General features: G+C 49.7%; 73 protein-coding genes, 4 tRNA genes, 2 rRNA genes and 1 pseudogene. 50 read left to right on the forward strand and 30 right to left on the reverse strand.

Annotation, left to right across the window (positions count from 1 at the left end):
- Window positions 1-305: 305 nt before the first annotated feature.
- From rho to F1593_RS09195, 3 genes are all read right to left on the reverse strand, one after another.
- Window positions 306-1220: a transcription termination factor Rho gene (rho, locus tag F1593_RS09185; protein ID WP_149401263.1), complete on the reverse strand. Its 915-nt coding sequence runs from the start codon at window positions 1218-1220 to the stop codon at window positions 306-308.
- Between the two features lie 36 nt (window positions 1221-1256).
- The gene (locus F1593_RS09190) at window positions 1257-2039 is read right to left on the reverse strand and encodes an ATP-binding protein (RefSeq protein ID WP_149401264.1); all 783 of its coding nucleotides are present in this window, start codon (window positions 2037-2039) and stop codon (window positions 1257-1259) included.
- Window positions 2040-2297: 258 nt separating this feature from the next.
- On the reverse strand, window positions 2298-4427 hold the full coding sequence (locus F1593_RS09195; protein WP_149401265.1) for a MerR family transcriptional regulator: 2130 nt from the start codon (window positions 4425-4427) through the stop codon (window positions 2298-2300).
- Window positions 4428-4927: 500 nt separating this feature from the next.
- Between F1593_RS09195 and F1593_RS09200 the strand changes: the two genes are divergently transcribed.
- Window positions 4928-5596 (forward strand): RNA polymerase sigma factor, encoded by a 669-nt coding sequence (locus F1593_RS09200; RefSeq protein ID WP_149401266.1) that lies wholly within the window; start codon window positions 4928-4930, stop codon window positions 5594-5596.
- Between the two features lie 115 nt (window positions 5597-5711).
- Here the strand turns inward: F1593_RS09200 and F1593_RS09205 are convergent, their stop codons facing one another.
- Window positions 5712-6389 carry an AAA family ATPase gene (locus F1593_RS09205; RefSeq protein WP_149401267.1) on the reverse strand — a complete coding sequence of 226 codons (678 nt, stop codon included), beginning with the start codon at window positions 6387-6389 and terminating at the stop codon, window positions 5712-5714.
- Window positions 6390-6427: 38 nt separating this feature from the next.
- Window positions 6428-8599 carry a MerR family transcriptional regulator gene (locus F1593_RS09210; RefSeq protein ID WP_172631984.1) on the reverse strand — a complete coding sequence of 724 codons (2172 nt, stop codon included), beginning with the start codon at window positions 8597-8599 and terminating at the stop codon, window positions 6428-6430.
- Window positions 8600-9184: 585 nt separating this feature from the next.
- Here F1593_RS09210 and F1593_RS09215 point away from each other — a divergent pair.
- Both F1593_RS09215 and F1593_RS09220 read left to right on the forward strand, forming a co-directional pair.
- Window positions 9185-9865, forward strand: coding sequence for a hypothetical protein (locus F1593_RS09215; protein WP_149401269.1), 681 nt, complete (start codon window positions 9185-9187; stop codon window positions 9863-9865).
- 214 nt (window positions 9866-10079) lie between these two features.
- Window positions 10080-11258, forward strand: a complete 1179-nt coding sequence (locus F1593_RS09220) for a M20 family metallopeptidase (RefSeq protein WP_172631985.1) — start codon at window positions 10080-10082, stop codon at window positions 11256-11258.
- A gap of 182 nt (window positions 11259-11440) precedes the next feature.
- Here the strand turns inward: F1593_RS09220 and F1593_RS09225 are convergent, their stop codons facing one another.
- On the reverse strand, window positions 11441-13198 hold the full coding sequence (locus F1593_RS09225; RefSeq protein ID WP_149401332.1) for an NAD+ synthase: 1758 nt from the start codon (window positions 13196-13198) through the stop codon (window positions 11441-11443).
- A gap of 139 nt (window positions 13199-13337) precedes the next feature.
- Here F1593_RS09225 and F1593_RS09230 point away from each other — a divergent pair, with 139 nt between their 5' ends.
- On the forward strand, window positions 13338-13964 hold the full coding sequence (locus F1593_RS09230) for a hypothetical protein (protein ID WP_149401271.1): 627 nt from the start codon (window positions 13338-13340) through the stop codon (window positions 13962-13964).
- Window positions 13965-14091: 127 nt separating this feature from the next.
- Complete coding sequence (locus F1593_RS09235) at window positions 14092-14490, forward strand: hotdog fold thioesterase (protein WP_149401333.1); 399 nt, start codon at window positions 14092-14094, stop codon at window positions 14488-14490.
- A gap of 198 nt (window positions 14491-14688) precedes the next feature.
- Here F1593_RS09235 and F1593_RS09240 read toward each other — a convergent pair whose 3' ends face one another.
- The 4 genes from F1593_RS09240 to F1593_RS09255 all read right to left on the reverse strand — a co-directional run bounded on the left by F1593_RS09240 (window position 14689) and on the right by F1593_RS09255 (window position 18756).
- Complete coding sequence (locus tag F1593_RS09240; protein ID WP_149401272.1) at window positions 14689-15507, reverse strand: HAD-IIA family hydrolase; 819 nt, start codon at window positions 15505-15507, stop codon at window positions 14689-14691.
- A gap of 179 nt (window positions 15508-15686) precedes the next feature.
- Window positions 15687-17225: a chromosomal replication initiator protein DnaA gene (gene dnaA / locus F1593_RS09245; protein WP_216368826.1), complete on the reverse strand. Its 1539-nt coding sequence runs from the start codon at window positions 17223-17225 to the stop codon at window positions 15687-15689.
- A 17-nt stretch (window positions 17226-17242) separates the two neighbouring features.
- Window positions 17243-17641: a RidA family protein gene (locus F1593_RS09250; RefSeq protein ID WP_149401273.1), complete on the reverse strand. Its 399-nt coding sequence runs from the start codon at window positions 17639-17641 to the stop codon at window positions 17243-17245.
- Window positions 17642-17796: 155 nt separating this feature from the next.
- Window positions 17797-18756, reverse strand: a complete 960-nt coding sequence (locus F1593_RS09255; protein WP_149401274.1) for a protein kinase domain-containing protein — start codon at window positions 18754-18756, stop codon at window positions 17797-17799.
- A gap of 435 nt (window positions 18757-19191) precedes the next feature.
- Between F1593_RS09255 and F1593_RS09260 the strand changes: the two genes are divergently transcribed.
- A complete protein-coding gene (locus F1593_RS09260; protein ID WP_149401275.1) occupies window positions 19192-20439 on the forward strand; it encodes a glycoside hydrolase family 3 protein in 1248 nt (415 codons plus the stop codon).
- Window positions 20440-20536: 97 nt separating this feature from the next.
- Here the strand turns inward: F1593_RS09260 and F1593_RS09265 are convergent, their stop codons facing one another.
- Complete coding sequence (locus F1593_RS09265; RefSeq protein WP_149401276.1) at window positions 20537-21814, reverse strand: TolB family protein; 1278 nt, start codon at window positions 21812-21814, stop codon at window positions 20537-20539.
- A 93-nt stretch (window positions 21815-21907) separates the two neighbouring features.
- On the reverse strand, window positions 21908-23857 hold the full coding sequence (locus tag F1593_RS09270; protein ID WP_149401277.1) for an LCP family protein: 1950 nt from the start codon (window positions 23855-23857) through the stop codon (window positions 21908-21910).
- 417 nt (window positions 23858-24274) lie between these two features.
- Between F1593_RS09270 and F1593_RS09275 the strand changes: the two genes are divergently transcribed.
- Window positions 24275-25489, forward strand: a complete 1215-nt coding sequence (locus F1593_RS09275; RefSeq protein WP_149401278.1) for a glycosyltransferase family 4 protein — start codon at window positions 24275-24277, stop codon at window positions 25487-25489.
- A gap of 2 nt (window positions 25490-25491) precedes the next feature.
- Here the strand turns inward: F1593_RS09275 and map are convergent, their stop codons facing one another.
- The 4 genes from map to F1593_RS09295 all read right to left on the reverse strand — a co-directional run bounded on the left by map (window position 25492) and on the right by F1593_RS09295 (window position 28888).
- Window positions 25492-26310, reverse strand: coding sequence for a type I methionyl aminopeptidase (gene map, locus F1593_RS09280; RefSeq protein ID WP_149401279.1), 819 nt, complete (start codon window positions 26308-26310; stop codon window positions 25492-25494).
- Between the two features lie 113 nt (window positions 26311-26423).
- Window positions 26424-26963, reverse strand: coding sequence for an O-acetyl-ADP-ribose deacetylase (locus tag F1593_RS09285; protein WP_149401280.1), 540 nt, complete (start codon window positions 26961-26963; stop codon window positions 26424-26426).
- A 276-nt stretch (window positions 26964-27239) separates the two neighbouring features.
- Window positions 27240-27557, reverse strand: a complete 318-nt coding sequence (locus F1593_RS09290) for an HU family DNA-binding protein (protein ID WP_149401281.1) — start codon at window positions 27555-27557, stop codon at window positions 27240-27242.
- Window positions 27558-27868: 311 nt separating this feature from the next.
- Window positions 27869-28888 carry an MBL fold metallo-hydrolase gene (locus F1593_RS09295; RefSeq protein WP_149401282.1) on the reverse strand — a complete coding sequence of 340 codons (1020 nt, stop codon included), beginning with the start codon at window positions 28886-28888 and terminating at the stop codon, window positions 27869-27871.
- A 967-nt stretch (window positions 28889-29855) separates the two neighbouring features.
- On the opposite strand from F1593_RS09295, the gene mraZ reads away from it, so the two are divergent.
- The 12 genes and pseudogenes from mraZ to ftsZ form a co-directional block, all read left to right on the forward strand.
- Window positions 29856-30263: a division/cell wall cluster transcriptional repressor MraZ gene (mraZ, locus tag F1593_RS09300; RefSeq protein ID WP_172631986.1), complete on the forward strand. Its 408-nt coding sequence runs from the start codon at window positions 29856-29858 to the stop codon at window positions 30261-30263.
- Between the two features lie 43 nt (window positions 30264-30306).
- Window positions 30307-31320, forward strand: a complete 1014-nt coding sequence (rsmH, locus tag F1593_RS09305) for a 16S rRNA (cytosine(1402)-N(4))-methyltransferase RsmH (protein WP_149401284.1) — start codon at window positions 30307-30309, stop codon at window positions 31318-31320.
- Window positions 31321-31413: 93 nt separating this feature from the next.
- On the forward strand, window positions 31414-31821 hold the full coding sequence (locus F1593_RS09310; protein ID WP_149401285.1) for a hypothetical protein: 408 nt from the start codon (window positions 31414-31416) through the stop codon (window positions 31819-31821).
- Window positions 31822-31876: 55 nt separating this feature from the next.
- Window positions 31877-33646, forward strand: a complete 1770-nt coding sequence (locus tag F1593_RS09315) for a peptidoglycan D,D-transpeptidase FtsI family protein (protein ID WP_149401286.1) — start codon at window positions 31877-31879, stop codon at window positions 33644-33646.
- A 97-nt stretch (window positions 33647-33743) separates the two neighbouring features.
- A complete protein-coding gene (locus F1593_RS09320; protein ID WP_149401287.1) occupies window positions 33744-34058 on the forward strand; it encodes a hypothetical protein in 315 nt (104 codons plus the stop codon).
- A 104-nt stretch (window positions 34059-34162) separates the two neighbouring features.
- Window positions 34163-35890, forward strand: coding sequence for a putative lipid II flippase FtsW (ftsW, locus tag F1593_RS09325; RefSeq protein WP_216368828.1), 1728 nt, complete (start codon window positions 34163-34165; stop codon window positions 35888-35890).
- Window positions 35891-35936: 46 nt separating this feature from the next.
- Window positions 35937-37094, forward strand: coding sequence for an undecaprenyldiphospho-muramoylpentapeptide beta-N-acetylglucosaminyltransferase (gene murG, locus F1593_RS09330; RefSeq protein WP_149401288.1), 1158 nt, complete (start codon window positions 35937-35939; stop codon window positions 37092-37094).
- Window positions 37094-38587 carry a UDP-N-acetylmuramate--L-alanine ligase gene (gene murC, locus F1593_RS09335; protein WP_149401289.1) on the forward strand — a complete coding sequence of 498 codons (1494 nt, stop codon included), beginning with the start codon at window positions 37094-37096 and terminating at the stop codon, window positions 38585-38587. The genes murG and murC overlap by 1 nt, the downstream gene beginning before the upstream one ends.
- Window positions 38577-39596: a UDP-N-acetylmuramate dehydrogenase gene (murB, locus tag F1593_RS09340; RefSeq protein ID WP_172631987.1), complete on the forward strand. Its 1020-nt coding sequence runs from the start codon at window positions 38577-38579 to the stop codon at window positions 39594-39596. The genes murC and murB overlap by 11 nt, the downstream gene beginning before the upstream one ends.
- Before the next feature lies 1 nt (window position 39597).
- A complete protein-coding gene (locus F1593_RS09345; protein ID WP_149401291.1) occupies window positions 39598-40788 on the forward strand; it encodes a cell division protein FtsQ/DivIB in 1191 nt (396 codons plus the stop codon).
- Between the two features lie 88 nt (window positions 40789-40876).
- Complete coding sequence (ftsA, locus tag F1593_RS09350) at window positions 40877-42115, forward strand: cell division protein FtsA (protein WP_149401292.1); 1239 nt, start codon at window positions 40877-40879, stop codon at window positions 42113-42115.
- A 141-nt stretch (window positions 42116-42256) separates the two neighbouring features.
- Window positions 42257-43216: pseudogene (gene ftsZ / locus F1593_RS29805) on the forward strand (cell division protein FtsZ); the annotation flags it as partial.
- A 712-nt stretch (window positions 43217-43928) separates the two neighbouring features.
- Here the strand turns inward: ftsZ and F1593_RS09360 are convergent.
- The 4 genes from F1593_RS09360 to F1593_RS09375 all read right to left on the reverse strand — a co-directional run bounded on the left by F1593_RS09360 (window position 43929) and on the right by F1593_RS09375 (window position 48120).
- On the reverse strand, window positions 43929-44714 hold the full coding sequence (locus tag F1593_RS09360; RefSeq protein WP_149401294.1) for a BON domain-containing protein: 786 nt from the start codon (window positions 44712-44714) through the stop codon (window positions 43929-43931).
- 482 nt (window positions 44715-45196) lie between these two features.
- Entirely contained in the window at window positions 45197-46171 is a 975-nt protein-coding gene (locus F1593_RS09365) for a GAF domain-containing protein (RefSeq protein ID WP_172631988.1), read from the reverse strand.
- A 362-nt stretch (window positions 46172-46533) separates the two neighbouring features.
- Window positions 46534-47187, reverse strand: a complete 654-nt coding sequence (locus F1593_RS09370; RefSeq protein WP_149401296.1) for an SCO family protein — start codon at window positions 47185-47187, stop codon at window positions 46534-46536.
- Between the two features lie 18 nt (window positions 47188-47205).
- Window positions 47206-48120, reverse strand: coding sequence for a heme o synthase (locus F1593_RS09375; RefSeq protein WP_149401297.1), 915 nt, complete (start codon window positions 48118-48120; stop codon window positions 47206-47208).
- A 586-nt stretch (window positions 48121-48706) separates the two neighbouring features.
- Between F1593_RS09375 and coxB the strand changes: the two genes are divergently transcribed.
- From coxB to F1593_RS09490, 23 genes are all read left to right on the forward strand, one after another.
- Window positions 48707-49849, forward strand: coding sequence for a cytochrome c oxidase subunit II (coxB, locus tag F1593_RS09380; RefSeq protein WP_235932532.1), 1143 nt, complete (start codon window positions 48707-48709; stop codon window positions 49847-49849).
- Between the two features lie 53 nt (window positions 49850-49902).
- Window positions 49903-51591, forward strand: a complete 1689-nt coding sequence (gene ctaD / locus F1593_RS09385) for a cytochrome c oxidase subunit I (RefSeq protein ID WP_149401299.1) — start codon at window positions 49903-49905, stop codon at window positions 51589-51591.
- Between the two features lie 48 nt (window positions 51592-51639).
- Window positions 51640-52017 carry an aa3-type cytochrome oxidase subunit IV gene (ctaF, locus tag F1593_RS09390; protein ID WP_149401300.1) on the forward strand — a complete coding sequence of 126 codons (378 nt, stop codon included), beginning with the start codon at window positions 51640-51642 and terminating at the stop codon, window positions 52015-52017.
- A gap of 73 nt (window positions 52018-52090) precedes the next feature.
- The gene (locus F1593_RS09395) at window positions 52091-52711 is read left to right on the forward strand and encodes a cytochrome c oxidase subunit 3 (protein ID WP_149401301.1); all 621 of its coding nucleotides are present in this window, start codon (window positions 52091-52093) and stop codon (window positions 52709-52711) included.
- A gap of 307 nt (window positions 52712-53018) precedes the next feature.
- Window positions 53019-53432 (forward strand): hypothetical protein, encoded by a 414-nt coding sequence (locus tag F1593_RS09400; protein ID WP_149401302.1) that lies wholly within the window; start codon window positions 53019-53021, stop codon window positions 53430-53432.
- Between the two features lie 179 nt (window positions 53433-53611).
- Window positions 53612-55630 carry an ATP-binding response regulator gene (locus tag F1593_RS09405; protein ID WP_149401303.1) on the forward strand — a complete coding sequence of 673 codons (2019 nt, stop codon included), beginning with the start codon at window positions 53612-53614 and terminating at the stop codon, window positions 55628-55630.
- A gap of 233 nt (window positions 55631-55863) precedes the next feature.
- Window positions 55864-56484 carry a response regulator gene (locus tag F1593_RS09410; protein WP_149401304.1) on the forward strand — a complete coding sequence of 207 codons (621 nt, stop codon included), beginning with the start codon at window positions 55864-55866 and terminating at the stop codon, window positions 56482-56484.
- A 151-nt stretch (window positions 56485-56635) separates the two neighbouring features.
- Window positions 56636-57199, forward strand: coding sequence for a GNAT family N-acetyltransferase (locus F1593_RS09415; RefSeq protein WP_149401305.1), 564 nt, complete (start codon window positions 56636-56638; stop codon window positions 57197-57199).
- Between the two features lie 120 nt (window positions 57200-57319).
- A complete protein-coding gene (locus F1593_RS09420) occupies window positions 57320-57934 on the forward strand; it encodes a type 1 glutamine amidotransferase domain-containing protein (protein ID WP_149401306.1) in 615 nt (204 codons plus the stop codon).
- Between the two features lie 258 nt (window positions 57935-58192).
- Window positions 58193-58804, forward strand: coding sequence for a TlpA family protein disulfide reductase (locus F1593_RS09425; RefSeq protein WP_149401307.1), 612 nt, complete (start codon window positions 58193-58195; stop codon window positions 58802-58804).
- A 13-nt stretch (window positions 58805-58817) separates the two neighbouring features.
- Window positions 58818-59276 carry a hypothetical protein gene (locus tag F1593_RS09430; protein WP_149401308.1) on the forward strand — a complete coding sequence of 153 codons (459 nt, stop codon included), beginning with the start codon at window positions 58818-58820 and terminating at the stop codon, window positions 59274-59276.
- 13 nt (window positions 59277-59289) lie between these two features.
- Entirely contained in the window at window positions 59290-59754 is a 465-nt protein-coding gene (locus F1593_RS09435) for a cytochrome c maturation protein CcmE (RefSeq protein WP_172631989.1), read from the forward strand.
- A 9-nt stretch (window positions 59755-59763) separates the two neighbouring features.
- Entirely contained in the window at window positions 59764-61794 is a 2031-nt protein-coding gene (locus F1593_RS09440) for a heme lyase CcmF/NrfE family subunit (protein ID WP_149401310.1), read from the forward strand.
- Window positions 61791-62399 carry a cytochrome c-type biogenesis protein gene (locus F1593_RS09445; RefSeq protein WP_149401311.1) on the forward strand — a complete coding sequence of 203 codons (609 nt, stop codon included), beginning with the start codon at window positions 61791-61793 and terminating at the stop codon, window positions 62397-62399. The genes F1593_RS09440 and F1593_RS09445 overlap by 4 nt, the downstream gene beginning before the upstream one ends.
- On the forward strand, window positions 62399-62785 hold the full coding sequence (locus F1593_RS09450) for a hypothetical protein (protein WP_149401312.1): 387 nt from the start codon (window positions 62399-62401) through the stop codon (window positions 62783-62785). Before F1593_RS09445 ends, F1593_RS09450 begins: the two co-directional genes overlap by 1 nt.
- Window positions 62763-64022: a carboxypeptidase-like regulatory domain-containing protein gene (locus F1593_RS09455; RefSeq protein WP_149401313.1), complete on the forward strand. Its 1260-nt coding sequence runs from the start codon at window positions 62763-62765 to the stop codon at window positions 64020-64022. The genes F1593_RS09450 and F1593_RS09455 overlap by 23 nt, the downstream gene beginning before the upstream one ends.
- Window positions 64019-64789 (forward strand): heme ABC exporter ATP-binding protein CcmA, encoded by a 771-nt coding sequence (gene ccmA / locus F1593_RS09460; RefSeq protein WP_149401314.1) that lies wholly within the window; start codon window positions 64019-64021, stop codon window positions 64787-64789. The genes F1593_RS09455 and ccmA overlap by 4 nt, the downstream gene beginning before the upstream one ends.
- On the forward strand, window positions 64786-65475 hold the full coding sequence (locus F1593_RS09465) for a heme exporter protein CcmB (RefSeq protein ID WP_149401315.1): 690 nt from the start codon (window positions 64786-64788) through the stop codon (window positions 65473-65475). The genes ccmA and F1593_RS09465 overlap by 4 nt, the downstream gene beginning before the upstream one ends.
- Window positions 65476-65542: 67 nt before the next feature.
- Complete coding sequence (locus F1593_RS09470; RefSeq protein WP_149401316.1) at window positions 65543-66286, forward strand: cytochrome c biogenesis protein; 744 nt, start codon at window positions 65543-65545, stop codon at window positions 66284-66286.
- Window positions 66287-66306: 20 nt separating this feature from the next.
- The gene (locus F1593_RS28935; protein WP_216368829.1) at window positions 66307-66459 is read left to right on the forward strand and encodes a CcmD family protein; all 153 of its coding nucleotides are present in this window, start codon (window positions 66307-66309) and stop codon (window positions 66457-66459) included.
- Window position 66460: 1 nt separating this feature from the next.
- Window positions 66461-66967 carry a DUF3054 domain-containing protein gene (locus tag F1593_RS09480; RefSeq protein WP_149401317.1) on the forward strand — a complete coding sequence of 169 codons (507 nt, stop codon included), beginning with the start codon at window positions 66461-66463 and terminating at the stop codon, window positions 66965-66967.
- Window positions 66968-67205: 238 nt separating this feature from the next.
- Window positions 67206-68294 (forward strand): DUF4097 family beta strand repeat-containing protein, encoded by a 1089-nt coding sequence (locus F1593_RS09485; protein WP_149401318.1) that lies wholly within the window; start codon window positions 67206-67208, stop codon window positions 68292-68294.
- Between the two features lie 144 nt (window positions 68295-68438).
- Window positions 68439-69608, forward strand: coding sequence for a DUF4097 family beta strand repeat-containing protein (locus F1593_RS09490; protein WP_149401319.1), 1170 nt, complete (start codon window positions 68439-68441; stop codon window positions 69606-69608).
- Window positions 69609-69891: 283 nt separating this feature from the next.
- Here the strand turns inward: F1593_RS09490 and F1593_RS09495 are convergent, their stop codons facing one another.
- Window positions 69892-71946, reverse strand: a complete 2055-nt coding sequence (locus F1593_RS09495; protein ID WP_172631990.1) for a S1 family peptidase — start codon at window positions 71944-71946, stop codon at window positions 69892-69894.
- A gap of 541 nt (window positions 71947-72487) precedes the next feature.
- Here F1593_RS09495 and F1593_RS09500 point away from each other — a divergent pair.
- The 6 genes from F1593_RS09500 (at window position 72488) to F1593_RS09525 (ending at window position 77643) form a co-directional block, all read left to right on the forward strand.
- Entirely contained in the window at window positions 72488-73597 is a 1110-nt protein-coding gene (locus F1593_RS09500; RefSeq protein WP_149401321.1) for a coiled-coil domain-containing protein, read from the forward strand.
- On the forward strand, window positions 73569-74813 hold the full coding sequence (locus F1593_RS09505) for a DUF2851 family protein (RefSeq protein ID WP_172631991.1): 1245 nt from the start codon (window positions 73569-73571) through the stop codon (window positions 74811-74813). The genes F1593_RS09500 and F1593_RS09505 overlap by 29 nt, the downstream gene beginning before the upstream one ends.
- 83 nt (window positions 74814-74896) lie before the next feature.
- Window positions 74897-75121 carry a hypothetical protein gene (locus F1593_RS09510; RefSeq protein WP_149401323.1) on the forward strand — a complete coding sequence of 75 codons (225 nt, stop codon included), beginning with the start codon at window positions 74897-74899 and terminating at the stop codon, window positions 75119-75121.
- A 121-nt stretch (window positions 75122-75242) separates the two neighbouring features.
- On the forward strand, window positions 75243-76037 hold the full coding sequence (locus F1593_RS09515; protein ID WP_149401324.1) for a pseudouridine synthase: 795 nt from the start codon (window positions 75243-75245) through the stop codon (window positions 76035-76037).
- Window positions 76038-76171: 134 nt separating this feature from the next.
- Window positions 76172-76858 (forward strand): (d)CMP kinase, encoded by a 687-nt coding sequence (cmk, locus tag F1593_RS09520; protein ID WP_149401325.1) that lies wholly within the window; start codon window positions 76172-76174, stop codon window positions 76856-76858.
- A complete protein-coding gene (locus F1593_RS09525) occupies window positions 76855-77643 on the forward strand; it encodes a lysophospholipid acyltransferase family protein (RefSeq protein ID WP_149401326.1) in 789 nt (262 codons plus the stop codon). The genes cmk and F1593_RS09525 overlap by 4 nt, the downstream gene beginning before the upstream one ends.
- A 312-nt stretch (window positions 77644-77955) precedes the next feature.
- On the opposite strand, the gene F1593_RS09530 is transcribed toward F1593_RS09525, so the two are convergent.
- Both F1593_RS09530 and F1593_RS09535 read right to left on the reverse strand, forming a co-directional pair.
- Entirely contained in the window at window positions 77956-78198 is a 243-nt protein-coding gene (locus F1593_RS09530) for a DUF2630 family protein (protein ID WP_149401327.1), read from the reverse strand.
- Window positions 78199-78309: 111 nt separating this feature from the next.
- A complete protein-coding gene (locus tag F1593_RS09535; RefSeq protein ID WP_149401328.1) occupies window positions 78310-81996 on the reverse strand; it encodes a UvrD-helicase domain-containing protein in 3687 nt (1228 codons plus the stop codon).
- 177 nt (window positions 81997-82173) lie between these two features.
- Between F1593_RS09535 and F1593_RS09540 the strand changes: the two genes are divergently transcribed.
- Window positions 82174-82881: a hypothetical protein gene (locus F1593_RS09540; RefSeq protein WP_149401329.1), complete on the forward strand. Its 708-nt coding sequence runs from the start codon at window positions 82174-82176 to the stop codon at window positions 82879-82881.
- A 42-nt stretch (window positions 82882-82923) separates the two neighbouring features.
- Window positions 82924-83709, forward strand: a complete 786-nt coding sequence (locus tag F1593_RS09545) for a type III pantothenate kinase (protein ID WP_149401330.1) — start codon at window positions 82924-82926, stop codon at window positions 83707-83709.
- A 97-nt stretch (window positions 83710-83806) separates the two neighbouring features.
- Here F1593_RS09545 and F1593_RS09550 read toward each other — a convergent pair whose 3' ends face one another.
- The 7 genes from F1593_RS09550 to F1593_RS28940 all read right to left on the reverse strand — a co-directional run.
- On the reverse strand, window positions 83807-84376 hold the full coding sequence (locus F1593_RS09550) for a hypothetical protein (RefSeq protein WP_149401331.1): 570 nt from the start codon (window positions 84374-84376) through the stop codon (window positions 83807-83809).
- Window positions 84377-84574: 198 nt separating this feature from the next.
- A tRNA-Ile gene (locus F1593_RS09555) sits at window positions 84575-84648 on the reverse strand.
- Window positions 84649-84725: 77 nt separating this feature from the next.
- Window positions 84726-84799: transfer RNA gene (locus F1593_RS09560), tRNA-Ile, on the reverse strand.
- A gap of 38 nt (window positions 84800-84837) precedes the next feature.
- Window positions 84838-84954: ribosomal RNA gene (gene rrf, locus F1593_RS09565) — 5S ribosomal RNA — on the reverse strand.
- A 38-nt stretch (window positions 84955-84992) separates the two neighbouring features.
- Window positions 84993-85065 (reverse strand) — tRNA-Ala (locus tag F1593_RS09570).
- Between the two features lie 3 nt (window positions 85066-85068).
- Window positions 85069-85142, reverse strand: a tRNA-Ile gene (locus F1593_RS09575).
- Between the two features lie 194 nt (window positions 85143-85336).
- Window positions 85337-85451 (reverse strand): 16S ribosomal RNA (locus F1593_RS28940); the annotation flags it as partial.

Raw genomic sequence — 85451 nt, forward strand, 5'->3', positions numbered from 1 at the left:
TGCTGTTCCTCCTCGAGAGTCCAATCAGAAAACATCTTGTTCTCTCAAATATGGAGCAGCATCGATCATTTTGCAAGCGCATCTGTTGTTACAAGCCCTCTCTATTTTGGACCAAACTTAGGCGCACGCGCCTGCCAGCAGGTGAGCAGCAAGATCCCGCTGGGAGTTGGGGGTTGACACTCTCTTAGATCTATCCTGGCAGTCGTTTTCCTCACAGTAATAGTACGTGAAAATGGGAAAGATTGCATATCATGTATTTATATATAGGTACATGATATGCACTAGTAAGGGAAATAATAGAGCGATCAGCCCTGCTTAACGATGGCCTCCACCAGTTGGGCGTTGGATGGTGTTTTTTCAAAGAGTTGGATAACTTGTTCTGAGGCATCACGGCGGGGAATATCGGCCATACGACGGCGTACAATGGACATAGCTTGTAACTCGGTGGGCGTCAATAAGCGTTCTTCCTGGCGAGTGCTCGATACCGTCACATCAATCGCTGGAAAGATACGGCGATCAGCCATCTCGCGTGAGAGACGCACTTCAAGGTTGCCGGTTCCTTTAAATTCTTCATAGACAACCTCATCAAGACGGCTGCCTGTTTCGACCAGGCAACTGGCTACAATAGTCAGGCTGCCTCCTTCTTCAAGGGTACGGGCCGATCCAAAGACGCGGCGGCCAATTTCCAGCGCATGTGCGTCGATGCCGCCTGAGAGTGTACGGCTGCTATGACCACCACGCTGATTGCGTGACCACATATCGCTATTCAGATTGTGGGCACGGGCCAGACGTGTCAAAGAGTCGAGCAATATCACAACGTCGCGTCCTTGTTCAACCTCACGCTTTGCATCATGGAGGGCCTGTTCAACGATGATGCCGTGTTTTGAGGATTGCTGATCAAAGCTTGAAGCGTAAAGTCGTACTTGAGGACCACGTACCTCTGTTCGCCAGTCTGTAACCTCTTCTGGCCGTTCATCGACCAGGCAAAGGTACAGGCGTACCTCAGGAAAGTTTTGCTGTATGGCTCCTGCGATCTGGCGCAAAATCGTCGTTTTTCCAGCCTGGGGAGGAGCAACAATCAGCGCGCGCTGCCCGAAGCCGAGGGGAACCAGAAGATCAACGATGCGTGATGCGATTGGTTGCTTCCCGGTTTCTAATGTAATACGACGATTTGGGTGGATCGGAGTGAGCTTCTCAAATGGAGTATGTGTAGATGCCACTCGTCATGGATCTCCTATCAACTACTAGGGGATATATTACTCATACTGTACCACATCCGTCAAACTTGTGGGAGCTTCTACCTCGCTCAAAAGTATTTGTCCCTCATGGATCGGACAGGATGTGGCGTGTTGTTGATATGGAATCGCGGACACTGGATGGGCTGTGTAACTGCTTAGAGACTGGCCCGCACTGTGTTGATCTCTGGCAAGAATCTCTTGCAGAAAGTTTTCGAGTTGTTCCTGGAATTTGTAGTGTGTTTCTGTATTATTAATAATACGCACATGTTGCTCTTGAATGCCATAACTGCTTAGCAGGCGATAGAGCAGCAAGGGATCGTACTCTTGCTGGTAGTAGCTACGTAGCATGGCTTCAGAGATAAAATGATCGTTTCTGGTCGTGGGATGATAGGCGCGGTTGTGAACTCGCCTGACGCAGGTGTCCAGATCAGCGTTGAGGAAGAGAAAATAGGCATTGCGTAAAAATGAGCACTGGAATTGTTGCAGGGCTTGAATATAATCGTCGCGCGCAAACTCCAATAATACTAATTTGCGAGGATGTGCACTATAAATACGCGCTTCATATTCAATTGCATGTAGTGCTGTATCTAATACTGAAAAATCCAGCACGTCAAAACCACCATAGCCAGTAGGTTTGAATTTTATCTGTTGTGTATCAGCCTCAAATTGAGACCGTAAAAAAGGATAGTCATTAATATGGATCGTAGACCAGCCCTGCTGCTGGCTCAGGAGATGAAGATAATGGGCAGCCGTTGATTTCCCTGAACCGGGACGGCCTAATAAGAACAGAGTCATTGCCATGGACGATACTCTCCCATCTGCGATCACCTCTTACTCTAATCCTCTAACATAACTATAAATAATGTAATGAATAAGTTTATCTATGTTGGCGTGAGCCAGGGAAGGAGGAGGTGCTGCTATCGGTAATTGATATTAATATACACGTAACGTGCGCATGGCAAGTGTAGTAACAGAATAGAACTTTGTGCAGGTTTCTGACTTTCTATCAAAAAATACTTGAAGCAGTAGTAAGGATGTTGGATAGAATCGCCATAGAGGTTATTTGTGTTTTAATGGTGACCAGCGAATAAAATTGCGCTGGTCATAATCCCAGGTGACCACAACATTGCCACCCTCGATCTGGCCTTTAACCAGTGCGACATCCAGAGCTGAAGTAATAATCGAACGCACTTCGGGTAATGCATATTCGGGGATATGCTCACGGAGAATCTCAGCTAGCTTGGGATATTCATAGGCAGTGATGCCCAGACGAATGCTGACATCAGTCATTTCCACCACGCTCTCAGTACGGATCTGTTGTTCTGCATAGACGCGCAGGGCATCTAATTTATAGGGACCCATGGCACCCATACGCAGGCGTTCAGCATGTTCGCGTGCCTGCTCGAGTGAAGTATTTTTCAAGAGAATAAAGAAGCGATCAGCATAGATATGGTAGAGTTGACAATCGGGATATTCTCTGAAAAAGGTCCGAATCTGTTCCTGTACGCGCAAGCCTACCTCACGCGTCAGATTGCGGGCCAGGCGATCCCCGTATTTGTGAGCCAGGCTATTATATTTGTCAATGTCCAGCGCGATAAACGAGAGCACCTTATCTCCCTGTGGCTCGTCCGGGGATTGTCTTGTGGCAAGAGTTTGAATCTGCTGCAGGATGGCTTCTACATCCCTGTTAAAGTCATTTTCTGAGCCAAAGTTTTCAAATAGAGCATCCACTACTTCTGGGTTTTTAAGTATTTCTGTGAGGTGTCGAGTAGATTGTTTACGAATAGTGTAGGTTTTAAGCAGTTCTTCGATCATACGAGCTAGAATCCGTAACAGCCGTTGATCGTGTTGTGTAAAGGCATCCTGGAAGTGGGAGGCAACATAGAGCACGCCCAGCGGTACACCATCCTCGCCCGAGAGCGGCATTGCCAGGGCTGAACGCAACGGTATGTCGAGATCACGTACCATGGATTGAGCATCAGTTGTTGGGATATTTGGCTCATAAAGGATATGGCGGCTCTGTAAGGCCCGGATGTAGAGATAGTTAGCATGTTTGTCCAGGGCGGTGAAGGCTGATTTCGTGGGTGAACTGGCAGCTTGATTATGTGCTCTCAGCGTGAGATTGCTCATCGTAGCGGGTTGCGATGCCGTACGTGGGAGCAAGATCCAGCAAAAGCGCCAGCGAGCCTCTCCTGATGCGTTATGTCCCCCCAGATGGACTATCATATCGGCCAGCCCATTTAAAATCGCATCATCATGATTCATACTGGTATAGAAATCCGTTGCGGAATCGCTAGTATCGCGCATACCAGTTCCCAGGCAGGCGCGTGTCAGAGTTACCTCTTCATAGAGGGGATTGAGGAGATTGCATACGGTCTCTACCACCTCGCTGCTCAGGGTAAGAGGACTCATCTCGCGCTGTAAGATGATCATTGTCTTATTGGCTGCCTGATTGGCCCGGGTGGAAGCACTCCGCATAGCTTGCAGGGCTTCCACCCGGAAGTCCGAGCTATATTGGAACCAGGGCCGGGTCGTCAGGAGTGCATGTGAGGTTCCATGCTGGCTCAACCAGCCGACTAACGATTCGCCCAGCGTTTCCACATCCTCAACGCGTTGAATCCTATCGCTGGTGGTGGTCGGTGAGAGGGGTAAAATCAAGCCAGCCGTCGTATTCAAAAAATCCTCGCATATCAGCTTTAAAGCCATATGCAACACATGCGACACAAAATAGTTCCAGAAAACGGTGGTCCGTGCCTGGGCAATCCGTTGATTGATCGAAGGTTCGGTAGTCGGAGTATGGAGATAGTGATTTAATATTTGTTCTGCATGTTCGTTTGTCTGCACGGCATCTCTAGGGGTTCGGATCGCATGCCAGAGCTTATAGATGTCGGTGGGAATATCGTTGGCTGCATAGCCTGCATTGATCAGTTCGCGGATAATCGCCAGTTTATCGAGTTCGGTAGGAGTATAGAGTCGGCGCCCTTTGGGACCGCCGGGGCGCAAAGGATGAAGAATGCCATATTCTTCCCAATCGCGTAACTTATTTTCGGTAATACCAAATAGCTCGGCCGCGCGACTGATGGTAACCGTAGCTTCATCACGCCCTCTATGGATATTCTGCAAAATACGTTCCTGGACATCTTCTTTTTGCAAATGTTCCTGTATTAATTGCTTGCTTCGCACATCCATCTGCACCTCTCTAAAAGAGTGGAGAAAACTTGGGGCCGATGTAATACAAGTTCAATGGTATCATAATTGTATGAGTTTGTATAGGTGATTTTAAGACAAAGAGTCAGGTTTTTTATTAAAGAAACATAAAAATAATTTGTAATATCAGATTAATTTATGATAAATGCTTTGTGTGAGGAAAGTTCTGTGTGGTATGAGTGAATATACAGGTGGCGTGAGGAAACTTGTGGAAAGTTATCTCTTGCTCTTCTGTATAGATAACTTTCTTGCATGGTATTGACAAAAAATCTATCCTAAGGTACCATTTACATAAAATAGAGTAATTTTCTTATGGATTGTGAACATTCTTGTGGGCACGCCTTCTAGAGGGAGGAAATTTGTCCCGGTACTGGACGTTGCAAGAGGCTATTAATTTCGTACATCGGAAAAGAGAGTAGTTTAGCAAAAGGTCGCCTGATTTTTTTACGCAAGAGCTAATAGTATTCCCAGGAGGATCTCTCATGTTAGCAGATGCGACATCTACTCATTTTGATGAGTGCGATATGGTGCATGGGCAAAGCTGGTTCGATCTGTACATCTGGTTATTACCACTGACAGAAATCTGGGTACGTGACGCACATGTCTCATCCTGGTATGGACAGCAGAAAGAGATTGCTGAGGATATCGCTCATGAGGCGGTATTGCGTACCTTTCGTTATCATCAACGCGCCTGTTGCGGCGAGCTGCCTCCCATCGGTTCACTGAAGGCGTTGAGCCGTGTGATTGCACGGAATTATTTTCGCGATTGGCGTAAAAAAGATTGGTGTCTGGTGCGCTCGACGCAAGATGACAATGAGCAGCATTGCATTGATGGCAGCGTATTAAGTTTGGATGTGGTGGATGCGGCTCAAATTGCGCTGGACCATTTGATGCTCGATGCAATTATTGTCATGGTTGCCCGGGTCGTTGCCAGGTTTCCCCGGGGACAAAAGGCCGCTCTGCTGACGGATCTGGCTAATATGTCTGATCTGGATGGGGAGCCTACACTGCTCGAGCAAGCCTTGTCGGATGTGGGTGTACATTTGAGAGATTACAGGCGTCCTCGCTCAGAGGATCCGACGATTCGTGGTCGCGATGCTGCCCTGCGCAGTATTGCTTATAAGCGTTTGAGGCATGAGGTTATTTTGTAAGCCTGTTGTATCAGGCAAGCTTGCCAGTAGAATTTTCCGACGCCCTGCGAACAAGAGACTATACAGTCTTTTGTTACGCGGGCGTTTCGTTTCCTCGTTGAATTAATTTGCTTGCTTATGCATGAGTGAGCACTTTCTGGGGGATTATCGTTTGTTGAAATTCCCTTTGAAAGAGTTGCTTGGCAAAGTCCTCAATAATGTCTAAGAGAGCTTGTAAGTTCCCCGCGTTGCGGAAGGCTCGCACCTCTTTATAGATTTGTTGCTCGGATCGCAGGTGGGCGTTCATATGTGAGCACATATATAGCCAGTTGTCGTGATCATAGTAGGTTCGCATGATATAGTCCGACACGAAGTGGTTATTGGTTACCTCTGATGACTCTATGCGCTGATAGATACGATCAATGCATGTATCTAGATCGGCATCGACAAAGAAGACATAAGCATCCTGTAAAAAACCTGCGCTAAATTGTTGTAGCGCCTGCCAGTAGTCATTGCGAGCAAACTCAATTGTGACAATCCCATCTTGTTCCAGATTTGCCAGCGCCTGCACCTGTTGTTCCAGTATGTGAAGGGCCGTGTCAAAGACTGATAAATCTAACACATCAAAGCCTCCATAGGCCGTCGTGCGAAAGCGGATATGTCTGGTATCTTCCTGAGACATACGGTGTAGAATTCTATAGTCATCCATATGGAGAGCTGTAAAATTACTCTGGCGTGCTAACTTGAGAAGATGATGAATTGCAGTTGTCTTGCCACTTCCGGGCCGCCCTAAAACGAATACCTTCACTAACATCAGTCACATTCCTCCATCTACCATCTGTGTTTTAGGATCTATCTATTTTTTTGTTGTTCCTCCCCTGACTGATGCGGCGTATAGGTCTGGGTAATTGGGTCCCAGGCATAAATGATATTTCCTCCGGTGTCCGTACCTAATTTGAGCGCAAACTCTAATGAATGGTAGAGCGTCGAGCGCACATCGGTCACCGACCGCATGTGGTGAGGGGCTAAAAACTCGGCGAGTTTGTCATAGGGATACCAGGTCACGCCCAGATGCACCGATATATCGGGCAGGGTCAGTGCCGCACCTGGCAGATCTGATTGTTTTACCGCGATACTGCCTTCCAGGGCTTTGCGCAGGCGTTCAGCATTGTTTTTCGTCCGTTCAAGAGTAAAGCCGCGTAGCAAGAGGCAGTAAATACCGCCATAAATATGATATAACTGGCAGTTTAAATGATTTGAGAAGAGCGCAGGCAAAAGATCATGGATACGTAATCCAATGGCTTTATGTAAATGATGGAGCGTTTGATCTCCATAGCTATTCGCGATCAATTCCTGTACCATACTATCAATATCTATAGCGATAAAGGATATTTCCTTCACCGGCCCATCCATTTCCGTAGGGATGGTCCACACCTGTTTATGGGTCACCTGTCCTTTAATCGTGTGTAAGATTTCCGCCAGATCCTGCAGAAAATCATGCTCGGAAGCAAAATCTTTAAAAAGAGGATCAACCGTACCAGGATCTTCTAGTAGATCAGCAATGGTATCCGAGATATGTTGTCGGATACTGTAAGTATGTAAGAGCTCTTCGCAGATCTTGCCAATCATGCGCAGGATGCGTTGATCTTCTTCGCTGAAGGCGTCACGCTCATACGAGGTAACATACATGACCCCCAGAGGAAGTCCGGTCTCACCTCCAATAGGAACTGCTATGTTCGAATGAATCGGCCCCTCGATCTCACGATGGAGGGCCAGGATATCTTCACGGGCCAGCTCTGGCCGATAAATGATGTGGCTGCTCTGATAGGCACGCAGGCTCAGGCTGGTCACATGGCGCTCGGGTGATACAGAGGTAACCCCGATAGTATGGCGCGCATGCTGGCTTTTCGCCCGGACGACCAGGCTGCGTTGTTGTAAAGGCACATTTGTGTTAGTAGGTAAGAAGATGCAGCAATCTTGCCAGCGCGTCTGCCCATCGGCGTTCTTACCACCCAGGCGAATCGTCATGTTTGTCAGACCGGTCAGAACGGCATCGGTCAGTTTGGGTGTGAAATCCATGCCAGGAGCGATAATATCCTGCATACCTTCGCCTATATAGTGATGCCAGTGCATTTGCTCTTCATAGAGTGGTTCTAGCAGTCGCAACACAGTGCGCACTGCTTTTTCATTGTGGCGAACATGTTGAATCTCATCACGTTGTACTACAATCAACGTCCGCGTTGCCAGTGAAGCTGGTAGTTGCATACGTAGCTCAGGAGGGCATAAGGGTAGTACAATATAATCGCTGGGATATTCAAACAATGGTTCGGGGGTCAGAAACGTAAAAAACGCCCGTGTCTGACCGAGCCAGCCGATTAATGATTCTCCAAGCGTGCGTAAGTTGGCAGGGTCCAGCGACGGCTCATCGGGACGATAATCGTGCGCGGGCAGAATCAGGCCTGCATAAAAGCCTGGGATATCTTCATAGATCAGCAACAGCGCCAGCCAGAGCACACGCGAGGCATAGACGCGCCAGGGTAACGACTCGCGGTAGGCGATAGTAACACGCTTATTGATATGCTCGGTTTGTGTTGCTAGATCGCCAGGAATATCCGATGGAAGCGTATAATCCGTTTCCTCTTCGAAAATCTGTTGTGAGGTATTCAACGGTGATGCCAGTGCCGACCAGATTTCATCAATATTGGGAGGGATAGCCCCTGGTGTCAGATGAGCCTCATCAAGCAGCTCGCGAATAATCGCGAGTTTATCCAGTTCTGTAAATGAATACTGGCGCTGGCCCGTAACTTGCCTTGCGTCAGTGCCTTCCCTTGGGCGTATCGGCTTAATCAACCCCATCTTCTCCCAATCACGTAGCTGGCTTTCGCTAAAGCCAAACAAGCGCGATGCCCGTCCTATTGTAACAGTGACCTCGTTGCGGCCTCTCTGGATGTTATGGTAAACACGTCGTTGCGCGACCTCATCTTTGAGGTGCCTGGCAATCCGTTGTAGGTTGCGCTCATCCATCGCCATATTTCCTCAAAAAAAATACAGGGGTTCTAAAAACCCGCGTATTTCCGAATACCCGCCTATAATAACACACGCTTTAATAGCTTGTACACCTGTATATGACGTTTTGGCAATTGGTAGATTAAAAAAACTCTTGCTCTGCATGGAAAAGCTAATAGTGGGTGTGATCTTCTTTCCTATAGATAGGACGTTCTTGCTCAGATTTTTTAACTATGTGTCTGTTTTGTACCGGTACGATGGTGAGGAATGTTGATAGCACGGTAAGGATTCATGAGCGAATGTGATTTTTCGTATGCTTGTATACTTATAGTTATTAAGATTTTTGGTGAATTGCCTTAAAAACATCAGCCAACCCTAAGAAAACATTGAATTACTAACTCTAGTATGCTATAAAATCTATTAGGATAAGTGAAAGTCCAAGAACGGTGTGAAGTGTTCTATGAGAAAATTTGCTAGTGTGCTAAATATAGACGTGAGAGAGAATATCTTATCTGGTAGAGAAGAGCGAGCAAAGCATTTGAGCAGGTTATTTAGCAGATAAGTTGTTCTGCGGAAGCCTGACTTTCCTGGAGGTTACGACTCATGGCTGTCTATCGACCGGTGGTACAGACGAATGATCGCCAGACGGTGAGCGATCGTGTATGGGGCGAATTATATAAGACCTTGCGCCCCTATATTCTTGGATGGGTATATTCCTCTGGTGTTACTTCCTGGCATGGCCAGGAGCTTGATATCGCTGATGATATATTGCAAGAAGCTGTGATTCGCACAATGAAGTATACGCGACTGGCAGAAAGTGGGGGGGGATTACCTATTCATTCAATGACCTGTTTTGGGCGGACCGTGGCGCATAATCATTTTCGTGATCTGCGTCGGCGTGAATTACGCCTGATTCGCCCTTCTTCACAGGATGGAGAGTTCTCCTATTTGCTGGCCAATGGTGATGACGTTGATCCTTCGGAGGTGGCTCTGGATAGCCTGATGCGCATCTCTGTACTTATGACTCTGGCTCGAATTATTATCGATTTTCCAGCCAAACAACGGACTGCATTGTTAATTGATCTAGCTAATCATAGTGATCTTTCTGGTGAGAGCGGCCCTTTGCAAACGGCCTTTGCCGCTGTTGGTATTGATTTGCGGGAATATCTTCGCTCGCTTTCGAATGATCCTCTTGAAAGAAGCCGCCATGCAGCTTCCTTAAGTATGGCCTATAAGCGTTTGCGTCAAACATTTCAAGTCAAGGATGATGATCTGACCTGGTAGTATACATGTATACTGTTGTCTGTTGCAATAGAAGCATGCATGAATTCTGATCTTCAGGTAGCTGTATGCTTCTATTACGATTTCTATTTGTTTTGTTCTTTGAGAATAAACAAAGTGCTATTTACTAACATGAGATAAGCATGATACAATGGCGGAAGCCTTCCTCACCGTGCCTATGCCCGAATATAGATCCACTACAAAGGATAGTTACTCTATGTCACAAATGTCTACATACGCCCAGGATTATCTTCCCTATTTTCATCGCTATCAAGATGAGTATTTCCAACGCCTGGAGTCACTGGTCAATATTGATTCAGGGACCGGTCAGGTTGAGGGGATTAATCGCGTTATGGATTATCTTCTGCAGTGGTTGGTTGAAGCCGGTTTCGTGGTTGAATTGCATCCTAGTGCGGGTTTTGGCAATAATCTGGTGGCGCGCCGGCAGGGGAAAGGGACGGTCCGTATGCTCCTGGTGGGCCATGTGGATACTGTCTATCCTGCTGGTGCGGTCCAGGCTCAACCGTTCGCGATCAAGGATGGGGTGGTTTCCGGTCCCGGAGTGCTGGATATGAAATCGGGGGTGTTGCTGGCGGTGTATGTGGTGCGTGCATTGCTGGCGGCGGGATTTGAGCAGTATAAAGAGCTGGTGCTGGTCTTTAATAATGATGAAGAGGTGGGTTCGCGGGGCAGTATTCCATTGTTGCGTGAGATTGCGCGCGATATTGATTATGCATTGGTATTAGAACCAGCCGGGAAACCTGGTTCGTTAACCCATTCGCGCAAGGGCACGGATAAATATGTGTTGGAAGTGCATGGCATTGCGGCGCATTCAGGTGCTGAACCGTTTAAGGGGCGGTCAGCCGTGGTTGAGCTGGCGCATAAGATACTTGCGATCCAGAACCTGCATGCCATGTTCCCCGGCGTCACTTTCAATGTGACCAATTTAAGTAGTAATGAGCCCTTGAATGTGGTACCGGATATGGCTCGCTGTTCGATTTCTGTGCGCTCATTCTATGCGCATGGTCTGGACGTTGCTGCGGCTGCTCTGGAGAAGATTGCTGGCAGTAGTAGCGTACCTGATACACGTAGCACGCTACTACGTACCACAGGCCGTCCACCCTATCAGCCTACTCCCGAAGTATTGCGTCTGGTGGAACTGGCAGAGATGGAGGCGCTGACCCTGGGGGTACAACTCAAGGCGGAGCCAAAAGGTGGTGTGTCGGACGCCAACATCTTGATTGACGCTGGCGTGCCGACATTGGATACCCTGGGTCCTGTTGGAGGCGGGATGCACAATCTGGAGCGTGAGCATATGCTGGTCGATTCGATGCCCATCCGTGGTGCGCTCGTGGCAGGATTGCTTCAGCACATCTGCCTCTCCGATCATGCCTGATCCACCCGTGAAGGGCAATACCGCTTAAACAAGAGAAATTTTGACGAAAAACGTAGGTGCGGCCCGAACGCCAGTGAGGCCCGCTTTCCCGTGAATCGTACGATGAGGGGGAAAGCGCACCTCGGCTGCGGCCTTGGCACGCACCTACGTTCTCCATCATTTGTGGTTTTCTCCTATATTCCTTATTTGCCTTCGCGATAGCGGTTGGTGATTGGCAAGCGGCGGTCGCGACCGAAGGCACGTGGCGTGATCTTGATACCCGGAGGGGCCTGGCGACGTTTGTATTCGCTTTGATCTACCAGACGAAGTACGCGTTCAATCGTGGCTTTCTGATAGCCCATTGCCAGCATTTCTTCAAAGCTACGATCATCCTCTACATAGGCCTCCAGAATAGGATCGAGTTCCTCATAGGGTGGCAGGCTATCTACGTCTTTCTGGTCTGGTCTGAGCTCAGCAGATGGTGGCTTGTCGATAACCGTTTGGGGAATGACAGGCTTGTCACCCAGGGTATTGCGATAGCGGCAGAGGGCAAAGACCAGTGTTTTCAGCACATCCTTCAGCACAGCATAACCGCCAGCCATATCACCATAGAGCGTGCTATAGCCTACTGCCATCTCTGATTTGTTGCCGGTGGTCAGGACGAGGGGACCGAAGCGGTTGGAGACGGTCATCAGGATATTGCCGCGAATGCGGGCCTGAAGGTTTTCAGCGGCCAGTCCTGGATCTTCCGCGCCCAGTATCGGCTCCATCATATGCAGGGAGGTGCGGAAGGTCTCCTCAATCGCAATGGTCTGGTAACGTATGCCGAGATTGTCCGCCAGTAGTTGCGCGTCGCTCTTACTGTGGTCTGACGAATAGCCTGATGGCATTGAGATCCCAAACACATTCTCTGCGCCCAGGGCATCGGCGGCGATCACTGCCACCAGCGTCGAGTCGATACCTCCTGAGAGACCAATGATCACCTGTTTAAAGCCGGTTTTATGTACATAGTCGCGCGTGCCGAGTACCAGGGCGGAGTAAATCTCTTGCAAGGGTGGCATTTTGGCTTCAATTCGTTGTGGGGCTGCCAGCAGGGCAGGATGCTCATCTGGTATCTTTAAGGGTCGGGGATCGATAATGATCTCGGGTACATTCTGATTGGTCGTGCGCCAGCGTTCCTGGCGACGGCGTGGATCATGCAGGCGTGAACGGAACACCGAGGCCGTATCCACATCCACCATCAGAAGATCCTCGCTAAACTGTTTGCCGCGCGCAATCAAGAGTCCCTGCTCATTAAAGACCGTACTCCCACCGTCAAAGACCAATTCATCCTGACCACCGACCAGATTCAAGTAGGCGATAATTACGCCATTGTCGGCGGCACGGGTCGAGATCATCTCTTCGCGTACGACGCCTCTGCCCTGATAGAAGGGCGAGCCATTGATATTGATAATCACTTCCGCACCCGCCTGCGCCTGTTGAGTCAACGGACCGGTGGGATACCAGATATCTTCGCAAATATTGATGCCAATATGAATATCATGTAGCAAGAAGATTGGCGCGGTCGTGCCCGCGCTGAAGTAGCGATACTCATCGAAGACGCCATAATTGGGCAGGTAGTGTTTATGATAGACACCCACCAGTTTCCCCTCATAGATCACCGCCGCGGCATTATAGATATCATGATCGCGATCCACGAAGCCCACAATTGCTGTTGTGCCTGGCATATCCTGGCTGGCCTGTACAATTTCATCTAGTTTGCGCAGGTTCGCGGTAATAAAGCCCGGCTTCAATAAAAGATCCTCTGGCGGATAACCGGTCAGGGCAAGCTCTGGAAAACAAACCAGATGTGCTCCCGCTGCATGAGCTTGCTGCATATAGGATAATATCTTTTGGGTATTGCCATCTAAATCACCGACCGTCATATTGGTCTGGGCAAGTGCGATTCTTAGCGGTATGATATTCACTATAGATCCTTTCTGTTCTTGCTGAAATCTGCACACTGCATGATGCTATTGAGGGCAGAGACAAAACGTGGTATGGACCCTCTAACCAGGGCAGAGTACTATTGTTAAAACACGCCTAAGGAGTTTCTCTCACATGGAAGCCTTGATCTTTTTGCTGTACGTTGTTCCATTTCTACTCGCGTTTTATTTTGCCTTCCTGTTCTTTATCATACGCCCACCAAAGGCAATCTGGGTAGCTTCACTGCTTGGTGGATTGGTGATGGGTATCATGAATGTGCTTGTGGATATTGTAGCTTATTATAGCCAGTGGTGGCATTACTCTTTGCTGCAATCGGGATTGAACAATCCAAACGCAGCCCAATCCTATCTGGCGAAAGAGTTTGTGCATGTCATTAATGTACTGCATGCCCCCCTGCCATTTTATTTGACCCCCATCCTCATTTATGGGAGCCTGGCGTATCTCCTCATCTGGCGTTTCTGGTCCGGTAAAGGACGCTGGTTCTCCTATGTATTGCTGGCAGGTGTGCCACTATTCAGCATTTACCGCGACATTTCCGGTGGACTCGAAAATACCTCATATCAGGTCTGGACTAATGTCCCTCTGGCGGTGGTAGCGACGGTTGTGCTGTGGCTGGTCGCCTTTTTCCTGGGTTATCTATTGTTCTGGCGCACTGCCCGGCATATGCCCTTTGTTGCGCATCCAGTTGACGCAGAGGAAGTGGAGCAGGCACAGGACGCCCGGCCTCATGTATCCAGGTAGTATAATCTTGATCGAGTATGTCGTGAGACAGGATCATGTATCTTACTAGAAAGGTGAGTAGAGAGCCGTGGATGATGCACAAAAGGAGTTGCTGGCACGTTTAAATGCGAGGCGTCAGGGTACCGTCATGGAAGCGTTAGATATTACTGTGGTAGAGGCCACTCTGGAGAAGGTAGTGGCCTCGATGCCAATTGGTCCTCAACATCTACAAATAGTGGGATATTTGCATGGTGGCGTCTCAGTTGTCCTGGCGGAAACGGTCGCCTCCATTGCCAGTGTTTTGCATATCGATGCTGAACGTCAGATGGCCTTTGGTTTGGAGATCAATGCCAACCATCTGCGCCCCAAACGGGATGGCATTGTGCTGGGAACTGCCACACCGATCCATCTTGGCAAAACCACTCATGTCTGGGATGTACGCATCACGGATGAGCGCGACAAGCTAATCTGTATTTCGCGTTGCACCGTTGCCGTCGTTGATCAACCACCAGATGGTAGCAATCCTTTACTGCCTGATCCCCGCTAAGTGCGTGCCACTAATTATTGAGGGTGAGTCTGACTTCTCTGGTTTTTGCGATCTTCGCGCATGAGTTTTCGCCCCGAGGTGCTTAAAAAAGAGCACCTGTCTGCTGTGGAGTAGCAGGATCCCGATGAGACAGAGAGCCAGACACATTCTGATCCGCCGAGCGCGTGATCAGTAGATGTGTCTGGTTGGATAGGGAGGTCAGGATTTGAGGGCGTGGAGTACGGCGGCGAGGTCTTCATAGACATAATCTGGTTTGAGTGTGGAGGCAGCGAGGCTGGCGGGCGTGTCTTTGCCGGAAAAGACGAGCAAGGTCTGGGTGCCAGCGGCCGCGCCAGCCTTAATATCAATCCCGATATTGTCGCCAACCATCACGGTTTCGGATGGCTGGCTGTTCAGCTTACGCATGGCTTCCTGGAGGAGGGCTGGTTCTGGTTTGCCGATCACTTTGGGACTGGTCTCGCTTCCGGCCTCAATCGCCGCTACCATCGTGCCACAGCCAGCCGTTAATGCGCCACCGGCAATCGGTAACAATGGATCGCGGTTGATGGCGATAAAGTCCGCCCCTTTGCGAATAGCCAGTACGGCCTCGGTCAATTTTTTGTAGTTGAATGAGCGGTCCAATCCCACAAAGACTACATCAGTGCCCTGCCAATCCTCATTAGAGATTTTGAGACCATGGGAACGTACAATATCGAAGAGGGGAGCTTCGCCAATCACATAGACCGAGCCGCCGGGGAAGCGCTGGGCGATACTCTGTACTGCCGCCTGTGCCGCACCCATCACATGGGATAGATCCGTGCTGATGCCCACGCGGGCCAGTTTCTCAACAACCTGAAGCTCGCTTGCAAAAGAATTATTAGTAAGGTAAAGATATTTTTTATGCTGTGCATCGAGCCAATCAATAAACTCTCTGGCACCATTAATGACACTTTCTCCTCGATAGACCACACCATCGAGATCGATCAGATAGGTCGTGACATCCTGTAGAGATGGCTGTATAGGTGGTATTTGTGACATAGTTGTCGTGTAATCTCCCTTTATATCTAACCATACAAGCAAGCAGGGCAATCGTCTCTATGAAAATAGCTGAATATGCTGATGGTATTGGTATATCTAATCTGCGCATCCAGTATATCACAGGTCAATTGCCCTGCTTGATGGGTTGATAGGTAGCTGACAACCTCGGTGTGAAAGAACTATTCACGCATAAGTTGCTCGCGGATCGCCGTGATCTCACGGCGCAGGGATTGATTGACATTGATAGTCCGATCAATCTTCTCGCAAGAGTGGAGCACGGTACTATGATCCCGCCCGCCAAATAACTGTCCAATCTCCAGCAGCGAAGTTGAAGTCTCCTGCCGGATCAGGTACATCGCAATCTGGCGTGGGGTCACAATATATTTATCGCGCTGCTTGCCGCACATCGCTTCCAGAGAGATATGATAATAATCCGCCACGACCTGAGCGATCTGCCGACTATTCAGGGTAGGTTCACGCGTATCTGTACCCAGGGATGAGATAGCGGCGCGGGCCACATCCATCGTCAGTTCGGAGCGATGCAGTTTTTGGAACGCCATCAAACGATTCAAACAGCCTTCTAATTCACGGATATTGGTCTGTACGCGTCCAGCGATATAGGCAATAATTTCATCTGGCACCTGATAGTGCAGCAGATCTGCCTTGACACGCAGGATCGCCATTCTCGTCTCCAGATCAGGTGGCTGGATATCCGCGATCAAGCCCCACTCGAAACGCGAGCGTAAGCGTTCCTCCAGACTAAGAATCGCTTTGGGTGGACGATCGGAACAGATCACAATCTGCTTGCTCATCTCATACAGACTATTGAAGGTATGGAAAAACTCTTCTTCCGTTGACTCTTTGCCAGCAATAAACTGGATATCGTCCACCAGCAGGATATCCACCGAGCGATACTTGGCCCGGAATTCTTCCTGTGTGCGATAACGAATAGCATTGACAATCTCATTGGTAAACTGTTCGGACGAGACATAGAGGACCGCCAGGCCCGTCTGCACCCCTTGATGTCCAATTGCGTGCAAAAGGTGGGTCTTGCCCAGTCCTACACCTCCATACAGGAAGAGAGGATTATAGGACTCACCAGGAGCCTCGGCGACCGCCAGGGAAGCCGCATGTGCCAGCCGATTGCTATTGCCCACGATAAAAGCATCGAAGGTATAGCGCGGATTCAGTTTATTATGGGCCAGCATATTCGCGCGCTGCTCGCTCTCCCAATCCAGGGTATTCGGCGAAGCATACGCAAACTCAGTCTGAGATGGAGCTTCTGGCTCTGGCTCTGGCTCATAATACTGATGTGCGAGTGGAGCCTGAGACTGCGCTTGCTGGCGTGGATGCAGCGGTATGCCGTTGGGTGAAGCTTGAGGCTCACGCTCAGCATACGGTTGAGTATGCTGAAGTTCATCCTCCTCGGGATACTCAGCCGGTTGTACCATCAAGGCAACAGGAAGACCAATTACCTCTTTCAGCACATCTTCCAGCAAATACTGCCAGCGTGTGGTAATCACATCGCTGGCCAGATCATTTGGAACTTGAAGAATAAAAGCCAGCCCTTGCTTAGGATCATCGGGATCATCTGATTCAATCTCATCTTGAGGAATAGCTGTCAGATGGGCATCTTGCAGCCATGTTTTGGTTAAATCATCGATGGGAGTAATATCCAGTTGTGCAAGGGCCGAACGCCAGATAGTCGCGGTATTCACCGTTGTTCCCCCGTGATCTAATCTTGAACGAGCGCGACACACTCAATTTCGACCAGCGCGTTACGTGGTAATTCGAGCACTGCGACCGTCGAGCGTGCAGGAGCGTCGGTGTTGAAGTACGTCGCATAGACCTCGTTCATGGCTTGGAAATTGTCCATTGTCGTGAGGAAAACCGTTGTTTTGATAACCTGATCAAGTGAGGTGCCAGCAGCCTCAAGCAAGGCCTGGAGATTCTGGAACACCTGCTGTGTTTGCGTCTGAATATCATCGCCTACCATCTTGCCTGTAGCGGGATCAAGTGGAATCTGACCGGACGTATAAATGAACTGTCCGCTACGGATGGCCTGGCTATAAGGGCCAATCGCGGCCGGTGCGTTAGAGGTACTGATTTTGCTTTTTTTTGTCGTATTTGGCATGTGTTTATCCCATCGTTGGGCAAGGAGAAGCAGATGCTATCTTGCGCTTAATTTATACTGAATATGTTCGAAAAAAGTATTGATAGACAGGGAAGGACACGCTGATGAGTGCATGCGTGTCCCTGGCTGGTATCATAAATCCTACAGAGTAAAGATCAGAATTGCCCCTGCTCTGAAGGGGGAAATTGGCCTTGCCCATGCGCATACTGTGCGGTATAGGGTTGACCTGATGGTATGAGTGATTGCTGGCCGCGCTCTAATTCCTTCGCACAGGCACGCAATATTGCTTGCATCTCTGCGGCCGAATCGAAGCGTTCCTCTGGCTCTTTTTGGAGAGTCCGAGTTACGAGCTGCTCAAGGATCGGAGGAACGAGCGGGTTAAACTGGCGCAGTAGTGGTGGATTTGTGGACGCATGTTGCATCGCGATTGAAACCGCTGTGGGACCAACAAAAGGTGGTCGTCCGGCCAGCATTTCAAACATCACCACACCCAGAGAATACAGATCGGAGGACGCCGTAAGCGTCTCTCCACGCGCTTGTTCCGGCGATAAGTAGTCGGCGGTACCCAGAACGATACCACTATTTGTCAGACCCGCATCTTCGGCTACGCGTACAATACCAAAGTCGGTCAGCTTCACCCAGGCGCCCCCATCGCTGAGGCCCCCTGTACCACCGCTCCAGGCCAGCATGATATTTTGCGGCTTAATATCGCGGTGGACAAAACCACGTGCATGAGCAACCTGAAGCACTGCACAGACCTGGGCTGCAATCTCAATAGCCTCGCGAGGCTGTAACTGGCGGCGTTGTCCGATAAGCTGCTTCAATGTCGGGCCATGGATATACTCCATTACAAGAAAATACTGGCCCTGTTCTTCTAGAAAATCATAAATAGTGACGGCATTCGGATGTGCGAGCGCTGCGGCAGCACGCGCTTCTCGGCGGAAACGCTCAACTGCGCGAAGGTCATTTTTATCCAGGGATCGCAGGATTTTGATCGCCACGATGCGCTCTACGCGGTGATCCCAGGTTTTGAAGACGCTCGCCATACCGCCAGTGGCGATATGCTCACGAATCTCGTACCGTCCAGCGATCAGTGTACCTTCAAATTGGTTCAACGTCTCACCTCAAGCGACCTGGGCGAATACTTTATAAGAAATTTCCGTATCAGAGGGTAGTATACCATTAATGAGTTATGCCGTCGAGTACCACATGACCCGTGTCAGCGCTTCCCAATTTTTACGCACCTGGAAAGGTTGCAAGGGAACCACAGTCCCATTGTCGTGGTTCAGAGTGACTCGAGAACTTTTCTCTCCCCAAATCTTTTTGTTCCGAATGAGTCATAAATACTAAAGGTGATACTATCACAGGCTCTTATACGCTCTATAAGAATGTATCAATTATAAATAAATCCTGTAAATGCCATATGAACATTTTTAGCATCTCTATATTTATTAATTTCAATGTGAGGAATTGAATGTCTATGAAATTGGGAGCAATTTCATAGGAATATATCGTGTTTTTTTCTATCTATCGCGTTACGGAGTTGTACAATGCAAAAGGATAATGCTGTACACAGAAAGCAATCTGTCTTCTACTCGCTCTTGCTATTTAGTTGTCTCTGCCTGTTAAGTGGATGTTCTTTATTTTCGTTCGATGCGACATCCACCAGTGCTCCCGAAGGCAAAATTATAAGCGCCCAATTGTCAGTAGATCCAGTTCAAGTGAAGGCACAATCTATCCTCAATAAGATGACCCTGGATGAAAAATTAGCCCAGATGATCATGGTTGATTATTGGGGCACTGATTATGTAGCTTCTGGACTTCAGCAAATGGTTGCCCAACAACAGGTTGGTGGTGTTTTGTATCAGCCTTCTAATCATAACTTTGATTATCCCAATAATACAATTGCGAATATTTCAGCTTACTCTGTTCAAATCAACGCTGACGCGAAGGTCGCACCTTTGATAGCGAATGATGAGGAGGGAGGGTCGGTTGATAAAATAACCCCGTTGTTTCCGCCATCTCCTGCTGCTGAACAGTTAGCTCAGTCTGGACAACCAAATGTTGCCTATCGACAGGCTGCACTGGATGCTTCAGAGCTTAAACAATTAGGTATTAATGTTGATTTCGCTCCAGTTGTCGATGTTGGTCCTGACACTAATCTTATGACCACACGCATGTTTAGCTCTGATCCTGGCACGGTGGCAACGTATGCTGGAACATTTGTCAAAGGTTTACAGGATAATGGAGTACTGGGAACCCTCAAACATTTCCCTGGTCTTGGATTAGTCCCTAATAATAATTCACTTGACCCTCACAATGGATTGCCAGTAGTCTCAAGAAGTTTGAGTGATTTGCAGAAAATCGATTTTCTCCCCTATCAAAAGATCATTCAGCAAGATAATCCTGCTATGATCATGACTACTGATGTAAATACTCCGGCATTGGATAATACACCGGGTATACCTGCTGAACTTTCGTCAAAGGTGATTACGTATCTGCGTCAGACCCTCAAATTCAATGGTGTCATTATTACGGATGCCTTGAACATGGCTGGATTGTATCCTGGTCTGGCATATGGAGCAGGACCTACCGATGACCAAAAGGCCGCGGCATGCGTGCAGTCTGTTGAAGCAGGGAACGATATGCTTGAAGGCGCGACAACACCAGCACAGGTCACTGATGATATTACGACCCTGGAGGCGGCGATCAATCAGGGCGCAATCAAACAATCCCAAATTGACCAATCCGTAATGCGTATTTTAATGATGAAAATAAGATATGGTATTATAAAATAAGTTTTTAGTAGAGGGTGTATTGAAAAATACGTCGGACTTTTCAATACACCCTCTACTAAAAACTTATTTGAGCACCCTGGGTGCGGAAAATCATGGGTTACGGAGTCCAGGCGGGGCGGGAGTCTGAATCCAGGCTGCCGTTGGCCTGGGTCAGTTGAACCTCACTATCTTGCTTGATAGAGTAGGCACCAGTTTTGGGATTTTTTATGATCGTTGCCAGCCAGAGATCAAAGGTGGTGTTATTGTATTCGTAGTAGGCGAGCTGGGTGCCGTCGGGCGACCAGACGGGCTGGCTGATATACTGGCTGGTTTTTAGTTTGACGGATTTCCCATAGCCAGCTAATCCCCGCTGTTGATTGGCGGTGCTGGTAACATCCACATTGGGATTGTTCGTATCGTTGGTGACGCCGTTGACCACGGGCATGACATTCAAGCTCATATGCGTGGTATCCTCGCGTCGCACATAGACAATGCTATTCCCATCCGGCGAGAAACTCGGTTCCAGATTTGATAAACCACTTTTTTCTGGCGTCAATGTCACTCCTGGATTGCTCTCTGCTCCAAATTCTCCTGGATGGTATTTATACTGGTTTATCTGCATTTCGTTCCCAATCGCATTACTATTGATCAGGTTAAGCTGTGTTGATAATTGTGACCAGTTACTGGCCTGTGTGTATTTATAACTGGTATAGAGAATTTCATCTGCATGACCAGGGCGAATAGCAGGATCGCGTAATCCACCGGCTCCAATCGCGGTATAAGCTACAGGCTGAGCATTTGCTATTTTATCCTGTGTATTGAGCCGATCATTCATAGACATCCTGAAGAGTTGCATATCCAGCAAGAAGGAATCATAGCCACCAGTCTGATCTTTACTCCAATAGGCTTTCTGATTATCTCCTAAAAAGACAATATGCTGGTTATCTGCTTCCCAGGTTGGTTGTCCAAACCAATGGGCTGTACTGGTCTCACCCCCGGTTTGTGTCGTTGTAAAAGTGCCGTTGCCATCAGCCAGGATTGTGTATTTTCCACCATTGGCAGGCATATAGGCGAGATCCGAGTAATTGGTGTGGCGAATAATGAAGGCGATCCATTTGCCATTGGGCGAGATGGCTGGATCACTCACGGTCAGTCCAGATGTTAACTGTTTGGGATTTTCTTTGTCATTCCCATTGAGCACATAGAGATTATGGTCGAGAGTGAAGTAGATTTTACCCTTGAATAGCGCTTGATCAACATTGATCTTGACATCGTTGCCATTTTTACTTTTTACTACGCTTTTATAGCTACTATCAGTACTACCCAGACAGCTCTGCAAAGCAAGCGAGAGCAGTGCCAGAATAGCTATAAATTCCCATTGCTTGTATCGTTTCATGCTGTTCTTACTATTCTGAAAATAAAGGTGATGCTGCTTATTGCCATCACCCTGGCATGCGGTTAGATCTAATGGTTAGAATACGCAACAGTCTTATTGCATCGCATTGAAGGATCCTGATACTGCCAGGAGCATCAAGTTTACCAGATTATTGTAGGCAGTTGTGTTTCCAGCGCTTTGAGACATGCTGGCTGTTTGGATAGAGGGACTGGCTACACCAGTGCTGCCTATAGATGCCGAGCTTGTTGTGGAAGCCACTGCCGCTGTTTGTGTCGGGATTGTTGAGGGTGGTGCCATTGCAATTCCTGTGCCAGCCGGTTGAATGGAGCTTTGTGGATTACAATTTCCCTGCACACCAAACATCTTTTGGATTTTAGGAACAATCTTATTACAATAGGGAGCGACATTGGTGGTGTTTGCTCCCAGGGAATAGGAATAGTCGTTGGTAAAGGAGACACGATCAATTTTATTGATATCGACGTCTTTGGCCACCTGGGCAAAAGTTGCCAGTTGGGATACCTGGAGATCTGTCATCAGATATCCGTCCAGCGCATTCAAGATTTGCGGAGCCTGCGTAATCGCGTCAGTGTTCGTTAATTTGAGCTTAATCTGACCCAGGACTTGTTGTTGACGATCTGTACGCCCAAAGTCACCGCCGAGGTCGGCGTGGCGTGTACGCACATACGTAAGTGCCGCATGTCCATCCAAATGTTGAGGACCGGGTGCAATATTTAAACGCGTGTATCCATATTTATTCCCATTGCCGGTATCATCAGGATAGACATCATCAAATATGGGATGTTGCACGTCAATATCTATCCCACCAATTGAATCAATGACTTTGATGAAGCCTTGCAGACCCACCCAGGCATAATGATCAATGGTGATACCATAATTTTCTTTGATGACCTCTTCCATATGTCCAGCCGCTAACTGAGCGCTCTCTTTGGAATTCTTGCCTCGCCATGCATGCTCAAAGGCTTCATCAATTTTCGCTGTGCCATACTGCGCATCGGAGACCTGCATGTCACGTGGAATGGAGAGCATTCCTACATATTTGGTCTGGGGATCGATAGTAATAATAATCACTGTCTGTGCCAGCGGGGTGCCTGTGGTAGGATCATTGCCTTTCCCGTCGGTGTCGCTGCCCAGAAGCAGGATATTGGTACGCGTGGTTAAAGGATCTACATTGGTTTCCTGCACAGCCTGTGTGGTCCCATTTACCATATGTAGTGCGCCTTGTCCAGTAATATCGCTCACCGATTTTGAGAAGGTGAATTGATAGTAGGCATAGGCGCTGCCACCAACGACAAGGAAGAAGACAAGCACGCCAATAGCTATGCGTGCCCAGATAGGAATACGTCGTTTCTTTGCTGCAACAGCAGGTGCTGGCTGAAATTCTGGAGGAGGGCCGCTAAAGCCAGGATTGCCTGTAAGGTTGGGATTGCCAGGCTGCCCCGGACCGAGAGGAAAGCTATATCCGTTAACAGGACCTGCCTGTCCGTTGTAGTTGTCCCGTCCGCTATTTGGATACTGGTGTACATCTCCATGGGTGCTTGGTTGATTGAGAGGTGGTTGGCTGGAAGGGGGAATCAAGCCAGGAAAGCCCTGATTATTCTGTGGAGCGCGAGGTTGTCCCCCGGGATAGGTTTGTGCTTGCTGCTGAGATGGTGGTTGATATTTTCCCGGCTCGGATGGTGCCGGGGCATTGGGCATGCCTGATTGGGAGACAATGGGTGGATGTGTGTTGGAGGGGCGCATGGCAAAAGGATTAGCGGCAGGATTGACAGGTTGTCGAGGTGTGCCCGTCTGGTAAGGTGGACGTGGCATTTTGCGTCGCTCCAGTGGATCAGTTATAGGTTCACCAATGAGGTCCCCGACTTGTTGTTCCGGATGTTGTAACTGTCCCGTTTTCCAGTGTTTGAGGAGCCCATCCTGGGATGGGGGAGTCATCTTCCCGGGATTGTTTTGGGACTGGGCTTGATTGCCTGCTTGGCCTGTATCACCGTCTGGCGAGGGTTTATTCATAAATTGATTTTTCACCTATACTACCTGCCTCTTTCTTTGCTACATATATAAGTTTCTTTCCAGGAATGCCCCTCGCCTCCTTTTTATGTTTCCTCTACTCCTTTTCCAGATCGACTAAGCCGCTAGTATTCATTTATAATGCTACAAAATGATATAAAAAGATGCATTTACTATCAGTATAACGTATGGCAGAGTAAATCATCACGATCATAACTGTTTTCTCATCTACCAATGGAGATTGCTGTTTATGCATCAGTATGTGCCTATTTAATGACCCTTTATCCTGGCTTTTACACACCGCTAAACAAGGCTTAATTGTCCTCTAAATAGAACGTGTTACGTTTGAAGCAGGGTACATTGATCACCCTTTTGTCTAAGTGCTAACTGGTCGTCAGCCAACGCAATGCGACAGAGAGATTTGTATCGATTCCCGTGGTTCGTAACGTTGCTGGCGGCATATTCCTGGTAGGTGGTGAACCAATGCGCGTTGCCATTATTACAGAAAATTTTTTGCCGAAATTAGATGGTGTTACACGGACAGTCTCACGATTACTCGAACATTTACAGCTCCATGGACATCATGCGCTACTGATGGGTCCTGAAAGCGGCATGATTGAGTATGCCGGTGCTGAGATTATCGGAACAGCCGGTCTCCCATTACCGTTTTATCCAGAATTGAAATTTAATTTTTTTCGACCTTTATTTATGCGCCGCTTAATCGAGTTCCGACCGGATATTGTCCATGTCGTCGATCCTGTGATTCTGGGAGCGACCGGCCTGGCTGCCGCACGTGTCCTGAATATTCCCATCGTCTCATCATATCACACGAACCTGGCGGCCTATTGTGGCTATTTCGGTTTCCCGTTATTAACCCGTCCGATGTGGCTCTATAACCGCTTTATCCATAATCAGTGTGCCCTGACCTTTTGTCCTTCGAACTCCACGGCCACAATGTTAAACCGCCAGGGATTTGGGCAGGTGCGTATCTGGCCGCGTGGCGTGGATCGCACGCTTTTTCATCCCCAGCGCAGGAGTGAGGCTCTGCGTGCCTCCTGGTTACAGGATCGGCCTGCACCTCAAGATAAGACTATACTGTTATATGTCGGACGCGTCTCGTGGGAAAAGAATTTGCGTTTGTTGATCCAGGCCTATCGTCAGATAGATCACTCGCGTTGTCATCTTGTGATTGTAGGACAGGGACCAGCCTATGTGGAGGTTGAGCAAGAGCTCAGCCAGGTGCCGGTCACCTTTACCGGCTATCTCAGCGGCACCGAACTTGCCACTGCCTATGCGTCGGCGGATATCTTCGCTTTTCCTTCCTATACCGAAACCTTTGGACAAGTTGTGCTGGAGGCCATGTCTTCTGGATTACCGGTAGTCGGAGTGAGTTCTGAAGGCGTCAGTGATCTGGTGACGCATGGTCAGACAGGATTGTTACTGGCTGCTGAAGAACTATCTATAGAAGAGCAGGTAGCTGGTTATCGTATGTATTTAGAGCGACTGATGCAGCGACCAGACGAGTGTGCTGTGATGAGCCGGCAAGCCATAGCGGCTGCTATGACACGTACCTGGTTTGATGCGATGGAGTGCCTCGTGGATGGATACCGCGAAGTTATTGCAGGAAATAAGCTCCCTGTGGCGGTTTAAAGTTAAGCTGGTACGGCCCAGGCCTTACCATCCGGCCCGGCGGTAAGCACCTGGACCCCTGAGGCGGTAAGTGCCAGAGTATGCTCGAAATGAGCGGCTGGTAGACCATCTTGAGCCACAATGGTCCAATGATCTGGTAGTGTTTGAACGCGCTGTGAGATCATCGTGACCATTGGTTCAACGGCGATGACCACCCCGGCTTGCAACTCAAAATCCCCCAGCGCCTCATATTGCAAGCTATAATAATTAGGCACCTGTGGTGTTTCCCACATCTCGTGGCCGATACTATGGCCCACTAAACCTTCCACTACTGCGAAGCCAGCCTGTTTCACATAAGCCTCTAACGCACGCGCTACCTGACTCCAACGTTGTTTTTGAGGGAGTAACTCAATCGCCAGTTGTAGCGCTCCCTCGGTGATATCGAGGATGCGTTGTGTGCTCTCTGCGATGGGTCCAACTGGATGGGTCACAGCGGCATCTCCACACCAACCATGATAGCGCAGACCGATATCGATACTTACGATATCACCTGTTTGCAATTGTCGTGTGCCAGGTAAACCATGGACCAATTGTTCATTGATAGAAATACAGGTCACAGCGGGAAAGGGAACATTGCCCGTCGCGCTGGGTACATCTTTAAAGAGGGACTCGGCTTGCTGTTCCTGGATAAACTGAGCCACAGCATGGTCGATTTCCGCAGTGGTGATGCCTGGTTTGACCAGTGCCGCCGCCACCTGATGAGCCTGCCAGGTGAGCAGACCAGCCTCACGCATACTGGCGATCTCTGCCTCTGACTTTAAATTCTGATGATTGTATGACATACATTCTATCCCTGAAGTTGCAGCGTACATGTCCGCCATGGTTAATACTGCTAACACTTGTTGACCGCAAAGCTTTGTCCATGCTATAGACTGAAGTGTCTATGTGTGATGTTTTAGCGGGCCGGTAGAAGTTTTTCCAACGCCTGTTGATAAGTTGTATATGTACGCTGGTCAAAGAGTACCAATAAAATCCGCTGTAGGCTGGTTGGCGTTTGCAGATGATCCAGTATCGTCGTAAGAGCCAGGGGAGCTGCCAGATTAACAGGATAGCCATAGGCTCCGGTACTGAGTGATGGGAAGGCGATGCTCTGAATTTGATAGTGTTCCGCTAGTTCCAGACAGCTCTGATAGGCGCTTTTGAGTAAGCGTGCATCCTCTGGACGACTTTGATAGATAGGGCCGACTGCGTGGAAGATATAGCGAGCGGGTAATTTGCCAGCTGACGTCGCGACCGCCTTACCTGTAGGGCAACCACCAATTTTGCGGCATTCCTCGATCAGCGTAGGTCCAGCGGCGTGGTGAATCGCGCCGTCTACGCCTCCGCCACCTGCCAGTGCGGCATTCGCGGCATTGACAATTGCATCGGCGGCAACCGTGACAATATTTCCTTGCAGCAAGGTAAGTGTGACGCCATTGATTGTATGCGTTGCCATAAGTTACTTTCAGCTTTTGTTAGGAGTTATTGTCCTTCAGGGCATAAGAACAATATGGGCGGAACCTGGCTAGTGCCCGAGTACAAGAGAAAGAGGCATGCAAGAAAGTTTTGGCATAGCCTTATACGCATCGCGTCCCGACGTGCCTCTTGGCATCGGTATTGAATCGAAGAAAATAGTGCTCTGGAATCCATATCTGGGCGTCTAACTTTTTCGATCAAAACAATGCATGATAGGCTATGCGATTGTGGCAGTGAGCAAATTTGACACGACTTACTATTTTTTGAGCACAGCTTCCGAGAGTTCCTTGCCTGGGAAAAAGCGAACTCGTTCTTTGGCTGGCACTTCGATTGGTTGGCGGTCGCGTGGATTTACCCCCTTGCGTGCGGCACTCTGGCGGACTTTGAAAGAGCCAAAACCTACTAAACGGACCTCATCGCCATCTTGAAGGGCTTCACGGATTGCCGTGAGGGTAGCCTCAAGGACTTCAGATGCTTGTTTTTGTGAAAGCTTTGCCTGCTTGGCAATACGCTTGGAAAGCTCTTGCCGACCAACGGTTTGCGTAGCTGCCTGTGCGGTCTTATTATCGGCCATAGGTTCGATTTCCTCCTTGCAACTATCAACACACGTCGCTTGTCTGCCCAATAGCACTTTGCCGGGCTTGTAGAGCGGCGTCACAACCTCACTGCCGATTAGGAGTATAGCACGCGATTTTGAGAAATACAAGCGTCGCACTCGCAATCAAATGTGAGGATTTAGCGCGAACCAGCCTCCAGAGCGGCTTTGTACCCTACCTGATGGCGGAAAAATGGCCTGAGAAGCGGGCTCTATATAAGATTGTTCTTTTCTCGATTCTATTTGTTAGCCGGACCCTCTAAGTTATTCCATTGTAAAAAGTATTTGCATTATAGTGCCTGCTCCTTAGAAGCCGCAGCTGAAACGATGTAATATAGAATGCCTGCTTGATTTATAGTTTGTGTTACTCTTCCCTGACCACGTAGATACTCCAGGTGGGCAATGATCTCTGACAGTGCCATACGATGGGCTTGAGAGTTCTTGATGCGCTCACCAAAAAGTTGGATTGTAATGGAATTGGCATCCTGTGGTTGTTGTGTGAGTAAATCTATAATTTTTGTTAAACGTCGTTGATGATGTTCGACAATCTCTGCAGTTCTGGTCGCAAGATTGCTAAAAGGTTCGCCATGTCCAGGTAAGACTATCGATGCAGGTAGAGGCGAAACTTTCGCCAGTGATTGCAGGTAATCTTGCAAAGGATCAGGACGATTTTCAGGCGAATCGAGGCTGATATTTGGTGTAATGCGAGGAAGCACATGATCAGCAGCCAGAAAGACGTCATCGCGTTCGCGTAGGAGTCCAATCTGTCCATCCGCGTGCCCGGGGAGCCAGAGGACCAGATAGTGTTCGCCCGCCAGTTCAAGCCGTTCACCATCGTTGACAGGATGGAACGCTTCAGGTGGTGGCACACGAAGAATCATCCGCTGTTGCTCCGGCGTGAGAGGAGATTCTTCAATAGATTGTTTCGGTAAGCCATGCTGTACCAGAAATTGACTGTGCTGCTGAAAGCGCGCTCGACTGATTTGAGGATTGCCCCAGGTTTTTTGTAGATTATCTATATCAAGTGGATGCATATAGACTGGAATATGGTGTAATTCCTGGAGTTCTCCTGATAGTCCCACATGATCAGGATGATAGTGGGTGAGCACGATAGATTGCAGATTGTCCAGCGTTAATCCACGCTGGGAAAGTCCCTCATGCAACGCTGCACGGCCCTCTACCGTTCCCATTCCTGTATCAATCAGTACCCAACCATGAGTTCCTACCAGTGCATATACATTGACGGTTTTCAATGGAAAAGGGATGGGTAGACAGATTCTGACGATATTTCCAATACTATTTTCTATCATCTTATTATTGTACAGTATGCATCTGCTGAAAAGCTAGCTTCATGCATATCTAAATTAAGTGATGGTTAACCAATCCTTTATAGTCACTATTTGTGCTTGGTTTTTAAGAGTGTGTCGGACTTCCATGCTCTCCACGGTCTCTGTGCATGAGTTTTCGCACCTGCGGTGCTCAAACATCTTTTTAGTGTGTAGTGCAGGAAAGGTGCACAGCACCTTTCCTGCACTACACACTAAAAAGGGCGCAGGCGCGCACGCGCCTGCCAGCCAGAGCGGTCAAGAAATTCAATTGCTTGTGGTGAAAGTTCATAAAAATCGAACCAGCAAGAGGAATTTCGTAGGTAGATGTCGAGGTCTCGTGTCTCTTATCTATTATATATCACCTTTATGTGACTTTATACATATAACATTTCTAATTGTGCATGTTTCTGTGCTGAATGTCTAGTACACTAGAGGGTCAGATATCTGTATGTGCGGAGATTTGTTTTGATTAGAATGCAAGTTCATTGAGAGTGGATAAAATTTTCTCGCCTGGTACTACTTTGGTACTCAGTGGTTAGGGGATAGCACATTTGCTCTAGCATTTTTCCGGTTATTTTTTAGTTTCTAGAGAAGCTGTGTCAAATAACTTTTTTGTAGACATGGGGATTTACCTGAAACCATATGCGAAAATATGTACAGTAAATGCAGCTAAAATCTCTAAAACTCTCCAATCCGGAATGATTGGTGGCCAAAAAAAGTTATCCACAAGTTATCCACGTTGAAAGGAAAAATTGGTGGGAAAGCCTCTTTTCGCACATGCCTAAGAAGTGTTACAATGAAGTGGGGAAAAGTGGGGAATTTTGGTGAGATTGTATGATAGGGATGAAGATAAGGAAGTATACCTGAATAGCGCAGAAGTTTTGGTGTGTGTACAGGTATTGCGACGGTCTCTTACGCAACGCAGGTTGAGAAAGTATGGATGCGATCAATGTTTCTTGGGGAATATGAGCATACCATTGATGCCAAAGGACGCCTGGCGGTCCCGGCAAAGTTCCGCGCGCAGATGCTTAAAGGCGCAGTCGTCAGTAAAGGTATGGGTACCTGTCTCTCTGTCTACACGTTAGAACATTGGGAGCAGCGCTCCAATGAACTGGTGGCTGGTATGTCAAGTGATGACCTGCGTGATTTTGAACGCCGCATTTATCCCAGCGCCAGCGAAATTGAGTTAGATGCTCAAGGACGCATGATTATCCCCGCGAAATTACGTGCGTATGCGAATTTGACAAGTGAAGTCACTGTTGCTGGTGTCCGCGATCATGTCGAGATCTGGGATCGTGCGACATGGCAGTCTTATCAGGAAAAATTAGACACTGAAGGTAGCAATATCCCGTTTTAAAGCCTGTAGCTTGTTAAATCTCTAGAATAACTTTTTGGTGATAATGGAACATACACAACATGTGTCAGTAATGATGGATGAGGTGCTGGAGTATCTTCAGCCTGTACCTGGAGGACTCTACATCGATGGGACGTTAGGTGGCGGGGGTCATACTGCGGCGATTTTAGAACGTTCGGCCCCCGATGGGAAGGTTTTGGGCATTGATACTGATCAGCTAGCCCTGGACCGCGTCGGTGCACGGCTGGTTGAGTTTGTGGAGAGTGGTCGCCTGATTCTGGCACATGGCAATTTTTCTGATCTGGCGCAGATTGTCAAACAGACGGGATTTGGTGCAGGTCATCCGCTGCAGGGAGTTTTGCTGGATCTAGGATTTTCATCGGATCAGATGGATACACCTGAGCGTGGTTTCTCCTTTGGGGCCGATGGCCCACTGGATATGCGCCTTGATCAGTCGCTGCCGCTGACTGCCGCTGACATTGTCAATGGTGCCAGCGAGCAAGAGTTGGCAGACATCTTCTGGCGTTATGGGGATGAGTCGCGTTCGCGTCAGCTAGCACGACGTATCGTACACATGCGCACACAAAGCGAGTTTACCCATACAGCCCAACTGGCCGCACTGATGGCTGCCGGAGTGCCCCGTAAGCCGGGCGCAATCCATCCCGCGACCCGCGCCTTTCAAGCGCTACGCATCGCGGTTAACCATGAATTAGAGAGCCTGGAGAAGGTAATGCCGCAGATTGTTGATATACTCGAGGGAGACAAAAAGCCGCTACAAGGTGAGATTGAGAACCAGAGTGCCACAGAAACGTCAAGAGCTGGCAGAATGGTCATCATCTCATTTCATTCTCTCGAAGATCGTATTGTCAAAGAATTTACGCGGCGCGAGGCCAAAGATTGTATCTGCCCACCTCGACTTCCAGTCTGTATGTGTGGTCATAAAGCGCGTTTACATATTCTGACCAATAAGCCTGTCGTCCCGGGTGAATTGGAAATTGAGCAAAATCCTCGCGCTCGTAGCGCCAAATTGCGAGCCGCTGAAATAGCTATAAATTCGTAGCGTGTCACACGTAGGGGATGGAGTGCCGCAGGTTTGCCTGCCCGCCATACAGAGCCACCCGTGATGTTTCATTATCGTGAAGGAACGCAACCTATGGATGACCAGATGAAGCAAATTGGAGACAACCAGCCAGGCCAGAAGTCGCCGCTGAGGCCGATGCTCGCCGTTAGACGAGGTCGGCAACTGCGCCCATTTTTCTTTCATATGGGACCAGTGGCTTTATCGATCACCAGCGTTCTGTTGATTGGCCTGATGGCAGTGCTGTATCTGGGACAGGTTGGGCAGGCAGCGGTTGCCAATCAGCAACTTCAAGATATCCGCAGCCAGCAGGCGACCTTGCAACGTGAAAACCAGGATCTAAGTCAGACGATTGCGATTGAGCGCTCCCCTGCTTATATTACCAAACAAGCTATCAGGGCGGGTCTGGTACCAGTCAATCTCAGGAACGTCAGAACGATCCAGGTCCCTGGCTTGCAGCCAGTACAGAATCCCGAGAAGTAGCCAGCCCGATGCAGTCATGAAGATGCTGAGACGCCTTGAATGAGGAGCTTGTCAAATGAGTACAGAATTACGCCGTGCACGCAACCGACAGATGGTGATTTTTCTGTTGGTTTGTACAGGCATGGTCGTTCTGTCCAGCAGGCTCTATTACTGGCAGATTACTAACGGTCCCAGACTGGCCGCGGCCGCCAATGCGGAGCATATCCAGAATCAAACGGTCAGTGCGCCGCGCGGCTTGATCTATGATGCCAACGGAGCGTTACTGGCAACGAATGTGGTGCGTGATGACGTCTATATTGAACCATCACAACTTGTTACCGATTATCCTGATGCGTATCAAAGCGAGCGAGACACCCTGGTACAAAAACTGCATAGCGTGCTGACAGATACTTCCTTAGGCACCTTGAAAAACGCCCTGAACTCGGCTTCACCTACCGTGCGTATTGCCACTTCTATTACTCCTGAGCAGAGTCAGAAATTGCAGAATCTCCATTTGCCCTATACTTTTCTTGAACCGCGCACCTGGCGTACCTATCCTGGTGGCGATCTGGCTTCCCAGATTCTAGGCTATGTGCAGGAACAGGATGGAGCCAGCAACGTAGTGCCACAGGGTATTTATGGGATCGAGAAAAAATACAATACTTTGCTGGCTGGCAAAAGCGGCAGCTTCACCGCCGAGACGGATCTTAATGGGAATCCATTAACGGTTGGTTCCAGTTCTGAGCAGGGAGTAGTGAATAGTGCGAATATTACATTGACCATTGATAGCACCATTCAATATGAAATGCAGCAGGCGCTGACGCAACGTGTCAAAGAGATGAATGCCGAAAGCGGTTCAGCTATCGTCCTGAATGTGAAAACCGGAGCGATTGTCGCTATGGCTGGTGCTCCCTCGTTTGATCCCAACAATTACGGTGTTTATGCGGCGAACAATGGTTGTCGAAATCAACTGCAAGTTTATAGCAATCCGGTCTTATACTGCGCGTATGAGCCAGGTTCGACCATGAAAGTAGTCACCATGGCGGCAGCCCTCGATCTGCATCTCATCAAGCCAACCGATACGATTGACGATACCGGTACGCTATCCTTTGCCGATGGCACGCCAGCGGTAAGCAACTGGGAGGGCAAAGGATACGGTATCGAGACGATGACGCAGGTACTACAGCATTCGGCCAATGTGGGAGCGGCCTGGGTGGCAACACAAAAATTAGGGGCGCAACGTTTTTATCCCTATCTTGCGAACTTTGGCTTTGGTCAGGCGACGGGTGTTTTAGAGCCTGAAAGTGCGGGCCTTTATCGGTCCAATACTGATCCTGGCTGGTCACCCAGTGATCTGGCGCGGCAATCCTTTGGTCAGAGCATTCTGGTGACACCTTTACAGATGGCGGTCGCCTATCAGGCCATCGCTAATGGCGGAACGATGATGCAACCCTATCTTGTCTCGTCGATTAACAGCAATGGGCATGCCACGACGACGCAGCCGCGGGTCAAGCGTCAGATCATCCATGCTGCCACCTCCAAAACGCTGACGCAAATGTTAGTCAGTGTCGCGCAGTCTGAACATATCAGCGTACCCGGCTATCATGTCGCCATCAAAACAGGGACATCCACGATACAGGGATTGCCAGATACTAATACCGACGCCTCTGTTGCTGGTTACTTGCCCGCTTCAAATCCACAATTTGTCATACTGGTGGAATTGGATCATCCCACAGCCAGCATTTATGGAGGAAGCGCGGCGGGCCCATTATGGGCAAATATTGCGCAACAACTGATGTGGCACTATAGTATCCCTCCGGATGATCCGGCTTCATTGCGGCCGTAAGGATTGTCAGGCTGAAAAATATTTGATGAGTTGTATAACAGTAGTAAAAGTATACGTATCGCTGTGAACAGACGATGTTGTGTTGAGAAGGTGTGAAATGAACGAAAACGAGAAGAGTCCACAGCAAAACCCAAATGTACCATCCTTTCATACGGATGAATTGAGTGCCGCCTGGCAGGAATTATTAGGTTGGCGTGCCTCTAAGGTCATGCCAGAAGGTACCAATAGCGAAGATATGGGTATTCCAACGCTCGAAAGTGACCCCTGGAGTACGTTAATACAAGCGAAGGGCGTTGAGATTGTTGATCTAGACAAAACACACTTGCATCTTAGCGCGCAAGAAGTAGAGCAGATGCTCCGTTTAATGCAAGAGCAATCTACCCAGCAAGGTGACGAGGGTTTATCGTCATAGTAGTGCTAATCAATCTAGGAACCTTACTGAAGTGTAGTGTACTAGAAAATTCGTTCTATGTCAAGGCTGGCGCCATCATGGATGAGAAATAGAGAAAAAGCTTCATGCCACAAAACAAGCTCAATCGAAGAAAGAAAGCGAACGAGAAACAGCGAGAAGGTGGGCAGCGCAGAGATTATGCGCCACGCACCTTCCGTTCTCCTGTGCTTGATGCGAAGGTGGATGAGAAGCGTGGACGGCCCAAACAGGTGAGCCAACATACACTGGCTGTTCGACGCGACAATGCCGCAGGTCAGCGATTGAGGCAGATCAGCTATGCAGCAGAGGAGAAGCTGGATGAGCGTAAGCACCATAAGCGCTTGCCCCTGATGCCGCGTAAGCCATTGGTTGGCAGGCCGAGCAAGCCGCTGCTGGTGACGCCGCAGCAAGCTTCGCGGCTAGACCCTGAGCGTCAGACGGCCGCAGAGGCGCTTGAGACGCCACTGACAGTACCTATGGAGCCAATTGTCTTGAGAGAGCCAGTAGATGTCACTGCCAGCGTGCAGGGACCGTCTGGACGTACCGTGATCCCAAGGCGCACGGCAGATTTGCGGCAAGCACCTAAACGACCGAGCGTGCCTCTGGAAGTGATGAGTAAGGAGGAACAGGAAAAGCTGAGCGAGTTAGAGATGTTCTTGCCACGTATCGCTCATAAGCCTGATCCTATCCTGTTGATGGTTGTGCTTAGCCTGCTCTGTATTGGACTGGTGATGGTCTATAGTGCCAGCTCGTTTGTCGCGGCCCAGTACTATGGGGATGCTTCGTATTTCTTTCAGAAGCAACTGCTGGGAGCCGTCCTGGGTGTGGCTGTCATGCTGGTGACGATGCGGGTAGATTACCGCATCTGGCGGCGTTTCTCTTTGTTGGGATTGGCGATTGGATTACCTTTGCTGGCGGCTGTCCTCTTTATTGGCAGTAGTGCCTATGGAGCATCGCGCTGGCTGGTCCTTGGGTCCTTTTTCTCATTTCAGCCCAGCGAGTTGATTAAACTGGTGCTTGCCCTGTATATTGCGGACTGGTTAGCACGTAAGGGCAATCAAGTGGGAACCTTTCTCTATGGCCTGGCTCCCTTTGTTCTGCTGGTTGGTCTGGTGCTTGGCCTGGTGCTCCTGCAAAAAGATATGGGAACCGCCAGTGTGATTGCTATTTTGACGACGACAATGTTTTTTACGGCTGGAGCCAATATCTTGCAACTCTTACCTGCCCTGGGAGCTGGTTTTTTAATCTTTTTGTCCCAGGCATTTAGAGGATATCGCTATTACCGTTTGATTGGCTTCCTTGATCCGTTTAAGTATACGACCGATATTAATCTACAACTCTATCAGTCATTATTGGCCCTGGGCTCGGGTGGCTGGTTTGGGGTAGCGCTGGGAGCGAGTCGACAGAAGACGGGCTATCTGCCTCTTCCCTATATTGACTCGATTTTTGCTATTATCGGTGAGGAATTGGGCTATGTCGGGTGTATGGTGGTCGTGTTATTGTTTATGCTACTGGCGTTTCGTGGCTTTCGTCTGGCCCGACGCACGCAGGATGTCTACGGAGCCCTGCTGGCGACAGGTATTACAACCTGGATTGTGGTACAGGCCATGATCAATATCGGGGCGACAACTGGTACGATTCCATATACCGGTGTGCCATTACCATTTATTAGTTTTGGCGGCACCTCGTTGGTGATTACGTTGGCAGGGATTGGTGTATTGTTAAATATCTCTCGCTATATTCAAGAGCCCGAGGAACCTGTATTCTCGCGGCGTACTATCGCAAAAAGGTTAAAAAGGAAAGTTGCGGAGTAACGGGGTACACAGATGTGCAGTCGTTGCTCTTCACGGAACAATAGCTATGCGAATTCTTATTTCTGGTGGTGGTACGGGAGGCCATATCTATCCGGCTCTCGCGGTCGCTACACATTTACGAAATACATATAATGCTGATATTCTCTATCTTGGCAGTGATGATGGCCTGGAGCAGCAACTGGTGCCCGCAGCGGGCTTCCGGATGGCAACTATTAAAGCAGGTAAGCTCCAGCGCTATGTCTCTGTGAAGACCTTAAAGGGGATTGCCCGCGTGCCCGTGGGTATGGCGCAAGCCATTGGTATCGTACGCGATTTTCATCCTGCGGTCTCATTTACCAGTGGGGGATATGTCGCGGTACCAGCTGGTCTGGCAGCTCGCTTAAATGGCGTACCACTGCTACTGCACCAGCAGGATGTCCCGCCCAATCTGTCGAATAAATTGATTGCGCCGCTGGCAACCCGCATTTCGATTGCCTTTGCCGCTTCGCAGCACTACTTCCCGGCTCAGAAAACCCTGTTACTGGGAAATCCCATTCGGCAGGAGATTCTGGATATTCGCTCGACCAGCGTGGCCGAGGCTCGCACCCGTCTGGGTTTTGCGCCTGATCTGCCATTGATCCTGGTCACTGGTGGCAGTCAGGGAGCGCGACATTTAAACCAGGTCGTGGCGCATGCATTACCTGAACTCCTGAAGACGTGTCAGGTGTTTCAGATTAGTGGACAGAAGCTGTTTGAAGAGACACGCCAGCTGGCGGAGAGTACGACGCAAGCTTTGGATGAGACGGCAAAGCAGCGCTATCGCCTGGTTCCTTATCTTTCAGATGAGATGCCGCTGGCGTTACAGGCGGCTGAGCTGGTGGTCTGTCGCGCCGGAGCTGCGACGCTGAGCGAACTGGCTGTATTAGGAAAACCCAGTCTGTTAGTACCTTTGCCACCTGCACTTGGTAGCTCACCACAGGAGCGCAATGCTGAAACCTTTCGTCAGGCTCAAGCGGCTCAGGTGGTGCTCAACGACACTTTGAGTCCAGAGGTGTTAAGCGAGCGTGTACAACACATTATAAACTCAGCTAGCTTGCTTGAAATGACGAACGCGTTGCAAGGTTTTGCCAGACCAACGGCAACGCACGATATTGCTGAGGCGGTGGTACGGATGGCAAATGATGCTGCGGCAACAGCATCCACACACAAGGGGATAAACGTTTGATGAAGTCACGCTTGCATTTTATGGGCATTGGAGGCCAGGGCATTTCTTCCGTGGCGCAGATGGCACATGCCTCAGGCGCTATTGTGACGGGATGTGATCAGCGCGCATCGGCTACGGTACGCGCTTTACGCGAAGCAGGGATTGCGATTGAGATCGGCCATAGTAGCGAGCATCTCAAAGACATAGACACGCTGGTTATCAGTCCTGCTGTACCTGCTCTGGACCCTCATAATCCCGAACTGCTGGCTGCTCAGGAGCGTGGCTTGCGCGTTGTCACCTGGCAGGAAATACTGGGCGGATTGATGCAGGATAAATGCGTCCTTTCCGTGAGTGGGGTACATGGCAAAGGGACGACGACCGCGATGCTCTCGCTGATGCTGGTGGATGCCGGTCTGGACCCGACCTGTGAGATTGGTGCGGTTGTTCCTCGTTTTGGCGCGAACTATCGCGTGGGCCAGAGTGCCTACTTTGTCAACGAGGCCGATGAATTCAATCATAATTTCTGGCACTATCATCCACGTTTAGTCATTGTCACCTCAATTGAGTTTGAGCATCCAGAGTTCTTTGCGGATTACGAAGCGTTCCTGTATGCCTTCGAGCATTTCATTCGCGGCATGGATCTGGATGGCGACTGGCCGTTGCCTGCCACGGTCATCCTGAATGCTGACAGCCCTGGCTGTTGGGACTTGCGTGCCCGCCTGCACGATTGGCCGGGACGTATTGTTACCTACTCGCTGGGCGGTGAGATGGCGCAGCAGCATGAGCCAGCCACCTTTGAGGCTTTTGATGTCGTATTGGATGGCCAGACGAGTTTCCGCGTACGCACGCGTGCTGGAAGTGTCTTCCCGGAAGACCTGGTTGTGCGTTTGTCCTTGCCGGGTGGCTATAACATTGAGAACGCGCTGGCCGCGCTATCCGCCGCTCATTTATTGGGCGTGGATGCGACGACGATAGCCAACGCGCTCGCCAGCTTTACCGGTACCAGACGGCGTTTTGAGATTCGCCATCAAGGACCCTTGCGTCTACCTGAGCAGGTAGTGGATGTGACTCTGGTTGATGACTATGCCCATCATCCAACCGCGATTGCGGCCACTCTGGAGGCCACACGCCGTCGCTATCCCGGCCAGCGCATTGTGGCGGTCTATCAGCCACATATGTACAGTCGCACCAAAACATTCTTAGCACAATTCCTCCGCTCATTTGATGCCGCGGATGTGGCAATCATTGCGGATATCTATCCAGCGCGTGAACGGGATACCGGTTTGATTCATGCGCAGGCGGTGGTGGATGGACTGGCTCTGCAACCCCATTTTGCTGCGGGGACAGGACAGGTGTTACACGGTGGCAGTGTAAGTGAGACAACCGGATTGGTAGCCAGAACCTTGCGTTCTGGCGATATCGCCATTGTCATGGGGGCTGGCGATATCTATGTTGTTACAGAAACATTACTGAATAATGCACAACAGGCCCAGGGGAACAATCATGACATTTGATGCTGAGATTGCTTATAACGAACTGCTTGCTCATTTTGGTCGTCACGTACGCCGCGATGAGCCATTAGCCCGTCATTGCACCTTCGGGGTTGGTGGCCCCGCTGATGTATGGGTCTCAGTTGATACGCCAGAGGACCTCGTTGGCCTGGTGACAATTTGCGCGGAACAACGCTGGCCATTGCTGATTACAGGCAATGGAACCAATGTCCTCTATGCGGATGCAGGGGTGCGTGGCGTGGTTGCACGTGTCGCGCTGAACGCTTTTACGATTGAGGATAGAGGAGATGGCACCGCCTTCCTGACAGTTGGCGCTGGTATCAGTTGGCCGCGCATTATCAACGAAATCGCTCCCAAAGGATGGGGAGGATTGGAGTTTGGCCCTGGTATTCCAGGGACGTTGGGTGGTGGTGTGGTGAGCAACGCTGGTGTGCATGGACATGATCTGGGACAGGTACTGGAATGGGTTGAGATTGTCGATGCCCGTCAGTCTGAGGAGCGCCCTGTAGCACCCACGGTGGTGCGCTATCAACATAGCGAGCTAGACCTGAGCTATCGCCATAGCCGTTTCCGTTCGCAACGGCGCGTCCAGTTTGATGAGGAGGGCAATCCTGTTGCCGCTCCACGGCAACTGATCGAGCCAGCGGAGATCGTCATGCAACTGGGTATTCGTCTGACACAAGGCGATCCACAGCAGTTACGTGCCGAGATCGATGAGCACAAGCAATATCGGAAACGTACACAACCACCGCAGCAGAGCGCGGGTTCCATTTTCAAAAATCCGGCAGGTGATTATGCCGGGCGGCTCATCGAGGCGGTAGGATTAAAGGGACAGATCCAGGGGGGGGCACAAATTTCGGAGCGTCATGCCAACTTTATCGTCAATGTAGGTGGAGCACGTGCAGACGATGTCGCAGCTCTGATGAGAGAAGCGCATCAGCGTGTCTATGACCGTTTTGGCATCGATCTAGAGTTGGAGGTCGAGCTGCGCGGGGAGTGGAAGGTATCATGACATGACAGAGAGGAAAAAGCTACCGGGACAACAGGCGAGCCAGAGTCACAGCTATAATAAGCTCAGAAAAGTGTATGATCCCCGTCGGGACGCGGCAGGGAGTGCAGCATCACGTAGCGCTGCGAGATCCCCTCGGGCGTCGCAACGTGTTGTCACGATCCCGAAAGAAGATCCTTCATCGGCATGGCAGACCTTTGAGCAGCGACAGATGCAGTTGCGGAAAGTGCGTTCACGGACGCGACCACCCGTAAAAATGGTGTCTCGTACGTTTGTACAAACAGGGTTGCGTGCTCCGATTGGACGTATTCCTGCGGTACGGCGTCCACTTCCGTATCATAAGTCGTCGATACCTTTGCGAAGACGGCGGAAAGGTCTACGGCGTGGCTTTTTCTGGAAAGTATTGGCCGTGTTATTTGCCCTGATTTGTCTGGTGCTGCTGGCAGATTTTCTGTTAACGGGGAAGATGTTTCGTCTTAAAAGCGTTGATGTGGTTGGTACGACCGATACGACTTTGCTTCAAAGCATTCAGCAGATGCATCTCAAAGGACAGAACATCTTTCTTGTCAACGTGGACGATCTTAAAACGCGGATAGAGTCCTCGCCCCTGGTGGCGTCAGCGGTCATGAGCAAGCAATATCCTGACCAGCTGACCGTCACCATCACGGAGCGCCAGCCGGTTGTGCTCTGGCAAACCGCGCAAGGAACCTATAGCGTCGATGCTCAGGGTAAGGTCATCGCCAGGATTGATAGTGGCTCGACAATGGATGGAGCGCAGCTCGCAACCGTTGTTGATCTCACTCCGAGAGGCCAACAAGCAAATGGGGACGCAAAAACAGAGCTGTTATTGCGGCCCGGAACGTATTTAAAGAATATAGATAGCGTATTTGCAAGCCAGGTTTGGCAGAACGTTCCTAAACTCGCAGGTATCGGTGCTTTCAAACTGTATTACAATGGTACAATGAATGCTAGTACTACCAGACAAACCGGTAGTGTGGCGGATAGTAGGGGATCATATATTATTGAAAGCCCAGAAGGCTGGAAAGCGTATTTGGGTGGGTCGCAGGATGCCAATCCGCTGGCGAATCGTCTCAAGGAATTACATGAGATTGTAAAGCTCGCACACCAAAAGCAAATGAATATAGCTACTATTGACTTACGTTATGGCTTGCGGCCAGTGTTTACATTAAAATAGTAAAGAACGTGAAATTACTTATGTCAGTTGTCAAAAAGTGTCTTTGTAGTGCGTCTCAAGAGTGTACCGCCCAATAGGAGCGTAGATAGTGCAAGAGCGGGTGATCGTTGGTATCGACGTGGGAACAACAAAGATCTGCGTCCTGGTCGGCGAACTTGATCGCGACGGGAAGCTGAATATTGTTGGCGTTGGCACCTGCCCTTCACAGGGGTTGCGCCGTGGGGTGGTGGTAAACATTGAAGAGACCGTCACTTCAATAGCAGCGGCGCTAGATCGTGCTGAACGCTTATCAGGGAAGAAAATTACCTCCGCGTATGTAGGAATTGCGGGCAGCCATATTTCATCGGAGAATAGCAAGGGTTTTGTGGCTATTTCTCCTAAAAATCGGGATATTGAACAGAACGATATTAGTCGTGCGTTCGAGGTCGCCCGTGCAATCGCTATTCCCGCGAACCGTGAACTTATTCATGTGATTCCGCGTGGGTATGTCGTGGATGGACAGGAAGGCATCAAGAATCCGATTGGTATGTCTGGCTTCCGCCTTGAAGTGGAGGCACATATCATCACTGGATCAGTTTCTTCGATGCACAATTTAATTAAATGTGTTCACAAGACACATGTAGAGATTGAAGACCTCGTCCTGGAACCGCTGGCTTCAGGCGATGCTGTCCTGGAAGAGGGCGAGACCGACCTGGGTGTGGTTCTGGTGGATATTGGTGGAGGCACCACCGATGTCGCCGTGTATACCGATGGAGCTATCTGGCATACTGTTGTCTTGCCGGTTGGTGGCAATCTGATTACCAGTGATATTGCTATTGGTTTACGTTTGCCGGTCGGAGTCGCTGAAGAACTCAAAATTACGTATGGACACTGCGATCCGTCAACAATAGATGAAGACGATATGATCGATTTGTCACAGTTTATGCCCGATTGCGATGATCTCGTGCCACGGAAACTGCTGGCTGAAATTATTCAGGCGCGTGTGGAAGAGATTCTGAGTATTGTGCATGAAGAGATTAAGAAGTCTGGCTATGATGGCCTGTTACCCGCCGGGATCGTGATCACGGGTGGGACCGCCGAATTGCCGGGTATCTTAGAGTTGTCTGGCCAGATTCTAGATTTGCCTGCGCGTATTGGTTCTCCACTGGGCCTGCATGGTCTGGCGGATTCAATTAATCGACCAGCCTATTCAACTGCCGTTGGTTTATTGCTCTGGGGCCTGAGTAACACCTCGCTCTTGATGGAAGAAGACGAACCAGTCGATATAGAAAATGAAAATAATCTTGTTTCTCGGTTTGGGCGCTGGCTGAAAGCATTTATTCCTTAAGCACAGGTGCTCATTTATAGGCGGACAAGCGAGTCGAAAGAGAGAAAATTGAAACAAAGCGTTACTCATTCGTTGTACACATCAAAGGTGTCATCTTATAAATGAGAAACTTGAAAGGGGGCCACGAAGAAAATGTTACCAATGGGAAATCATCAACTTGAAGGCTTCGCCCAGATCCGTGTCATCGGTGTCGGGGGAGGTGGCAGTAATGCGGTGAACCGCATGATCCAGGCCAACATGACAGGCATTGAATTCATCGCCATTAATACCGATGCCCAGGCCTTGCTGCTAACAGATGCACCACATCGTCTCCGTATTGGCGATAAGCTGACGCGTGGCCTTGGCGCAGGAGGCAATCCTAGTGTTGGCATGAAGGCCGCAGAAGAAAATGCTGAGGACATCTACGAGGCCCTCAAGGGCTCGGATATGGTCTTTATTACAGCAGGGATGGGTGGTGGCACTGGCACCGGTGCGAGCCCGGTGGTGGCGCAGATTGCTCGTGAGGTAGGAGCGTTGACGGTAGGTGTCGTCACGCGCCCCTTTACCTTCGAAGGAAAAAAACGTTTGCTTTCCGCCGAGGAAGGCATCAATAATCTGAAGCAGCATGTGGATACTCTGATTACTGTGCCCAATGATCGACTGTTGCAAGTGGCGGATAAGCGGACTCCACTCGCCGAAGCGTTCCGTCTGGCTGATGATGTGTTGCGTCAGGGTATTCAGGGTATTAGCGATTTAATTACCGTCCCTGGATTGATCAATCTGGACTTCGCCGATGTGAAGACAATTATGTCGGCTGCGGGTTCGGCATTGATGGCGATTGGTGAGGCGAATGGCGAGAATCGCGCCATGGATGCAGCCCAGATTGCTATTTCCAGTCCTTTGTTGGATATTGATATTAGCGGCGCACGAGGCGTGCTCTTTAATATTACTGGCGGCATGGATATGACCTTATTTGAGGTTAATGAGGCTGCTGATATTATCAGTCAGGCGGCCCATCCAGAGGCGAATATTATCTTTGGTGCAGTACAGGATCCTAACTATGAGGGCAAGGTCAAAATTACGGTGATCGCGACTGGATTTGATCAGGTGCCGAATGCGCGCTCGACCAGTTTTCCTTCGCCACGGCCAGAATATGATCGCAGCCGTTTATATACGATCTCCAATCCAGTGCAGGGAGGAGCGGCCAGTGGTGGTAATGTGCCAGTGCGTGCGGGAAGCTCACAGGGCTATACGCCCCCCGTCACACCATCCCAGGCCAATCATCCGACCGATCCATTGCAGGGCACGCCGCGTAGCCAGCCAGCGGCCTCTGTGTCGCCATCCAGTCCATCCTTGCTACCCTATGGCGCGGACGGTGGTCGTCAGCGGGGCTATACCCCCCCACCAGCATCGATACCCATCATGAGCAATAATCTGGATAGCGATGAAGAGGATGATCTGGATCTAGAGCAGGATATCCCGACACCCGGCATGGATAACAAATTACCGATGCCTGATTTAGAGGATCAGGCGTTGCGTCAGCGACCAGGTCAGGCGAATCAGCAACATCGACATGTACGCCGTATAGATCGAGGAGTGGCCTCTGAATTGTCACGAGGTAATCGCAACACGCCATCGGGTGAAGACATCGACATTCCTGCCTTCCTGCGTAAACGCTAAGCCGATTGGCAATAAAAATATGTAGAGATACTCAAAAATTTTATTGTATATTGCAGAAAAAAAGGCGCGTCAGCGTTTGCCTGAACAAAAAGGAGCTCTCTGCAGCGGGCTGCTAATGCAGTCGCTGCAGAGAGCTCCTTTTTGGTAGATCGGATCAGGCGTTTCTGGTCTTGCCCAGGTTGCCAGGAATGTCTTTATTCAGGCCAATATGGTTGACGACGACGCGTACACCGGGGATACCGACGACCTCGCGCTCCAACGCATATTTCATACTTGAATTGGGGACATCTCCATACAGATGTAAAATATAATTCTCGACCAGAACAGAGATATTTTTTGCACCTTCGAGCTTGCCCTGCGTCTTCAGCTTTTCGATGCGACTGTAAGCACCCTCCAGGATGCTATCTTCGGCAACAACGAAGTTACGTACGCTGGCTACGCCCGGTACTTGACTGACTTCGGCTTCCAGACGTTCACGCTGAACCATGAGCTCAACTTTCCCATACAGGGTGATGACGGCACCTTCTGGCGTCTCGCTCTCAAGTTCCGCTTTAATTGGATGGATACTATAGGCTGTGCTGCCAAAGGTAACCACCCGCTCAACAGCTGCGCGTGCATTGTCCAGTACTTCACTACCAGGCAATATCACAACCGGCCTGGCTGTCGCTACCCCTGCATGAGCACCCATAGGATCTTCCAGTGCCCAACCAAGGATACCGATAAAGACAAAGACGGCTGCCACTAGCGTCAGCCAGGGGGCATCAGGAACAAACAATAGTCCAACCACGGCGACCAGAATGAAGGCGCTTAACAGAAACGGCCACGCACTGGGTCCGGGCATATGGATATGGTGTTCCGCCTCTTCTGCGTCCTGATATGTCTCAAGGGACGAATCAACATCATCCACTGCGAGATTTACTCTTTGAAGAGATGATTCCATACGCTCTCGCTCTCCTCCGCGAATGGTATACAATCAGCGCGGACTGATATATTTTTCGTAATAGTAGTCCTGTACGTCTAAGCATAGCAAATATATATGCTTCGTGCAACCTGACGGAAGCTACCCCTTCGCTGCCTTGAAGGGCTTGCCATCCCATATTTCTCTATGAGAGTGTCAGCCCCCCAATACCAGCGGGATCTTGCTGCTCACCTGCTGGCAGGCGCGAAAACTCATGCACAGAGACCGTGGAGACCACGGGAGGCTGACACACTCTATGAATGTGTCAGCCTCCCAGTACCATCGGGATCTTGCTGCTCACTTGCTAGCAGGCGCTTGCGCGCCTGCTACCTTTTTAGTATGTGGTGGAGAAAAAGTTCTTAGAACTTTTTCTCCACCACATACTAAAAAGATGTTTGAGCACCGCAGGTGCGAAAACTCATGCACAGAGATTATGGAGAGCATGGGTGTTTGCCACACTCTATTTAAGAGGGTGGCAAACATAACAACTCTTCTTCGAGATCCTGCCAGATCAGTAATTCGGCTTGCGCATGGGGCAAAGGGGAATGCTCATGCATCAATTGCATGTGAATCATGCGTTGCTTAAATTGTGTTATGAAAGACAATTGTTGGGGACGTGGAGGCATTACGCCTAGTGCGAGATCGGAGAGTGCGAAAAATTGGGCGGCATCGAAAGCCAGAGTCAGCAAATATACGTATTTCTGCAAAATATCGAGATGCGCCTGTGTAAAAAGGCGTGCCTGCGTGCTGGCCAGGCAAAATACTCCGACTGTCTGGTCGGCCAGTAAAATAGGATAAGCAACCGAACTTTCCTCTACCTCCCAGGCGTGCAATGGAAAGAGGCGCTCTTTCTCAGCTCTGCTCTGTATGACAATAGGATGAAGCGTGTTTAATGCGTGTCCAGCCTGCGATTCCGCGCCAAAAAACTGGGTATGATTCTCTATCAGATTTCCTCCCAGTACATGTGTCCCACGCCCGATGGTCTGGCGCAGGCTGCGCACATATCTCCCTTCTCGGGGTGGCATGCATTGGGCAACCAGAGTGATCATTCCTTTCTCGTGTGGATCGAGATGTTTCAGGATCTGCTGTAGGATGAGCGCACAGATGTTGCGTGTGCGTACATGGCTAGGATTAGATGTATAGGAGTTGAGCACATGAGCGTAGAAGGTGGCTGAGACATCGATAAGCTCCTCTTTCTGCTGTAAGGTATGAAAGGCATTGGGATATTCTTTTATAATCAGCGCTTTGAGGGCTTCGCGTTGGAGTGGTAGCACCTCTACCAGCCGTCTGAGGCTATCGGGACGTGGATTTGACTTGTTCGTTGTCCAGCGGATCAGTGTCACAGGATTGATGCCGATTGCATCAGCAATGCGTTGGCGTTCGTGTGGATCGACGATAAGAGTGCCCAGGAATACACGCCATGTTAAATCTTCATTCATTGTAACAGTCACCATTTATTATTCATACATAGATAGATTAGTATAATATGATTTATTTTGAGGCTCTTTGCTTTAAATGCCTTAAATGAAAGATAACTCTAGTATAGAATAACCTATCAGATAAGTTCAGTCAATCGCGTAAGCAGAGATTGTAAGCTTTTTTATAAGATTTTAATAATCAGCAAAAAAGGATAAGGTTTACCAAAAAACCTTATCCTTTTGGATGTCAAACTGCCAGAATGTGTCAGACTCTCATCTCCATCGGGGCCCTGGTGTTCACCTGTAGGTAGGCGTTGACGCGCCTGCACCCTTTTTATTGTATGGTATCTGACATGGTATCAGGGTAATAAGCTAGCTGGCTTTTATTTTTCTTGTAGTAATTGTTTCAGGTTAGCGGCCATCTGTGCTGGTTGAAAGTCGTCGCCCATATAGACGCGTTCGCGTCCCTGTTTATCGATCAGATAGAGTGCGGTCGTATGGTTAATACTCTGCTTGAACGATTGGGCGTTGATGCTATATTTGCTCCAGATTGGTGAAAGTTCTTGCTGGGTTCCTGTCAAGAAGTGCCAGGAATTCTGCATATTATGTTCGGTTGAAAATTGCAGTGCCGCCTGCGTGGTATCTCCTTTAGGATCAGTACTGACCGCCAGGATACCTACTTTGCTGGCATCGGAGCCCATTTGTAACAGGGCCGTGTGCAGATGCTCCGCCGTTAGTGGGCAGACATCAGGACAGTGCGTGTAGAGAAAGGTCACCACCAGCGGTTTGCCGTGGAATTGCGCGAGCGAAACCGTTTTGCCGTATTGATCGGTGAGCTGGAAGCCAGGTGCCGGTGTGCCACCGAGATCCGTCCCCTGCAATTGCAATGTGGACGTTGTGCTGGTCGTTGCACCACCACTTTGAGCCGGTACGTTTGTGCGCTGGTGTTGAATCAGTGCTACCACGATCACGACAACGATGGCGAGTGTTATTACTGATAGGCGCGAAGCAAGCCGCCAGTTCATACGTATACTCATAGTTTTAGATCTCGCTAGCTAGAAAAGCACTCGGTCTACCACCATTATCGCGAAGATCGCAGCCAGATAGCAGTTGGAGTACCAGAAAATAGTGCGTGCCCATTTGTGCTGTTTGTCTATCAACAGGCGAACCGACATATAAATCAGAATGCTGTCCATAATGACGACACTGACCAGATACAGATAGCTCATGGTATGCATAAGGAAAGGCATCAGTGTCACGGCTCCCAGCAAGAGCGAATAGAAGAAGATCTGGCGTCGTGTTTCGGCCTCGCCAAACATCACCGGCATCATCGGCACATTTACCTTGGCATAGTCTTTTTGAATGAGTAATGCGAGTGCCCAGAAGTGTGGCGGGGTCCAATAAAAGACGATCGCGGTCAGCCAGATCGCATCCAGTGAAATATAATTGGTCGCGGCAGTCCAGCCGATCAGAACCGGAAGTGCGCCCGGCAGGCCACCGATCACAATATTCTGAGCGGTTGTGCGTTTGAGCCCCATCGTATAGATCACAACATAAAACAGGATCGCGCCCAATCCCAGGGCCGCACTCAACAGATTGACAAAGAATCCGAAGACGAGGCAGGATAAGACACCCATGACGAGGCCAAAGATCAGGGCCTGACGGGGCTGCACTTTACCAGCAGGTAAAGAGCGGCGCTGCGTACGTCCCATAATCTGGTCGATGTCGCGGTCAATATAGCAATTAATCGAATTCGCGCTTCCTGCCGCCAACGTTCCACCGAGCAGCGTTGCCAGCACCAATCCTAGATTGGGTAGACCCCGATCTGCGATGGCCATGGTTGCGAGAGTTGTCCCCAGTAACAACACAGTTACGTGTGGTTTCATCAGATTGATATAGGCGGAAAGTGTCTGACGCCAGGCACTCTCTTGCTTTGGTTCTTCAATCTCGGTATGGCTTAACACCTTCATGTACAGGCTCCCTTTTCGTCTATAGAGTTTGACGTCTCCTATTTTCGGCGTCGTTCCTGATACTGCCCTTGCAGTAGCTTTCTCTTACCTTACAATTGCCTGAACGTTTGTAATTGATTGGATCGAAAGAAAAAGCTCCTGGTAGAGAAATTTCCCTTGTCGCTCTTTCCTTCCCTTGCTATAGTATGTAAAAGGATTTGTGGAGCGGTCAGCAATGATGTGAACTGATGTCGAACTCAACTTTTGGATGATCCCATAACAGTAGGAACCAATCCTTATTCCGGGAACTGCAATTCTTGTTGTCTGTTAGAATTATCTGCCAAAATTCTAGAGATACTGTTCACATGCTCTTTTTTGCTGGTATGCTTTTGCCTGGCACAACCAATTGATCAGCCTGCTACTCCCGAATACTGAGGAGAAGGCGCTTCTTCGTTCAGGCTCTTGTAAGGTTCCTTTTTTAAATTGCAAGTTCCATGTCAGGCTCTATAGCTACATTACAGCGTATAGTGGAACAATGTCGCCAAAATGAGAGACATCATCGTCCATCATCAAAGAATTGTTTTTTAGGAGAGATTTAGACGTGAGGATGCCGGTATTTCGTAGGAAAAAGCACTGGTTAGCTGCGCTGACCGGAGTGCTTTTATCCTCTATTCTATTAGCCGCATGCGGCGAAAACTCACCTTCTATCTTGAACGTCGCGGGACCAGTGGCAGAGAGCGAGAGTAGCCTGTTCTGGTTGATTCTTTATCTTGCTCTAGCCATTTTCATCCTGGTAGAAGGTGTATTGATCTACTCCATTTTCAAGTATCGTGAACGTCCTGGAACTCCAAACCCATACCAGAACCACGGTAACATGTTATTGGAGCTTGTCTGGACCGTTATTCCAACGGTGGTCCTATTTGTGATCTTATTCTTCACTATTCGCGGCCTATTGCAAGTCGCGCCGGAGGCTGAACCAGCCGCCTCAGCATCACAGCCGAAAATCGAAGTGACTGCTGTTGGTCACCAGTGGTACTGGGAATTCTATTATCCAAAGTACAATGTGACCACTGCCGATACTCTGGAAGTGCCGGTGGGTACGACTGTGCACGTCAAACTATTCTCAAATAATGTCATCCACAGCTTCTGGGTCCCTTCCTTAACAGGTAAGACCGACGTTGTGCCGGGCCACGACAATACCAAATGGTTTGTGGCACAAAAGACCGGGTTATTCACAGGTATCTGCGCCGAGTATTGTGGTACACAGCACGCCAACATGCGTTTCAATGTCAACGTAGTGGACAACAGCAGCTTCATGACCTGGATTTCGGGTCAGCAACAGGCTGCCGCTGCTCCAACAGACGCACTGGCACAAAAGGGTGAAGCATTATTCAAAAATCAGTGTGCCTCCTGTCATGGTATTGTCGGCGTAAATGTGACGCAGTTCTACAATACAGCCCAGGAATGTACCGATCTGCCAGGTGGTAAAGCCAACGGCACGCCACAGTGTTTGATTGGACCAAATCTGACGCACTTCGGTAGCCGCTCTCTGATTGCTGGTGGTGTATTGGATAACAATACCAAAGATAATAATTGCGATCCAAATAATCCGAACCTGATGCAATCCTGTAATCTCGCGAAATGGCTGAAAGATCCTCAGGCGGTCAAACCTGGGAACGATATGGCTATTGGCGCACTCAGTAATGCCGAGATTCAGCAATTGATTGCATACCTTGAAGGGTTGAAATAATCTGCCTTGCCCTGTGACCCTTTGTTTAGGGCTAGACTCTGGAGGATTTACGCATGGCAACTAGCACGATCGGTGAGCGCGCTACAACCATAGATGTTCGCCGAAAGCGTTTTAGTGAAACCTATATCGGTGAGTGGATTACAACGACCGATCATAAGCAACTCGGTCTGATGTATCTGATCACAGGTTTCTTTTTCTTTGTTGTGGGTGGCATGGAGGCTCTCCTGATCCGCACCCAGCTGGCCTTGCCAAATGGTAAAGTATTAGATCCTGATACCTATAATCAGATCTTTACCATGCATGGCACGACCATGATCTTCTTGTTCGTGATACCAGTGCTCTCGGGTTTTGGTAACTATATCGTGCCGCTGATGATTGGTGCACGCGATATGGCCTATCCCCGTATGAATGCCTTTGGCTTCTGGCTCCTACTCTTTGGTGGTATCTTCATGCAGTCCAGCTTCCTGTTTGGTCAGGCACCAAACGGCGGCTGGTTTATGTATGCGCCATTGAGTGAGCTGGCGGCTGGACATGCCTTCCAGGCGACTCCGCACATGAATGCGGACTTCTGGCTGCTGGGTACCACCTTACTGGGTATCTCGTCGATCACCGGTTCTTTGAACTTTGTTGTCACGGTCTTCAAATTGCGCGCTCCTGGCATGAGCATTAACCGCATGCCGCTGTTCACATGGATGATCCTGGTGATGTCCTTCCTGTTGCTGTTCGCGTTGCCAAGCCTGACCGTTGCCAGCGTCTTGTTGCTGCTGGACCGTCACATGGGTGCGCATTTCTATCAGTATGGCAGTGGTGGTGATCCACTTCTCTGGCAACACCTGTTCTGGTCCTTCGGACATCCCGAAGTATACATCCTGATTCTCCCGGCCTTTGGTATTGTCTCTGAGATTCTGCCGGTCTTCTCGCGTAAACCGATCTTTGGCTATACCTTTATCGCCTGGTCCGGTGTTGCGATTGGCTTCTTGAGCTTTACCGTCTGGGCCCACCATATGTTCGCAGTTGGTCTGCCATCGATTGCGCAAGCCTTCTTTGCGACCAGCACGACCCTGATCGCCATTCCAACGGCTGTCAAAATCTTCAACTGGCTGGCGACGATCTGGGGTGGTAAGATTCGCTTTAACGCGCCGATGCTCTTCGCATTGGGCTTTATCGCGATGTTCCTGATTGGTGGTCTGAACGGCGCTGCCCTGGCGGTCGTGCCTTTTGACTACCAGATCACAGACAGCTACTTCGTCGTGGCGCATATCCACTATGTGCTCTTCGGTGGTACTGCGCTGGCCGTGTTCGCGGGCATCTACTACTGGTTCCCGAAATTCACCGGCAAGTTGATGGATGACCGTCTGGCAAAGTGGCACTTCTGGGTCACCTTTATTGGTCTGAACCTGACCTTCTTCCCAATGCACCTCATGGGTATTCTGGGCATGCCTCGGCGCGTCTATACCTATCCAGCCAATCTGGGTTGGAATGATTTGAATGCCATGGCTTCGGTTGGTGCCTTCATCATTGGTGTAGGCGTAATCCTGTTCATGATCAACATTATCAAGAGCCTGAAGGCCGGGCAGGCCGCTGGCGATGATCCCTGGGATGCCTATACGCTGGAATGGGATACCACATCTCCTCCGAAAAAATATAACTTCCTGGAGATTCCGGTGGTGCGTAGCCGCCGTCCCTTCTATGACAAGAAGTATCCTGATATTGCTGACTGGAAAAACGTCATTAAGCACTAATCGTATACCCATACTCCACAGCGTTGGAACAAGACAAGTAGAGGTTATATGGTGTCTCAAGAACAAAAAGATCATGTAGAGCAACAAGTAGTAGATGAGCAGGAGGAGGACGCAGGCGTCTCTTCTCCTGACACCACCCCGACCCCCGACTCTGCATTATCTGATGATAAGCAGGAGTCACAGCCGGAGGCCGCGACAACGGGGGGGCAGCAACAAGCAGTCCGTACAGGCAAGCGTCGGGGACGAGCCAGAGGACGTCTGGTCAATGCCGAAGAGGTGATGCCAAAGCCAAGCCTCTGGCCGCTGGCCGTGGCTTTCTCTATCGCGTTCGTGCTGTTTGGTGTGATTGCCGGTCTTGTTGTCCTTGTGATCGGTGTCATACTCCTTGTTGCATCGATTGTGGGTTGGATACTGGAGCGTCGATAAGAGAGAGCCTGTGTTTGCTACTTTGGTAGCGGACACAGGTGATTATTCTCGCGTAGTTAAGGGAGTGACTTGTATGAGTGTTGCTCATGGCGAGCAAGTACGAGTGTTGGAAGAAGAGCACGGCCAGGTAGGTGAACGGAGCCTCAACTGGTGGGGCATGGTCTTTTTCATCGCCTCTGAGGCTCTGATCTTCGCCAACCTGATTGCTGCTTACCTCTATCTAGAGATTCGTAACAACAACGATATCTGGCAATTGCCGCATAGCAATCTGTTTTTGCCTCTGCTCAATACCGCTATCCTGCTTGGTAGTAGCGTTTCAGTGCATTTTGCAGGCACTGGTATTCGCAAAGGCAATGTAAGGCAGCTAATCATTGGTTTAAGTGTCACCATTTTCCTGGGTGCCTGTTTCTTGGTTGGTCTGGCCTATGAATGGACCTCATTGATTGCTGACGAGCATTTCAGTATCTCCAGCAGCATTTTTGGTTCAGCCTTTTTCACGCTGACAGGCTTTCACGGTCTGCACGTCACCATCGGTGCGATCTTCCTGGCCGTCTGTCTGGTGCGTGCCACGAAGGGCCATTTTAGCAAGCAGCAGCATTTCGCTGTCCAGGCGGCTGAAATGTACTGGCACTTTGTGGACGTGGTCTGGCTGTTCGTCGTAACATTGGTCTACTTTGTACCGCTGTTCCGCTAAGTAGTCTGACGCAATTTTCTGGTGACCTGATATTTTATATGAGATGTCAGGTCACTTTATTATTTTAAAGGACAGGTGGTTTTTCAGGTAGTCACGAGCGCAAATCTTCAATCAGTTGTTGTACGTGGATAAGATATAAAGAGTTATCTCACCAGCACTCGACGTTTGGTTCTATTGAAAGGCTTATTTTCATTTTACTCACAGTGTATGTGGTTTGCTTCTTATTTACCATCGATACGGGTAAAAATATGTTACAATTGAAAGTAAAAGCTGATGATACCAGGGGTAGAGAAGAAAGGGTAGTAGCATGAAAGATGCGATGCGCAGTGGCGCGCCTGGCGTTGCTGTTCCACCCCATGATACGCGTAAGCGACAGAGCCGTTTGCCCGTATATTGTTCTATTTGTACAAATCGTATCTGGTCCGAGCCAATGAATATTGTAGAGCCAGATGGCGTGCCAGAACCACGCCTTTCATGGACATTATGTAAAGCCTGTTATCAGGCCCTGGTGGTTGAGATGAGTCGCTCACCACTACAATCTCCCCTGCGGCTACGTATCGCGATGGGATTAGTGGCGGCGGAGCGCTGGCCGCATGCGTATTCTACCCGTGTGCGCGAATATGTAAGTGATCGACGCTGGATCATTTTTATGGCTGCGGCTTTTATTATTGCAATGCTCGTTCACCTGATGCTTATCGTGATGATCGCGGGCATCAAATAATTGTTCACCCTCTTCAGGACTCTTTAAGAAGTAGGTAGACGGTCTTGTGCTGGGCCATGAAACAGGTTGGCAAGCTCTTTTTCCGCTTTTCTTGTTGAGCTGGGTGTGGTTGACTCTTTTTGCTAAAATATGAGTAGCCAGGTACAGATCATTATCGGGCGGGAAAGGGTTGTTTTTGTATGTCCTCCTCCATTGAAAAAAAACACAGCAAAACCACCGGTGGATTGTGGATTGCGGAGAATGCTGCGCCAGTAACCCCACATCCAGGTAGACCTACAGAACCTATCCCCGCAGGTTTTACGCGTGAGTATCAGGTTCTCGCAGAAATGTGCGCCAGCATGAGTAGTGGCTTTATGCTCCTTAATCAGCATGGCCGCGTAACCTATTCGAATGAAAGTGCTTTGCGCCTGTTGCGTGTTGATGTACGGGATCGTTCCGCGTTTCAGGAATTTGATGTCCAGGAGCATTTGCTGGCTCTGTCAACCGATCCACAACATGCCAGAGCAGATCTGGAACAACTCTGGCAGCATCAGGATCAGGAGCGGTCAACTGATCTCTCATTGATTGATGCTGCCGCCAACTGGTTACGTGTACGCAGTTTTCCTGTCCATGATGAGCAGGGTCGCAGCCTGGGTCGTGGTGTGTTGCTTGATGATATTACTCTGGAACGTTCCGCGGCCGCATCCCGGACCGAGACGTTGATGATGGCGGCGCATGAGTTTAAAACGCCACTGGCTATTATTAAGGGTTGTGCGACCACCCTGCTGGGTGGCTCCGCGCGCTGGGACCCCTCCATGCAGCGCGAGATGTTACAGATGATCGATGCACAGTCTGATCGCTTGTATGATGTCTTAAATACGCTGCTAGATGTCTGGCGCTTTGATGCGGGCACTCAACCGCTGCATCTTGCTCAGGTCCAGCTCTCCGAACTTATCTTACAATTGATTACACGCTGGCAGAAGCAGTCTCCTGAGCATCGCTTTGTCCTGGATCTGCCCGATGATGTGCCTACGGTAACCTGTGATGCGTTGCGTATCGAGCAAACCCTGAATCACTTGCTGAATAACGCGGTGAAAAATTCGCATGCCGGACAAATTGTGCGGACAATGCTTGATTTTACGGCTGGCGAGTTGCGGGTGAGCGTGAGCGATGAGGGTATCGGCATCGCGTCAGAACATCTGGAGCGTATCTTTGATCGCTTTTATCGCATTGAGCAGGCCAGTAAAGCCCACAATGAACACGAGGATGCCGCTCTGTCGGATGAGCCGGGGGGAAGTGGGTTGGGACTCTCAGCGGCACGCGCGACTATTGAAGCACATCGAGGGCGCATCTGGGCTGAGTCGGCAGGACCGGGCAAGGGCGCTACCTTTTTCTTCACCTTACCATTAAACGCCAGCCGTTACGCTCCTATAGAGACTTTGACTGCGCTTGAGGAGCCGGAAACGAGTAGTGGAGTGACCGGACCGTTGCGCAAAACGCGCACGTCGTCTCTGGATCAGGGCCGCCATGTGCGTGTCCTGCTGGCGGAGAATGATGCTCGCCTGGCACGCTATATTCGTGCCAATTTAGAAGAGCAGCAATATCGGGTACGGGTCGTCACCCATGGTATTCAATTCTTACGTCAGTTGGATTTGGAAGAGACGGATGTGATTTTGCTCTCTACCCAGCTTGCGGATATGAGTGGTGCAGAGTTGCTCAAGCGCTTGCGTGAATTCTCCCATGCGCCAGTAATCATGCTCTGTGATGCCTGTGATGAGGATGAGCGGGTGCAGATGTTTGAACTGGGTAGCGATGATCTGGTTGTCAAACCTTTTGGGATGCGTGAGTTGTTGGCACGCGTACGTGCCCTCTTGCGTCGTCAGGGACCACCAGCCGAGCAGAAGCAACAACCGTCAATTTTCACAACTGGCGAGCTGACCATCGACTATGCGCAGCATCAGGTGACGGTGCGTGGACAGGCTGTTCAGTTGAGCCGTACCGAGTATAAACTGCTCAGCACTCTGGCGCAGAATGTTGGCCTGGTCGTGACGCATGAGTTATTGCTGGAAAAGGTCTGGGGGCCGGAATACAATCGCGATATTGACTTTATCTGGGTCTATATCAGTCGCCTGCGCCGTAAAATCGAGGCGAACTCGCGCCATCCTGAATATATCCTTACCGTACCGGATGTAGGCTATAAATTAGCCAGGCATGCATAAGTCATAGCCAGGAAAACATACTATTTTTGAACCCGTCTCCATATAATATGGGGGCGGGTTTTTGTTTTCAATACGTTATAATTGTGGGGGGAATGAGATTAAACTCATAAATGTTCAGGTCACTGTAAGGGGATTTCGCTAGCTGTCAAAGATTCTGTAATGTGGGCCTCGTATGCTTACTATGAATACGATACTATTTAGCTATTTTTACTGGTAGCGATAGAGGTGCATATATGTCGCAAGGGCTACAGCCATCAGTTTCGACGGTCCTGTTATTGGAGACTGATCCTTCCATTCGGCGTATGATTACGCTTGGTCTACGCCATCGTGGACTCCATGTGATCGAGTCCATTTCATTGTCAACTCTTTCTGCTCGTGATGTGCAAAAATTGGATTTACTGATTGTAGATGTTGATGATGGAATTCGTTGTGACCGGGCTATGCTTGAAGCCGCTCAGGCACATCCGCAATTGTCAGCCTTACCTACGGTCGTGCTGTCCTGGGAGCCTCTGATAGAACAGAAGGATCAGCAGGTGGCTGTGACCAAGCCCTTTGACGCACGCGCTTTGCACGCCGGGATTGACCAATTGCTGCTGGCGCGTAGTGCCGCACAGATCCAGCAACTACAACAGGCCGAGGCTCTCCTTCTGGCGTCCTATGCTAAACATACTGCTCCCAGCATCTGGCCTGCCATCACTGCTGCGGGTGTGCTACTGGTTGTGATTGGTTTATTGTTACAATTTGCGATCACCATTATTGGCCTGCTCGTGATTGTCTGTGGATTGCTGTTATGGACTATTGGCTCCCATACATCAGTTGAGAAGCCTGAATTGTCTCTCACTGTGGGTAAATGACTGCGATTTCCTCTTTTTGATTGAAATACTCTTTCATCGCTTGTAAGCTGAGTATGATCAAAAGTGGTTGCCAGTTCTTTCCTTTATGCGCTATCCTTTCCTCTGAGAATGTTTATTGCGGCATTGGAAAGCACAAAGGAAAGAGAGATTTATGTATATTCGACCAGCCAGAAAAACAGATGCTCAGGATGCATTACCCTTGATCTATCAGGTGATCAGTGGATTTAGTGGTACCTTGCTGGGCTCCAGGACTGAGCAGGAATTTCATGAGGTCATCGCAGATTTTTTTCAGGCCGAAAATAACCGCTTCAGTTATCAAAATTATCTCGTGGCGGAAGTTGGGCAGCGTGTCGCTGGCCTGTTACTGCTGTATCATGGTCGCGATGCCGAGGTATTAGATCGTCCTATATTAGAGCACGCCCGTCGGGTTAAAAACAATCCTACCTTCAGATTGGACAAAGAGGCGGATGAAGATGAATGGTATATCGATACGCTTTCTGTCTCTCCTGACTATGCCGGGCAGGGTATTGGCACTGCCTTGATGAAGGCGGCTGAGGAACAGGTGCGCCAGAGACAGGATCGCAAGCTAGCGCTGCTTGTAGAAGAAGAGAACACGCGCGCTCATCGCTTATATCAGCACCTGGGCTATAAAGAAGATAAAAAGACCATGCTCTATGGTATCTCATTGTTGCATATGGTGAAATTTCTGGCCTGATCATCCTAACATCTGATCCTTTTTTTCTACATATTGTTGAGACACTATTCCCGTCTTTGTTCCGTATACTACATGTCTCTGGTTCTAAAAATCGTTTTGTAGAAGCAGGAAGGTGGAGTTATGCAAACCAATAGTAAAATATTAGATGGTGTACGTGTCGCAATCCTGGTTACGGATGATTTCGAGCAGGCTGAGCTGGCGGAACCGAAAAAGGCACTTGAACGCTGTGGAGCAACCACTAAAATTATCGCTCCTAAAGCTGGTCAGGTACAGGGACTCAATCACGATGAGAAGGCGGATGCATTCCCCGTTGATTTGACGCTTGATCAGGCTAATGTGAATGATTTTGATGCTGTGCTGCTACCGGGTGGCGCTGTGAATGCGGATGCTTTACGCATGGAGCAGAAGGCTCGTACTTTTGTGCAGCAGGTGAACCAGAGTGGACGACCCATGGCTGTGATCTGTCATGCTCCATGGCTGTTGGTTTCTTCTGGACTCGTCAAGGGACGGACATTAACGAGCTACTTTACCATTCAGGACGATATTCGCAATGCAGGTGGTAACTGGGTTGATCAGCAAGTTGTGCGTGACCATAATCTGGTGACCAGTCGTAGCCCTCAGGATTTGCCAGCGTTTAATTCAGCGATAGTTTCATTGATTGCTGAATATAAGGACAAGGGCCCTCTCCTGCCACGTGGCAGTAACCAGAGCCCCCAGGATGTGATCTCTGCCTAGCCTCACATGCGCGAGCGATAGCAGAGAACCTTAGTCGTACGCACACCTTGCCTCACGGCTCTCTATGTTGGCTCTGCTGGATGATACCGCAGATGAAAAAAGAACCTTAGCACGTTGTAGTGCAGCGTGGAGGTTCTTTTTTGTGCGTAAAAAATGTTCAGGACATTGTAAGGTGAGAGGGAAAGCCTGCAAGTTGGCTATCAGGCTCAAGCACCATAATCGTGGTGATGTTCTTTAGTTTGTGAGAATTGTGCTGTTATGGAAATAAATGATTCGCTGACCAGAAGATCCCGCAAGCGTAATATTATCGTCTTTATTGTGACGAATGTGTTGATCGTTGGCCTGCTGGTGCTATTATGGACTCAACTTATGACTCCTAAAGTGGGTCTGACCCATTCACCGGATGAAAGTCTGGTGACAGTCGGAGATCTGCCCAGCCCACTTCTGGGCAAGCCCGCCCCTGGCTTTGCTTTGCCTTTGTTGCAGGGGAATGGTCAGAAAGTGAGTCTCTCTGATTTTAAAGGCAAGCCGGTGCTCATTAATTTCTGGGCGTCGTGGTGCGATCCCTGTAATCTTGAGGCTCCTTTTTTGCAGAACAAGTGGCCGGGATTGCAGTCCAAAGGCATTGTGATGCTGGGTATTGATGGCGGTGAGATGGCCAGTGCCGGTCAGGCATTTTTGAAAAAGTATAACATTAGCTATACCAATGTCGCTGATACTATCGGGGGCAATACAAGTCTGGCCTATGGTGTTTCCCAGATGCCGGAGACGTTTTTTATTAATGCGGATGGCAAGGTTGTGGCGCGCTGGGCCGGGCCACTGGATGATACAAATCTGCAAAAAGAATTAGCCAAACTGCATATGAATTGAGGCGAGCATCGCTATGTGGGAAATTCGCTGGATCGTTCGTCTTATCCATATTCTGGCCGCGAGTGTCTGGGTGGGTGGCAGTTTTATGTATCTGGCGGTGGTGATGCCAGCTCTGCGCCTGGGTGGACCCGCGCCAGCCGTGGCGGCGAAAGTGGCTGAACTCTTTAAGAAGATGGTCAATATATGCGTCGGGCTGTTATTATTCAGTGGTGCTTACCTGACGGTGGATCGTCTGACACAGACGCAATTGGGTTTGAGCTATATCGTCGTCCTTGTGCTGAAAATAATTGGTGCTCTCGGCTTATTTGTCCTGGCCGTCTATCTCAGTCAGAGTAATATTCGGCGTTTGGCGAAGCGCAAGACGCGTCTCTCGCAGGCCTCTCCCCAACTGATGTTAGCCCTGGGCATTCTGGTATTTATATTTGGTGCATTGCTCAACGCTTTGTTTGAGAACACCCTTGCGCCACATTGATGGAGGTCGTATTGTGCAGCCTGCTTTAGACGTTTTGGATGCTTCCAGAGAGGGGTTGAAGAGAACAGCACCGCCGCGCAAGCGTGTCCCGTTCAGCTTTATCCTGGCCGGAATCGCTATCCTGGGTGCCATTATCTATCTTGTCTATGCCAATACCCAGGCCAGCGCGGTCTATTATTTGACGGTGCCAGAGCTGAAGCATTGTACCGATTGTGTTGCGCGCTCGGTGCGTGTGGCGGGTGTGGTACAGAACAACTCGGTGAAGCATACCAGTCAGGATCAGAGCATCTCGTTTACGATTACGGATAGCAATCAGACCTTGCCGGTCACTTACAGTGGAGTTGTGCCAGACATTTTTCGTGCTGGCGTTCAGGTCGTCGTGGAGGGTCACTATACTGGCAGTGGTGCGTTCCATGCTCAAACATTGTTAGCGAAGTGTCCATCGAAATTTCAGTCTGCGACTCCTACCGCAAATTAAGGATTGACTGTGTACTTCTCAGATCTCGGCATTATTGCGCTTGTGTTAGCTTTAGGGTTTGCCATTTATACTGTTATCGCCTCGGTCGTGGGAGCGGTGCGTTCCGTGCCTCAACTGGTGGTGAGCGCGAAGCGCGGCCTGCTGGCAGTCACCTTTTTCTTTGTGCTGGCAGCCATAGCATTAATCGTGTCTTTCCTGACGCATGATTTTGGCGTCAACTATGTGGCTCAGCATTCCGATCTCTCGATGCCCTGGTATTTTGTGACTGCGGCTTTTTATGGCGGTCAAGAAGGATCTCTGCTCTACTGGGCCCTGATGCTTTCGATCTTCTCGGCCATCTTTGTGTTTACCTCCAAACGTGCGCCAGCCGCGCTGGTGCCCTATGTGATGGCGACCTTGATGGCAATTGAAATCTTCTTCCTGATCGTGCTGACGGTCATCTCAAATCCTTTTACGCGTTCAACAGTTGCGCCCCACGATGGCGCGGGCCTGAATCCATTGTTGATGGACCCCGGCATGCTAGTGCATCCTCCTACCTTGCTGATGGGCTACATGAGTTTTTCGGTGCCCTTTGCATTCGCCGTGGCCGCTCTGATTACGGGTCAGTTGAATGCCGAGTGGTTGCGCTCGATACGCCGCTGGATGCTGGCTTCATGGATGTTACAGACGGCTGGCCTCTTGCTGGGTGCCTGGTGGGCCTATCATGTATTGGGCTGGGGCGGCTATTGGAGCTGGGACCCCGTGGAGAATGCGGCGCTTTTACCCTGGCTGACGGCGGGCGCGTTCTTGCATTCCACGATGGTGCAGGAGCGTCGAGGCATGTTGAAGGTCTGGAACCTCTTTCTGGTGATTACCTCCTTTGCCCTCTCCATTTTTGGCACCTTTGAGGTGCGTAGCGGACTGATTAGTTCGGTCCACTCGTTTGCCTATTCTGCTATCGGTAGCTATTTCCTGGTCTTTTTGATCATTGTGGTGGTCTTTTCCAGTGCCCTGTTTCTATTCCGTCTGCCGCACTTACGTCCTGAGCAGACATTTGATTCGGTGGTATCGCGTGAGGGTGTCTTCTTACTGAATAACTTTTTGCTGGTCGGTATCACCTTTGCCGTTCTGTGGGGAACGCTGTTCCCATTGATTTCGGAGGCTTTCCAGGGACAGACAATGACGATGGGTCCTCCCTTTTATGATCAGGTGGTGGGTCCGTTGGCGGTAGTGCTGATCCTGGCGATGGGTATTGGTCCTCTGCTTGGCTGGCGGCGTACTTCCGCGCAGGCGCTGTGGCGCAACGCCAGTGTCCCTGCTATCGCGGCGGCTGTCTGTGCGGTTCTGCTGCCAGTGCTGGGGATTACGGATGTGGTGGCCAATATTGGCTTCTCGGTCTGTGCTTTTACGGCTGGAGCAATCTTCTATGAACTCTGGCGTGGAGCGCGCGTACGTCATAGCCATGGTGAGCCATATGGCATGGCGGTATTTATGCTCTTTAAGCGTTACCGTCAGCGTTATGGTGGCTATGTGGTACATCTGGGCATGATCTTATTAGTCGCGGGTATTATTGGTTCGCAGTTCTTCCAGCAGGAGAAGGACGCTGACCTGCATCCCGGACAAGATATGTCGGTGGGTGGCTATACCTTCACCTATCTTGGCAATATCGATGCTAAGGATACGGATCGTGAGACGGTCTCTTCACAGGTACAGATCTGGCACGATGGTAAGCTGATTCAATATGTTTATCCGGGTCGTATTACCTATAGCAGTTATCCCACGCAGCCAACCAGTGCGATTGTGATCAATACCTATGGGGTCACAGATGTCTATATCTATCTGGCGGATTGGCAGGGGGCATCGCAGGCCAAGTTGAGTGTCTTTATTAATCCGCTGGTATCCTGGGTCTGGGCAGGTGGCGTCTTGATGCTGCTGGGAGGATTCCTGTGCTGGTGGCCGACGCGTCGCCGGGCGGTGTCCGCTGTCCGAGCACCTCAATCGACTGCAGTGCCGGAGGCGTCCAGTTCATCCAGTGTGCCTGATGGAGGTGTGATCGCATGAGCAGTATCTCTCGCGTCGCGCCTGCTCCCAGGCAACAGCGCTCACTCTATCTCTTGCTGGCGATTGTGGCCTTTATTGCCGCAGTCTGGTTCTGGCTCTATTTTGCCGTACCAAAGCAGCAAACGCTGGACCAGCATGTGCGCAGCATCGCTTCGCAGTTGCGCTGTCCCGTCTGTCAGGGCGAATCTGTTGCGGATGCTCCGCCACTGATTGCTCAGCAGATGCGGGCATATATTCGTCAGGAAATTCAGGCTGGTGCATCCGATCAACAGATTATCCAGTATCTGTCCAGTCGCTATGGTTCAAACATCGTCTGGGTGCCGCAGTGGCAAGGCTTTACCCTGTTAGCCTGGATCGTGCCGATGCTTTTGTTGCTGGCTGGCCTGATCTTTCTTACACTGGTCGTGCGAGACTGGCAAAACAGTGCCCTGCTGGCACGTGGACAGCCTGTTAGTAACATACGGACCGCCGATGCCACCGCGCTGGTAGAAGGATCTTTCCTCTCAGATGAAGATGCTGAGTTGGAGCGCTATCGTGTACAACTAGAACAAGAAATTGCCGCCGCTGACCCGCTCTTCAGGCGGACGAAAATGGAGGCTGACTGATGGCGCTCGCTATTGCATTTATTCTGGGTTTGTTCGCTCTCGCTTTTGTACTCTATCCACTGGTAAGACGTTCTCGGAGTGAGGATGCATCCTCTGAGCCGTCCGTACCATCGCAGTCGCAAGAGCAGATAGCGGCAGGGCATGAAGACGCGCTGGAACTGATTGAGCGTGAGCAATCCGCCCGGGCGGCAATCCAGGAAGTTGAATTGGACTATCAGCTCGGCAATATAGATGAGCCAGATTATCGCTCTTTGCGTGAACGCTATATGCGACGGGCGTTGACCGCCCTGAAATCCCGCTACGAGCGTGAAGAAGAAATTGATGATGAGATAGAAGAACAGCTACAGAAGTTAAAGGAGTCCTATGAGAAAACTAAGCAAGGCTAGTATCCTTAGCACTCTGCTGCTGGTTCTGGTGTTCTTCATCTGGCAGGCGTCTCCTGCGCGTGCGGCTTCAGCCGAAAAGAACGGGCGTATCTCTGGCGTTGTGGTAGATGGTAGTAACAAGCAAGCACCACTAGTGGATCAATCTGTCACCTTGCAGATGGCGCAGAATAATGCCAGCCACGATGTAAGCACCGTCAAGACGGACAAGACCGGGAAGTTCACATTTCCAACGGTCGATACTGACCAGACTATCACCTATGTGATCTATACGCAGTATCAGGGCGCGCAATATGTGAGCAATGCAATCAATTTTGGCAATAGCACTGCGAAGGCCGTCACCGTCCAGGTTTATGAAGCGACGCAGCAGATGCAGAATATCGCCATTGTGCAGTCCAATGTATTGGTGCGCAATCCTGATCCCGCTAAAGGAATCATCACGATATCGCAAGCCTTCTCCTTCCAGAACTTAAATCCCAAAACATTTGTGGGTTCATTAAATGCCAGCAAAGGTAAGCCAGACGCTCTCTTCTTTTCCTTGCCTGCTGGTGTGCGCAACATCACATTGGGCGCGGGCTTCGCAGGCTATCAGGTATTGCAGATCGACAAAGGCTTTGCCACCAATGCGGCGCTCTTACCGGGCAGCAATGACTTCTCCTTCTCGTATGAGCTTCCCTACACACAATCCAACTATAATCTGAGCTATCAGACGCAATATCCCACGGTCGCGCTCTCCTTCTTGATCGATCCAAATATTCACGCCAGTTCAGCACAACTGACTTCGGCTGGTATCGTAAATGCTAATAACCAGGAATATCATGCCTATAAAGCCACCACGCTATTGCCTGCGCAGTCGACTATCACTATCGCTTTGTCGGGTCTGGCGGTGGCTCGAAGCACCAATGGCTCGCTGGCCTGGAACGCTGGTAGCATCTGGCTGATTGTTGGCATCCTGGTCCTGGCTGCGATTATTGTCATGACCTGGTTTTTATACCGCGCACGCCGTCATCGGGTAGGTCTACAATCCCGGGCTGCGAAGACCTCGGCTGGTAAGGGCGAAAAAGATATCGCGCCAGCGGAGACTCTTGATCCACAGCAAAAGCTCTTGCAGACGTTATTGGCTCTGGATCAGGATTATGCAGCGGGTAAGCTGAATAAAGCTACCTATGAGGAGAAGCGTAATAAAACCAAGGCACGCCTGCGAAGCTTGAAGAGCGAAAAAGAAAGCGTACGGCGATGAGTAAGCTTGCTGATCAAGGCTCACTACTACCAGCGAACACTGAGAGCGCGGATGTGCAGGCTATTGAGGTACATAATCTTAAAAAGAGCTATGCATTCAAGCCGGTACTACGCAATTTATCGTTGACCCTGCCACATGGACAGCGTATGGCATTACTGGGTGCCAATGGAACTGGCAAAACAACGCTCTTGCGTATCCTGGTTGGCCTGAGCAAGGCTGGCTCCGGGACCGTGGCTATTAATGGATGGGATAGTCGTTATGCGTTGCAAGAAATTCGGCAGAGTATTGGTTTTGTGGCGCACCAGCCCTATCTGTATGAAGAACTGACGGTACTGGAGAACCTGTTGTTCTTTGGACAACTTTACGCGGTACCCCGGGCGCGTGAGCGCGCTATGGTGTTGTTGGAGCGGGTAGGGATGGCCAGGCGTGTTAATGAGCGCGTACGGGCGCTCTCGCGTGGACAGGTACAACGTGTGGCCTGGGCAAGGGCATTATTACATCAGCCGTCGCTCTTGCTGCTGGATGAGCCAGAGACTGGTCTGGATCAGGACGGTAGCGTTTTGATTGATACCTTGCTGGCAGAGTATGCCGCGCATGGCGGTAGTATTCTTTTCACGACCCATCAGCTAGAGCGGGCGCTGGCTTTGAGCGATCAGGTGGTGATTATCAATGGTGGTAAGGTCGTTTACCAGCATGAGACCGTAGACCTGACGCTGACCGACTTGCGACAGACCTATCAGGGGATCTATGGAGGGAAACAGGTATGAGGATGACACGTGTGTTTTGTCTCCAGATCTGGGCGATCCTCTGGAAAGATATTCGCTATGAGTTGCGCAGCAAACAGACCTGGTTGGGGATGGGCATGTTTGCCTTGCTGGTCCTGGTCATTTTTAATTTTACCTTTGATCTCCATCCTGATACCGTGGCTGCGATTGCTCCCGGAGCGCTCTGGGTGGCTTTTATCTTCGCCAGTTTGCTGGGATTGGGCCGGACCGTAGCAGCGGAACGCGAGCAAACATCGTTAGATCGTCTCTTGCTGACACCGGTGGATCGCAAAGCTATCTATCTTGCGAAACTACTGGGAAATTTGCTATTTATCGGAGTAGTAGAAATTGTAGCCCTGCCGGTTTTCGCCATCTTATTCAATCTGCCGATCTGGCAAGGCTCGACATTGTTGACATTGATTCTGATTGTCATCCTCGGAGCGTTAGGGATCGCCTCGGTGGGGACACTCTTTTCGGTGCTGGCAGCGGCAACGCAGGCTCGGGAACTGTTATTACCGATCCTTGTGTTTCCGTTAGTTGTTCCGGTAGTTATCAGCGCGGTACGTGCCACTTCTGTCGTGTTGGTACCGTCTGTCAACGAACCACCCTGGCTCAGTTTGTTGCTGGCTTTCGATGTGATTTTTCTCAGCGCCTCAACGCTGTTATTCCAATATGTGATTGAAGATTAAGCAGATCTATCAGGAGACTCATAGCACGCTTGTTCATATAGATTGGTTTCTTCAGGAGTGATTCTCTATGGCTTTAGCGAAACAAATATCCCAAACCACAGATGGACATGTGGTGGGTGGGCAGAGACTGGCGCGACGGCGCTGGCCGTTGGTCTCAGTGATCCTGGGCGTGCTCACCGCACTCACAATGTCTCTTTCCATCTGGCTGATTTTTGTATATACTCCCATTGACGCATTACAGGGAGAGACGCAACGCATTCTCTACTTCCACGTGCCGACCGCCTGGGCTGGTATGCTCTCATTTGTGATCATGGCCGGTCTGGGTATCATTTATCTATTCAAGCCTGATGAGCGACTGGATTGGCTGGCACGTGCCTCGGCGGAAGTCGGCGTCGTCTTTTTGACGATTACTTTGATTCTAGGCGCGACCTGGGGAAAACCGATCTGGGGTGCCTGGTGGGTCTGGGATGCACGCTTAACGGCAACCTTGATTTTATGGTTTATGTATGTTGGTTATCTTATGTTGCGTAGTTATATGGGCCGGACCGTGGAGAGTGCGCGCGGCGGAGCGGTGATTGGAATTATTGGCGCGATTGATGTGCCGATCATCTATCTATCAGTAAATTGGTGGCGTGGACAGCATCCTGTGACCCAGATTGGTACACAGGGAGCTTTACCTCCACAGGCTGTCCTGACGATTATGGTTGCGCTGGTAGCTTTTACCTTGCTCTATGCCTTTATGATGGTGCAGGCCTATCAACTTCAGCGTTTACAAACGCTGGCACAGCGCTTACGTATTCAAGTCGAGTAATAAAAAGAAGGATAGACAGAATGCAAACATATCTGATTGCTGCGTATATTATTGCCTGGTTGGGCGTCTGCATCTATCTTGTTGTGCTGGCGATGCGGATGCGCGGTGTACGAACCGAGTTGGCTGCCGTCGCAGAGCTGGTTCGTGAACAACTGGAACAAAAGGAGCAATAGTATGGCTGTCAAAGGGAAGCAGATAGCTTCTACAGCGGCAATTGCCGCCAGCAAGCCGAGGAACAAAACAGAATCCCACCGCCTCTGGTCGGTGTTGTTAGGTGATGCGCTGGTATTTATCATTTTCGCGGTGATTGGTCGTCAGAGCCACGGCGAGGATACTGGTCTGACGGCGGCTCTACGGGTGATATGGACCGCGTTGCCGTTCGCCCTGGCCTGGTTTCTGATCGCTCCTTTTATGGGGGCTTTTCGACGTGAGTTGATGATCGAGCCTCGTCCTATGGCGAAGAAGACCGCTCTGGCCTGGGTTGCAGCGTGGCCTGTTGGTGTTTTTCTCCATTTCGTGTTTGAGCAGCATGTGCCCACGGTCAGCACAACCGTCTCTTTCGGATTGGTAACGCTCCTTTCCAATCTGGTACTGCTTTTTGTCTGGCGTATTCCATTTGTTTTTACCAATCGTGCAAAAGAGCAGCAAGGGCCAGTTTCATATAAAAGAAAGAAAAAGTAAGTTTTTCCCACTCTGGCATGCTATAATGTTGGTAGAATATCTGTCATGCTCTGTTGAGCATAGAGGTAGACATTGATGCTTCAGAGTGGGGATTTTTGCGTCCTATAGCCATTTTAATATGTGAGGGCATGTCTCTATGTAACCTGTGAGTGTCGTGATAAGGATAGTGTTCTCTCTATAATGCTTGTTGATGTGGATATGTAAGACAGTAGAGATGTTGTAGAAGGTGGGGTTGATTATGGATAAGCAACAATCAGCATTTGAGGATTCTCCTGATGAGCCAGATCCTGCCCATGCACAGTCCGATCCAATTTATGTCGATCCCGATCAGCAGTCGCCCTGGGAGCCCGTTGGTATTGGTGTACCGCCTTATCCTGCTGCTCACCAGAAAAACTTCCGTGAAAGCTTTTTTCATCGACAATTGTTTGGGGAGAAATTAAGTCCCGCTCCGGATGCCTCTCATCTCCGGCTGTTTATCAAGTTCATTCCTCCCGCTATTATTCTGCTCATCCTTCTTTTCTCGCTTGTTGGTGGAGGCAACCTCTTTAAAGAGTTACTTTCTGGCAAAACTATCCAGACGCAACAGCTCTTTGTCAATCAGCCCGCCCATCTTATAGTGCACAGTGCCAGAGGGCAGGTACATATTCATGGTGGGAGTGATGGGAAGGTTACTGTCCGTTCGACAAAAGATAACGCGGGTTGGGATATACGACAGAATACAATGAATGTTGATGCCAGAACAGTTGATGATGGTTATACGATCCTGGTAGATGCCTTTAGCCGGGGCGATGTGCGTGATGCCCAGAGCGTTAATCTAGATATCACGGTTCCTGAGCAGACGGATGTAGAAGTAGAGGCAGTTCAAGGCTCGGTCTATTTGGATAACTTGCATGGAGGTATGCACATTGAGGCCAGCGACTCTATCAATGCGCAAAACATCCATAGCGATCATGCTCCAATTGCTTTCCGCGCGCATAATGGATCTATCGACGTAGACCAGATCGATGGTCAGGTATCGTTTAGCACTGTGCAAGGCCATATCGAGGTTGATGCTGCACATTTATATAGACATTCACGCCTGCATTCGCTGGATGGCAAGATCATCTTTGATGGCAATGTTGATCCAGATGGAACATATAGCTTTACCTCACAAAATGGCGAAGTGGACCTCTCACTACCCTCATCCGCGAGCTTTTATGCCCATGTCTATGCTGAGCATGGGACGGTCGATAATGCATTTAATGGCAATCCGGTTGGTCCGGGACCGTGGGCTCAGGTGAATATTGCCACACAAATGGGCAATGTTGAGATCAATGAGAATAATTGAGCATCAAGACAGAACAGAAAATCATGTCTGTTGTCGCGTCTCATTTTAGTTTTGCGCTTGTCGCTCCGATTAGAATAGCAAAGTTGGTTGGTAGGGAATGAATGCTGCTGTGTGGTCAGTGCACAGCTACTGAAGGGGCAAGCTATGAATAAACAGGAGCCTTCGTATCTTGATGCGGAGCAACAATCCGTTCCGGCAGGTCAGCCATCGAGTGAGCAGTTACAACAGGCAGGGACAGGGACTGATGAGCATGCGGATATGCTTAATCCCCATGCCATTAATGATCCCGAGCCTGAGCTGGCTCAGACCGAAAATACATCGCATGTACAACTAGATGTCACCGCAACTTCCTCCACAGCATCGGCTGTCTCTGAAGCGGCCCCATTGCCGCAACCTGGTTTAGCGGTCTGGCCACCGGTTTATGAACGCCCTGTACCGGATTGGCGTTTTCCACGTTCCGAGCAAAATGCGATGGGGCGTGTCTTGATGATTGTCCTTGCCGTAGCACTATTGGCTGGATTGGTATTTATCGGGCTGCTGAGTCGCCTGGGTTCACAGAGCAATGTTGAGAATTACCTGTTTGATCAAAAGACTCATCAAAAGATTATTATCAATGACAATCAGGGTTCAATACATGTTCACAGTCAATCCAAAGGCCCCTTTGTCTTTCGGGTAACCAAACATTCTGAGGGGATGGGTCTGGGCAGTGTTGGTATGGAGGTCTCGTTTAATCAATATGGGCCAACGATCAGTGTACTGGCACAGGTACAGGCTGATCCCATATTCGTTGGTAGCCGGGGCATTGATATTGATGTCTCAGTGCCATCTACCGCCAGCCTCGAAGTGCACAGTGTGAATGGGAATATCACGTTGACCAATCTTGATGATCAACTGCTAGTCCAGATAGGAACTGGCTCGATTAAGCTGGAAAATAGCCAGGGGCAGATGACCTTGCAGGCGGATAGTGGTACTATCTCTACAACGAATGTTCGTGGTCAATTAAACATAACAAATCATCAAGGAAATGTCGAGGCGCATCGAGTTGCATTACACGGTCAATCGTCTATCAATGCAGGGAATGGAGCTATTGCCTTCGATGGCACACTTGATCGCTCCGGCCATTATCGTTTTATGACTCAGAATGGTCCAATAAATCTGGCCCTCCCGGCTTCATCCGCGTTTCGTTTACAAATAGATGAAGGTTCCGGGCCGTTACATAATCAATTCGGACAACTGAGCCGAGGGACGAATCCTCAGGCCGTGATTGCCGTCAGCACTCAGCACGATATCATCTCATTACATGAAACCAAATAGTTCGCGTTTAGATGACTCATGTAAACACTATGCCCACAATGTTGCAGGGTTTTCAAATCTCTTTTTTGCCGCCTTTCGGCGGCGGGGAGAGAGGAGGAAAGGTGGGGAACACCCCACTCCTCGGCAGAGGGACTGCCGTCCCCCTGCATCCCCAGCAAAACGCTGGTGGCGGCGGGGAGAGAGGAGGAAAGGTGGGGACTATTCCACCCCCCGGCAGAGGGACTGCCGTCCCCCTGCATCCCCAGCAAAACGCTGGTGGCAAGGGGAAGGATTGTATTGTTGATCAGGGGCGTTGCACTCTACGCATTTTGTCTGTTGGCGTTCCAAAATGCTTGGCCGGCAACTCTACCGGGAAATAGGGCAGGTTGTCCTCATCCTGGATATGTTGCTGCTGTTGTGAAGGTGTGTACGGATCAGCTTTTGGTGTAACCCGTACGGTCGTTTCATCGAAGAGCGGCGTTTCCTGATGCTTATCGTCCGCAGGCTTACTTGCTACTTGTTGATAGGTTGGTCGCCACATCGGTGCAGGTGTTTCAGGCACAACAGGATCAGGTTCAACCTGTTCCTGTTCCGACTCTACTGAGTGCACAGACTCCGCAGCTGGTGTTGAGACAACGTTGTCGGTCTGTGTTACCTGCGTGACAGCGTCTTCTGGCATCTCGGATACTGGTACGCCAGCGTTCCCTGTCTGGTACGTCAGGGTAGGCGTGTTGCTTTCCCTGGAGACAGCATTGGCTGCCGAGTGAGCGTAGAAACCATTGCCTGCTGTTTCAGCCATAATGGTTTCAGCGTTGGAAGAGGTCGTATTGCCTGGATAGCCCGCTGGATTCTCTCCATTGCTGGTGGCAAAGCCAGAGCCTGTACCGTTGTTGGAATAGGTTACGTCCGCAGCTGCAAATGTATTGTTGTAGAGATTGTTGACTGGCATATACGGTGTTATCGGCACTGGTTGCTGTGACTGTGGTGCTAACGCGTAAGCTGGCTGTACTTTTTTGCGTTTGAGTAGGAACCACAATAACAATCCCAATAAGACGAAGGTGACCAGTAATCCAAGCAGGGCTGGCAGGAGTGGTGTCAGATAGTCAGGCTGTGCTAGTTCAGGTACCTTTTCATGGCGCGACTGATCAAGTGCATAAGCTACAAAAGGCGTAACAGCCTTGAAGTCTGGATAGTCTTGCTGTAATTTGTTTAAGGATGCATAGGCCTGATGCCAGTGGTTGGGACCGGTTGCCGTATATTGTGTAATGGCCTTTTCCCAGTCCTGTTCAAATTTGCCAGGTTTCAAATCCAGGGAAAGATTATCAAGGAGTTGTCTGGCGCTATTACTGGCCTGTAAAAAGCTTGTGCCAATCGGGGCCTGGGCATCGCTGTTGTAAAAGCTGACCACACCTACGATATGACCCTGTTGATCCAATGCCGGACCGCCGCTATCTCCATGCTCAACGTTGCCGCCAACCTGAATCACAGGTGCTCCGTTAGAGGTGGTTTTGATTGAGCTCACATAAATCTTATTGACCGAAGATGTTAGAAAGGACGTAGGATCAGCACCGGTCCCGCTAGTCAGGTCGCCATTGCCAGGATAGCCGATGATCGTCAATTCATCCTGCTGGGAAACGTTTGAGGAGTCCTCCAGATGGACAGACGGGGTGTTATCCATACTTACATGAATAATTGCCACATCTTTTTGATCAACGGCACTGGTGCGTTCGATTTTATCGACGGCGGCATGGTCGGTGTCTGGCACTTCGGTGAGTTTGGTGGCATCCAACTTACCCGTGTAATCCTGACTGAGATAGACCATGCTTTTAGGGGCATCATACTGCGCGACTGAGCGAAAAATACCATAGGCAAGACTGCTGTAAGCATCCTCTTTCGTATAGGGGGGCTGGGGAGCAAAATGATTATTCACATAGTCGGCTACATCCTGTGCCGCCTCCATTTGTAAGACATTATCCATCGATTTATCATGTGGAGGCTGGATGACGTGATCGGCCGTTAAAATGTCGCCATGAGAGCTAATAAATGTCCCACTCCCAGAGAGGCTGAGACTGTAGCTGCCACCATTAGTGGGAAATATAACGCTTGTTTGACTCGTCAATTGTACCGTCAGACGTCCAGTCAATGTGGTAATAATGCGGACAACTGCTGGTTTAGCAACATCCACTGCCCGTACAACTGGATTTTGAATATTGCCACCCGGTACTGCGTCCGCATTTGCTGACTGTGAAGATGTGCTCAGGGTTAAGATGGTAAGGAATATCAATATACAGGGATAAATAAAGAGCTTTCGCGAATGTGAAGATAAGCAGGTTGATTTCATATGTGTTTTGTTGCCCATTGCGACCTCTTGCTTCTCCATCGAGACAGAAGCACATTGTTTATTTGTGAGTGTAAATATATGTCCATTGGAGCAATATGTTGGTTGTCCGCGTGCATTTTTGCTGAGAGAAATCTGCTATAATTGTATTTGTGCCTGCCTATGTTATGCATTTGTTCGTCTCTCATACACCATGCTCGTTGGTACGTAAACTATCATACTGTACTTTCCAGTTCATGTCCACTATAGCAGTATAAAAATATAAATGGGCTAGCGACGTGTTTGTAGGTTTGTTCTTTTTATTTCATGCTCTGGTTGTCGTATTGCCTTCATATTCAAAGGAGATGTTTACAACCTGCCGCATCAGAAAATAAAGTCCTGACGTTACTTAATATGCTGAAGTTATTGAGGATGTAGCAACATTGCTCTGTATTTATGGTTGGAGGGAAGATGTGAGCATCTATGTTCATGAGAAAGTTGCAAGCCAGATGGAAAAGCCTGGCGCCAGGTAGCAGACTTGATAAGGAAGAGGTAGTTTAAAGATGCAGGAGGGTAATGTACAATGGCCAGTTCTAAATCTTCTGCGCAGGAAGCAAAAGGGAAAATGCAAGGCGACAAGAGTCCTAAGAAGCAACGGAAAGTATTAAACGAGCATATTAAAAAAGCACATGTAGCAAAAGAGAAAGCCATACAGCGGCTACAGAGGCTAGAAGATAAAAAGCAGGTTTTATTGGTTGAGCTTGAACAACTGGAACTGGATCTCTCGGTCCTGCAATCCCGTCTGGCTGCTTTACCAGCGCGCAGAAAAGCCGAATCCAGACAGCAGGAGGGGCGGGTCGAAGTTCATAGTTACGAGATAGATGAACCCTTTACAAGCGAACTCCTGGCAGTATTGAATGCTGAAGATAGTTTGTCATACGCAGAATCTATTGTTCAGGCGCAACAGGCTGAACGTGAGCAATCAGCCAGCCAGTTATCCCAACAAGAAATTATGGATGCCGATGCTCTGGCTCGCGAGGCGCGTCAGATTGCATTAGTCGCAGAAGAGGCGGCTCAACTGGCCGTGGAACGAGCTGTAGCTATTGAGGAGCGGCTGGCACAATCGAGCATTGGTCGCCATTTGCAACAGGCATATGAAGGTGCGGAGGAAGATATTGCCCGAGCACAGTCTTTCGCACGTGAGACGGCCAGATCAGCCCAGGAAACTGATCAATTAGTCTCGATACTATTTCCAGAAACTGATGAAGCCGATGCAACGCGTTTAGTGGGAGAAGCAGCATCATCCTTCGAGGTAGCACTCGATGATCTCGATACATTACTGACGAATGAGACAGAAGATGAAGCTGCGATGACAGTCCTGACCTCCATGATTATGGCTGATGCGGATGCCGATAGTGCTATTGAGCACGCCATTGAATTGTCGTCTTATCGTGTGCTGCCGCAAGATGTACGGGAATTAGTCAGGCAGGCGGATGAAACTTTGCTTCTCGTACGTGAGGCGGTGGAAGCGGGTACTTTGCAGGGTGAAGATGCGGTGCAAGCCCTATGCGCGGCCGAATTGGAAGTGATGTATGCCAATTCACTGCTCCATAGCGCTGAAGAAAAAGGTGTGGATGATGAGGGACATGGGAAGCAGCAGCAGAATGATGATTGGAAGACAGAGCACACATAGCGATTATCGATCAGCATATGCATCTGGGCTGGACAGATATGTGCGTGAGCCAGATTGGCTGTATGAGCGGGATGTAGCACGTGCCTGGTGGTCTTTGCCACTGCATAGCTATATTCCGTTAAGTCGAGGTGGCGCCTGTCAGATAATCTTTGCGGGTCATCCAGGCGGCTCGGCTGGTCCTGATGTGCGGGATGCTGTTCTGCGCTTCTGGCTGCTTCCTTCCTCGACGGAGGAAGGTAGGTTGGAAACACGCTCTGGTGACGTTGAATTTCATATTTATGCCAGCGATTGGTATACACATCAGCATCATACGGATCGGCGTTACAATGATGTCTTGCTCCACGTTGTTCTCATCTGCGACGATGCGCATCCGACCTGGCGTCAGGATGGGATCGTCGTGCCAGTCTGTTCCCTGGGGGATGTTGGTCTGGAGACGTCTCGCCCTGTTCTTTCAAACCTGTTGCAGGGGCATATCTGGCCATGTCAGCGTAATTTAGCCGGAGATGATGAGCAGGAAAGAGATGTGCGTCTGTTACGAGCGGGGCTACTGCGTTTTGAAGAGAAACGTGATCATTTCCTGGAAGAACTGCACACTATCAGTCAGATACAGTCTATTGATGATGGCTATGATAGCTGCTTGCTCCCTGCTCTGGCAGAGGGTCTGGCGTATGGGCGGGATCGTATCCTTTTTCGTGCGCTGGGTAAGCAACTGTTAGCGAGGACGGGGACGATCCCAGAGCCGCTGGGACGCAATCCTGCCCCCTCACCGCTAGATGCTATCCGCTTAGGCGTATTAGCTCGACTCTATCGATGCTGGCGCGTCCCCGGTATCTGGCGTACACTACGCCCGCTTCTATTGTGTCAGGATGATGTCTGTGATCCTGCAACGATCCTTACCACACTACGAGCCCACTTTGGAACCCTGGGATTAAGTCAGGCGCGAACTGACATTTTACTGTGCAACATCGTCTATCCTTTCGCCGCCGCAGTCGCCTTACTCGAACAAAATAGTGTCCTGCTTGAAAGAGCACAAAAACTCTATCTCCACCATCCCGGCCTTTCGTCCAATCGTATCACTCGCATGATGTCTTCCCAACTGCAACTATCGAACCAGCCATGTGGCAGTTGTCGCCAGCAAGGACTCCATCATATTTACCGCCAGACCTGCCGTGAAAAGCGCTGTGATCTCTGTATCATGGCGAAAGATATTCTCTGATGACCATTGGATGCAGAAATGCTGCCACGATTTTAGTCTCAGAGACGTATACCAGGTAAGTAAAGAAAAAGAGGTGTTATGATATGGTTTTTACACAGGCGAATCATCCTCCTTGTCCGCTCTGTAATGCAGATGGGAGCCAGCGTGGATGGAGTGATGCGACCGCTTATGGTCATTCTTTAAAGATTACCAGCGAAGCGCATAAGATCATGGGGTCCGATGTGGCGGCGCTTGTCTGCACCAATTGTGGCAATATACAGTTCTTTGTAAATCCCCAGGATTTCCATAAAGAAAAAGAAGAGGCTTAAGGATTTTTCCTCTGGCCTCACCCACAATTTTTTGCTAGAATTGTGGAAAGCATTGTGTTATTGCAGGATGGGATTGAGTATAAACTCTGTTCATTCGGACCTGCGTGAGGAAAGGGAGTGTATGAGTCAGTCACGTTCACATGGGCAGCAAGATGGCGCGGTCCAGACAGAAGAGATGAGGTTGTCGCGTTTTCTGGCCCAGGCGGGCGTTGCCTCGCGTCGTCATGCCGAAGAATATATTACCGCCGGTCGTGTGCAGGTGAATGGGCAGGTCGTTACCGCGCAAGGGACACGCGTTAATCCAACCCGCGATAAGATCAGCGTGGATGGGAAACCGTTGCAGGCGGCAACGCAAAAGGTCTATATTATGCTCAATAAACTGGAAGCATATGTTTGTACAGCATCCGATCCTGAGGGGCGTCCAACGGTCCTCACCTTATTGCCACCGGAAGTGCGTCAGTTGCGGGTATATCCTATAGGGCGTCTGGATATTGATACGAGCGGTCTCTTATTGCTCACCAATGATGGGGATTTCGCCTTACAACTAACCCATCCTCGCTATGAAACACATAAAATCTATGAGGCTCTGGTGCAGGGTCATCCATCCGACGCCACCCTGGAGCGTTTACGGCATGGTGTGGCGATTCGAGAAGATGATGGTCAATTGTATCAAACATCGCCAGCCGAGGTGAGTGTCTTGAGCGTGAGTTCAACATATACGCGCCTCCAATTGACACTGCATGAGGGGCGAAAACGGCAGATACGCCGTATGTTTAACGTGGTGGGACATCCAGTGCGTAAGTTAATGCGTATCGGTGTGGGTGATTTAACCTTGCAAGGAGTGCCACCAGGGAAGTGGCGCTATCTCACCGAGGTTGAAGTCCAGCAATTAGTTCAGGCTCCGGCCCACAAATAACGTGAATGAATGCGCGCGTATAATGGTTGTTTAATCGTCATATGCGCGTATTTTTTTACATGCAGGCACTCTCATTCAACCTTCGTATGATATAATTCGTTGAGTTATGACTATCATTAATATACGGAGGATTCATGTCTGGGCCACAATGTATAGCGATAGATGGGCCTGCAGGTTCAGGGAAAAGTACAGTTGGTGAACAATTAGCCCGTCAGTTGGGCTACCTCTACGTCGATACAGGTGCTATGTATCGTGCTGTGGCCTGGCTTGCGCTACATGAGGGTGTCGATATCTATGACGCTCCTGCATTAGAAGTGCTTGCACAGCGAGCTGAGATTGTGATTAGCCATCCTCATATCTCCGATGGACGGCAATACACAGTGACAGTCAATGGTCGAGATGTTACCTGGGATATTCGTGATACACAGGTGACGGGCGCTGTTTCAGCGGTCTCTTCACATCCCAATGTGCGCAAGATTTTGATTGCGCAACAGCGGGAAATGGCTCAGCAAGGGCGTGTGGTAATGGTGGGTCGCGATATCGGAGCTGTTGTCTTGCCAGATGCGGAACTCAAGATTTATTTAACTGCAACCCTGGAGGAGCGTGCACGCCGTCGCCATGTTGAGCTGGTTGAGCGTTTTGGAGCTACCAGTCCGCAAGTTCCTTCCCTTGAGGATTTGCAGCGTGGCATCGAGCGACGTGACGATATTGATCATGACAATATGCGACCAGCGATTGACGCCATTGTTATCGAAACTGATTATCTCAGTGTGCCGCAGGTACTAGGCGCGATCTTGCCCTATGTGGAGGATACTGTATGAAGCAGGATATCGATGTGGCTGGTTTCACCCCTAATGCCGGTGAATCAGCTAAGAACGAGCACAAGCAGAAGCCTAAAAAAAACTTATACGAGCCCTATTCAACCCCACGCGTCTTCTACGAATCGATACGCTGGGTGTTCCGTTTTTTGATTGCGTTAGTGGCACGTGTGCATCTGCTCGGACGCTATAACATTCCCAAAAAGGGACCATACATCATTGCAGCCAATCACTTATCCTGGACGGATATTCCTTTTGTGCCAGCCTATCTGCCGGGTAAGGTAGTCTATATGGCGAAGGAAGAAACTTTCTATGGCACATTTGGCTGGCTGGCACGTTTCCTGGGGGCCTTTCCAGTGAAGCGTGGTGAGGGGGATCGTCAGGCGATTCGCGCAGCCCAGGAGCAATTGAAGCAGAAGAAAATATTTATTATTTTTCCTGAAGGGACGCGTAGCAAGACGCATACCCTGGGAAAGGCACACGCTGGACTGGGTATGATCGCGTTACGAGCCGGAGTACCGGTTGTGCCAGTCGCCATCTGGGGCAGTGAGAATACCTTCAAAAAGTTTGGGGCCCATGTGACTATCTCCTATGGTGAGCCAATTTTGTTGCGTCCCAAAGGCGCGAAAATGACACGCGAAGATATTGTTGAAGCCACCGATGAGGTGATGAAGCGTATTGCTGAGATGCTACCTGAGCGCTATCGTGGTGAATATGCCAATGTCATTGACGGTGGCATCGCCACGCCAGCAGTAACCCCGGCAGACGAACCCACAGAACTCAATTAATTGCATGGACATTCCCAACTTTTGAAACAAACGTTCGCTACAATGGGAGTGCAGAGGGCGAAGCCTTCTGCCGGGGTGTGGGGTGTCCCCAAATACCTCTTTTTCTTCTTTTCTTCGCCGCCGCACGCGGCGGCGAGAGGGAGGGAAGAGACCGGGGCACAGCCCCGGACCCCAGGTTAAGGGTTGCACCCTTAACAATCCCGCTTACGTTCGCACCTATGGGATTGCATCCCCTTGCAACCCCGCTTGTAGAGCGGATTGATCATCTGTTCGAAAAATTCGGGATAACTCATGTGTGGTAGTCTACAAGTATTATTGCTTATAGTTTTCTACAATACTGGCATCACGTACTGCAACGTCATCGGGATTAAGTCCTGCATGGCGACGTGCGCGACGCTGGCGTAACAGATCCCAGCACTGATCCAGATCAACTTCTATCTTCTTGACGCGCTCCCGCTGATCACCTTGAATCTTGCCCTCTTCTTCCAGTCGCAAAAGCTCATGTTCTTCATCGACCAGGGTTTGAATATGTTCGAGAATGTTTTTATCGTCCATTTTTTCCTCTGTGCCTGATTGTTTTCAGGTAATGACTATACTGCACAGTGTATACACGTAACGCTGCATCTGAAAAGATACTGGTTACTTCACTGCTAATGATAGCACGCGCTAAGCCGGGCAGATAAAGAAAAAGGGACAGCCTGGACAGCGTTGTGCATCTTCCGGTTGCGCTGGATACGCGTTCTGATCGATACCCTGTACTGCCTGCGCAACTTTTTGATACAGGCTCTGCTCTTTTCTACTGCTTATTTTGATGGGCATTTGTTGATTGGTGCTCAGATTTTGATTGACCAGTTCGATGTTTTGCTCTGGAAAATGTTGGCGTGAGACAAGGGTATATAAGAGTTCCCTTGCTTTTGGTTCAAACTTCTCTTTAGACTTGCCATAGCTGGTGCGAATAAACTTTGCTGGCTGCTCAGGCTGCTCAGAAACCGCTTCAATCCGATCAATAGGCACATGGACCTGTTTACCAGAGACATCGATCATATAGGCCGCACGTTGCGTTGTACGCGTCTCCTCTTGCCTGTCCAGTTGACGTCGCATGGCTTCAAGGATTTCATGGGCGTGCTCTTCATACATCGGCGCGAAGGGTTCGGTATGTCCTCCGGCTTCCTGCCAATGTTGGGTATAGAGTTCCTGCATCTCTTGCTGTGTTGGCAGTTGTGTCAGATCACGTGGGCCATCAAGCTGACGATGCAGTGTCTCCACCGTTTTGCGTACCGCCTGGGTGAAGAGTCGATAGCCATTGGGTTCATATTCAAAATGATAAATGGATTGATAGGCATATTTACGAGGACAATTGAGATAGCTATCAATGGCACTGGCACTCAGGGTAGGTGAGCGCATCGCTGTAATGAAATCCGTACCGAGTTGCCTATCTCCTGGAAGCAGTTCCAGCTCTTCATCCATGCTGGATGGTGCGCCTGACTGACTCCATTGGCGTTGTATCATGCGTTCGGCTGGTAGTCCTTGCTCTAATATTTCCAGGTAGCGGGAGTTTTGATACCGTTGCCTGCCGTAACGTTCACTATAGCTAAGGATCAAATGATCACGGGCACGGGTGATACCAACATAGAAGAGGCAGGCTTCACCTATATCATTGCCATTGGAGGTCGATGGATAAAGCATCTCTGTGAGCGCAGGTGTTGCGTTCGGGCGTGCCTGCGCTGGAAAGCGACGTTGCATCAAGCCAGGCAGATACACCACCGGAAATTCTAATCCCTTGCTGCCATGGACCGTCATGACCGAAATTGTATCCGCGCTGACATCCTCACTATTCTCCTGCCGATTGCTGCTATCCTGTCGTAAGAGAGCAAGCAAGCTGAGATATTCAAGAAAACCTTTGGCCTGTTCTTCGAGAGAAGGAGTATAAGGAGTATCGGGCAGGCTATCCTGTTTGGCTTCTGGCTCAGGGCTGGCCTGTGCTTGCTCACGTTGTTGGAGTAATGTTACTTGCTGATCATAATGACGTGCCAGTTGTAGCAATTGTTGATAATTCTCTAGTTCGGCGACGCTGCTTTTATCATCTGGCCGCGTAAGAAGATCACGAATGATATGTGTCTCGATCAAGAGATATTGTGCCAGCAAGGACCAGACACTGGTACTTCTTATCAGCGCCTGAAGGATCTCCGACAGGCGTGACAGCGCATGATGTCCCTCAATGCTGATGTTTAAAGGGATTTCACCTGTCATCAGGAGGGAGCGAACATTTTTTTGCGGTCCGCGTGCAGCCAATAACAGGATTTCTATATCGCTCTGACTCAGGCGATGTTCAGGCAAACGGGCGGCTCGCAGTAATCCCATCCCGCTACTATTCGTAAGCAAGAGCAGAATCGAGAGGACATCTTTTATATATTCCTGTTCCAGCATGCCTCCCTGCTCAATAACTGGCAGGTTCTCTGCAGCCAGAGCCTGCGTAAACTTTTTTGCCTGATTGCGGGTTCGACAGAGGATCACCATATCCTTATAGGCATACCCCCGGGTATACTTCTGGCGAATATCCGCGATAATGCCAGCTATTTCGCCTGGTTCATCGGGTGCGCTGGAAATAGTGACATAGGCATCCTTTTCATCCGGGCGTATGGGATGATTTTTAATAGCCTGCTGGCCCGGTTCCAAATGTTCGGCGCGGAAGGTCTCTGCCAGCCTGACCAGATCGGGACGTGAGCGATAGTTGCGGCTCAAGGGAAGCACATATGCATGTGGGAAGTCATGTTCAAATTGATTGATATTGGCAGGCGAGGCTCCCCGAAAACCATAAATAGCCTGATTAGCGTCGCCCACGACCCACACTCGACGCGCTTCGCCCGCCAGCACTCGCAGGAGTACACCGCTGGCACGGTTGACATCCTGAAACTCATCGACCAGAATATGTTCGAAGCGCTCATGTTGTACCCGCAGAACATCTGGATGTTCGCTGAGGAGCTGGATCGTTAATGTCAGCAGACTCCCATAATCCGCATCGCCCCGACGCTGTAATTCTTGCTGATAGAGGGCATAGATCTGGGCCACCTCCTCGGCTTTTTCTGCATTTTTCATGGCCTCCTCATCCAGCGCTTGCGCCTTCATCTGACGAGCCAGCGCGGCATACTGTTCGGGCGACACCAGTTCATCTTTGGCGCGTGAGATAGCCTTGAGCATATCTGGAAAATAAAAAGTAGGTGCCTGTAATAAACGATAATGCTGTAGCTTCATCGCGTTGGCCTGGCGATGGAGCATACCATAGCCTTCAGCCTCATCGACCAGCGTAAAATCAGATCGGAGTCCTACCAATGTCCCATATTGACGCAAGAGATCAGCGCAAAAGGCATGAAAGGTACTGATAGTAGGTCTTTCATGCGGAGAAGCATTGGCAAGCAAGGGTTCTAAACGCTCTGTCATTTCACGCGTTGCTTTACGCGAGAATGTAAGCGCCAGAATACGCTGTGGCGCGACCTGTTGTGCATTGATCAAATATTCTACCCGACCAATCAACGTACTCGTCTTGCCACTCCCGGGACCTGCCACAACCAGGGCCGGAGTTGGAGCCTCAATGGCAGCTTGTTGGAACTGATCATAGCGTTTTTTAGCTGGCGCAGGAGGACGTGGAGACTCAGGCTGTACTCTATTGCTGGCAACTGGCGTTGTAGCTGCTGCAGGTTGTGTATCCAGTAAGGTCATTAAACGATTGAGAAGTGCCGTTTGCGAGACATGAAAGCGTGTCGCCAGCGTATGTGCGGGCACCTGTTCCGGTAGCGCTGCAGGCGCGAAATACAGGGTATGAAGTCTGGCAGTTGGGATCAGCAGTTCGGCGGCGAAAATATTGGCGGCTAACTCGCGTTCGCTGCGAGGATCATAGCCGTGGCCGCCGAGTTTATCCTGTATCTGTTCCTGTTCCAGTAAACTGGCCATATCTTCCTGAATATCGGTATCATGGCAAGGTGCCAGACGTGAAAGCGCGGGGAACAGATTGTGTTGATAGTCAGCATCATCCATATCCAGAAATGACATCAGTCGGCGTCCATCCTGGCAGTGTAACAGGGCATGACCTATTTCATGTGCCAGGGTAAAGCGGCGAAACGTTTCAGGTAAAGCGCGCCGTATCCAGATCAAATCTTCATCTTCATCGGCATCCATGAACCCAAAGGTACCACTCGCATAATCACGTGCATCAAACGTCGCCACAGACAGTCCAAGCCAGACCGCCAGATCATCGACAGGGGTGGCATCATCAGTCCATAAAGGATGTGCTTTCTGATATTCAGTCAGTACCCGGTGGGCGACAGCCCTGGCCGTCAGACGTATTGCAGTATCCAAATTATGCTCCCAGCAGACAGAAATAAGAGAGGTGATTACACCTTATTTTACCACATTTTAGTATATAGCTGGCTTATTTTCAGGTGAGGACTCAACCTTTTTCCAAAAAGGATTATTGTCTGATATAATAGTTCAACATACACAACGCTGTCATATTCATTGGCAAGGAAACGCAAAATGGACGCTGAAGAGATTCTCGCACGAACAAATGAAGATGCAACTACTCCAGAAAACTGGGCTGTCTTCTCTTTACAGAAAGGGAAACTGGTCTGGGCGCTCGTTGGATGGTTGCTCGGTGTGCTTATGGGTGCTGGCTTGTTAGCCATTATTATTCCTATTGTAATCCCAAACAATTATGAACGTGGCATAGCTTCAATTATTTTAACAACTATCCTCCTTGGAGTGCTTTTATTTATCATGTTTGGAAGCCTGGGCATGTTCATTGTTGACCTGCAGCGCTTACGGCATCCAAGGCTGCATAAGATCGTCTTGACTGAAACAGATTTTGTCAAGCGAGAAGGCGCGAAGATCATTCAAGTTCCGCTAATCAACGTTCGTCATGTGACTGCGCGCGGACGTGCCCCTGTTGATCGGACCATCCCGACCGCTACGAGCGTCAGCAATATGCAAGGCGCGGGTGAGAATCTGATGGGCTTTGTCTTTGGCCGTGGCACGACTGCAGCAGGCCAACGTCAGGCGCAGAAGCGCAAGCGCGTTCGCACTCCAACCTCGCTCGCTTTTCTCGATGATCGCACCGACACTGAAGTGACGGTTGTAAATGATAACGCCTATGGAGATCCTTACACCATTGCCGCCATTATCAAGCAGTTTGTTGTTTCCGCTCAGGCCGAGGCAACTGCTCAGGTCAGTGATGTATCGCAATAAATCAACAAGGCTGTTGTATGTATCCCAGAGAAGGGAATCGCTATGTTGCTTGCTCTCGATATTAGCAATACCAACATCAAATTTGGTCTCTATGAACAGGATGTGATGGCATACCACTGGGTTATCTCTACGGTGAGGCAGCGTACCGCCGACGAGTATGCGATGATTTTCAGCGACTTGTTGCGCCATGCTGGTCATAGTTTGAAGGATATTGATGACATCATCATGTCCAGCGTTGTGCCGCCTTTGACCCCTGTTTTCCAGGATCTGGCCTTGCGCTATTGTGGTCATGAAGCTACAGTCGTGAATTATACCCTTGATCTGGGTATTCGCTTACTGGTTGATAATCCCTGGGAGGTAGGCTCGGATCGTATCATGACAATCATTGCAGCCCATCATCTCTACGGGGGGCCAGCGATCGTGATCGCGTTCAGTACAGCGACCACCTTTGATGTTGTCTCTGCCGATGGTGATTTCCTGGGTGGAGCGATTGCTCCTGGCTTAGCGATCTCGGCGGAGGCGTTAAGTAGCGCAGCCTCCCAGCTCTACCGGGTTGACATAACGCCACCACGTGCGGCATTAGGGAAAAATACGATAGAGAATATGCAATCCGGCATTATCTACGGCCATGTGGGTCTGGTACAAGGACTGATTGTGCGTTTGCGGCAAGAGATCCCGAATGTTACCAATGAGAATGAGATTAAGATTGTGGCGCATGGTGGCATGGCACAACAGATGGCCCCGATTATCCCCGAAATCCAGTACGTCAACCAATATCTGCCCCTCGAAGGTCTGCGCTTGATATATAATCGTTTGAAGAAGCGCTAAAGTGCACGAGAGCAAACTTGCGGCTCACGTATGAGACAATGGTGCTATGTGAGCCACAAGCAAGCAATGATTTTATGAGTAGAGCTGGAAAAACAAGTTATCTAGATGGTGGCATTTCCTGGGGTGGATATTGCTCCTGTGGATGCTGTGCTGGCGGATACTGTGCCTGTGGATAGTCGTACGTCTTGCCGCCCTCCTGATAGTTTTCTTGATAGTTTTCTTGCGGTTGCTGTGGTGCCTGGTATCCTTCCTGATACGATGCATCTGGCTGCGGCTGATAAGGCTGATAAGGCTGATAAGGCTGATAGGGTTGTTGTGGCTGGTATATGCTTTGCTGATTAAAGAAACTCCCGCCCAGGATGCCAGGTCCCATGGAACGAAGCAGGGAGCTTAAAATTGCCATGACAGCAAAAATGATCAGCATTCCGGGCCACCACCAATCAAATAATGCGCATGAGGCCATCCCCAAAAAGAAGACGAAGCCTAAAATGCCTCCATAGGCTCCCCATCTGCCATTAATTGTACCGGCGGCACCGAAGAGTGATGACAGGCCCAACCCGACAAAAAATAGTGGTAAGAAGAAACCCTGGGATAGAATTGCCAGCACTAAAAAGAGCATGAAAAGGCCGCCTGCCAATCCCTGGTAGGGACGATGTTGTCGATACATCGAATGACTCCTTTTTTGCATATAACAAGAAGGTCGTCTCCGTTATTCCACTGTAATATGTACTATAAATAGTGAGTTTTAGCAATGGATAAAGGATCGATCATTGTATGTACGAAGTTCTTCTTTATCAGGTTGCAGGTATTTTCGTTGAGCTGGCGCAAAAAAAAGAGATGGTACACTGTACCATCTCTGATTGAGTGGGCTTTCCTGGACTCGAACCAGGGACCTCAGTCTTATCAGGACTGCGCTCTAACCACCTGAGCTAAAAGCCCGTAAGCGTTTTCTGTTATTATTTGCCTGAACGCCAGCCAGCGAACAATAAAAAATCAAACATCTTGTGTTTGATGGGTGGGCTTTCCTGGACTCGAACCAGGGACCTCAGTCTTATCAGGACTGCGCTCTAACCACCTGAGCTAAAAGCCCGCTTGTCTTATCTCTTTGGCTGCCCATACAAGCGGGTGGAATGGCGACGTCTTATTTTCCCACGCAGTTGCCCACGTAGTATCATCAGGGCTGAAAGGCTTAACTTCCGTGTTCGGGATGGGAACGGGTGTTTCCCTCTCGCTAAAGTCACCATGCCACCCGCGTGTACAAGCGGCATATGGGTAATCCAAAATGGAGATGAGGAGACTCGAACTCCTGACCTCCGCCGTGCAAAGGCGGCGCTCTACCAACTAAGCTACATCCCCATATGGGCTTTCCTGGACTCGAACCAGGGACCTCAGTCTTATCAGGACTGCGCTCTAACCACCTGAGCTAAAAGCCCGAAGTATTTCTATCTTCGTATTGCTTCAGAACGAATGTACAAACTTGAACAACTAAAGAGTGGTAAGGCTGGGCAGACAAACACCAGTCTTTGACAAGCTCGATAAGTCTCTTACTCCGAAAAGCAAGACCGACCTAGGAGGTGGATGAGCATAAAACGTCTTTCATTGAAAGACACCCATCAAAACTCCCTAGAAAGGAGGTGATCCAGCCGCACCTTCCGGTACGGCTACCTTGTTACGACTTCACCCCAATCACTGACCCCACCCTCGACGCTTGCCTCTCTTGCGAGTTAGCCCGGCGGCTTCAA

The organism is Dictyobacter arantiisoli (assembly GCF_008326305.1).
GTDB classification, from domain to species: Bacteria; Chloroflexota; Ktedonobacteria; order Ktedonobacterales; family Ktedonobacteraceae; genus Dictyobacter; species Dictyobacter arantiisoli.

Excerpts from the sequence above, each read along its gene's own strand:
- F1593_RS09190 (WP_149401264.1), bottom strand. The coding sequence starts at position 2,039 with ATGGCAATGACTCTGTTCTTATTAGGCCGTCCCGGTTCAGGGAAATCA.
- F1593_RS09195 (WP_149401265.1), bottom strand. The coding sequence starts at position 4,427 with ATGGATGTGCGAAGCAAGCAATTAATACAGGAACATTTGCAAAAAGAA.
- F1593_RS09200 (WP_149401266.1), top strand. The coding sequence starts at position 4,928 with ATGTTAGCAGATGCGACATCTACTCATTTTGATGAGTGCGATATGGTG.
- F1593_RS09205 (WP_149401267.1), bottom strand. The coding sequence starts at position 6,389 with ATGTTAGTGAAGGTATTCGTTTTAGGGCGGCCCGGAAGTGGCAAGACA.
- F1593_RS09210 (WP_172631984.1), bottom strand. The coding sequence starts at position 8,599 with ATGGATGAGCGCAACCTACAACGGATTGCCAGGCACCTCAAAGATGAG.
- F1593_RS09215 (WP_149401269.1), top strand. The coding sequence starts at position 9,185 with ATGGCTGTCTATCGACCGGTGGTACAGACGAATGATCGCCAGACGGTG.
- F1593_RS09220 (WP_172631985.1), top strand. The coding sequence starts at position 10,080 with ATGTCACAAATGTCTACATACGCCCAGGATTATCTTCCCTATTTTCAT.
- F1593_RS09230 (WP_149401271.1), top strand. The coding sequence starts at position 13,338 with ATGGAAGCCTTGATCTTTTTGCTGTACGTTGTTCCATTTCTACTCGCG.
- F1593_RS09235 (WP_149401333.1), top strand. The coding sequence starts at position 14,092 with ATGGAAGCGTTAGATATTACTGTGGTAGAGGCCACTCTGGAGAAGGTA.
- F1593_RS09240 (WP_149401272.1), bottom strand. The coding sequence starts at position 15,507 with ATGTCACAAATACCACCTATACAGCCATCTCTACAGGATGTCACGACC.
- F1593_RS09250 (WP_149401273.1), bottom strand. The coding sequence starts at position 17,641 with ATGCCAAATACGACAAAAAAAAGCAAAATCAGTACCTCTAACGCACCG.
- F1593_RS09260 (WP_149401275.1), top strand. The coding sequence starts at position 19,192 with ATGCAAAAGGATAATGCTGTACACAGAAAGCAATCTGTCTTCTACTCG.
- F1593_RS09265 (WP_149401276.1), bottom strand. The coding sequence starts at position 21,814 with ATGAAACGATACAAGCAATGGGAATTTATAGCTATTCTGGCACTGCTC.
- map (WP_149401279.1), bottom strand. The coding sequence starts at position 26,310 with ATGTCATACAATCATCAGAATTTAAAGTCAGAGGCAGAGATCGCCAGT.
- F1593_RS09285 (WP_149401280.1), bottom strand. The coding sequence starts at position 26,963 with ATGGCAACGCATACAATCAATGGCGTCACACTTACCTTGCTGCAAGGA.
- F1593_RS09290 (WP_149401281.1), bottom strand. The coding sequence starts at position 27,557 with ATGGCCGATAATAAGACCGCACAGGCAGCTACGCAAACCGTTGGTCGG.
- F1593_RS09295 (WP_149401282.1), bottom strand. The coding sequence starts at position 28,888 with ATGATAGAAAATAGTATTGGAAATATCGTCAGAATCTGTCTACCCATC.
- mraZ (WP_172631986.1), top strand. The coding sequence starts at position 29,856 with ATGTTTCTTGGGGAATATGAGCATACCATTGATGCCAAAGGACGCCTG.
- rsmH (WP_149401284.1), top strand. The coding sequence starts at position 30,307 with ATGGAACATACACAACATGTGTCAGTAATGATGGATGAGGTGCTGGAG.
- F1593_RS09310 (WP_149401285.1), top strand. The coding sequence starts at position 31,414 with ATGGATGACCAGATGAAGCAAATTGGAGACAACCAGCCAGGCCAGAAG.
- F1593_RS09315 (WP_149401286.1), top strand. The coding sequence starts at position 31,877 with ATGAGTACAGAATTACGCCGTGCACGCAACCGACAGATGGTGATTTTT.
- F1593_RS09320 (WP_149401287.1), top strand. The coding sequence starts at position 33,744 with ATGAACGAAAACGAGAAGAGTCCACAGCAAAACCCAAATGTACCATCC.
- ftsW (WP_216368828.1), top strand. The coding sequence starts at position 34,163 with ATGCCACAAAACAAGCTCAATCGAAGAAAGAAAGCGAACGAGAAACAG.
- murG (WP_149401288.1), top strand. The coding sequence starts at position 35,937 with ATGCGAATTCTTATTTCTGGTGGTGGTACGGGAGGCCATATCTATCCG.
- murC (WP_149401289.1), top strand. The coding sequence starts at position 37,094 with ATGAAGTCACGCTTGCATTTTATGGGCATTGGAGGCCAGGGCATTTCT.
- murB (WP_172631987.1), top strand. The coding sequence starts at position 38,577 with ATGACATTTGATGCTGAGATTGCTTATAACGAACTGCTTGCTCATTTT.
- F1593_RS09345 (WP_149401291.1), top strand. The coding sequence starts at position 39,598 with ATGACAGAGAGGAAAAAGCTACCGGGACAACAGGCGAGCCAGAGTCAC.
- F1593_RS09360 (WP_149401294.1), bottom strand. The coding sequence starts at position 44,714 with ATGGAATCATCTCTTCAAAGAGTAAATCTCGCAGTGGATGATGTTGAT.
- F1593_RS09365 (WP_172631988.1), bottom strand. The coding sequence starts at position 46,171 with ATGAATGAAGATTTAACATGGCGTGTATTCCTGGGCACTCTTATCGTC.
- F1593_RS09370 (WP_149401296.1), bottom strand. The coding sequence starts at position 47,187 with ATGAGTATACGTATGAACTGGCGGCTTGCTTCGCGCCTATCAGTAATA.
- F1593_RS09375 (WP_149401297.1), bottom strand. The coding sequence starts at position 48,120 with ATGAAGGTGTTAAGCCATACCGAGATTGAAGAACCAAAGCAAGAGAGT.
- coxB (WP_235932532.1), top strand. The coding sequence starts at position 48,707 with ATGCCGGTATTTCGTAGGAAAAAGCACTGGTTAGCTGCGCTGACCGGA.
- ctaD (WP_149401299.1), top strand. The coding sequence starts at position 49,903 with ATGGCAACTAGCACGATCGGTGAGCGCGCTACAACCATAGATGTTCGC.
- ctaF (WP_149401300.1), top strand. The coding sequence starts at position 51,640 with ATGGTGTCTCAAGAACAAAAAGATCATGTAGAGCAACAAGTAGTAGAT.
- F1593_RS09395 (WP_149401301.1), top strand. The coding sequence starts at position 52,091 with ATGAGTGTTGCTCATGGCGAGCAAGTACGAGTGTTGGAAGAAGAGCAC.
- F1593_RS09400 (WP_149401302.1), top strand. The coding sequence starts at position 53,019 with ATGAAAGATGCGATGCGCAGTGGCGCGCCTGGCGTTGCTGTTCCACCC.
- F1593_RS09405 (WP_149401303.1), top strand. The coding sequence starts at position 53,612 with ATGTCCTCCTCCATTGAAAAAAAACACAGCAAAACCACCGGTGGATTG.
- F1593_RS09410 (WP_149401304.1), top strand. The coding sequence starts at position 55,864 with ATGTCGCAAGGGCTACAGCCATCAGTTTCGACGGTCCTGTTATTGGAG.
- F1593_RS09415 (WP_149401305.1), top strand. The coding sequence starts at position 56,636 with ATGTATATTCGACCAGCCAGAAAAACAGATGCTCAGGATGCATTACCC.
- F1593_RS09420 (WP_149401306.1), top strand. The coding sequence starts at position 57,320 with ATGCAAACCAATAGTAAAATATTAGATGGTGTACGTGTCGCAATCCTG.
- F1593_RS09425 (WP_149401307.1), top strand. The coding sequence starts at position 58,193 with ATGGAAATAAATGATTCGCTGACCAGAAGATCCCGCAAGCGTAATATT.
- F1593_RS09430 (WP_149401308.1), top strand. The coding sequence starts at position 58,818 with ATGTGGGAAATTCGCTGGATCGTTCGTCTTATCCATATTCTGGCCGCG.
- F1593_RS09445 (WP_149401311.1), top strand. The coding sequence starts at position 61,791 with ATGAGCAGTATCTCTCGCGTCGCGCCTGCTCCCAGGCAACAGCGCTCA.
- F1593_RS09450 (WP_149401312.1), top strand. The coding sequence starts at position 62,399 with ATGGCGCTCGCTATTGCATTTATTCTGGGTTTGTTCGCTCTCGCTTTT.
- F1593_RS09455 (WP_149401313.1), top strand. The coding sequence starts at position 62,763 with ATGAGAAAACTAAGCAAGGCTAGTATCCTTAGCACTCTGCTGCTGGTT.
- ccmA (WP_149401314.1), top strand. The coding sequence starts at position 64,019 with ATGAGTAAGCTTGCTGATCAAGGCTCACTACTACCAGCGAACACTGAG.
- F1593_RS09465 (WP_149401315.1), top strand. The coding sequence starts at position 64,786 with ATGAGGATGACACGTGTGTTTTGTCTCCAGATCTGGGCGATCCTCTGG.
- F1593_RS09470 (WP_149401316.1), top strand. The coding sequence starts at position 65,543 with ATGGCTTTAGCGAAACAAATATCCCAAACCACAGATGGACATGTGGTG.
- F1593_RS28935 (WP_216368829.1), top strand. The coding sequence starts at position 66,307 with ATGCAAACATATCTGATTGCTGCGTATATTATTGCCTGGTTGGGCGTC.
- F1593_RS09480 (WP_149401317.1), top strand. The coding sequence starts at position 66,461 with ATGGCTGTCAAAGGGAAGCAGATAGCTTCTACAGCGGCAATTGCCGCC.
- F1593_RS09485 (WP_149401318.1), top strand. The coding sequence starts at position 67,206 with ATGGATAAGCAACAATCAGCATTTGAGGATTCTCCTGATGAGCCAGAT.
- F1593_RS09490 (WP_149401319.1), top strand. The coding sequence starts at position 68,439 with ATGAATAAACAGGAGCCTTCGTATCTTGATGCGGAGCAACAATCCGTT.
- F1593_RS09495 (WP_172631990.1), bottom strand. The coding sequence starts at position 71,946 with ATGGGCAACAAAACACATATGAAATCAACCTGCTTATCTTCACATTCG.
- F1593_RS09500 (WP_149401321.1), top strand. The coding sequence starts at position 72,488 with ATGGCCAGTTCTAAATCTTCTGCGCAGGAAGCAAAAGGGAAAATGCAA.
- F1593_RS09505 (WP_172631991.1), top strand. The coding sequence starts at position 73,569 with ATGATGATTGGAAGACAGAGCACACATAGCGATTATCGATCAGCATAT.
- F1593_RS09510 (WP_149401323.1), top strand. The coding sequence starts at position 74,897 with ATGGTTTTTACACAGGCGAATCATCCTCCTTGTCCGCTCTGTAATGCA.
- F1593_RS09515 (WP_149401324.1), top strand. The coding sequence starts at position 75,243 with ATGAGTCAGTCACGTTCACATGGGCAGCAAGATGGCGCGGTCCAGACA.
- cmk (WP_149401325.1), top strand. The coding sequence starts at position 76,172 with ATGTCTGGGCCACAATGTATAGCGATAGATGGGCCTGCAGGTTCAGGG.
- F1593_RS09525 (WP_149401326.1), top strand. The coding sequence starts at position 76,855 with ATGAAGCAGGATATCGATGTGGCTGGTTTCACCCCTAATGCCGGTGAA.
- F1593_RS09530 (WP_149401327.1), bottom strand. The coding sequence starts at position 78,198 with ATGGACGATAAAAACATTCTCGAACATATTCAAACCCTGGTCGATGAA.
- F1593_RS09540 (WP_149401329.1), top strand. The coding sequence starts at position 82,174 with ATGGACGCTGAAGAGATTCTCGCACGAACAAATGAAGATGCAACTACT.
- F1593_RS09545 (WP_149401330.1), top strand. The coding sequence starts at position 82,924 with ATGTTGCTTGCTCTCGATATTAGCAATACCAACATCAAATTTGGTCTC.
- F1593_RS09550 (WP_149401331.1), bottom strand. The coding sequence starts at position 84,376 with ATGTATCGACAACATCGTCCCTACCAGGGATTGGCAGGCGGCCTTTTC.